83 protein-coding genes and 1 pseudogene are annotated in these 95953 nt (G+C 44.9%); 43 read left to right on the top strand and 41 right to left on the bottom strand.

Translation table 11 applies throughout. The features are described 5' to 3' along the window. Nucleotides 1-1270 precede the first annotated feature (1270 nt). From EPL05_RS19080 to EPL05_RS19055, 6 genes are all read left to right on the top strand, one after another. A complete protein-coding gene (locus EPL05_RS19080) occupies nucleotides 1271-2200 on the top strand; it encodes an outer membrane protein assembly factor BamD (RefSeq protein WP_128535579.1) in 930 nt (309 codons plus the stop codon). Nucleotides 2201-2226: 26 nt separating this feature from the next. After that, on the top strand, nucleotides 2227-2562 hold the full coding sequence (locus EPL05_RS19075; protein ID WP_128535578.1) for a DNA-directed RNA polymerase subunit omega: 336 nt from the start codon (nucleotides 2227-2229) through the stop codon (nucleotides 2560-2562). 184 nt (nucleotides 2563-2746) lie between these two features. Further along, nucleotides 2747-3949, top strand: coding sequence for a bifunctional phosphopantothenoylcysteine decarboxylase/phosphopantothenate--cysteine ligase CoaBC (gene coaBC / locus EPL05_RS19070; protein ID WP_128535577.1), 1203 nt, complete (start codon nucleotides 2747-2749; stop codon nucleotides 3947-3949). Further along, the gene (gene porD / locus EPL05_RS19065) at nucleotides 3946-4839 is read left to right on the top strand and encodes a type IX secretion system protein PorD (RefSeq protein ID WP_128535576.1); all 894 of its coding nucleotides are present in this window, start codon (nucleotides 3946-3948) and stop codon (nucleotides 4837-4839) included. Before coaBC ends, porD begins: the two co-directional genes overlap by 4 nt. A gap of 68 nt (nucleotides 4840-4907) precedes the next feature. Continuing rightward, nucleotides 4908-5762: a class I SAM-dependent methyltransferase gene (locus tag EPL05_RS19060; protein WP_128535575.1), complete on the top strand. Its 855-nt coding sequence runs from the start codon at nucleotides 4908-4910 to the stop codon at nucleotides 5760-5762. A 135-nt stretch (nucleotides 5763-5897) separates the two neighbouring features. Further along, nucleotides 5898-6173 (top strand): DUF4342 domain-containing protein, encoded by a 276-nt coding sequence (locus EPL05_RS19055; protein WP_128535574.1) that lies wholly within the window; start codon nucleotides 5898-5900, stop codon nucleotides 6171-6173. 205 nt (nucleotides 6174-6378) lie between these two features. On the opposite strand, the gene EPL05_RS19050 is transcribed toward EPL05_RS19055, so the two are convergent. Next, a complete protein-coding gene (locus tag EPL05_RS19050; protein WP_128535573.1) occupies nucleotides 6379-6681 on the bottom strand; it encodes a DUF1330 domain-containing protein in 303 nt (100 codons plus the stop codon). A 110-nt stretch (nucleotides 6682-6791) separates the two neighbouring features. On the opposite strand from EPL05_RS19050, the gene recJ reads away from it, so the two are divergent. The 6 genes from recJ (at nucleotide 6792) to EPL05_RS19020 (ending at nucleotide 13737) form a co-directional block, all read left to right on the top strand. Continuing rightward, complete coding sequence (gene recJ, locus EPL05_RS19045) at nucleotides 6792-8492, top strand: single-stranded-DNA-specific exonuclease RecJ (protein ID WP_128535572.1); 1701 nt, start codon at nucleotides 6792-6794, stop codon at nucleotides 8490-8492. A 141-nt stretch (nucleotides 8493-8633) separates the two neighbouring features. Next, nucleotides 8634-9374: an LPS export ABC transporter ATP-binding protein gene (gene lptB, locus EPL05_RS19040; protein ID WP_128535571.1), complete on the top strand. Its 741-nt coding sequence runs from the start codon at nucleotides 8634-8636 to the stop codon at nucleotides 9372-9374. A gap of 122 nt (nucleotides 9375-9496) precedes the next feature. Further along, nucleotides 9497-11032, top strand: coding sequence for a GH3 auxin-responsive promoter family protein (locus EPL05_RS19035; RefSeq protein ID WP_128535570.1), 1536 nt, complete (start codon nucleotides 9497-9499; stop codon nucleotides 11030-11032). Nucleotides 11033-11094: 62 nt separating this feature from the next. Continuing rightward, nucleotides 11095-12882 carry a restriction endonuclease gene (locus EPL05_RS19030; RefSeq protein WP_128535569.1) on the top strand — a complete coding sequence of 596 codons (1788 nt, stop codon included), beginning with the start codon at nucleotides 11095-11097 and terminating at the stop codon, nucleotides 12880-12882. Between the two features lie 52 nt (nucleotides 12883-12934). Continuing rightward, complete coding sequence (locus tag EPL05_RS19025; RefSeq protein WP_128535568.1) at nucleotides 12935-13324, top strand: hypothetical protein; 390 nt, start codon at nucleotides 12935-12937, stop codon at nucleotides 13322-13324. Nucleotides 13325-13341: 17 nt separating this feature from the next. Beyond that, on the top strand, nucleotides 13342-13737 hold the full coding sequence (locus tag EPL05_RS19020; protein WP_128535567.1) for a hypothetical protein: 396 nt from the start codon (nucleotides 13342-13344) through the stop codon (nucleotides 13735-13737). An 84-nt stretch (nucleotides 13738-13821) separates the two neighbouring features. On the opposite strand, the gene folP is transcribed toward EPL05_RS19020, so the two are convergent. After that, nucleotides 13822-14679, bottom strand: coding sequence for a dihydropteroate synthase (gene folP, locus EPL05_RS19015; protein ID WP_128535566.1), 858 nt, complete (start codon nucleotides 14677-14679; stop codon nucleotides 13822-13824). 255 nt (nucleotides 14680-14934) lie between these two features. On the opposite strand from folP, the gene EPL05_RS19010 reads away from it, so the two are divergent. From EPL05_RS19010 to EPL05_RS19000, 3 genes are read left to right on the top strand one after another with little or no spacing between them, the layout of a single operon-like run. Beyond that, nucleotides 14935-15417: a DUF1599 domain-containing protein gene (locus EPL05_RS19010; protein WP_128535565.1), complete on the top strand. Its 483-nt coding sequence runs from the start codon at nucleotides 14935-14937 to the stop codon at nucleotides 15415-15417. Further along, nucleotides 15414-16568, top strand: coding sequence for a BT_3928 family protein (locus tag EPL05_RS19005; protein ID WP_128535564.1), 1155 nt, complete (start codon nucleotides 15414-15416; stop codon nucleotides 16566-16568). The genes EPL05_RS19010 and EPL05_RS19005 overlap by 4 nt, the downstream gene beginning before the upstream one ends. Then, nucleotides 16565-17077 carry a shikimate kinase gene (locus tag EPL05_RS19000; RefSeq protein ID WP_128535563.1) on the top strand — a complete coding sequence of 171 codons (513 nt, stop codon included), beginning with the start codon at nucleotides 16565-16567 and terminating at the stop codon, nucleotides 17075-17077. Before EPL05_RS19005 ends, EPL05_RS19000 begins: the two co-directional genes overlap by 4 nt. Before the next feature lie 281 nt (nucleotides 17078-17358). Here the strand turns inward: EPL05_RS19000 and EPL05_RS18995 are convergent, their stop codons facing one another. The 7 genes from EPL05_RS18995 to EPL05_RS18965 form a co-directional block, all read right to left on the bottom strand. Further along, the gene (locus EPL05_RS18995) at nucleotides 17359-17604 is read right to left on the bottom strand and encodes a hypothetical protein (RefSeq protein WP_128535562.1); all 246 of its coding nucleotides are present in this window, start codon (nucleotides 17602-17604) and stop codon (nucleotides 17359-17361) included. 17 nt (nucleotides 17605-17621) lie between these two features. After that, the gene (locus tag EPL05_RS18990) at nucleotides 17622-18131 is read right to left on the bottom strand and encodes a phosphoribosyltransferase family protein (RefSeq protein WP_128535561.1); all 510 of its coding nucleotides are present in this window, start codon (nucleotides 18129-18131) and stop codon (nucleotides 17622-17624) included. Nucleotides 18132-18514: 383 nt separating this feature from the next. After that, nucleotides 18515-18916 carry a hypothetical protein gene (locus EPL05_RS18985; protein ID WP_128535560.1) on the bottom strand — a complete coding sequence of 134 codons (402 nt, stop codon included), beginning with the start codon at nucleotides 18914-18916 and terminating at the stop codon, nucleotides 18515-18517. Between the two features lie 34 nt (nucleotides 18917-18950). Further along, nucleotides 18951-19922, bottom strand: coding sequence for a hypothetical protein (locus EPL05_RS18980; protein ID WP_128535559.1), 972 nt, complete (start codon nucleotides 19920-19922; stop codon nucleotides 18951-18953). 137 nt (nucleotides 19923-20059) lie between these two features. Beyond that, on the bottom strand, nucleotides 20060-20278 hold the full coding sequence (locus tag EPL05_RS18975) for a DUF2442 domain-containing protein (protein WP_128535558.1): 219 nt from the start codon (nucleotides 20276-20278) through the stop codon (nucleotides 20060-20062). Between the two features lie 86 nt (nucleotides 20279-20364). Next, entirely contained in the window at nucleotides 20365-21090 is a 726-nt protein-coding gene (locus EPL05_RS18970) for a YebC/PmpR family DNA-binding transcriptional regulator (protein ID WP_128535557.1), read from the bottom strand. 109 nt (nucleotides 21091-21199) lie between these two features. Further along, a complete protein-coding gene (locus tag EPL05_RS18965) occupies nucleotides 21200-22150 on the bottom strand; it encodes an NAD-dependent epimerase/dehydratase family protein (RefSeq protein WP_128535556.1) in 951 nt (316 codons plus the stop codon). Between the two features lie 157 nt (nucleotides 22151-22307). On the opposite strand from EPL05_RS18965, the gene EPL05_RS18960 reads away from it, so the two are divergent. The 4 genes from EPL05_RS18960 to crtD all read left to right on the top strand — a co-directional run bounded on the left by EPL05_RS18960 (nucleotide 22308) and on the right by crtD (nucleotide 26630). Next, entirely contained in the window at nucleotides 22308-23315 is a 1008-nt protein-coding gene (locus EPL05_RS18960; RefSeq protein ID WP_128535555.1) for an aspartate-semialdehyde dehydrogenase, read from the top strand. A gap of 141 nt (nucleotides 23316-23456) precedes the next feature. After that, the gene (locus tag EPL05_RS18955; RefSeq protein WP_128535554.1) at nucleotides 23457-24251 is read left to right on the top strand and encodes a hypothetical protein; all 795 of its coding nucleotides are present in this window, start codon (nucleotides 23457-23459) and stop codon (nucleotides 24249-24251) included. After that, nucleotides 24248-25147, top strand: coding sequence for a LysR substrate-binding domain-containing protein (locus EPL05_RS18950; RefSeq protein ID WP_128535553.1), 900 nt, complete (start codon nucleotides 24248-24250; stop codon nucleotides 25145-25147). The genes EPL05_RS18955 and EPL05_RS18950 overlap by 4 nt, the downstream gene beginning before the upstream one ends. A gap of 4 nt (nucleotides 25148-25151) precedes the next feature. Beyond that, nucleotides 25152-26630 (top strand): 1-hydroxycarotenoid 3,4-desaturase CrtD, encoded by a 1479-nt coding sequence (crtD, locus tag EPL05_RS18945; RefSeq protein WP_128535552.1) that lies wholly within the window; start codon nucleotides 25152-25154, stop codon nucleotides 26628-26630. 30 nt (nucleotides 26631-26660) lie between these two features. Here the strand turns inward: crtD and hemH are convergent, their stop codons facing one another. The 9 genes from hemH to EPL05_RS18900 all read right to left on the bottom strand — a co-directional run bounded on the left by hemH (nucleotide 26661) and on the right by EPL05_RS18900 (nucleotide 34164). Further along, on the bottom strand, nucleotides 26661-27704 hold the full coding sequence (gene hemH / locus EPL05_RS18940; RefSeq protein ID WP_128535551.1) for a ferrochelatase: 1044 nt from the start codon (nucleotides 27702-27704) through the stop codon (nucleotides 26661-26663). 258 nt (nucleotides 27705-27962) lie between these two features. Continuing rightward, complete coding sequence (locus tag EPL05_RS18935) at nucleotides 27963-28667, bottom strand: fatty acid desaturase (RefSeq protein WP_208394785.1); 705 nt, start codon at nucleotides 28665-28667, stop codon at nucleotides 27963-27965. A gap of 41 nt (nucleotides 28668-28708) precedes the next feature. Next, entirely contained in the window at nucleotides 28709-29215 is a 507-nt protein-coding gene (locus EPL05_RS18930; RefSeq protein ID WP_128535550.1) for a WG repeat-containing protein, read from the bottom strand. A 7-nt stretch (nucleotides 29216-29222) separates the two neighbouring features. Beyond that, nucleotides 29223-30074, bottom strand: coding sequence for a 4-hydroxy-3-methylbut-2-enyl diphosphate reductase (locus EPL05_RS18925; RefSeq protein ID WP_128535549.1), 852 nt, complete (start codon nucleotides 30072-30074; stop codon nucleotides 29223-29225). Nucleotides 30075-30371: 297 nt separating this feature from the next. Continuing rightward, nucleotides 30372-31028: a carotenoid biosynthesis protein gene (locus EPL05_RS18920; protein WP_128535548.1), complete on the bottom strand. Its 657-nt coding sequence runs from the start codon at nucleotides 31026-31028 to the stop codon at nucleotides 30372-30374. Beyond that, nucleotides 31001-32095, bottom strand: coding sequence for a glycosyltransferase (locus EPL05_RS18915; protein WP_128535547.1), 1095 nt, complete (start codon nucleotides 32093-32095; stop codon nucleotides 31001-31003). The genes EPL05_RS18920 and EPL05_RS18915 overlap by 28 nt, the downstream gene beginning before the upstream one ends. Further along, on the bottom strand, nucleotides 32092-32721 hold the full coding sequence (locus EPL05_RS18910; RefSeq protein ID WP_128535546.1) for a 1-acyl-sn-glycerol-3-phosphate acyltransferase: 630 nt from the start codon (nucleotides 32719-32721) through the stop codon (nucleotides 32092-32094). The genes EPL05_RS18915 and EPL05_RS18910 overlap by 4 nt, the downstream gene beginning before the upstream one ends. 1 nt (nucleotide 32722) lies before the next feature. Further along, nucleotides 32723-33349 (bottom strand): 1-acyl-sn-glycerol-3-phosphate acyltransferase, encoded by a 627-nt coding sequence (locus tag EPL05_RS18905; protein WP_128535545.1) that lies wholly within the window; start codon nucleotides 33347-33349, stop codon nucleotides 32723-32725. Then, a complete protein-coding gene (locus EPL05_RS18900) occupies nucleotides 33346-34164 on the bottom strand; it encodes an alpha/beta fold hydrolase (protein WP_128535544.1) in 819 nt (272 codons plus the stop codon). Before EPL05_RS18900 ends, EPL05_RS18905 begins: the two co-directional genes overlap by 4 nt. Before the next feature lie 204 nt (nucleotides 34165-34368). Between EPL05_RS18900 and EPL05_RS18895 the strand changes: the two genes are divergently transcribed. Then, complete coding sequence (locus EPL05_RS18895) at nucleotides 34369-34881, top strand: STM3941 family protein (protein WP_128535543.1); 513 nt, start codon at nucleotides 34369-34371, stop codon at nucleotides 34879-34881. On the opposite strand, the gene EPL05_RS18890 is transcribed toward EPL05_RS18895, so the two are convergent. Further along, on the bottom strand, nucleotides 34871-36085 hold the full coding sequence (locus tag EPL05_RS18890; protein ID WP_128535542.1) for a 3-deoxy-D-manno-octulosonic acid transferase: 1215 nt from the start codon (nucleotides 36083-36085) through the stop codon (nucleotides 34871-34873). The genes EPL05_RS18895 and EPL05_RS18890 overlap by 11 nt on opposite strands. Nucleotides 36086-36229: 144 nt before the next feature. On the opposite strand from EPL05_RS18890, the gene EPL05_RS18885 reads away from it, so the two are divergent. The 4 genes from EPL05_RS18885 (at nucleotide 36230) to EPL05_RS18870 (ending at nucleotide 40182) form a co-directional block, all read left to right on the top strand. Further along, on the top strand, nucleotides 36230-37222 hold the full coding sequence (locus EPL05_RS18885) for a UDP-glucuronic acid decarboxylase family protein (RefSeq protein ID WP_128535541.1): 993 nt from the start codon (nucleotides 36230-36232) through the stop codon (nucleotides 37220-37222). A gap of 58 nt (nucleotides 37223-37280) precedes the next feature. Further along, nucleotides 37281-38300 (top strand): UDP-glucose 4-epimerase GalE, encoded by a 1020-nt coding sequence (gene galE, locus EPL05_RS18880; protein ID WP_128535540.1) that lies wholly within the window; start codon nucleotides 37281-37283, stop codon nucleotides 38298-38300. A gap of 82 nt (nucleotides 38301-38382) precedes the next feature. Further along, nucleotides 38383-39435, top strand: a complete 1053-nt coding sequence (gene rfbB, locus EPL05_RS18875) for a dTDP-glucose 4,6-dehydratase (RefSeq protein ID WP_128535539.1) — start codon at nucleotides 38383-38385, stop codon at nucleotides 39433-39435. Nucleotides 39436-39438: 3 nt separating this feature from the next. Then, nucleotides 39439-40182 (top strand): tyrosine-protein phosphatase, encoded by a 744-nt coding sequence (locus EPL05_RS18870; protein ID WP_128535538.1) that lies wholly within the window; start codon nucleotides 39439-39441, stop codon nucleotides 40180-40182. A 140-nt stretch (nucleotides 40183-40322) separates the two neighbouring features. Here EPL05_RS18870 and EPL05_RS18865 read toward each other — a convergent pair whose 3' ends face one another. Beyond that, the gene (locus EPL05_RS18865) at nucleotides 40323-41561 is read right to left on the bottom strand and encodes an ABC transporter permease (protein ID WP_128535537.1); all 1239 of its coding nucleotides are present in this window, start codon (nucleotides 41559-41561) and stop codon (nucleotides 40323-40325) included. A gap of 144 nt (nucleotides 41562-41705) precedes the next feature. Between EPL05_RS18865 and EPL05_RS18860 the strand changes: the two genes are divergently transcribed. After that, nucleotides 41706-42443: a TlpA family protein disulfide reductase gene (locus EPL05_RS18860; protein ID WP_128535536.1), complete on the top strand. Its 738-nt coding sequence runs from the start codon at nucleotides 41706-41708 to the stop codon at nucleotides 42441-42443. Nucleotides 42444-42562: 119 nt separating this feature from the next. Here EPL05_RS18860 and EPL05_RS18855 read toward each other — a convergent pair whose 3' ends face one another. Next, the gene (locus EPL05_RS18855; protein WP_128535535.1) at nucleotides 42563-42916 is read right to left on the bottom strand and encodes a HesB/IscA family protein; all 354 of its coding nucleotides are present in this window, start codon (nucleotides 42914-42916) and stop codon (nucleotides 42563-42565) included. A gap of 114 nt (nucleotides 42917-43030) precedes the next feature. On the opposite strand from EPL05_RS18855, the gene EPL05_RS18850 reads away from it, so the two are divergent. The 3 genes from EPL05_RS18850 (at nucleotide 43031) to dnaA (ending at nucleotide 46852) form a co-directional block, all read left to right on the top strand. After that, nucleotides 43031-43540 (top strand): DUF7935 family protein, encoded by a 510-nt coding sequence (locus EPL05_RS18850; protein ID WP_243837327.1) that lies wholly within the window; start codon nucleotides 43031-43033, stop codon nucleotides 43538-43540. Nucleotides 43541-43545: 5 nt separating this feature from the next. Beyond that, complete coding sequence (locus tag EPL05_RS18845) at nucleotides 43546-45093, top strand: acyl-CoA mutase large subunit family protein (protein WP_128535533.1); 1548 nt, start codon at nucleotides 43546-43548, stop codon at nucleotides 45091-45093. A gap of 334 nt (nucleotides 45094-45427) precedes the next feature. Continuing rightward, nucleotides 45428-46852 carry a chromosomal replication initiator protein DnaA gene (dnaA, locus tag EPL05_RS18840; RefSeq protein ID WP_128535532.1) on the top strand — a complete coding sequence of 475 codons (1425 nt, stop codon included), beginning with the start codon at nucleotides 45428-45430 and terminating at the stop codon, nucleotides 46850-46852. A 71-nt stretch (nucleotides 46853-46923) separates the two neighbouring features. Here the strand turns inward: dnaA and EPL05_RS18835 are convergent, their stop codons facing one another. Next, nucleotides 46924-48627, bottom strand: a complete 1704-nt coding sequence (locus EPL05_RS18835; RefSeq protein ID WP_128535531.1) for a hypothetical protein — start codon at nucleotides 48625-48627, stop codon at nucleotides 46924-46926. 66 nt (nucleotides 48628-48693) lie between these two features. Here EPL05_RS18835 and EPL05_RS18830 point away from each other — a divergent pair, with 66 nt between their 5' ends. Both EPL05_RS18830 and EPL05_RS18825 read left to right on the top strand, forming a co-directional pair. Beyond that, nucleotides 48694-49149 carry a nuclear transport factor 2 family protein gene (locus EPL05_RS18830; protein ID WP_128535530.1) on the top strand — a complete coding sequence of 152 codons (456 nt, stop codon included), beginning with the start codon at nucleotides 48694-48696 and terminating at the stop codon, nucleotides 49147-49149. Between the two features lie 451 nt (nucleotides 49150-49600). Continuing rightward, a complete protein-coding gene (locus tag EPL05_RS18825) occupies nucleotides 49601-50488 on the top strand; it encodes a DUF4349 domain-containing protein (protein ID WP_128535529.1) in 888 nt (295 codons plus the stop codon). A gap of 219 nt (nucleotides 50489-50707) precedes the next feature. On the opposite strand, the gene ettA is transcribed toward EPL05_RS18825, so the two are convergent. After that, nucleotides 50708-52390, bottom strand: a complete 1683-nt coding sequence (gene ettA, locus EPL05_RS18820; RefSeq protein ID WP_128535528.1) for an energy-dependent translational throttle protein EttA — start codon at nucleotides 52388-52390, stop codon at nucleotides 50708-50710. Between the two features lie 96 nt (nucleotides 52391-52486). Between ettA and EPL05_RS24375 the strand changes: the two are divergent. From EPL05_RS24375 to EPL05_RS18800, 3 genes and pseudogenes are all read left to right on the top strand, one after another. Beyond that, nucleotides 52487-53290 (top strand): annotated as a pseudogene (locus EPL05_RS24375) (FkbM family methyltransferase). Between the two features lie 575 nt (nucleotides 53291-53865). Further along, nucleotides 53866-56409 (top strand): ATP-dependent Clp protease ATP-binding subunit, encoded by a 2544-nt coding sequence (locus EPL05_RS18805; protein ID WP_128535525.1) that lies wholly within the window; start codon nucleotides 53866-53868, stop codon nucleotides 56407-56409. 246 nt (nucleotides 56410-56655) lie between these two features. Further along, nucleotides 56656-56835 carry a hypothetical protein gene (locus EPL05_RS18800; protein WP_128535524.1) on the top strand — a complete coding sequence of 60 codons (180 nt, stop codon included), beginning with the start codon at nucleotides 56656-56658 and terminating at the stop codon, nucleotides 56833-56835. 52 nt (nucleotides 56836-56887) lie between these two features. On the opposite strand, the gene EPL05_RS18795 is transcribed toward EPL05_RS18800, so the two are convergent. Together EPL05_RS18795 and EPL05_RS18790 are read right to left on the bottom strand one after the other, a co-directional pair. Continuing rightward, nucleotides 56888-57949 (bottom strand): carboxypeptidase-like regulatory domain-containing protein, encoded by a 1062-nt coding sequence (locus tag EPL05_RS18795; protein ID WP_128535523.1) that lies wholly within the window; start codon nucleotides 57947-57949, stop codon nucleotides 56888-56890. A gap of 25 nt (nucleotides 57950-57974) precedes the next feature. Then, nucleotides 57975-59678 (bottom strand): hypothetical protein, encoded by a 1704-nt coding sequence (locus EPL05_RS18790; RefSeq protein ID WP_128535522.1) that lies wholly within the window; start codon nucleotides 59676-59678, stop codon nucleotides 57975-57977. An 89-nt stretch (nucleotides 59679-59767) separates the two neighbouring features. On the opposite strand from EPL05_RS18790, the gene EPL05_RS18785 reads away from it, so the two are divergent. Next, nucleotides 59768-60169: a hypothetical protein gene (locus EPL05_RS18785; protein WP_128535521.1), complete on the top strand. Its 402-nt coding sequence runs from the start codon at nucleotides 59768-59770 to the stop codon at nucleotides 60167-60169. A 179-nt stretch (nucleotides 60170-60348) separates the two neighbouring features. Here EPL05_RS18785 and EPL05_RS18780 read toward each other — a convergent pair whose 3' ends face one another. The 5 genes from EPL05_RS18780 to EPL05_RS18765 form a co-directional block, all read right to left on the bottom strand. Then, on the bottom strand, nucleotides 60349-61161 hold the full coding sequence (locus tag EPL05_RS18780) for an enoyl-ACP reductase FabI (protein WP_128535520.1): 813 nt from the start codon (nucleotides 61159-61161) through the stop codon (nucleotides 60349-60351). Nucleotides 61162-61333: 172 nt separating this feature from the next. Next, a complete protein-coding gene (locus tag EPL05_RS24085; RefSeq protein ID WP_166727749.1) occupies nucleotides 61334-61483 on the bottom strand; it encodes a hypothetical protein in 150 nt (49 codons plus the stop codon). 168 nt (nucleotides 61484-61651) lie between these two features. Next, nucleotides 61652-63352 carry a DNA repair protein RecN gene (recN, locus tag EPL05_RS18775; protein WP_128535519.1) on the bottom strand — a complete coding sequence of 567 codons (1701 nt, stop codon included), beginning with the start codon at nucleotides 63350-63352 and terminating at the stop codon, nucleotides 61652-61654. Between the two features lie 215 nt (nucleotides 63353-63567). Continuing rightward, complete coding sequence (locus EPL05_RS18770) at nucleotides 63568-65631, bottom strand: M56 family metallopeptidase (protein WP_128535518.1); 2064 nt, start codon at nucleotides 65629-65631, stop codon at nucleotides 63568-63570. 122 nt (nucleotides 65632-65753) lie between these two features. After that, the gene (locus tag EPL05_RS18765; RefSeq protein WP_243837326.1) at nucleotides 65754-66158 is read right to left on the bottom strand and encodes a BlaI/MecI/CopY family transcriptional regulator; all 405 of its coding nucleotides are present in this window, start codon (nucleotides 66156-66158) and stop codon (nucleotides 65754-65756) included. Nucleotides 66159-66306: 148 nt separating this feature from the next. Here EPL05_RS18765 and EPL05_RS18760 point away from each other — a divergent pair, with 148 nt between their 5' ends. Further along, the gene (locus EPL05_RS18760; protein ID WP_128535517.1) at nucleotides 66307-67080 is read left to right on the top strand and encodes an MBL fold metallo-hydrolase; all 774 of its coding nucleotides are present in this window, start codon (nucleotides 66307-66309) and stop codon (nucleotides 67078-67080) included. Here EPL05_RS18760 and EPL05_RS18755 read toward each other — a convergent pair. Both EPL05_RS18755 and EPL05_RS18750 read right to left on the bottom strand, forming a co-directional pair. Beyond that, a complete protein-coding gene (locus EPL05_RS18755; RefSeq protein ID WP_128535516.1) occupies nucleotides 67064-67486 on the bottom strand; it encodes a response regulator in 423 nt (140 codons plus the stop codon). The genes EPL05_RS18760 and EPL05_RS18755 overlap by 17 nt on opposite strands. A 316-nt stretch (nucleotides 67487-67802) precedes the next feature. After that, on the bottom strand, nucleotides 67803-68114 hold the full coding sequence (locus tag EPL05_RS18750) for an antibiotic biosynthesis monooxygenase family protein (protein ID WP_128535515.1): 312 nt from the start codon (nucleotides 68112-68114) through the stop codon (nucleotides 67803-67805). A 185-nt stretch (nucleotides 68115-68299) separates the two neighbouring features. On the opposite strand from EPL05_RS18750, the gene EPL05_RS18745 reads away from it, so the two are divergent. Together EPL05_RS18745 and EPL05_RS18740 are read left to right on the top strand one after the other, a co-directional pair. Beyond that, nucleotides 68300-69442, top strand: coding sequence for an FAD-dependent oxidoreductase (locus EPL05_RS18745; protein ID WP_128535514.1), 1143 nt, complete (start codon nucleotides 68300-68302; stop codon nucleotides 69440-69442). Nucleotides 69443-69542: 100 nt separating this feature from the next. Continuing rightward, nucleotides 69543-70100, top strand: coding sequence for a hypothetical protein (locus tag EPL05_RS18740; protein WP_128535513.1), 558 nt, complete (start codon nucleotides 69543-69545; stop codon nucleotides 70098-70100). Nucleotides 70101-70565: 465 nt separating this feature from the next. Here EPL05_RS18740 and gcvP read toward each other — a convergent pair whose 3' ends face one another. Then, complete coding sequence (gene gcvP, locus EPL05_RS18735) at nucleotides 70566-73475, bottom strand: aminomethyl-transferring glycine dehydrogenase (RefSeq protein WP_128535512.1); 2910 nt, start codon at nucleotides 73473-73475, stop codon at nucleotides 70566-70568. A gap of 125 nt (nucleotides 73476-73600) precedes the next feature. Here gcvP and EPL05_RS18730 point away from each other — a divergent pair, with 125 nt between their 5' ends. Then, complete coding sequence (locus EPL05_RS18730; protein WP_128535511.1) at nucleotides 73601-77266, top strand: gliding motility-associated C-terminal domain-containing protein; 3666 nt, start codon at nucleotides 73601-73603, stop codon at nucleotides 77264-77266. Here EPL05_RS18730 and EPL05_RS18725 read toward each other — a convergent pair. Further along, nucleotides 77263-77979 carry a pyridoxine 5'-phosphate synthase gene (locus EPL05_RS18725; protein ID WP_128535510.1) on the bottom strand — a complete coding sequence of 239 codons (717 nt, stop codon included), beginning with the start codon at nucleotides 77977-77979 and terminating at the stop codon, nucleotides 77263-77265. The genes EPL05_RS18730 and EPL05_RS18725 overlap by 4 nt on opposite strands. 221 nt (nucleotides 77980-78200) lie before the next feature. Here EPL05_RS18725 and EPL05_RS18720 point away from each other — a divergent pair, with 221 nt between their 5' ends. The 4 genes from EPL05_RS18720 to EPL05_RS24555 all read left to right on the top strand — a co-directional run bounded on the left by EPL05_RS18720 (nucleotide 78201) and on the right by EPL05_RS24555 (nucleotide 82594). Further along, nucleotides 78201-80561: a PAS domain-containing protein gene (locus tag EPL05_RS18720; RefSeq protein ID WP_128535509.1), complete on the top strand. Its 2361-nt coding sequence runs from the start codon at nucleotides 78201-78203 to the stop codon at nucleotides 80559-80561. Nucleotides 80562-80622: 61 nt separating this feature from the next. Then, nucleotides 80623-81024 carry a DUF5655 domain-containing protein gene (locus EPL05_RS18715; RefSeq protein WP_128535508.1) on the top strand — a complete coding sequence of 134 codons (402 nt, stop codon included), beginning with the start codon at nucleotides 80623-80625 and terminating at the stop codon, nucleotides 81022-81024. 103 nt (nucleotides 81025-81127) lie between these two features. Continuing rightward, the gene (locus tag EPL05_RS18710) at nucleotides 81128-81931 is read left to right on the top strand and encodes a glycosyltransferase (protein ID WP_128535507.1); all 804 of its coding nucleotides are present in this window, start codon (nucleotides 81128-81130) and stop codon (nucleotides 81929-81931) included. A gap of 501 nt (nucleotides 81932-82432) precedes the next feature. Further along, nucleotides 82433-82594: a hypothetical protein gene (locus EPL05_RS24555; protein WP_317127896.1), complete on the top strand. Its 162-nt coding sequence runs from the start codon at nucleotides 82433-82435 to the stop codon at nucleotides 82592-82594. A 403-nt stretch (nucleotides 82595-82997) separates the two neighbouring features. Here the strand turns inward: EPL05_RS24555 and ahcY are convergent, their stop codons facing one another. The 3 genes from ahcY to EPL05_RS18690 all read right to left on the bottom strand — a co-directional run bounded on the left by ahcY (nucleotide 82998) and on the right by EPL05_RS18690 (nucleotide 86668). Further along, nucleotides 82998-84314: an adenosylhomocysteinase gene (gene ahcY / locus EPL05_RS18700; RefSeq protein ID WP_128535506.1), complete on the bottom strand. Its 1317-nt coding sequence runs from the start codon at nucleotides 84312-84314 to the stop codon at nucleotides 82998-83000. A 450-nt stretch (nucleotides 84315-84764) separates the two neighbouring features. Next, the gene (locus tag EPL05_RS18695; protein ID WP_128535505.1) at nucleotides 84765-85679 is read right to left on the bottom strand and encodes a cytochrome c family protein; all 915 of its coding nucleotides are present in this window, start codon (nucleotides 85677-85679) and stop codon (nucleotides 84765-84767) included. 134 nt (nucleotides 85680-85813) lie between these two features. After that, the gene (locus tag EPL05_RS18690) at nucleotides 85814-86668 is read right to left on the bottom strand and encodes a M23 family metallopeptidase (protein ID WP_128535504.1); all 855 of its coding nucleotides are present in this window, start codon (nucleotides 86666-86668) and stop codon (nucleotides 85814-85816) included. Between the two features lie 214 nt (nucleotides 86669-86882). On the opposite strand from EPL05_RS18690, the gene EPL05_RS18685 reads away from it, so the two are divergent. Then, a complete protein-coding gene (locus EPL05_RS18685) occupies nucleotides 86883-87293 on the top strand; it encodes a BrxA/BrxB family bacilliredoxin (RefSeq protein WP_128535503.1) in 411 nt (136 codons plus the stop codon). Nucleotides 87294-87463: 170 nt separating this feature from the next. Here EPL05_RS18685 and EPL05_RS18680 read toward each other — a convergent pair whose 3' ends face one another. From EPL05_RS18680 to EPL05_RS18665, 4 genes are all read right to left on the bottom strand, one after another. Further along, a complete protein-coding gene (locus EPL05_RS18680) occupies nucleotides 87464-89860 on the bottom strand; it encodes an ABC transporter permease (protein ID WP_128535502.1) in 2397 nt (798 codons plus the stop codon). Between the two features lie 134 nt (nucleotides 89861-89994). Beyond that, on the bottom strand, nucleotides 89995-92376 hold the full coding sequence (locus EPL05_RS18675) for an ABC transporter permease (protein ID WP_128535501.1): 2382 nt from the start codon (nucleotides 92374-92376) through the stop codon (nucleotides 89995-89997). A 376-nt stretch (nucleotides 92377-92752) separates the two neighbouring features. Then, nucleotides 92753-94129 (bottom strand): 3-keto-disaccharide hydrolase, encoded by a 1377-nt coding sequence (locus EPL05_RS18670; protein WP_128535500.1) that lies wholly within the window; start codon nucleotides 94127-94129, stop codon nucleotides 92753-92755. A 189-nt stretch (nucleotides 94130-94318) separates the two neighbouring features. Further along, a complete protein-coding gene (locus EPL05_RS18665; protein WP_128535499.1) occupies nucleotides 94319-95644 on the bottom strand; it encodes a Gfo/Idh/MocA family protein in 1326 nt (441 codons plus the stop codon). Nucleotides 95645-95953 lie beyond the last annotated feature (309 nt).

Genomic DNA, 95953 nt, shown 5'->3' with positions numbered 1-95953 from the left:
TTTGGGACTGCAAAGGTAAAAACCTTTTTGTTATTCGCAAACTTTATTTTCTAAATTTCTTAAGCTCGCTTTTTAACCTTTTTCCACAATCCTCGTTTCCGATTTGGCGGGCTGCAAAAGTAGTTACTTTCCTTTAATTTGCAAACTTTATTTTTTAATTATTTAAGCTTGCTTTCAATGTACAACCGCAATTTTGTTTCCTCTTTTGCGGGCTGCAAAGGTATTAACCTTTGTTGAATTTGCAAGCGTTATTTTTAAATTTTTAGCTGCTTATTTTTCAGAGAACAACCCGCTATTTTGTTTGCGGGCTGCAAAGGTACACAGCTTTTTTGCTTCTGCAAGCACTTTGTACATAATTTACTTAGTGTATTTTTAACACGCTGTAGATGAGGCGAAAAAAATGAGGCGTTAATAGCTGATGGATGAATAGTTAATAGTAAAAAGGCCGCTTGAGCTCATTTTTAATACATGATGGTTAATTACTGCTGAAGAATATATTTTCAATTAGTGCTGCTTCAACAGCGGATTGTGCTGAATTAGCCGTCAATTCACGTCTATTACAGATCCTTTTAACTGCATCAAGGCAGTCCTACCATCACAAGAATCAAGGGTAGGACATTTTCCAGCGGAGGGATTGCAGCGGATACCGGCCCGTGCCTAAGGCCGTGTGCGCGTATGTGCGGAAAGCCCGGGCCAACGGCACCGCCTATATCATATCCCAAACCCTGATTTAAGGGATATTGAATGCCCCTGATTTGATTTATTGTTAGCAGAACTGAACCGCGAGTTTTAGGCCAACCATATACTATATAATACCCAAAGCAAAACCGCGAGCCCAATAACATATACATAGTATATACGTCCGCAAAAACATCCACCTATATATACTATATAATAAGCACTGTCCAAATCACCGACTATTGCATTATATAACCGAGTGGTTTTATGCGTATATACTATATCCCCCCAACGCGACGGATGCGTAGTCAGTTACCACCATCACCTATACACCCATCCTGTCTACTAATTCCCCACCATAATCTATGAACCACCACAATAACCCACCCTATCCACCAACTTCCTCCTACCGACCCATGAACTATCAACCATCAACTATAACCCCACCCTACGTATCAACTCCCTCCTCCTTCCACAACGTTAAAAGATGTTAAATACAGGCTTTATATATATAAGGTGCAAAAACGTCGTTATATATTCGTCCACTAAATAAATAATTGACTGATTTATAATATTCAACTATCTTTGCGAAATGTTTAAAAAACAACTACACATTATTTCGGGCGTATTGCTGCTATTAATTATTGCGCTCGGCAGTTGTAAAAGCAAGTACGAAAAGCTAAAAGCCAGTAACGATAACGCCAAGAAATACTCTGAAGCGGTAAAGTTTTACAATAAAAAGGAGTACAGCAAAGCACTTGGTTTGTTTGAGGACCTGGTTACTATTTACCGTGGCCGCGCCGGTGCGGAAGATTTATATTACTACTACGCTTATACTAACTATAAGCTGAAGGATTATACATCGGCCCGTTACCACTTTAAAACCTTTGCAGATACGTACCCTACCAGCCCGCGTGCTGAGGAGTGCCGCTTTATTGCCGCTTACTGTTTCTACCTCGATTCGCCGATATACTCGCTTGATCAGGAGAACACTACCAAGGCCATTGAGAGCCTGCAGCTGTTTATTAACCTTTACCCTAAGAGTGACCGTGTTACCGAGGCGAGCAAACTGATACAAAACCTGCGCGACAAATTGGAACGTAAGGCTTACGAAAACGCTAAATTGTATTTAACTATTGGTGATTACCAGGCCGCCTCTATTGCGTTTAATAACACCCTGCGCGATTACCCGGATACTAAATACGCCGAAGAATTGGAGTACCTGGCTATAAAAGCACAATATCAATACGCACAGGTAAGCAGCGAACAGCGCCAGGAAGAGCGTTTTGGACTGGTAATAGCAGGCGCCGACCAATTTGCAGAGAAGTATGCCGGCAGCAAATACTTGAAAGAAACCGCCGACTATAAAAAAGATAGCGAGCGTGGCATAGTTGAAGCTAAAAAGGTTTTAGCAGAAATTGCGTACAACCCTGCCCTGGCTAAAAAAGTTGCTAAGAAAGATACGACGACAACGCAGCCACCCTCTATTAAGGATAGAGATAACCAGAAAATACCATATTAATACATAAAGCATTTTAATTAAAAGACATGAGCACCACTAACACAAATAAACCAACAGTAGCCAGCAGCACCGTAACACGTGACCTGCGTGAACTGGATGTGAAAACCGACAACATTTATGAGTCGCTTGTAATTATGTCAAAAAGGGCAAACCAGATATCAAACAACATAAAGGAAGAGTTACACCAAAAACTTTCTGAATTTGCATCGGCAAATGATAACCTGGAAGAAGTTTTTGAAAACCGCGAGCAGATTGAGATCTCTAAATACTACGAAAGATTGCCTAAACCTACTTTGGTAGCTGTACAGGAATTTTTAGAAGATAAGATTTACTACCGTAACCCAAGTAAAGAACAGCAATAAGAAGCCCCCCACCTCCCTGAAGGGGGAGCGTTTGATTTGCACGATATTTAAAACTCCCTATGGGAGTTTTTTTGTTACTTTGAGTTTTTAGCACCATGCTGAGTTCCGAAATACTTTATCATCCGGTGTTCGGGATTCGATATTTAATAATTATTCCCCTTCAGGGGGTTAAGGGCTCGACTTCATGCTTGTAGGAAAAAATATAATTCTGGGTGTTTGCGGTAGTATAGCGGCTTATAAAACCGCCACGCTGGTACGCTTGTTGGTAAAAGCAGGCGCACAGGTGCAAGTGGTTATGACACCGGATGCTACCCACTTTATTACACCACTTACCTTGTCTACCCTATCTAAACGCCCGGTTTACAGCGAATACTTTAAACCAGAAACCGGCGAATGGAACAACCACGTGGAGCTTGGCCTTTGGGGCGACCTGATGATCATAGCCCCTGCCAGTGCCAACACCATGGCCAAAATGGCGGGCGGATTGGTAGATAACCTGCTTACCGCCGTGTATCTTTCGGCAAAATGCCCGGTTTACTTTGCCCCGGCAATGGACCTTGATATGTGGAAGCACGAAGCCACGCAGGATAATATCAGCAAAATACAATCCTTCGGAAACATCTTGATTCCTCCGGGGAGTGGCGAACTGGCCAGCGGGCTGCACGGCGAAGGCCGCATGACCGAACCAGAGGACATAGTGGCTTTTGTTGAGGCGGATATTAAACAAAAACTCCCCTTAGTAAACCATAGTATATTGGTAACAGCCGGGCCTACTTACGAGGCGATAGACCCGGTGAGGTTTATTGGTAACCAATCTTCGGGCAAAATGGGCTTTGCCATTGCAGATGAACTTGCGGCTTTGGGTGCCGATGTTACGCTAATTGCCGGCCCAACATCACAACAAAGCAGGCAGCGAAGCATTAAACGCATTGATGTTACCAGCGCCGCCGATATGCTGCGCGAGTGCCTGGCAAATTTCGACAAAGCCGATGGCTGCATTATGTGCGCTGCCGTGGCAGATTATACCCCCATTACGGTTGCCGACCAAAAGATAAAGAAGCAAGACGGCGGGCTAAACATCGAACTTAAAAAAACCACCGACATCTTAAAAACCCTCGGTCAGCAGAAACGCGAAGGGCAGGTATTGGTTGGCTTTGCACTGGAAACAAATAACGAAGAAGAATATGCTATCGCGAAACTGAAAAACAAGAACCTGGATATGATCGTGCTTAATTCGCTGAACGATACCGGTGCAGGGTTTAAGGGCGATACCAATAAAGTAACGATGATAGATAAGGCGCTGAACAAAACCATCTTCGCGCTGAAAAATAAAAATGAGGTGGCAAAGGATATTTGTGCTAAATTTATCCAACTGCTAAAACCATGAAACGCTGCCTGCTCATTCCCATTTTGATTTTTACTTACAGCTGCTATTCACAAGCGCAGGATTTGAACGCACGGGTAAAAATATTGGCACCCAAGATACAGGTAAGCAACAAGCGCATTTTCACCACGTTGGAAACCGCCATGAAGGATTTTCTGAACGGCCGCAAATGGGCCGCGGATGCTATAGCTCCAAACGAGCGCATCAACTGCAATTTTGTATTGAATATTACCAACTGGGATGGCGGCAGCAACTTCAGCTGCGAAATGCAGGTGCAGTCCTCGCGCCCGGTTTTTAACTCCAGCTACACCACTACCCTGCTCAATATTAACGACAGGGATGTGGATTTTACTTACACCGAAGGCCAAACTATCGACTATAGCGACCAGAATTTTCAGAGCAACCTCAGTTCGGTAATGGCGTTTTATGCCTATATTATTGTGGGGATGGATTATGATTCGTTCTCGCGCTATAGCGGTAGTCCGTATTTCGCTCAAGCGCAAACGGTTGTGCAAAACGCTCAAACCGCAGCATATAAAGGCTGGAAGGCTTTCGACAGTAACCTGAACCGCTACTGGCTATCAGAAAACTTGAATAATAAACTGTACAACAACCTGCGCAGCTTTATATATGATTATCACCGTAACGGGCTGGATATGATGGCGGATAACGCCGTTAAAGCACGCAAAACCATCAGCACCATATTGCCCCAGCTTACCCAGGTAGATCGTAAACGCATCGGCTCATACCTGCCGCTTGCCTTTTTTACAGCAAAGGATGATGAGTTCGTGTCGATCTTCAGCAAAGCAGTCGGCCCCGAAAAAGCGCAGGCCATGAATACGCTGATACAGGCAGACCCGGCGAATGGGAATAAGTATGAAACTTTGAAGTAAGAATTCAAGAATCAGGAGGCAAGAACACTAAACTGCCGACATATTATACCTCTTTAACTACCTATATTATGGAACAGCAACTGGAGCAAATACGCGAGCAGCAAAAAGCATCGTGGAATAAATTCTCGGCCGGATGGGGAAAATGGGACCTGCTCCTGATGGATTTTATGCAGCCCGTGGGCGATGCCATCATTCAATTGCTGCAACCCGGCGGCAACAATATGATATTGGATATTGCTGCGGGCACCGGCGAACCCGGCCTTACTATTGCCACGATGCTTAATGGCGGCAAAGTAGTAATAACCGACCTTGCCGAAGACATGCTGCAAATAGCACGTGATAATGCATTGGCACGAGGTATAACCAATATCGAAACCATTGTCTGCGATGTATCCGATCTCCCTTTTGCCAACAATAGCTTTGATGCCATAAGCTGCCGTTTTGGCTTCATGTTCTTCCCTGATATGCTGTTGGCTGCCAAGGAAATGGTGCGGGTGCTGAAACCGGGCGGAAAAATTGCCGCCGCCGTTTGGAACGTATCCGAGAAGAACTTTTGGGTTACAGCAACTATGGGGGTTATCAATAAAAACATAGAACTGCCTACGCCTGTACCCGGTGCACCGGGTATGTTCCGTTGTTCAAAGGATGGTTTTATGGCTGATTTATTTGCGCAGGCCGGGTTAAACAATATAAAGCAACGGGAAGTGGCGGGTACGCTTAAAAGTAAAACTGCCGATAATTATTGGGAGATGACCTGCGAGGTTGGCGCCCCTATAGTTGCCGCCTTGAGTAAAGCAGATGAGGCCGTTCGTACCAAAATTAAAAACGAAGTTTATACGTTGATAAATGCCACCTATCCGGCCGGCGAGGTTAAGATCGATTCCAGCGCACTGGTTATTTACGGAGAAAAAACCGTGCAATAATAAATGAAATATAACCGCTACTTGTGCGTTTTCAGCTTTGCATTTAAGTGGATAACCCCGACGGCTGTAACAAATTGAGCACTTTACTGTCCAATATTCAAATAACATCAAAGCAAACCCAAATACTTACATATCATGGCAATAAAAGAATCATTCTCTATTAACGGAGAAAGCATCGTTAAAAAAGTAAAGGAACTGATAAACGAAGGCAGCGTAACCAAAATCACCATCACCAATCACGACGGTAAAGAAATGATGAGCTTCCCGGTGAGTTATGGGTTGGTTGGACTTTTAATGGCACCCGTGCTGGCAGCCGTTGGCGCAGCAGCGGCATTGTTAACCGAATGCACCATCACCGTGGAGCGCAAAGGTGATACGCCGGACGAGAAAGAAGAGATCACCAAATTCTAAAGCGCAGAACCTACCGCTTTAACAAATCCATTGCCGTCGGTTTCAACCGACGGAACGGGCAAATAAATTATTGGCTTTAGCCGAATCCGTGAAAAGGGTTTGGCTAAAGCCAATTGCGTATTGCATTATTCCGTCGGTTAAAACCGACGGCGATAATTGATGTTTTCGTCGTTGGTGTTGTGATGCAAAAAGCCGCCAGGTATTCTCACAACGCCACCCCCTCAATCAGAACGATCTTCTCTACTGACCTATCCTTCATTTCCATAAACGCCAGTCGTTTCGGGTCGGTTTTATAGTCTTCAAAATCTGCTTTACTGCCAAAGGTTACCAGGTGAATTTCGTAGGGTAATGGTTCGGTGCTTGTTATAAAAGCGCTGGCATCCGGCCTGATACGGTAAACGAGTATGCCGTTGTGCTCTTTTAAAAGCGGCAGTACTTTATCCTCGAATGCGTGAAACTCTTCCTCGCATCCGGGTTTTATAAATATGAGTTGGGTGTAGTAGATCATAATAATTAGTGTATTACTAAAGTATTAAAAAAATGTTCTCTTAATCTTGCATCTTGCCCTCTTGCTTCTCTTTTTCCTATCTTTACACCCTAAAAAATCTAACAATATTTATGGCCAAACGGTGGGTGTTAAAAGATGCGGCAGATGGGGAGATAGTGCAGCAACTGGCAGAGCAGCTTAACATCAGCAAGGTTTTGAGCAATATGCTGGCCCAGCGCGGCATCCGCGATTTTGAGGAAGCCAAATACTTTTTCCGCCCAAGTCCGTTGCACCTGCACGATCCTTTCCTGATGCAGGATATGGAGAAGGCCATCACCCGTATAGATGCCGCTATCGCTGCAAACGAAAAGATTTTAATATATGGCGATTATGATGTAGATGGCACCACTTCCGTTGCTTTGGTTTACAGCTTTTTTAAAAAGCACCACGCTAACATCGAATATTACATTCCCGACAGGTACAAAGAAGGTTATGGCATCTCTACTGCTGGTATAGATTATGCAGCTACGAACGGCTTTAGCCTCATCATCGCGCTGGATTGTGGGATCAAATCCGTTGATAAAATTGCCTATGCCAATACGTTGGGGGTAGATTTCATCATTTGCGATCACCACTTACCGGGCGATGAGCTGCCCGCTGCCGTTGCCGTGCTCGACCCCAAACGTGCCGATTGTCAATATCCTTATAAAGAACTTTCGGGCTGTGGCATTGGGCTAAAACTGGCTCAGGCCTATGCAGAGGTACACGACCTGCCCTTTGAAGAAGTAAGCAATTATTTCGACCTTGCTGCTATCAGCATTGCTTGCGATATTGTGCATATCAGCGGCGAAAACCGTGTAATTGCATATCTTGGTCTGCAAAAAATAAATGAGAACCCCTGTATCGGCATAAAAATGCTGATGGAAGTTGCCGGCCGCAAAGGGCCTTACACCATAAGTGACGTGGTATTTTTATTGGGCCCGCGTATTAACGCCGCCGGGCGGATACACGATGCTAAACATGCCGTGAGGCTATTAATAGCCTGCCACGAGGACGAAGCAAAAGAGCAGGGCCTATTGATAAATGAACTTAACCAGGAACGCAAGGGGCACGACCAGCAAATAACCGACGAGGCCCTGAGCCTGATAGATAACGATGCCATCCTGATCGGCAAAAAATCCACAGTAGTTTTTAACGAAGGCTGGCACAAGGGCGTTATAGGAATTGTGGCTTCGCGCCTTACCGAAAAATATTACCGCCCAACCGTGGTGCTTACCCGCAGTAACGGGCATGTGGCAGGTTCGGCACGCTCGGTTTTGGGGTATGATCTTTACGAGGCGCTTTGCGGATGCAGCGATCTGTTGCTGCAATTTGGTGGGCACAAATACGCGGCCGGGCTTACGATGCAGCCCGAACAGGTGCCTGCTTTTATTGCCCGGTTTGAAGAAGTAGTAAGCAGCACCATTACCGATGAACAATTGATCCAGCAGATCTTGATAGATGCTGAGATCGAATTAACTGATATCGAATCAAAATTCTTCCGGATATTGAACCAGTTTGCGCCTTTCGGGCCGGAGAACATGGCGCCGGTATTACTGAGCAAAAATGTGTATGTTAGCGGCAATGCAGGCCTGGTGGGCGGCAATCACGTAAAAATGAGTGTGATGCAACCGGGTTCGGCATCGTTTAGTTGCATCGCTTTTAACCATGCAGAATATTTGCCACAACTAAAACCAGGTGTGCCTTTTGATATTTGCTACGTCATAGAAGAAAATGTTTGGCGCGAACAGCGAACCATCCAGTTGAATATAAAAGGGATAAGAATAAGTTAAAAGTCAAAATTAAAAAGTCAAAACCAAGACTGTTTAATTTTGAAGAATATTAAGAACGATCAGAATAAAAAAGCGAAATGTGAGTTGTATTAGCAGTTTGCACACTTTTGAATTTTGACTTTTAAATTTTGAATTACAGGTATGATCCTTCGGGCAGAGAATTTAGTAAAAAAATATAAACAGCGCAGCGTTGTTAACGATGTCACGTTCAATGTGTCGCAGGGCGAAATTGTGGGTTTATTAGGGCCGAACGGCGCCGGGAAAACTACTTCGTTTTACATGATAGTGGGGCTGATAAAACCCAACGAAGGCAAGATTTTTTTGGACGACGAAGAGATAACCGGCGAACCCATGTACCGCCGTGCGCAAAAAGGCATTGGCTACCTGGCACAGGAGGCATCGGTCTTCCGTAAGCTATCGGTAGAAGATAACATTAAGGCTGTGCTGGAAATGGGTAAAATGCCTAAGGACCAGCAGCGCGATAAACTGGAGGAACTGATAGACGAATTTAGTTTGCATAAAGTACGCAGAAACCGTGGTGATCTGCTAAGCGGTGGTGAGCGTCGCCGTACCGAAATTGCCCGTGCACTGGCAGCCGAACCCAATTTTATTTTATTGGATGAACCTTTTGCAGGTGTTGACCCGATTGCCGTGGAAGAGATCCAGGCCATGGTTGCCAAGTTGAGGCACCGCAACATTGGTATATTAATTACCGACCACAACGTACAGGAAACCCTTTCCATTACCGACCGCGCTTATTTGCTCTTCGAGGGCAAATTGTTGGAATCGGGCGTCCCCGAGGTACTTGCCGCCAACGAAATGGTGCGCAAAGTTTACCTCGGCGCGAATTTTGTATTGAAAAGAAAAACCTTTGCTCAGTAAATAATATATTTGTTCATAGATCATAGCTGATGGTTCGTAGGGTATAGATTGCGGTTAGTTGCTATAACTATACATTTTACAATGAACCATGATCTATAACCTATGAACTAATACCCCCACCTATGGCCATTATAAACTCTGTATTTACCTGGTTCATGAAAAAGCGTATCCACCAGATAGAGCTTTTTATGAAATACCCAAATGAAGTACAGGAAGAGTGGTTTGAGCGATTGGTTGCCGGTGCCGAGAATACCGAGTGGGGCAAAAAGCACCATTACAAAAGCATTGAAAGCCTGGCTGATTTTAAGCGGCAAGTACCCATCCAAAACTACGATACACTAAAACCATACATCGAGCGGATGCTGAAGGGCGAGCAAAATGTACTTTGGCCGTCAGAGATTCGCTGGTTTGCAAAATCATCGGGCACCACCAGCGACCGCAGTAAATTCATCCCCGTAAGCGAAGAATCCTTAGAAGAATGCCATTTTAAGGGCGGCAAGGATATGCTTACCATCTACTTTAATAACCGCCCCAACGCCCGCATTTTTACGGGCAAAAGTTTAACCCTTGGCGGCAGCCACCAAATTGGTCAGCTTAATGCCGATACTTCCTTCGGTGACTTGTCTGCAGTGATCATGAAAAATCTCCCCCTTTGGGCGGAGTTTTACCGCACCCCCCACCTGGATATCGCCCTGCTGGACAATTTCGAAGAAAAAATAGAGAAAATGGCCCATGCCACCAAAGATGTGAACGTTACCAGCATTAGCGGAGTACCCACCTGGAACATCCTGCTGTTTAAACGCATCCTCGAGATTACCGGCAAAAAAAATCTGTTGGAAGTTTGGCCAAATTTGGAATTATACTTCCACGGCGCGGTAAACTTTACCCCGTATCGCGAACAGTTTAAAAAACTGATCCCGAATGAGGAGATGTACTACCTCGAAACCTATAACGCTTCCGAAGGTTTCTTCGGCATACAGGATTTGGAGGAGCCGGGCGACATGCTGCTGATGCTGGATTACGGCATCTTCTACGAGTTTCTCCCGCTGGAACAATTACACCACGAAAATCCGCAAACCCTCACGCTGGATGAGGTGGAACTTGATAAAAACTATGCCCTCATCATCAGTACCAATGCCGGCCTATGGCGGTACCTCATAGGCGATACCATCAAATTTACGTCGCTGGTGCCGTACCGTATCAGCATCACCGGCCGTACCAAGCACTTTATCAATGCTTTTGGCGAGGAGATCATCATTGACAATGCCGAACGTGCCCTGGCGGAAGCATGCGCCCAAACCGGCGCTATCATCCGCGATTACACCGCCGCCCCCGTTTACTTCAGCGGCGACCAGTGCGGCGCGCACGAATGGCTGATAGAATTTGAAAAGAAACCTGCCGAGTTTGAGCGCTTTGTCGATCTGCTCGATCTCACCCTCCGCCGCGTAAATTCCGATTACGATGCCAAGCGTTTTAAAGATATGGCCCTGCGCCGCCCCATAGTGCGCAAAGTAGCCGAAGGCACTTTCTTCAACTGGATGAAGGCAAAGGGCAAAATTGGCGGCCAGCATAAGGTGCCCCGCCTGGCCAATAACCGCGAGTATGTAGATTCGATATTGAAAATGCTGGATGGCGTTGTAGTATCGGCGAAAAATTAAACACCTCATGTACCATTCAATACCGTCTTATTAGTATATTACATGACCTAAATAGTCTCGCAATGCATTCAAATCAAAACAAGGTACGGTACTATCAAAAAAACACATCCACTTGGAGAGTAACTTTCTGTGCTGAGTTATCACATATTGGTTTATCTGAATTTAAGATATTTAAAGACAGCGATCAAACTATGTTAGAACGAAAGGTTACCGCTCAATTTCAAAAGTGGGACGAAAAATGGCTTAAAATCCAGCAGTCACTGAGTAGCCAGCAATTCAAAGAAGGTAACACAAAGTATGCTGAAGAACAAACTAAAGAATATCAAACTTTACATCAGCGGATTGACAATATTTTAATCGAAGCGGTAGATGTTGATAATACAATCACTTGGGAAACCATTAAGGACAAAAAGAGATTCCCTGAGAAGAATCCGTTTAATGAAATTCATAATGAACTTGCTAAAATAAAAGACCCGATTAAGCCATCGGTTAAACCTATTCCGAAGGCACCCCATAAATCGAATTTAAAATATCAACCAATATTTACCTTCAGTGATAAGATTTTCAAATCCTCCAAAGAAAAAAAGATTTTGACTGCTGAAAGCGTTTACAAATTTGATTATCATTTGTGGGAAAAGCAGAAGAAAAGTATAGAGGTCGACAACAAAACCGCAGAAGATAAATACCACGAACAATTGCAGGTGGCCAAAGACCGGCGAGTATACATTGAAGAAAATTTATTAAAAGAAGAACAAGATTGGGTAAAAAGGAAAAACGATTATTTACAATCGCAAATTGAATTTAATGCAAAGATTGATGTACTGAAACAGAACTACCTTTCAAAAGATGCAGCAGCAACAGTGGAGTATTGTGATATGGTATTAACCAACTCTGAATATCCCGACTTAGTAAAAAAAGATTTTGATTTAGAATACAATCCCAAAAATTCAATTCTAATCGTAGATTACGTTTTACCCTCTTCCGAAGACTTTCCAAAAGTTTCTGAAGTACGATACATCGCAACTAAAAAGGAATTAAAGGAATACGCTATTTCGGAAGCTCAACTTGCTAAAGTTTTTGATGCTACAATGTATAATATTACTTTGCGAACCATACATGAGTTATACCAAGCAGATACTATAAATGCCTTAGAGGCAATTGTCTTTAATGGTTGGATCAATTATATCAATAAGGCAACCGGGAAAGATGAAAGTAGTTGCATACTATCCATTCAAATAAAGAAATCAGATTTTGTTGAAATAAATTTAAAAAACATTGACCCCAAAATATGTTTTAAGAATTTCAAGGGCGTTGGAAGCAGTAAATTATACGGAATAACACCAATCAGACCATTGCTTCATATAGATAAAAATGACAAAAGATTTGTATCGTCACATGACGTTGCAGGATTGTTAGATGAAGGCAGCAATCTTGCAACGATGCCTTGGGAAGAATTTGAACATCTAATAAGAGAAATATTCGCCAAGGAATTTTCACATAATGGCGGCGAAGTTAAGGTTACACAAGCGAGTCGTGATGGTGGCGTTGACGCGATTGCGTTTGACCCAGATCCAATAAGAGGTGGGAAAATTGTCATCCAAGCAAAAAGGTATACTAACACCGTCGGAGTAGCTGCTGTTAGAGACTTATATGGGACTGTTCACAATGAAGGCGCTAATAAAGGCATTTTGGTTACTACGTCAGACTATGGTCCAGACGCTTATGAATTTGTAAAGTCAAAGCCTCTAACTCTAATAAATGGTGCTAACCTCCTCTATCTACTTGAAAAACATGGTCACAAAGCGAGAATAAATATTAAAGAGGCGCGAGAAATCTCCAATAAACAGTAATCTCTGTAGCGTTTAGTCACCGCCTGTCGTAATAGTAATAAACAAGTTAACTATGACGAGGGCTTTATTATTGATAGCTACCGTATGCTTTCTCTCTGCCTGCACTAAAACCGATGTGCTGGATGGAAGTATATTTGGCAAATACGAGTTGCGCGCCACCTATGGCGGCTTTAGTTATCATTACGATAAATTCTCCCCGGGTAACGGCAGTATCTTCCAGTTTAAAAGCGACAGCACCTATAACCGGTACGCCGGCGACGCAATTGCGGCAAGCGGTAAATACCACATCAAAATAACCAATACCGAAGGAGGTGTCCGATACGGCACAATAGCTTTCAATACGTCCGATTACCGGGAAGCCTTCCGTATAAAGGGCGACACCATCACCATTGGTACAACCGTAACCGATGGTATTGCATCCGAGTATGTTAAACTAAAATAAGTTATAAAAAAATGAACATGAAAAAAGCCTTATTACTTGTAGCCATAGTTATTGGCCTCGCATCCTGCAAAAAAGAAAAAAACGCACAGGTTACCCCTGGCCTGTTTGGCAGATGGGAATTAGCATATGTACATGGCGGCCTTGCTCCAGCAAGAGCCATTACCAACAGCGGCAACATGTACCAGTTTAACAGCGATAGCACCTATGTAAAATACCTGGAGAATAAGGTTACCGCCAGTGGTAAATTCAGCATTAAGATAACCGAAATAAGAGATACCTTGAAATTTGGCAGAATAACTTTCACCAACCCCGACTATAGCGATGCCTGGACAGAAACTCCGCAGTCTATCATTACTGGGACGTCTGCCGCTGACGGACCTTCGTATCAATACTTTAAAGTGCGTTCAAAATAATAGATAGGGCTGCATGGATAAACACTGATACTGGATACCAACGTAACTGACAACATTGCAGCAGATTACAACGGATAAAGTAAATTAATTTGGATTACAGACTTCCCAAATTTTCACCGCCTCTACTGCTTCCCTAACATCGTGTACTCGTAATATTCCGGCTCCTTTAGTAAGCGCGATGGTATTTAAAACCGTGGTACCGTTCAGTGCTTCTTCGGCGGTGTGGCCCAGTAAACCGTAGATCATCCGCTTACGCGAGACACCTACCAATACCGGCAGTTGCAGCACATTAAATTCCTCCATACGACTCATTAAGGCATAACCTTGTTCCGCTGTTTTGGCAAAGCCGAAACCTGGGTCGATGATGATATCGTGTACGCCCAATTGCTTCAGCCGGTATACTTTTTTCACAAAATAATCAAACACTTCAGCAAAAACATCTTCGTACTGTGCCTGCTGCACCATATTTTGCGGTGTGCCTTTCATGTGCATTAAAATATAAGGCACTTGCAAGCGGGCAGCGGTGGCAAACATTTCGGCATCCAAACTACCGCCCGAAATATCGTTGATAATATGCGCTCCCGCTTTTATGGCAGCCTCGGCAACGCTTGCGCGAAAAGTATCGATGGATATAATAGCTTCAGGGAAGTTTTTCACGATGGCTTCAACAGCGGGAATTAGTCGTTCTGTTTCTTCCTCAACAGAAATATCTATAGCGCCGGGGCGCGAGGAGTAAGCGCCGAGGTCGAGGAAAGTTGCGCCATCGCATAACATTTTTTCGGCTTGTTGTATTACTGATGTCGCTTCCGTTTTGCGACTACCTGCGTAAAAAGAATCGGGCGTGATATTGATTATGCCCATCACTTTTGAGGATGACAGGTCTATCAATTTACCGCCGGCATTCAGGGTTACTTTTTTCTGAAAAAATGTATCTTTAGCCACTGGATTTGTTGGAATGTTGAAACGTTTTAAAGTTGTAAAGTTACGCTAACTTTCTGCAAAATTCGTTTCACTATCATGCGGCCCCTTTCAAAAGGAGCAATAAGGTAATCACTCGCCCCGCCACCGCACAAAACAAAATCCAAAGTTAAAAGGGATGGCAACATTTCAACCTTAAAACATTTCAACTTTACAACGCCATTGAACAACACAGCAGCAGAATACGACGCCGTTATCACACATTGCAGGAGCCTTTTCATGAAAAAGACCCGCGATTATGGCACCGCATGGCGCATCCTCAGGCCAAAATCTATCACCGACCAGATCTTTATTAAAGCGCAACGCATTCGCACGCTCGAAGAAAAACAGGTATCTAAAGTAGGCGAGGATATCACCGGCGAATACATCGGCATTGTAAACTATTGCGTTATAGCCATGATGCAACTGGACAGTACGGATGAAACCGCTTATGAACTTGCGGCTGACCATGTAGAAAAACAATTCGACGATAAAGTTACCGAAACCAGGGACCTGATGTTTGCCAAAAACCATGATTACGGCGAGGCCTGGCGCGATATGCGCATTAGCAGTTTAACCGACCTGATACTGATGAAGATACTTCGCGTAAAACAAATTGAAGATAACGAAGGTAAAACCCTGGCATCTGAAGGCGTAAAAGCCAACTACCAGGACATGCTGAATTACTCCGTTTTCGCGCTGATAAAATTAGGAGTGGCATGAAGAACATCCTGATCTGGTTTTGCAGAATAGTCGTTGGGTTGCTGTTCATTTTCTCGGGATTGATAAAAGCGAACGACCCGCTTGGCTTTTCTTACAAACTGGAAGAATATTTTGAGGTTTTTCACCTCACCTTTTTAAATGGCTTTGCCATAAGCGCGGCTGTGATCCTTTGCGCGTTGGAAATGCTTTTGGGTTTTGCCTTGCTGGTTGGCACACGTGCCGTATCTGTAGTTTGGGGTTTGTTGCTGCTCATTATATTTTTCGGCTTCCTTACTTTTTACTCGGCTTATTTTAAAGTAGTACAAACCTGCGGCTGTTTTGGTGATGCTATTCCGCTAACGCCATGGCAGTCGTTTAGCAAAGACATGGTGCTGCTGCTTTTGGTGCTGGTGATTTTTGTGAATCGCAAGGCTATCCTGCCGCTGGTAACACAAAAAACCGGGGACAAATTACTGATAGCGGCTACCGTACTATCGCTTGGCTTTGGCTTATACACGGATAATTTTTCGCCGATTGTAGATTTCCTGCCCTATAAAATCGGTGCCAATATTTTGGATGAGATGAAAACCCCACCGGGTGCCCCTGCTGATGTATACGAGATCATCTACCACCTCAAAAACAAAAAAACAGGCGAAACAAAAGTGATGACGGATAAGGAATACCTTAGAGATCCAGCCATCTGGAAAGACACTAACTGGGAAATAGCACCCAACCCCGAAAGTAAGTTGATTAGTAAAGGTTTCGAGCCCAAAATACGCGACTTGAATATCCAGGATGCTGATGGCAATAACTATAACCAGGAATTGCTATCGAGCCCATTTTATAGTTTGGTGATCGTTGCGTACAATTTAGATGAAACTAACGAGCAGGCCATTGGCCGCATTAACGCTTTAGCTGCCAATCTTATTGAAAATTATAATACCCGCATCATACTGCTTACTTCCAATCCGCCGCAAAGCGCGCAAGCCTTTGCCAAAAAGAACAAACTGGTAAGCGAATTATTTTATGCCGACGGTGTTCCGCTGAAAAGTATGGTACGTTCTAACCCTGGCATTATACTGCTGAAGAATGGTACGGTGATTAACAAATGGCATTATCATAACATGCCGAAGTATGAATACCTGGTAAAAGAATATTTTAGCAAACAATGAGCTGTGTATATTTAATAGGATTTATGGGCTGCGGCAAAACCAGCTGGGGCAAAAAGCTGGCCGCAGGTTTAGGTTATAATTTTATAGACCTGGACCACGTGCTGGAAGCACAGGCAGGCATGACCATTGCCGAATATTTCGCCAGCCACGGCGAAGAGGCCTTCCGCAGGCGGGAATCGGAAGTGCTGAAACAAACAGATTACCCCGAGAACGTTATCGTATCTACCGGTGGCGGGCTGCCCTGCTTCTTCGATCACATGGATTGGATGAACGATCATGGGCAAACATTGTACATTCAGCTATCGCCAAAAGCCCTTTCCTCACGCCTCGAGAATGCCAAAACACCACGCCCCGTACTGCAAGGCAAAAAAGGCGAAGAACTGGTGGAATTTATAGAACACAAACTGGCCGAACGCGAGGGTTATTACCTACAGGCAACTCACCACGTAAGCGGAATTGATATGAGTGTGGAGGGGTTAGTGGAGGTTGTGGGGCTTACGGCCATTTAGTTTCGCTCATCCGGTTATCCATCATTGCGATCACGATAATTTAAGAGTTCTTCACAATATAAAATACCGAGAGTTGTTTACTCAAAATGGCACGATGGATTTTGGAGTTCCGGCTGCTTTTCCGATAAAGTAATGGAAACACGCAAACGTTCTTTTCAAACTTATTTAACAGCTTTAAAAAACTATTAACCTCCCGCTGCGTAAAATAATATAAGATATAATTCTTTATATCGGCCGCGTTGCGATGGGCCCTTGGCGAATAAAAGATCTCTAAATAAATTTCAGGCATCCTTTAACTTCGCCCAAAATTCTTTTGATGACATTACATTTCCACTTTCGGCTTCTCTTAAACCAGCGTTTATATTTTCCTTTTGAGCCGGGGAAAGGTCATCCCACCAGTCCTTTCCGATATCTCCTGTATCGGCATTTTTAAGGCTCTCCAACATTGAAAGCATACTAATATCCGACAGTTGTTTAATCCAGGCTATTAAGTCTGTTTTGGTTTCTTTAACTTCTGCTGCTGACATACACAAATTTAATTATTCTACACCAAATAAACCGCATCCTCCTCACCTTCCACATCTAAAACAACGCTAACGTGTTCTTTAATAACGGTAGAAAGGGCTATACCTGCATAGTCGGTTGTTACGGGGAAGCTTTTGTGGTTTCGGTCGACAAGGACAACGGTGCGAAGTTTTTTTAACGGCACATCCAGGAAAACGCCAAAGCCGTAGGCCAAGGTTTTGCCGCTGTTGAGCACATCATCTACCAATACAATAACCTTATTGCTGCACTCCTCTATCTCAAAATTGATACGGGCACTCAGGCTAGTGCTATCCTTTTCCAGCTCAATGGTGAGCAAACGGGTGGTAAATGGTGCAATCTCATCCAGCACGACTTTTAGCCGTTGGGCAATTTGATTGCCGCGCGGCAGGATGCCGGCGATCAGGATCTCCGTTTCGTCGAAATTATCTTCCAGTATCTGGTAGGCAATACGATCGATCTTCTGCTGTATTTGCTTACTGTTTAATATGAGGAATTTCTTTTCAGACATGGCGAGGTAGATTAAATAGACTGTACACCAGTCCTTTTATTATATAGTCGTTTTATTACCACAAATAAAGTAACTAATAACGCAGTAATCAAGCAAACAAAAAATACCATAATCAGTAGTAGGCTTGCGTGTCCAAATTCGATATAGATCCTGTGGTCTCTTAATACTTGATGCCCCCAGTTAAGTAAATCGAAGTATATAAATATAGACACGAAATACGCTATTATCAACAATGATGCATACCAGGGCGATTTTAAATTAAGAGTCTTTTTTGCTACAAAAAACGATGCGATCAAAAAAACTAAATAAATAATTGCCGAAACTAAGTATTCATTCATACAATTAAAGTTATGAATATTCTGACCATTTAAAATCCCCTTTTCCTACCCCTTCACATACGGATAATAAACAAAATTTGCTCCTTCGGGCACTACTACAAACAGGCACATAAAATCGTGCGGATTTTTGTAGGTGGTGAGGAAACGTTCTTTCAGTTCCGCTTTGATGATACCGCGTTCGGTAAACTCCTCTATGGTGGAAGCATGGATGCTCCACTCCGTGTTGAGTTCGTTACGGTCGAGGATAACTTCGCCGAGTTTGAGTTCGTGCTGATGGGCAATAAATATGGGGTGCAGGGATAAGCCTTCGAGCATAATTTCTACCGCAACCTCGCGGATGCTTTCGTTAAAAAGTTTCAGGTCGCGCTCCAGGCTTACCAGGGGGCTTTCCTTTTTTGCTTTATCGGGCTCTCCGCCGTTTTGGTTCAGCAGTTCTTCGGGGTCCATATATCTATGTAAATGAAATTCTTAATTCGGTTAATTATTCCTGCAGAGGTTTGGGCATCATCTTAGCCGCGTTGAACCTCGGCTTAAAGCCAACCGGCTTTGGTGTTGTTTCATCTGCAGGAGTTTCGGGTTCTGCGGAGGTTTCAATTACCGGTGTCGCAGCAGTTTCCGTCGCCAGTTCTACAATTTCAGGACTTGGTTGCTCTTCCACAGCAGGCTTTGGAGCCATCATTTTGGCGTTGAACCTCGGCTTAAAGCCAACCGGCTTTGGCGTAGGTGGTTCCGTTGGAATTTCGGACGCTATATCTTCGGGTTGAGCTACTTCCGCTAATTTCTCTTCAACAATCTCAGGCTTAGGCGCCATCATTTTGGCGTTGAACCTTGGCTTAAAACCCGCAGGTTTTGGAGCAGGCGGTTCGGCAGGTACTTTGAGTATAGTACTTTCAGGCTGCGTAGCCTCTACCGCTTTGTCTTCTGTAACTTCCGGTTTAGGCAAAACCATTTTTGGGTTAAACCTTGGTTTAAAACCTGCCGGTTTTGGTGCGGATGGTTCGGCAGCTACTTCGGGAATCGCACTTTCAGGTGGTGCAGGTTCGTCTGCTTTTTCCGCTGCAACGTCCTCTTTCGGCGCAATCATTTTAGGGTTGAACCTCGGCTTAAATCCCGCTGGCTTTGGTATAGATGGTTTGGATTCCTCAGCTTTCGACTTTTCACTTTCAACTTTCAACTCAATAATCTTCGATGGCACCGGAATGCTTTCCGTAAGAGTTTCTACAATGGTTTGCTCGGCAAGGCGGTTCTCCAGATGCATTTTCTCCGGCTTTTGTTCCGGCGAAAGGTGGTAGCTAAGGCGCAGCTTGTTAAACCAATACTTTTTGGTATGGTCGAAACTCTTTTCGCCCATTTGCTCAAAGTGGGTTTTAAATTCAAAAAACAAGGCCGGCTCGCCCGCTCGCAGGCTGGTAAGGTCGATCCTCTTTTTCTGAAAAAACTCTTCGAAAGTCATGGTTTAATTTGAAGATTTGATGATGTGGCAATTTGAAAATTAAGCCATTCTCGAATTATTCGTTCTTCGTTTTGTAATCTGAAGATATAGTTGATTTTAATTTTTCTCATTTTCAAATTTTCAAACCTTCAAATTACCTAATTAATGTTCACCTCAACATCCAGCTTATTAAAGCGGATGCCTTTATCGGTTTGGTCCCAGTCTTCTCGCTCCTCGTCGGTAGCGTTCAACAATTTCGGGAACCACTCCAACGGAAAAGCCTGCTGCTTGCCATCAGCTTTCTCCACAAAAAGTAAACCATTGGCAAAGGTTACCTTAACTTTTTGTTCCTGCTTGCGGGTTGATAGTAGTGGCATGGTTCTAATTTGAAGATTTGGTAATTTGAAGATTTGAATTGAGTATGCGTTGAATTTTCAAATCAACTCATTTTCAAATTAAAAGCTTACTCCGCCATATTGTGGTACACGGCTTGCACATCGTCGTCTTCCTCTAAGCGGTCAATGATCTTAAATACATCAACGGATTGTTCTTCGGTTACGGCGATGTTTGATTGCGCAATACGCTCCAGCTTGGCCGATTTGGTTTCGATGCCTAATCCTTCCAATGCCTTCTGCATTTTGCCAAAATCTTCGTAAGCAGCGTGCAATACGGCAATTTCGTTTCCTTCCTCGTCGGCATCCACAAACAGGTCTTCCAAACCAGCATCTATCAGTTCAAACTCCAATTCTTCCAGGTCGCGATCGCCGGGTACAAAGGTGAATACCGATTTACGGCTGAAGATGAAATCCAACGAGCCTGTTTTGCCCAGTGTGCCACCATATTTAGTAAAATAACTGCGCACGTTGGCCACGGTGCGGTTCAGGTTATCGGTAGCAGTTTCTACCAATATAGCTACACCGTGCTGCGCATATCCCTCATATACAATTTCTTCATAATCTTTTTCATCACGGCTGGTGGCGCGCTTTATAGCCGCCTCTACCCTATCCTTTGGCATGTTTACCGCCTTGGAGTTTTGGATGGCCGTGCGCAGGCGCGAGTTGGTGTGTGGGTCGCCGCCGCCGGCTTTAACCGCCATTACTATTTCTTTACCTAAACGTGTAAACTGAACCGCCATTTTGGCCCAGCGCTTAAATTTTCTTTCCTTACGGAATTCAAATGCTCTTCCCATTGCTTTTTTAAAAGTCCATAGACCATAGTTGATGGCCCATAGCTGTTAGTGTTTCTCTTATTGGTTATAATTTCCGTCCATCGACTATCATCTATGGACCATGGACTCTTTATAGTACTTTCTTTAAATTTTCCAACATGTCCCAGGTCATTTTGCCTAAGTCGTACTCTATTTGCCAGCCCCAGTCTTTCCAGGCCTGGCTATCGTCTATGGATTTTGGCCAGCTATCGGCAATCGCCTGTCGCGGGTCGCTGTCCACATAACTCATCTCGAAATTAGGCAAATGCTTTTTAATTTCATTGGCTAATTCTTCGGGCGTAAAGCTAATGCCCGCCAAATTATAACTGCTGCGAATGCTGATCTGCTCTGCAGGCGCATCCATCAAACTAATGGTTGCGCGGATAGCGTCTTCCATATACATCATGGGCAGGGCGGTAGCTTCTTGCAAAAAGCTTTGGTACTTGCCTTTCTTTAGCGCTTCGTGGAAAATGTGCACCGCGTAATCGGTAGTGCCGCCGCCCGGATTGGCACGCCAGCCTATTAAGCCCGGGTAACGAATGCTACGCACATCAACACCATATTTAGTGTGGTAATATTCGCACCAGCGTTCGCCTGCCAATTTGCTAAAGCCGTAGACCGTGTTAGGGTCCATAACGCAGTATTGGGGTGTATTATATTGGGGCGAGTGCGGGCCAAAAACGGCTATCGAACTCGGCCAAAAAACCTTCGCGGTTTTAAATTCAACGGCAAAGTCAAGTATGTGTAAAAGGCCGGTCATGTTAAGGTCCCAGGCCATTTTTGGTTTTTGCTCGCCTACGGCAGATAAGATAGCCGCCAGCAGGTAAACCTGTGTGGGCCGGTGCTTATCAAACAAATGGTGCAGGTTATCCTTATCCAGCACATTAGCAAACTCGAACGGGCCGCTGTTACGGATGGCATAATTCGGACTGTTAATATCTGATGCTATCACGTTTTCGGCACCATAAATATTCCTCAAAGCAGTAACCAGTTCGGTACCAATTTGCCCGTTGGCGCCTATCACTAAAATCTTTTCGCTCATGCAGATGCGGGTTTGGCTACAAAGGTAAAAATTTGAGCGAAATGAGTTAAACTTTGCAAAAACAAAGGTTTATATACTAAACTGGTAGACTTAATTGCAGCTAAGGCAAAAAAATCGCATATTTGGGGTTTAATTTATTACATAATTTAACAACAAAATGAAAGTCGCAGTAGTAGGTGCCACCGGGCTGGTAGGCACTAAAATGTTGCAGATCCTTGAGGAGCGCAACTTCCCCGTTACAGAATTGATCCCCGTAGCTTCCGCTAAAAGTATTGGTAAAGAAATTACTTTTAAGGGTAAGCAGTATAAGGTGGTTTCTGTTGAGGATGCGATAAAGCAAAGGCCTGATGTTGCCCTGTTTAGTGCAGGTGGTAGTGCTTCTTTAGAGCAGGCACCTTTGTTTGCCGAAGCAGGCGTAACCGTTATTGATAATTCATCGGCCTGGCGTATGGACCCTACCAAGAAACTGGTTGTGCCCGAAGTAAACGCCGATGTGCTTACTGCCGATGATAAGATCATCGCCAACCCAAATTGCTCAACCATACAAATGGTAGTGGCCCTAAAGCCCCTGCACGATGCTTATAAAATTAAACGCGTGGTGGTTTCTACTTACCAATCGGTAACCGGCACCGGCGTAAAAGCGGTTGACCAGTTGTTTAACGAGCGTAAAGGTATTGAAGGCCCGATGGCGTATCCGTACACCATCGACCTGAACGTTATCCCTCAGATTGATGTATTTACCGAGAACGGTTACACCAAAGAAGAAATGAAAATGGTGAAGGAAACCGTTAAAATTATGGGTGATGACAGCATTAAGGTTACTGCTACTACGGTGCGTATCCCGGTAATGGGCGGCCACTCAGAATCGGTTAACATCGAATTTTTGAATGATTTTGATGTGGAAGAAGTGAAAGCTTTACTTGCAAAATCGCCCGGTATCATTGTAACTGATGATATTGCTAATCTGAAATACCCAATGCCGCTCGACGCGCACGATAAAGACGAAGTTTTTGTTGGCCGCATCCGCCGCGATGAAACCCAGCCGAATACTTTAAACTGCTGGATAGTATCTGATAACCTGCGCAAAGGCGCCGCAACCAACGCCGTGCAAATTGCCGAGTATTTGGTGGCTAAGCATTTGATTGGTCAGCCGGTAGAAGCTTAATTGTAGAGACGCGATACTTCGCGTCTCCCGCATGCAAATCCAATCACGGCGATAAAGACGCGAAGTATCGCGTCTCTACGATAGAAAAATTGAATAGGGATGGTCGTAAGATTATCCCTATTTTTATGCAACAATAATTAAATGAAAGCCCTTAAACTATTTCCTTTCGCCATTTGCTATTTTGCATTTGCTAACTTATTCGCCCAAACCCCACAGTCCATCGAAGCCGATCTTCTCAAATCATTTAAAAAGATTGCCTATTGGGATCAAAAACTCAATGACCCTACCGGTAATTCAGGCGATTCTCTTGATAATGCAAACCGGTTTTTTGGTGAAAGATTAAAACAGACAACCGAACGCTACCCGGCTACAATTACACAGTCCTTTACCGCATTAAGGAAAGAGCGCCTCGATATTTTCACATCATCCGACGGACTGTTTAGAATTTATTCATGGGATACCGGTGGCGGTGGCACCATGCGCGAATTTGAAAGTGTGATGCAGTATAAGGTGGGAGATAAAGCAAAATCCGAACTGTTTGTCAGTTCCCAGGAGATTGGCGTGCCTTTTTATTCAAACTTATACACTTTTAACACAGGTAGTAAAACCTATTACCTGGGTATCACGGGCATTATAGAATCATCACGATATGCGGGCACAGGCATTAAAATATTTGCTATCGAAAATGGCAAGCTAAATACTAATGTAAAGCTGCTCAAAACAGGCACGGGATTGAAGAATGAGATTTCGTACGAGTACGATTTCAGCTCTATAGCCTACATCCCTTATGGAAAAAGGCCAACAATTACCTTCGATGCCACAACGCAAACCATCCTGATACCTCTCGTAGATGGGAAGGGCAACGTCACTAAAAAATTCATCACCTACAAATTCACCGGGCAGTATTTCGAAAAGGTAAGTAACTTAGCCAAATGATCTCTTTCGCTCATCGTGTTTTTATGGAAGTAGCTGCCAACCTGAGTTTTTCTAAAGCGGCGCAGGTGCTGTTTATCACCCAACCAGCCATCAGCAAGCATGTAAAAGCGCTGGAAGATCAATATAAACTACCGCTGTTCGAACGCAAAGGCAACAGCATTTTGCTTACCGAAGCCGGCATTAAACTCAACGATTACCTGAAACAGGCCACCGAAATTGAACGAAAGGTGGAGTACGACCTCTCTATCCTTAGCAACGCGGCCAACGCTGCGGGCCATTTGCGACTGGGCGCCAGTACTACTATCGCGCTGTATATTCTGCCTTATATCCTTTCGGGTTTTCAACGGGAATACGCCAATGTGGGCGTACAACTGGTTAACCGCAATTCCGAATATATCCTTAACGCCCTGTTGAACCATGAGGTTGACCTCGGCATTATCGAAGCAGACAGCAAACTCACTACCGTTACTTACACTCATTTTATGAGCGATGAGGTGATCCCGGTTTGTTCGGCGAAAAGCCCGCTGGCTGGCAGATCGCTTAGCTTAAAGCAGTTTGTAAAAACGCCGCTTGCCCTGCGCGAACGCGGCTCAGGAACGCTTACGGCCCTGCTGAAAGCCATTGCCGCCTTCAACATAAAACCTGCCGACCTCTCTGTTAAAATACGCCTCGGCGGTACAGAAGCACTTAAGAACTTCCTGCTGGCCGACCAATGCCTTGGCTTTATGCCCCGCCCATCCATTATCCGTCAGCTTGCCGAGGGCGATTTGATAGAGGTACCCATAGAAGGCTTAAAAATAACCCGCGATTTTTATTTCATCCGCCGCAAAGGGACCGAGGATAACGGACTAACAGGAAATTTCATCAATTACGCGGTAAAGCATATAGCCGGTTAGTGCCATGTCTCACAAAAAAGCCCTCATCATAGGTGCCGGTATTGCAGGTATTGCAGCGGCTATCCGTTTGGCGGTAAAAGGGTACGCTGTTGAGGTTTTTGAAGCGAATAGTTATCCCGGTGGTAAGCTGTCGGAAATTGAGCAAAATGGCTACCGTTTTGATGCCGGGCCAAGCCTGCTCACCATGCCGCAATATATTGATGAACTGTTCCAACTTGCCAATAAAAACCCTGCCGACTACTTTCGTTACCAAAAACTGGCCGTGGTTTGCCATTACTTTTACGAGGATGGCACTCGCATCAATGCCTACGCCGACACAGAAAAATTCGCGCAAGAACTCAACCGCGCCACGGGCGAACCGGCCAAAAACATTATCAAATACCTGGCAAACAGCTCCGATATTTATAACATCACTAATCATGTTTTTTTAGAGCGCTCATTGCATAGCCTGCAAACTTTCCTGCGCTGGGATACCGTTCGCTCGATATTTAAATTACCACGTATAGACGCCTTCCGGGCAATGCATCAAGCTAACGCGGGTTATTTTGAGGATGCGCGTGTGGTGCAGTTTTTCGACAGGTATGCTACCTACAATGGATCCAACCCGTATGAAGCACCCGCCACGCTTAATGTGATACCGCATCTTGAGCATCACTTCGGTGCATACTTCCCGGAGGGTGGTATGTATAGCATCACTAAAAGTTTGGTAAAACTGGCGGAAGATCTTGGTGTACAATTCCGTTACAATGCCAAAGTGGATGAGATCGTGGTCATCAATAGAATCGCGAAAGGCATCAGCGTGAAAGGTGAAAATGTGGTAGCAGATATTGTTGTATCTAACATGGATATTTGGTTCACTTATAAAAACCTGTTACAAAAACATCCGGCGCTGCATCCCAAGAAGATCATGAACCAGGAACGCAGCAGCTCGGCATTAATATTTTACTGGGGGATAAAAAAGCAATTCCCGGAATTAGACCTGCACAACATTTTTTTCAGTACCGATTACAAAGCAGAGTTCGAATATATCTGGCAAGAACAGGACATCTACAAAGACCCGACAGTTTACCTAAACATCAGTTCTAAACTAAAGGCGGACGACGCTCCCGATGGTTGCGAGAATTGGTTTGTGATGATCAATGTACCTGCCAACAACGGGCAGGATTGGGATGCGCTGATAGATACCGCCCGGAAAAACATCAAGCAAAAACTTTCCAAAGCATTGGGCGAAGACGTCAGCAAACTCATTGTTTCAGAAAGCATTTTAGATCCCCGCGGCATAGAATCGAAAACGTCCTCCTATAAAGGCTCCATTTACGGCACCAGTTCCAATAGCCAATTCGCGGCATTTTTAAGGCACACTAATCAGTCGTCGAAAATAAAAGGATTATACTTTTGCGGGGGTAGTGTACATCCCGGTGGGGGCATACCGCTTTGTTTGCTATCGGCTAAGATCATGGCGGCGAGCCCCCCAGCCCCCTGAAGGGGGAGCCGAATCATAAAGCTCACTTGGCTAATCAAAAGCTCCCCCTTCAGGGGGCTGGGGGGTAACCATTTTCTCCAGCGCTTCTATCCACTTTGGCGAGTCGTTCAAGCTTTCTACCAGCTGTACGTGCTCACCGCCGAGGGCTTTAAACTCGTCGCCGTATTCGGTGGTTACCTCGTAAACGGTTTCCAGGCAGTCTGATACAAAAGCCGGGCAAAATACCAACAGGCGTTTTTTACCTTGCTCGGCCATTTGTTTAATGATCTCGATGGTGTAGGGTTGTACCCATGGGTCGTTGCCGAGGCGGCTTTGGAAACAAACGGTATATTTATCTCTCGGCAGTTGCATTTTGGCAGCAATAAGTCGCGCGGTATCATGTGATTGTGCCGAGTAGCAAAATTTATTGGTATCGTTCAGCGTGTTGCAGCAGCCGTCAACCTTTAGGCAATAGCTTTGGGTATGGTCGCATTTTTTTAATTGCCGTTGTGGCAAGCCGTGAAAGCTGAACAGGATATGGTCGTAAGTTTCAGGCTGGTGCTTTGCGGCATTATCCACAAAGGTATCGATCATCAACTCATTATCATGGAAGGAATTGGTAAACATGATATTGGGCACAGTTTGCCAATCCTTTACAATGCCCATCACTTTCTCGTGTACCGAGCCGGTACTTGCCGATGCATACTGCGGAAACAGGGCGATCACTTGGATCTCGCTAACAAGAGCATCTTTCAGGTTCTGCAAGGCAGATTCGATAGAGGGGCTTTGGTAACGCATGGCCAACTCCACCATATAGCCATCGCCAAGGCGCTGCTGCAACGCTTTTTGCTGTAAAATGCTGTAATATTTTAATGGTGAGCCGGTTTCGTTGTTCCAGATGGCCTGGTAAAGTTTTGCCGACTTTGGTGCCCTGAAGGGTACGATAATGGCTTTCACCAAAAATGTACGCAGTGCAGCGTTTACATCTATTACCCTTGGGTCCATCAAAAACTCATCGAGATATTTGCGTACATCCGCCGTAGACGGACTATCCGGTGTGCCCAGATTTACCAGTAAAACTCCCTTTTTCGCCATAATTTAAAAGTTGGTAAAAATAAGAAATTTTACGCCTTGCGATAGCGCAGAAGAGACAAATTACAAATAAATGATGAGTATCATATATTAGCCAACCGCATGCATTTTCGGTACAAACCAATCAGCGATTAGGGTTAACAAAACTTAACACAATTCAAAAAGAAATTTTATAAAACATTAATAATCAAATATTTACATATTTACAGGGTTAACACATTTTGCGCTTTTTTTAACCGGTAATTTTGCTTATACTAAATTTCAGGCCTTTCGGCGTACCGTTTGGCCTGGCGGCTCTTGCGCCCGCCACAACTTCCACCAGGGTAGCCATGGTGCGTCGTGGTGTTCGTAATGATATCCAAAGAAATAGCAGCTAAAAAAAGCCAGGAAATGGTTGCGCCTAAAACTGCGGCTTTGGTGTTTATTATCGTGCTCGCCCTTGTGCGGCAAATAGGTACCAAAGTAAAACAGCTGCAGTGTGCTAAGCAGCGAGGGCACCACCCAAAACAAAATAAGATTAGGCTGTGGCACCCATAATTTAAACACATTAAATAAAATGGCCATCACCACAATTTGCCAGATGGACAGGTAATTACGGATGAACTGCACGTACCAGGCAAAGAATTTACCGTTGTGATAATCCGGGTCCTCATCGGTATGCACGTGGCTGTGGTGCTTGTGGTGCTTGGTATAAAGCTGCGGGTACCAAAACGACGCGTACAGAAATGTACAGATATACCCCACCAGGTTATTAAGCTTCACATTCGGCGCCACGGTGCCATGCATCGCATCGTGGGCGGTAATAAACAGTCCGGTATACAAGTGCATCTGTACCAAAACAAACAGGTACAGCAGGGGATTGGCAAAGTTCACCTGCCATCGCATTAGCAACGCCGTGGAAGTAACCCAACTGCCGACAACCAGCAGGGCAATAAATAAACCGGTATAGGATGGTGGTTTTTGCAAGGCAGACTTGTTTGAGATGGAACTATGCAAATTTCATTCCTCTATTTAACGCGCTTACCGGTTTTATCAATATAATACCAGCTATCGCTTTGCCAGGTGAAGTGTTCGCCGTCGGCAATTACCTTGCAGTTGTTGCTTACTCTCGCAGTATCGTTTTTAAAAGGGAAGGCGCAGGCATACTGCGGTTGAATGGCCACCTTGCCCGTGGTATCGGCATAGCCAATTTTGTTGTTATCTATAATGCGGAAATATCCTTCCGAAGGATAATCTGGCCCGTTATCAAAAGGAAATACTTTAAATAATACTTTTTCATGCCGGTCAATAGCAACAAAGCCCATCGCCGTATTGGTAACCAGCGCGAAAGTTTTAAAGGTATCGGTATAGCATGTGGGGTATTTGCCAAAAGGAATAATGGTATCACCTTTAGCATCAATGTACCCATAATCGCCACTTACGGTATCTGCAATCCTATACAGATAGTCGTTTGCTGCATGCTTTGGCTGGCAGGCGCTTAAAAAAAGCAGGACAATGATCAGCGCCTGTTTCATGTAAATTTTAATAGGTTTCCAGTTCGGCTTTTACCATCTGCATCAGCCACATGGGGCTTGATGTGGCACCGGCAATGCCTACCTTATCGCCCGCGGCAAACATATTCTTATCCAGCTCGCTCACGCTCGAAATAAAATAAGTGTTAGGGTTATGCTTGCGGCAAACTTCGTAAAGCACCTTGCCATTGCTGGATTTTTTGCCCGATACGAACACAATTTTATCGAATTTGGCCACAAAAGCAGGCAGGTCCTTATCGCGGTTGCTTACCTGGCGGCAAATGGTATCGTTTGCCTTTACCTCATAGCCCCTACTCAATAATTCATCTTTCACATGGTAAAATTTCTCCATGCTTTTGGTGGTTTGGCTGTAGAGTGTAAAGTTGGCGGGGAGGTCGGCATTATCCAACTCGCTAATGTCCTGGAAAACCAGCGCGTTGCCATTGGTTTGCCCCTCAAGGCCCACCACTTCGGCATGGCCGTGCTTACCGAAGATCAGGATCTTCTCGTTATTATCGTACGATGTTTTAATGCGGTTCTGCAGTTTTAGCACTACCGGGCAACTGGCATCAATCAGCGTAATATTATTCTCTAAAGCAATGCGGTAAGTCTCGGGCGCTTCGCCATGGGCACGGATCAGCACTTTTTCGTCGCGCAGACCCACCAGGTCGGCATGCTCAATAATGCGCAGGCCAAGGGCCTTCAGTCGGTCAACCTCTTCATCGTTATGCACAATATCGCCCAGGCAATACAAATAACCATCCTCGGCCAGTATTTCCTCAGCCATATCAATGGCATACACCACCCCAAAGCAAAAGCCCGAATCCGCATCGATAGTAACCTGAAGTTGATACTCACCCATTTGATGCAAATTTACGGTATTTATTTTGGTAGAAGTTGGAGAAGTTTAAAAAGGTTGGAAAGGTGAATGTCCAACTGAGTTATTGTTTTGAATTCTGAAAATTCATTAATTCCTTAAAATTCGAGTTCAGACAAAATTATGGCGATGCTTTCAGCCCGGGCTATGCACTGCAACTCCTCATTTCGCGCTGCTGATAGAAGCAGCACTTCATTCCGGGGTTTTCGTTCCTATCCCTATCGCGGATGAATTCCGTCTATTCTTCGTGAGGGGCGTGCAGTGTGTTAGGTTTCAGAAATACTATAACAACCCCACCAAACACAACACTCCAAAAAATACAAACTCCGTTGCCAGCAAAACAGGTGCTGCAATACTTTGCTTTTTAAATCCAAATTTTTCAAATACAAAAAGCATTGCCGCGCTTACCAAAAACCAACAGTAGTAATTTTTAAAGGGGATAATGTTATCCGTCCAATGCCAATAATTAAACTGGATGGCAACGGGCTCTATCAGCAGATCCAGCAATACCAGTAGCAGAGCACCTACTATTACTCTCGGAATAATGCTCATTAACCGGCTACGCTGCATGGTAACTCCGGCAGCGTAGATGAGCAAGAACCAGTTGATGCCAATGGTTAGCGGGATATCAAATATCTTGAAGCCTAATACTTCGCCATAAGCATAATCGCCGAACACCCATTTTTTGTGTACGCCTATCCATTCCAAAATAATCCCGGATACAAAAACAAGCGCTATAAAGCCAACAAACTTCCCGTCGAAATTTTTATGTGCCAGCACAATTACCAACAGCATCAGCAACAGGTGCCAGGGCACAAGTTGTAAAAATAACGGTAGCGAAGCAGGCACCAACAGCCCCACCAGCCCAACAAAGTGGAACAGGACAATGATAATAATGGCCGTACGCGGAGTTATACTGAGATCTTTCGGCCTTTCCATACGGTGGTTTTGGTGAGGTGTTTTTGTATTGACGTTAGGCCTATGACTAACAGACTAAGCATTTGCACAGGATGTAAAAATACATTTATCCAGGCGTTTTGCCCGGCAGCAAGTGATATCATAATGCGGCTAAGGACAATTAACCCAAACATAATAAAAATGAGGTTGAGGTTCATCGTCATCACAATAATGGCCGGCCCGCCAATAATGAGCAGCAGGTAAATTAAAAAGCCGATGATGTTATAATTAAAGGCTGCCAAAAAATTCTTACCGAAACCATTTATAGCCTCGTTATACCCCTTATACATGCGGCAGCTGATCATCCCGTTGGCGAGTAATGCCTCACCGTTTAGCTTGGCCGACTTTACCAGCTTCATAATTTCCACATCCTCTACCACTTTGTTTTTTGCCAGTTGGTGCCATTGGTATTCGTTATAAGCATCGGCATCAAACAGCATGAATTGCCCGCTTGCCGCGGCCACCGAAGCGCTTTTCACGAGGTAGACTAACCTAAGGGGTAAAAGGTTTAACAGAATATAATGCATCAGCGGTACTACCATTTCCTCGCCAACACTCAGCATGGTTTGGTTGGTGAACAGGCTAAGCAGCGATAAGCTGCGCAATTTCATCCGATGGACGGCACTGTTGATGAGCCCTTTCTGTAGTTGTTCATCTGCATCTAAAAACAAATAATAGCTGCCATTGGCAAGCTGTGCCAATTGGTGGCAGGCGTAGTTCTTGCCCAGCCAGTCTGCCGGCAGGGGTTTGCCTTTTATCACTTTAAAACGGGGATGTTTCGCGGCAAAATCCTGGCATACTTTATAGGTGTCATCGGTGGAGTTGTCATCAAGGATCAGTACTTCGTAGTTATCGTAGTCCTGCAGATGAATGGAGGTAAGTAGTGGCAGAATATTATCAGCTTCGTTACGTGCGGGGATAAGGATGGATACCTTATCGGTATAATGCTTGCCTATCCGCGGTAATTTAGGGTTCGATAGAAAATTGAACAGGGTTACCGTAAAGCGCAGTATCAGAAAAATAAAAACAATGAGCAGGGCTATGATCACTTTATATCAATTTCGGTTTGTTGCAATTTACTGGCATCGTAGTGCTGCTGATAGGCGCTTTGTACTTCATTAATTGTTTTATCGGAATAGCGCTCACCTTCGGTTTTTAAATAAACGGTTACCGAGGGCTTTTTATGCTTAAAGTACTGAACAAAAGTTGCAGCGAACAAAAGCTGGAATTTCCCTTCGGCCTTTTTCATGATCTTTAACAATCCCTGTTCAAAATTCACCTGGTTTACAAAGTTTGAATATAGCTTTCCCTGCGGAAACATCAGCAGCAGGTTGCCGGGCCGGTTCAATAGTTCCGCGGCGTAGTTTAACGATTCCAGCATATCCCGGGAATTTTTATTCACCGAGAACGCCCCGGCGTAACGCAGCATCCCTTCGCGTTTAGCTGTATCCTCCAGTATCATTACATGAAACTTTTTGTGCAGCAGCTTATCGTTTAAAACATACAGAATTAGCCCATCCCAAAAACTGAAGTGGTTGGCCACTAATAGCACCGACTTGCCGCTATCCAAGGGCACCTTATTAAACAAAAATTGATGAAAAGTTTTGCCCACCAGCCACTTTACGTAGGTGTCGAACATCCATTTCATCAACCGGTTGTTTTTAGGGTAGATCATTTTAATGCGCTACGTTTACCTGGTCTTTTAAAGCCTGCCTGTGAAAAGTGTTTATCTTTTCGGTTAACTCATCAAAACTTAACTCGCCTGCCACGCCCAGGTCCAGCAGGTGGAAATACACCGATGGTTTGAGGCTCTCAAAGTATTCTACCAGGGCACCGTTGTAGATGATGTGGCACGGCCCTTTTATGTTTTTAATAAGACGTTCTATGCCTTTCTCCACCTTAATTTCGGTGGTGTGGTTGGAGATGAGCTCCCCTTGCGGGAAAACGATCACCATGTTCTCAGAGTCGTTTAAAAGCTCCGCCGCGTGCTGTAATGATTTGATCATCTCGCGCGAACTGCGGCTGATAGAAAATGCCCCGCAATGGTTTAGCCACATGCGTGCCTGCAGGTGGTCTTCCTGCATCATAATGTACGATTTACGATTGAGGTGCCAATAGGCGAGGTAATTAGCCCAAAGCCCATCCCACCAGCCAAAGTGGTTGCAAAGCAGCAATACCGAGTAGCCCGGTTTGGGGGTGATTTTATTTACCACCTCCAGCTTATTAAACGCCTTGCGCATACGGTAATGCATGTATTTGGCAAATACATCGGCCAGGAATTTTTTGCGGCGGGCGGCTATCATTGGGGTAAATTTACTAAATACTCGTCCAATTCCTTTACTACCAGCCAATGGCCCAGCGCCACTTCGTGTACATCGGGATTGGCAAGGCTGTTTACAAAAGGCATGGCGACGGATTTAGGGAACAGATTGTCGTTTTTCCCAAATATCAAGCGGCATTTAATATGGTACTGATTAATGAGCTGCGCAATTTTAGCGGTATCGGGTTTTAGCAAGCGAATGAGGTTTAGGGTATAATACACATCCTGCCGTTTTTGTTCGGTATCAATTTCATTATAGGCGATATTGAACAGGCTTTCGTCAATAAAGCCAACCTTTTTTAGCCCTTTCATCAAACCTGGTGCAAGCCATTTACTTTTGGTTACGGTTTTAAAAAAAAACCTTCCAACCGGTTGGTGCGTTAAAAAATGGAAACCCTTGTAAACCGATAAGCCATCCGGCGCCATCAGGATAACGTCGTCAATTATATCAGCATACTCTTCTAACAGGATCAGCGCTATATTGGCACCGATGGAGTACCCCATTAACGAAAAACGCTGCCTGCCGTGCAGTTTAAACCATTCTTCTACATAAGCTTTTACCATATCTTTGGGCATACCGGCCACAATTTGGGCCTCGCTCCAGCCTTCAACTTTGCTTTCGCCATGAAAAAAATGATCGAAGCCATAAACGTGGTATTCTTTTAGAATGGATTTCTCCAGCACATGAAATTGCCTGCCCGTCATCCCGTAACCGTGGAAGGCCAGCAGGGGTTTACTCCCGCTGCCATATTCGTGATAATGCGCCGTGCCCAGTCCGGGGAGATCTAAAAAACCCATAGCGGCAATATTAAAGAAAAATTGAATAGCCGCAATATTTTGCGTCCGCTTGCAAAGCGAATACTCAAATTTCACCTGTCCTATCGGAGACGCAAAAATATTGCGTCTCTACGGTAAATCATCTTTAGATTTGATAAATTCAGAAAGTTGTCAAATCTATAGCAGTATACAAGCTAACTATTTACCTTTATAAGGTCAAATACAATGAAAAAAGTCGAAATACCTTTCAGTAAAGTATACCCTTGTTTTATAACATCTGTTTTACTAATACTCATTTTTATCGGGATTTATAAATTAACATCTGATTCCGAAGCCCGTGCCTCGATATTTTGGTATGCGATGCTGGTGATGTTGGTAGTAGCTATAGGGCGTATCACAAAAGAACTTACGTTTCCCGCATTTAAGGAACAACCAGGACTGCATTTAACTGAGGATTTTTTAATCGACCACACAAGCAATGAGGAAATAGAATGGAGTAATATCCACCATTTCGAGTTGCAAATTCGGAATCTGATATCTATCCATTTAATAGATAGGGAGCAACACCCTGTAAAATACGTAGGCTTTTGGAAACAAAAACTATTTTATGGTAGCCCCATTGTTATTAACACACACTTGTTACAGGGCAGCGGGCAGGGAATTTACCGCCAATTGTCGGCATATTTAAAAGATGTTCAAAAGCAAAATTATATTGCCGAAATTGGTACTAATGCTTAGTTCTGATATACTTCACTATCGCGTCCGTAGCCCCGATATGCTGTTCCACGTAGCGCTGCGTAACTTTTGAGGTGCGGTACCTGAAAATCTCGTCACCCATCAGGCTGCCAGCGATGGTAAGCAGTTCATCTTCGTTGTTGATACCGAAGGCTGAGTTTAGCTCTAGCAAATCCCTGGCCTCTTTAAACTTATCGTATTTAGGCCCAAATATCACCGGCATCCCAAAGGCAGCGGCTTCCAATGTATTGTGTATGCCGGCATCAAAACCGCCGCCTATGTAAGCGATATCGGCATATTGATACAAGGAAGAAAGCATCCCGATGTTATCAATAATGAGAGTAGTAAGTGCTGAGTGGTGAGTATTGAGTAGTGAGTATCTCGCGGCCGAATCTTTTGGGAGTAGACCCATTAAATGATTTATCTTTTCTTCTCCTATTTCATGTGGGGCAATGATGAATTTCCAATCAGTATGGCGGGCTATCAGGGTTGCAATCAGCGCTTCGTCGGCCGGCCAGGTGCTACCTGCTATGAATAATTTACTTTCGCCTTTAAAGGCCGCTATGTCTGGCAATTCACGTGGCTGCTGCGCGTTGGCCCATACCCTGTCGAACCGGGTATCGCCACTGATGGTGATGTTTGATTTGCCCAGGCCTTGCAGCAAATGTTTACTATCCGCATCCTGCACAAAAAACCAGGTAACCAGTTTCAGCATTTCGCGGTGCAAGCCTCCGTACCACTTAAAAAAGACCTGGTTGGGCCTGAAGATTCCCGATATGATATAGAGCGGCACATGCTGTGTATGCAATTCGTTAAAATAATGGTACCAGTACTCGTATTTGGTAAAAATGGCCATCGCGGGTTTTATGTCCGTTATAAATTTGGCTGCATTTTGCGCGGTATCCAACGGCAAATAGTAAACGGCGTGGGCAAGCGGCGTGTTTTTACGCACCTCGTAACCCGAGGGTGAAAAAAAAGTAATAACGATGGGTTTATCCGGGTAAAGCAGCCGCATTTGTTCTAACACCGGCCTGCCCTGCTCAAATTCGCCCAGCGAAGCGAAGTGAAACCAAATGCTCGAAGCTAAAGGTTCAACCGTATTATTTTTTCGCCCGGCAATCCATAACCCGGCTTTTTTATTAAAAACAGCTACAATACGCACCAGGCAGTAATATATAATGATGGCAATGTTGTATAGGAGAACCATTTTTAAAATTGTAATTATTATCTTCGTCGGCAGTAAAAGTAATAACTTATATTACAAGTATCGTGCTATATTACCTGCGCACGGCGGGTATCCTTTAAAATTGGCTTCGGTTTTTTAAATATTAAGAATTAAACAAATAAATAAATGGCAACGCGTAAACGTATTTTAATAACCGGTGCTGCCGGATTTTTAGGCTCGCATCTTTGCGACAGGTTTATTAAAGAAGATTTTCATGTTATTGCGATGGATAACCTGATCACAGGCGACCTGCGTAATATCGAACATCTCTTTAAATTAGAGAATTTCGAATTTTACAATCACGATGTTTCTACATTTGTGTATGTATCCGGCGAATTGGATTACATTCTGCATTTTGCTTCACCGGCAAGCCCTATCGATTATTTAAAAATACCTATCCAAACCTTAAAAGTAGGTTCGCTGGGTACGCACAATCTGCTGGGCCTTGCTAAGCACAAAAACGCCAGGATGCTTATCGCTTCCACTTCAGAAATTTATGGCGATCCAAGCGTTAACCCGCAACCCGAAGAATATTGGGGTAATGTTAACACAGTTGGCCCGCGTGGTGTTTACGACGAAGCCAAACGCTTCCAGGAATCTATCACCATGGCTTACCATACTTTCCACGGTTTAGAAACTCGTATCGTGCGCATCTTTAATACCTACGGACCCCGTATGCGGCTAAACGACGGACGCGTGTTGCCGGCTTTCATAGGCCAGGCTATCCGTGGCGAAGACCTTACCGTTTTTGGTGATGGTTCGCAAACACGTTCGTTTTGCTACGTAGACGATCTGATAGAAGGCATCTATCGTTTACTGTTCAGCGATTACGCGCAGCCGATGAATATTGGTAACCCAAGCGAGATCACCATCAAAGAATTTGGCGAGGAGATCATCAAACTTACAGGTACTTCGCAAAAAATGGTTTACAAAGACCTGCCAACAGACGACCCTAAACAACGCCGCCCGGATATCACCAAAGCAAGAGCCATATTAGGCTGGGAGCCAAAGGTATCGCGCGAGGAAGGTCTTAAAATAACTTACGACTACTTTAAATCGCTGCCGCAAGATGTGATAGAAAAGGTAGAACATAAGGATTTTACAACCTACAACAAATAATTTTGTTAAGCCTTGCAAATACCTTTGCATGGCTTAACTTTATCCAAAAGTGTTATAAATGAAAATATTAGTTACAGGCGGTTTAGGTTTTATCGGCTCGCATACCGTGGTTGAATTGGTAAATGCAGGCTACGAGCCGGTAATTATTGATGACCTCTCTAACTCCAGCATCAAGATATTAGATCAGCTTGCAAAAATAATTGGCTACAAACCAAAGTTTTACAAGCTAGACCTTTGCGATGAAGAGGCTGTAAACAATTTTGCCAGGCAGGAGCCCGAAATTGGTGGCATTATCCACTTTGCCGCCTTTAAGGCCGTTGGCGAATCGGTAAAGCTTCCGCTTAAATATTACCGCAACAACTTTTTCTCATTAATAAACATTCTTAACGCTTACGCGGGCAAAGCCCTTAACTTTGTATTCTCATCCAGTTGCACCGTTTACGGCCAGCCCGATGTTCTCCCCGTAACAGAAGATGCCCCGGTAAAAGCGGCGCAATCGCCTTATGGCAATACCAAGCAAATTGCCGAGGAAATATTAAAAGATGTTATAACCGCCGGCAGTAAGTATAAAATAATATCGTTAAGGTATTTTAACCCGGTTGGCGCGCACGAAACCGCTTTAATTGGCGAACTACCTATTGGCGTACCGCAAAACCTGGTACCATTCATCACGCAAACCGCTATTGGCAAACGCGAAAAATTAACCGTGTTTGGCAATCAGTATAATACACCCGATGGCAGCAACATTCGCGATTACATACACGTGGTAGACCTGGGCAAGGCGCATGTAGCCGCCTTAAAACTGGCCGAAAAGGAAAGCTTTAAAGGGTTCGATGTATTTAACATTGGCACAGGCACAGGCACTTCGGTACTGGAGGTTATTAAGGCTTTTGAACAAACAACCGGCGTTAAGCTCAATTACCAAATAGGCCCTGCACGCGCTGGCGATGTAGAGCAGGTTTGGGGTGATGTCACAAAATCTACCAACGAGCTTAATTGGAAAACGGAGCTGGATGTAAATGTAATGATGTCATCTGCCTGGAATTGGGAAAACTATTTAGCGCAAAATCCCTTATAGGTTATAGCACAACACCCATAAATAGAAGCCTGTGCTTTGTTTGTACAGCAGCACGGCTTTAATTTGAAAATAGCTTTCTGAAATGAAAAAAATCATTATTACCGGTGGGGCAGGGTTTATTGGTTCACATGTGGTGCGCCGGTTTGTAAAAACCTATCCGCAGTACCAGATCATCAATCTTGATAAACTAACCTACGCCGGTAACCTGGCTAATCTTAAAGATATTGAAAATGAGCCTAACTACCGTTTTGTAAAAGGCGATATTGTTGACCTGGCCTATATTAACAACTTATTTGAAGTAGAGCAACCGGACGCGGTTATCCATCTTGCGGCCGAATCGCATGTGGACCGCTCCATATCCAACCCATTGGAATTTGTAATGACCAATGTGGTGGGCACCGTGAATTTGCTGAACGCGGCTAAAACCATCTGGAAAGATAACTACGCAGATAAACGTTTTTACCATGTATCTACCGATGAAGTATACGGCACCCTTGGCGATACCGATATGTTTGTGGAAACTACCGCTTATGACCCGCATTCGCCTTACTCGGCCTCAAAAGCAAGTTCCGATCACTTTGTAAGGGCATACCACGATACTTATGGTTTAAACACTGTAATATCTAACTGCAGCAACAACTACGGCTCGTTCCATTTCCCCGAGAAACTAATACCGCTTGCTATCCATAATATAAAGCAGCAAAAACCTGTACCCGTGTACGGCAAAGGCGAGAACATCCGCGATTGGCTTTGGGTGGAAGACCACGCACGCGCCATTGATGTAATATTTCACCAGGCGGCCATCGGCACAACCTATAACATAGGCGGGCACAACGAGTGGAAAAACATTGACCTGATACAACTGCTTTGTAGTATATTAGACAAAAAACTGGGCCGCGAAGCGGGTGAATCGGCAAAGCTGATCACTTATGTTACCGACCGCGCCGGGCACGATCTTCGTTACGCCATCGATGCAACCAAGTTAAAGAACGAGCTGGGATGGGAACCATCGATAACTTTTGAAGAAGGGCTGGAAAAAACTGTAGATTGGTATCTGGCAAACGAGCAGTGGCTAAGCGATGTAACATCGGGCCATTACCAGGAATATTACAGTGAGCAATATAACAACCGTTAAAGAATGTTTGGATTATTTAAGAGAAAGCAAGTAAAAAAAGAAAGAACGCTCGACTACGGGCCGGTTATGGTTGATATGCATTCGCATGTGCTGCCGGGGATAGACGATGGTGCGCAAACACCCGAAGAATCTATTGTCCTCATCAAAAAAATGATGGAACTGGGTATTAAAAAAATAATTGCCACGCCCCATGTGATGGTTGATTATTACCGCAACGATCGCGATTCTATTATGAACGCGCTTGCTGTTCTTAAAGAAGAACTCAAAAACCAAAACATAGATATCCCGGTTGAGGCTGCTGCAGAGCATTATTTCGACGAGACATTTGAGAAACGCATAGACGAACGCAGCCTGATGACCATGGGTGCCGATAACTATGTATTGTTTGAGCTATCGTTTATTAACGAGCCGCACAACGTGATACAAATGATACAAAAAATGCGCGATGCAGGTTACAAGCCTATCTTGGCCCACCCCGAGCGTTACGCTTATATGAATATAGATCGTATGCGAGCTATCCGTAGCTGGGGTTGCGCTTTGCAGTTGAACACCATAGCGTTAACGGGCTACTACGGCAAGCCAACCCAAAAAATGGCAGAGGATATGATAGACGAACAAATAGTTGATTTTATATCGAGCGATATGCACCATCCACGCCACGCGGCAGCATTTGAAGATGCCCTTACTACCGATTATATAGAAAAGCTACTGAACGACTATCCGCTGAAAAACAAGATGCTTTTATAGCAGAGCTAAGAATTAAGAGACAAGAAGCAAGACAAATAAAATAGAATTGCCAGGAAAACGAAACGGGAATATGCAAATGCATAATCCCGTTTCTTATTTTATCTTGTCTCTTGATTCCTGTCTCTAAAAATCCGGCATCCCTACTCATATCGCAGCGCTTCCACCGGATCGAGCTTAGCCGCTTTCTTTGCCGGGTAAAAGCCTGATGACAGGCCTATAAAAGTACAAAGCCCAATAGCACAAAACAGCCAGAACCATGGCACCACAAACGTACCACTAATTGATACGGCGATAAGGTTACCCGCAGCCATACCTAATATAATACCCCCGACACCGCCGATGAGGCATATTACAATTGCTTCTATTAAAAACTGTTTACGGATTACGGATGGTGTGGCACCAAGGGCTTTACGCAAGCCTATTTCGCGGGTACGCTCGGTAACAGATACCAGCATAATGTTCATCAGGCCAATGGCTGCGCCTATCAGGGTAATAATACCTACCGCAAAACCGGCAGCGGTAACACCGTTCAGGTTACTAGTCAGTTCGGCCTGTATCGAATCGGCACGAAAGATCTCAAAATTATCATCCTGCCCTAAATGCAGACTTCGTACGTTCCTGAACAATGAGGTAGCTTCGCCAATGGTAGCATCCAAAGCCTCTGGCTGCGCTACGTTAACCACAACGGCGAACGATGGCTTTGATGTTGCCGCCAACTGCCTCGCCTTTACAACCGGGATGATGCAAAACTTATCGCCGCCAAAGCTATTGCTCCCTTTTGCCGCAATAACACCAATTACCCTGAATTTACTTGCACCCAGCAAAATAGATTTGTTTATCGGGTCTGTACTTTTAAAAAGTTTCGCCTTCAGCTCGTCACCTATGATCACCACGTTGGCGCCGTGCTCAGCCTCCGACGTAGAAAAATTACGCCCGTAAGCAATTTTGTGTCCCTTAATAAATATGTAATTCTCGTTACTGCCTATAACCCGTATGTTAGGGTTTGTTTTAATACTCTCGTATTTAGCAATGGCCGTGCCCGATACCGTAAAATCAATACTGATGCGCACCGGCAGCTTAAAAGTTTTCTGGAAACGTTCCGCTTCCTGGTAACTGATGGCAGGGTAAATTTTACGGTGGCCGCCATTACCAAAGTTAATGCCCGAGCCGCGATTTTGTATAGTGAAAGAGTTTGCGCCAAGCCCGGCAAAAGCATCGTTGGTAAATTGTTTTATACCTTCAATAGCCGTTAATATCCCTACCAGCGCCATAATACCTATGGCAATAATTAAAGCTGTTAGAGAGGTGCGCAGCCTGTTACCCGCTATGGATTGCAGAGCGATAGCTATATTTTCTTTGTAGGTAGTTTTTACCGGCATGGCTTAAAATTAAGAAACTCGTTTGCATTTGACTAAGGCATGGCACAATTTGTTACAAGCCAGCGCACTATTTAATATGGCATTTTAAAACGGCTTGCGCGGACAAAAAACTTGTAGTAATTTCATGGTACAAACACCGCTCCCGTGAGAAAGATAGTATTACTGATAACCTTAACCTTTGCATCAATAATTAGCGCCGAAGCGCAGGAAAAGCCTGCTGTTTCTAAAACGATGGTGGTTCGCAGCAGCACTATGGAGCAAAAAATAGTAAAGGATTCTACCGGGGCTATAGTGCCTTACGCCCAATGGCACCAAATGATGGTGTCGGGCGGGTATACGCTACGAAGCAGGGGAATAGATTCGGATACCATGACGCTGGTAAAAATGACTGCCGAAGATATTGCGAGGCGCAACAATACGCGAAGCCGGTTGCCCGCAATGATGCTGCCGCCAAGCCCGGCGTTCCCGATAGGTAAAAAAAAGGAATTGTTTAACGCCAAAGATGTTAATGGCAACAAAGTGGATTTTAAAGCGCTGGCGGGTAAAGTTATTGTGCTCAACTTTTGGTTTATCGCCTGCGAGCCCTGTAAACAAGAAATACCGGAGTTGAATAAATTAGTAGCCGATAACCCAGATGTAGTTTTTATAGGCATAGGGCTCGACCTGAAATATGAGATAAAAGATTTCCTGAAAGTCACCCCGTTTAATTACCGCCAAATTTATGATGCCCGGGAAGATTGCAACCGCTATGGCGTTAACGGCTACCCTACAAACGTAGTCATCGACAAAAAAGGTATTACCCGGTACAGCTCATCCGGCTTTGGCAGTGGCAGCTTAACATATCTCAAAAAAACCATTGAAGAAGTAAAAGCAGAAAACTAAACGAGGGAACGGTTTTGCGAAAAGGAAAAACCACTAAATAAAAAACCCCATCCAACGGACAGGGTTTTACAATATCATTCCATAAATTCTCAGAATTCTTTAAAATTCGAGTTCGGACGTTATACCGAAAACGAAGTACCGCAACCGCAGGTGCTTGCCGCATTAGGGTTATTAAAAGTAAAGCCGCGGGCGTTCAATCCGTCCTGAAAATCTATCTGCATGCCAGCCAGGTACAAGCCGTGCGCTTTGTGCATATAAACTACCAAACCTTCAATTAAAAACTCCTGGTCGCCATCTTTTTTCTGGTCGAAACCTAAAACGTAGCTCATACCCGAGCAGCCACCACCCTCAACACCAATGCGTAAGCCAAAGTCATCGTTCAATTCCTGCTGATCTCTCAGTTTAAAAAGTTCTTTTACGGCACCCTGGGTAAAAGTAACAGGTGCGGTTAGGGTTTCAACAATAGCGCTCATCTTATTTTTTAATTAACTATACAAATATAAGGTAAAATGCGGATTTTTGTCGCGGCCATATTATTTATGACCTCTGCCTAACATTTTAAAACCATGGTACTTTACAGCATAATAATGGATATATTAAAATATACCCTCGCCGGTATTGGCGTAGTGTATGTTGCCTTCTATCTGTTTAAGCCCTACTTAGATAAAACCCAAAACCTGCAGGCACTGGAATTAAAAAAAGGCCTTAGCGTGCAAACTCTCCCGCTGCGCCTGCAAGCTTACGAGCGGCTGGTGCTTTTGGTAGAGCGCGTAAACCCTGCAAATTTGCTCATTCGCCTAAACGGCAACAGCCTTTCGGCTGCCGAACTGAATATCATTATTGTAAACGAGGTACGCAACGAATTCCAGCATAACGTAACGCAGCAAATTTATGTGAGCGACCGTGCCTGGGCGGTAATTAAACGGGTAAAAGAAGATACGCTTGCCGTAGTCAACAGCGCTGTAAAAGCACTGCCCGAAAACGCCAACGGGCTTGATCTGGGGCGTATTATTTTAAACCACCTCGGCAAGTTGGAAGATAACCCCTATGATATTGCCATTACGTTGTTAAGAAAAGACCTGGAGGATTTATTTTAACACGTATGGCTGGTAAAAAAATCACCAATAGTTCTGGTATAGAAGTAAAGGAACTGTATACCGAACCTTCGGGCATGACCGAGTTGCCGGGAGAGTTCCCCTATACCCGTGGCATCCAAAAAGATATGTACCGCGGCAAACCCTGGACCATGCGGCAGTATGCCGGGTTTTCCACCGCCGAAGAAAGCAACAAGCGTTACCATTACCTGTTAAGCCAGGGCACCATGGGCCTTTCGGTAGCCTTCGACCTGCCTACACAGATAGGATATGATAGCGACCACGAACTCGCCGAAGGCGAAGTTGGTAAAGTGGGCGTGGCGATAGATTCCCTAAAAGATATAGAGACATTGTTTGATGGCATTCAATTGAAGGATATCACCACCAGCATGACCATAAACGCTACGGCTTCTATCCTGCTGGCCATGTACATCGCCTTAGCAAAAAAACAGGGGGCCGATCTTAAGCAGATCTCGGGCACCATCCAAAACGATATATTAAAAGAGTACGCGGCGCGGGGCACTTATATTTACCCACCAGCCCCATCCATGCGGCTCATTACCGATATTTTTGAGTACTGCAGTAAGGAAGTACCAAAATGGAACACCATATCCATATCGGGCTACCACATCCGCGAAGCAGGCTCAACCGCGGTGCAGGAACTGGCCTTTACGCTGGCCAATGGCAAAACGTATTTAAAAGCCGCGCTGGAAAAGGGTTTAGATATTAATGTATTCGCCAAAAGGCTATCATTCTTCTTCAACTGCCATAACAATTTCTTCGAAGAGATAGCTAAATTCAGGGCGGCGAGGCGCATGTGGGCGCATATTACCAAAGAACTTGGCGCTACAGACGCAGGCGCACAAAAACTCCGCTTCCACACCCAAACAGGTGGCTCCACACTTACCGCACAGCAGCCCATGAACAATATTGTGCGCGTAGGGATGCAGGCCATGGCCGCGGTGCTTGGCGGCACACAATCTTTACACACCAACGGCTACGACGAAGCGCTTTCGCTGCCTACCGAAGCCGCTGCTAAAATAGCGCTGCGCACCCAGCAGATCATCGCCTTTGAAAGTGGCGTTACCGATACGGTTGACCCCCTCGCAGGCTCTTATTTTATTGAGGCACTCACAAACGAAATAGAAACCGGCGCACAGGTATATATTGATAAGATAGATGCCATGGGCGGATCGGTAAAAGCCATAGAAAATGACTACATGCAGCAGGAAATTGCGGCAGCTGCCTACCAATACCAAAACGATATTGAGAGCGGCGAGCGGGTACTGGTTGGCGTAAATAAATTCATTCAGGCTGAAGCTGTCGCAGATAGTGTTTTTCGCGTAAATGATTCCATCAGGCGCAAACAAACAGAGCAATTAATCTGTTTAAAAGAAGAAAGAAATAAAGCTGAGGTAAGGCTGGCGCTGCAAAATTTAGCAGTCGCAGCAAAAGGTACCGATAACCTTATGCCTTACATTTTAACCGCCGTAGAAAGCTACGCTACTTTAGGCGAAATTGCTGATACGCTCCGCGATATTTTCGGGGAATATTAATAAAATATTACCGGTTAAAATTTATAATAAACTTAGAGCAAATTGAAGTAGGAACGGCAGGATATTTTGCCAAAAAAGCGAAGTGCATTGCTGTTTAAACTTACAAAAATGCCCGTACGTTGCGTACGGGCGGTTATTATATTTCTGCCTGCGAAAGATAACATTAAATATGAATTATACATTAAAAAAAGGTAAGCTTTAGATAAATATATTTCGGAAAAAATCTCAAAATATCTTTTTTAATCCGCTTTTTTTATGAATATTCGATGTTCCGAAACGGGCTGAAAAGTAGCTTGCCGGGACGCTGAAAATCAAAGAATTACTACTATTTACTATGGAAAAAACTTGTACTAACGTTTGGAATAGCTGCTTGCAGATCATCAAAGACAATATACCGGCCCAAAGTTTTAAGACTTGGTTTGAGCCGATAAAAGCCTTGCGGATGGAAGGAAGCGTGCTAACCATACAAGTACCAAGTTTATTCTTTTACGAGTGGCTGGAAGAACATTATGTTGGCTTGCTGCGTAAAACCATAAAAAAGCAACTGGGTGACGAAGGAAGGCTGGAGTATAATATTGTTGTAGAGCAATCTTCACCAAAGCCCTATACTACCAATATGCCTTCTAACGGAAACGGCGCCGAATCAAAAAACCAGTCGATGCCAATACCCATTTCTATTAACAAGGATATCAAAAATCCTTTTGTTATACCGGGATTGAAGAAACTGAATGTAGACCCTCAGCTTAACCGTAACTACACCTTCGAAAACTTTGTTGAGGGCGATTGTAACCGTTTGGCACGTTCTGCCGGTTACGCGGTTGCCGCAAAACCGGGCGGTACCTCATTTAACCCTTTAATGATATACGGTGGCGTAGGTTTGGGTAAAACCCATCTGGCACAAGCCATTGGTAACGAAATAAGGCGCACCCTGCCAGATAAGCTGGTATTGTACGTAAGCTGCGAAAAATTCACCCAGCAGTTTGTTGATGCGTTAAAGCACAACAACATTAACGATTTTGTGAATTTTTACCAGGCGATAGATGTACTCATTATGGATGATGTACACAACTTTGCCGGCAAAGAAAAAACACAGGATTTCTTCTTCCATATCTTCAACCACCTGCACCAAAGCGGCAAACAACTGATCATTACATCAGATAAAGCCCCTAAGGACCTGGCCGGTTTAGAAGAGCGCTTGCTATCGCGTTTCAAATGGGGCCTTTCTGCCGATCTGCAGATCCCTGATCTGGAAACCCGCATGGCCATCCTGAAAAACAAGATCTACCAGGACGGTATCGAACTCTCAAACGATGTAATTGAGTACGTCGCCCACAATATTGATAACAACGTGCGTGAGCTGGAAGGTGCAATGGTATCCTTACTGGCACAATCTACCCTTAACCGCAAAGAGATAGACCTGAACCTGGCCAAGCAAATGCTAAAGAATTTTGTAAAAAATTCTGCCAAGGAAATTTCGATGGAATACATCCAGAGCCTGGTTTGCGAATACTTTGAGGTGCCTATCGAAATGGTAAAATCGCAAACCCGCAAACGCGAAATTGTACAGGCCCGCCAAATTTCCATGTACCTGGCCAAGGCACACACTAAAAGTTCATTAAAATCTATAGGCCACTTCTTCGGCGGCCGCGACCACTCTACCGTGATCTACGCCTGCCAAACTGTTGAAGACCTAATTGATACCGACAAAAAATTCAAAGGCTACGTTGCCGATATTCAAAAGAAACTAAAGATGTCGTAATTGGCATTAAAAATGTCATAGTTGGCATTGAACAATATAGATGAGCCTCGCGAATGCGGGGCTTTTTTGATTTATCGAATCAGCTTTAAATATTTATAGCTGCCTCCATCCTTCAATAAAATCCTTTCCTTCCAAAAAGCAGCATCTTCCAAAGTTTCGTCTGCGAAGCTCCAGGCGGTAAACGCTTTTATGATGTTGGTAATAGGTTCATCAGTATACTCCCCCTTTTTCAACACATATGGTTTTGGCAACGTCCATTCATATAACTGGTTATATTTAGGAATAAGTACGAAGAACCGAATGCGCGCTACTCCTTTTTCATCAACAACCTTAAACGGATTTAAAACAACATCGTCACTCGCCGGATATATCAAATTAAGAAATTGATAATTAGCCCCCAATTTAGCGAAGTGATTCGATTTAGATTTAACCATGCTTTCGTAATGCGGCAATATCAGGTTAACCAACCGTTGCCTGAATTTCTTTTCTGCCTCTCGCTTCCCGGCTTTTAACTCATCCGCAATCAACTCGTACTGCCCCACGTATTCCCGGTTCTCCTTTTCCTCGTCGGCCCACATTTTTTTATATTTCTCCCAATCGGTGTCCTTGCGCTTATCTTGTACCTTTCTAAACAGCTCCCCGTCCCAAAAGCCGTCGCTTGGTTCGGCGGAATTATCTGCAAAGTAATCCCAGCCCTGCAAATTGTTTAAAAACTCCAGCTTGCCCGCTTTAGCGGTGCCCGCGTCAAAGTAAGTTGCTTCAGATTTTTTGTAATACCATTTTCCCAGGTAGTTTATCCCTGTTACTACATAAGCGTACGTTTGAGGGCGTTGATCAAGATACCCGGGATCCTTAATATTCTTAGAGGTAATAATCTTAACATTGTTGTCACTTTTAGCAGCCAATAGCGGCTTTGCATCTTTTTTATCGAGCGTAGTGATAAAAAATGCTACAAATTTAGCTCTATCCGGGCTGTAAAAATTTTGATAAAGGTTATTGAAGTTAACGGTGGAATCCTTAACAACATCTTTAACCAACAATGCGTCAAAGGTTTTCGGATAAACACTTTTTTCTATATATGCTGCCCGTTGCTCTGCCAATTCTCTTGCACGCACTATCGTTTTATTGGTGCTGGCCACCCCGCGGATAACCTCCTGAAAAGCCGGGGCCAAAGCATTGTTTATGGTGCAGCCAATGGTGCCTGTTTCGCAAGCAAACTCAAACCCAGGGTTATTCCAACCGCCGGTGTATTCATTGTTAAACAATATTTGGTTGGATTGCACATCGTACAATTGCACCTGTATTTTGCAAACCGTTTGCTTGTTCTCTTTGTAAAATGACACCTTGGGGAAATTCAACACATAAGTGGTATTTTCTTTAACGGCTATTTTTTGCAGGTCGGCCAGTTCTCCGCCCGAGGTTTCACTGCCCAGCAATATCAGGCAGTTTTCGAAATGCTCATAAAATTTGTAGATCAGGTAATCCTGCGCTGTCAGTGATATCGTTTTAGAAAAATTTACCTGTTTAAAAAAGCTCAAGGTGCTTTTGGTCATCAATTTTATATTTCCGGGCTTGCCACCGTCTGCCGGTAGTTGTCCCGTGGCCATTGGTGAGCTTTTTAGCTCCTCGGTTTGCTTGTCAGTTTCCGCTTTAAGGCTTGGTTCTATAGTGGTAGCAAACGGCGCTAATATCACCATTTTGGGTTCGTAGTCGCCCTGTGCTTTGGTTACGGAGGCTACAGACAGGAAGGCTATTAAGATTGCCAGTTTTTTCATGATAAGGTTTTACAGGTTGAATATAATTTGAATATCTTAGTAATTGATATTTTAATTTTTACAATCATGAAAAAACTGTTTATCGTTGTAACTCTGGCCCTTTTCTCCCTCCCCGCTTTCTGCCAAACCGATAAAGATGATATCAAAAAAGCCATCAACACCATGTTTGATGCCATGCGCAAGGGCGACAGTACCATGCTGAAGTCGGTTTTTGCAGATGGGCTGGCTTTCCAGGGTGTAAATACAAAACCTGATGGTACAAATGTGCTGGAGAATGAAAAACCTGATGGATTTATAAAAGCCGTGGGCACACCGCATAAAGAAATTTGGGACGAGCGTATCACCTTTGGCGATATTAAAGTGGATGGCCCGCTCGCCAGCGTGTGGACACCCTACAAATTCTACCTCGGCAAAACGTTTAGTCACTGCGGTATCGACTTTTTCCAACTGATGAAAACTGCCACCGGCTGGAAGATTGTGTACATCATCGATACCCGACGTAAGGATAACTGCCCGGAGTAAAGCTTCATCCACTCCTGTTATTAAAATTTTGTCAGTCTGAGCTTGTCGAAGACCATGCACTATGCAAAGCCGATGATGCCTGGCAAGCCCGCTAAGACATTTGCGATGGTTTGTCTTGTCCCTTGATTCTTATCTCTTGCTTCTCTTCCTCGTTTGTAACATTTTAATTATCAGCCCATCAACAGGGTTACTATTTATGGATGACGGGTATCAATACTAAACCAATTAAATCATCAGGAAAATCAAACTACAGCGTTATCGGCTTCAATTTTAAAAGAGGTATTAAAGCTCTGTTGACAGGTATTCATTTTTAGCCGCCGGTAAATTAACCGGGGGCTTTCTGTTTTCTTATTAATTATCTGATAGTCAATAATTTATATAAATAAAAACTGTAAAAACAGGGTTACTATTTCATGGTGACGGGTATCAATACTAAACCAAATAAATCATCATGAAAACAAAAATATTATTTGTGCTGGCAGGCGTAGCTTTGCTGGCCGCCTGTAAAGGAAAAACACATGGGGACTACGAAGTTGTAAACAACAGCGCTGCAGATACCGCCAGGGCATATTCCTCAAGAGACGACAGCGTTGCTTTTGAAGTGGAACCAAAACTGGTGAAAACATCTGATATGAGCATGAAGGTAAAAAACGTGCAGCAAACCGGCGACTCGGTTGCGGCCTTAACCGCGCGCTACAAGGGCATGGTTACCCATCATCAAATGCATTCGAATGTCGAAAATAGTCATGACGTACGCATAAGCGACGACTCGTTGATCAGGGTTTCGGCGTTTAACACCAGCGCGGATATGAACGTGCGGGTTCCTTCGGAAAAGTTGGAGGGATTCATGTCGGATGTGAGCCACCTGGGCCTCTATATCACTGGCAGCAAAATGGATATTGAAGATAAATCATTGGATTACCTTTCCGCAAAAATGAAGCTGGATAGCCGCAAAGAATTGGTAGCGCAGCAAAAGAAGGGCAAAATAACTATTAAAGACCCAGAAAAGGTTTTATGGTTGAAAGATGATATGATAGACGGCCAGATAAATAATCAGCGGATAAACGCCGCCGTCAAATACAGCACTGTAAGCCTTAATTTTTACCAGAGCAACACCATTCTAAAAGAAATGATTGCCAATGATGACCCATCGAGTTACCAGTTGCCATTTTTTAAACGCCTGGGGATGGCTATCGCCAGCGGCTGGTTGATGTTTACCGAAATTTTGCTTGGGTTGGCTAATCTTTGGGTATTTGTACTGATAGGCTTGGGCTTGTGGATGGCATATAAGTTTTATAGGAAAAAGTATGTGACAGTGTTGCCTGCCACCACTGTATAAAATATCGTTTTTGCGAGCGATAGCGTGGCAATCCTCGGTAACCAGAGAAACTTTGCAAATCCACCCCGCTCGCCGGGGACTGCCACAGCCCTCCACCATTCTTTCCCTGCGCGAAGTTTCGCAATGAGGTGGTGACTAAACTAATCAAGCCCGGTAGTACCGGGCTTGATTAGTTATATTCTGAAAATTCTTTAATTCTGAAAATTCTGATTCAGACAATTACTCTACCAATTTCTTATACCTTATCCTTTTAGGCGCTACATCACCCAAACGTTTTTTACGGTTTTCTTCGTAATCGCTGTAGTTACCTTCGAAGAAGTAAACCTGCGAGTTACCTTCAAACGCCAGTATGTGGGTACAGATCCTGTCTAAAAACCACCTGTCGTGACTGATTACTACGGCGCAGCCGCCAAAGTTTTCCAGGGCTTCTTCCAGGGAACGTAACGTATTCACGTCGATATCGTTAGTAGGCTCATCCAGTAATAAAACATTCGAGCCTTTTTTAAGCGTGATGGACAAATGCACGCGATTACGCTCACCGCCGGATAGTACGCCAACTTTTTTCTGCTGATCGGCGCCGTTAAAGTTAAAACGGGATACGTAGGCGCGCGAGTTAAGTGGCTTGTTGCCCACCATAATAGTTTCCAGGCCGCCGGTAACGTTTTCCCAAACAGATTTGTTAGGATCCAGGTCGTCATGCATCTGGTCAACATAGCCTAAGGCAACGGTATCCCCTACACGGAAAGTCCCGGCATCCGGCTGATCCTGCCCGGTTATTAAACGGAACAAAGTGGTTTTACCCGCACCGTTGGGACCAATGATCCCAACAATACCCGCAGGAGGCAAAGAGAAGGTTAAATTCTCGAACAATACCTTATCGCCATAAGCTTTGGTAACATTGTTGGCTTCGATAACAATATTACCCAAACGCGGGCCCGGTGGGATAAAGAGTTCCAATTTTTCTTCCCTGTCCTTGGTTTCCTCGGATGCTAATTTATCGTAGTTGGATAAACGCGCCTTTGATTTGGCGTGGCGGCCCTTGGGCCCCATGCGTACCCATTCCAGCTCGCGCTCCAATATCTTCTGGCGCTTGCTCTCACCTTTTTCTTCCTGGGCAAGGCGTTTAGATTTCTGATCGAGCCATGAGGAATAATTCCCTTTCCATGGTAAACCTTCGCCACGGTCAAGCTCCAATATCCAGCCGGCAACGTTATCCAGAAAGTACCTGTCGTGCGTTACGGCTATAACTGTTCCTTTATATTGTTTAAGGTGCTGCTCCAGCCAGTCGATAGATTCGGCATCCAAGTGGTTGGTTGGCTCATCCAGCAACAAAACATCCGGCTCCTGCAATAACAAGCGGCAAAGTGCCACGCGGCGGCGCTCACCACCCGATAGCACCGAAATTTTGGCATCAGGGTCTGGGCAACGCAGTGCATCCATAGCGCGCTCCAGCTTGGTATCCAGTTCCCAGGCGTTTACGGCGTCTATCTGGTCCTGCAGTTCACCCTGGCGGCTCATCAGCTTGTCCATTTTATCGGCATCGCCATAATATTCTTCCAGCCCGAATTTTTCGTTGATGTCTTCGTACTCCTTCAATAAAGCAGTGGTCGCGGCAACGCCTTCCTCCACAATTTCCTTTACGGTTTTGTTGGGGTCCAGCTCCGGTTCCTGGCTCAGGTAGCCTACGGTATAGCCCGGCGAAAAAACAACCTCACCGATGTTGGTTTTGTCGATACCGGCGATGATCTTAAGCAGGCTTGACTTACCGGAACCGTTTAAACCGATAACGCCAATTTTGGCGCCATAGAAAAACGAGAGGTAAATGTTTTTTAATACGGTTTTTTGAGGCGGATAAACTTTGCTTACCCCCGCCATAGAAAATATGATCTTTTCGTCAGCCATGTAGCGTTATAATTAGTGGTGGCAAATATCTGTTAAAAAGAGAAATTAACGCAAGATGTTTGAATTTATATAGCACTATAATTTATAATTTGCGCCATGCAGCGAACCATAAACTTTGTGCTTAACCACCCGTTTACCAAAGGGCACAGGCTGGCCGGGATAGCTAAATTGCTGAAGTGGCAAATAACCTCGCGGCTGCATAAGAAGCCTGTCGAATTTCAGTTCACCCAAAACAGCAAACTGATGGTTTGGAAAGGCCTTACCGGCGCTACGGGCAACATTTATTGCGGCCTGCACGAGTTTGAGGATATGGCTTTCCTGTTGCATTTTCTGCGCCCCGGCGATCTTTTTGCTGATGTGGGTGCCAACATTGGCAGCTACACGATGCTGGCATCTGCCGAGATAGGCGCCCGGTCGGTAACGGTTGAGCCCTTGCCTGCCACTTTTAAAAACCTGTTGCAAAACATCCAACTCAATAATATTGGAGATAAGGTAAACGCGCTAAACATTGGCATCGGCAGTTAAAAAGGCATTTTAAAATTCACCCGGGCACATGATACCGGAAACCATGTGGCAACCGACGAGGATACTGACATTACCGAAGTACCTGTAGATACACTGGACAATACCCTGGCAGGAGAAACGCCCGCGCTCATCAAAATAGATGTAGAAGGTTTTGAAACCGAGGTATTAAACGGGGCGGCAAGTATACTGGCATCGCCGGGGTTAAAAGCCATTATTATTGAACTTAACGGAGCCGGCAACCGTTATGGATTTGATGATAAGGATATTCATCGATTACTGCTGAACCACGGTTTTAAAACTATGCAGTATACGCCCTTCGCGCGCGAGCTGAAGTATGCGCAGCTGAATACCGAGCATAAAACGCTATATCTGTGATTTCGATTTTGTGAGGGAAAGGATTAGTAACGCGAGGGTGGTTTATGTACAGGGGAGGGCGGTGTAGCAAGACAGGGGAAATGTAAACCCACATTAATGCGCCTTAAAAGCGGAAAATATTGCATCTGTGCCCAATGCAAGGGCATTTCCATAATTTTCATTTAAAATTCATTCAATAACTTGTATATTACAATGCAAATGTTTTGGTTTGCTTTCGATAGAGGACAGCTACTACAAGCTAAACAGCTTATGCCGTATTGTCATACAGGGAATGACTATTTGCCCTGCTTATATTAAAAGGCCGGGTTTATTTTCAGTGTTTTAAACTAATCCCGCAAAAACTCATCTTAATATTAGGTTTTTGTCGTATTTATAGTAATAATCAGGCGGTTCTCAGGTTTAAAAAACAAAAGGCAGGTTTATTTTATTCCTTTTAAACAGGCGGCATATCATCAAATTGTCTGTTTACAATAAAGGCAGAAAGCTGGCAACATTGTTGATAAATGTAAAAACTATCGACTTGACTAATAGAAACAATTTTATAGATTAGGACGATCATAATCAGAAAGGTATATATGGAAGCTAAATTTTCGCCGCGGGTTAAAGATGTGATACAGTACAGCAGGGAGGAGGCTTTGCGCCTTGGCCACGATTATATTGGAACGGAGCACCTTTTGCTTGGCCTTATTCGCGACGGCGATGGCGTGGCAATTAAACTATTAAAAGGGCTAACTGTTGATACCGCCAAATTACGCCGCGCCGTGGAAGATGCCGTGAAGGGCACCATTGGCACCAACGTACATATAGGCAGTATTCCGTTAACCAAACAAGCCGAAAAAGTATTAAAGATCACTTACCTGGAAGCGAAAATTTTCAAGAGCGATGTTATTGGTACGGAACACCTTTTGCTATCGATATTGCGCGACGAGGACAACATCGCTTCGCAGATATTAATGCAATTTAACGTGAACTACGAAGTATTTAAAAGCGAAGTAGAATCGCATAAAAATGATGTTACCGACGAAATGCCGGGTTCATCAACAGGTGGAGACGACGATTTTAAGGAAGATGATAATTTTACCCAACCTAAAAAGGTGTCGGATATTAAATCTAAAACCCCGGTGCTGGACAATTTTGGCCGCGACCTGACAAAAGCCGCGGAAGAAGGCAAGCTGGACCCTATCGTAGGCCGCGAGAAAGAAATTGAGCGTGTGTCGCAGATCTTGTCGCGTCGTAAAAAGAACAATCCTATTTTGATAGGCGAGCCAGGTGTTGGTAAGAGTGCCATTGCCGAAGGTTTGGCATTGCGCATTGTTCAACGTAAGGTATCGCGCGTGCTGTTCAACAAACGCGTAGTTACGCTGGATCTTGCTTCATTGGTTGCCGGTACTAAATACCGCGGGCAGTTTGAGGAGCGTATGAAAGCTGTGATGAACGAGCTGGAGAAATCTCCGGATGTGATCTTGTTCATTGATGAGATCCACACCATTGTTGGCGCAGGCGGCGCTTCGGGTTCGCTTGACGCATCCAACATGTTTAAACCGGCTTTGGCCCGTGGAGAGATCCAGTGCATCGGCGCAACAACTTTAGATGAGTATCGCCAGTACATCGAAAAAGATGGCGCTTTGGATCGCCGTTTCCAAAAGGTAATGGTAGAACCCGCTACTCCTGCTGAAACGGTAGAGATATTGAACCGCATTAAAGAAAAATACGAAGAGCACCACGGTGTAACTTATACCGATGAGGCCATCAACGCCTGCGTTACTTTAACCACCCGCTATATTACCGACAGGTTTTTACCGGACAAGGCGATCGACGCACTGGACGAATCTGGCTCACGTGTGCACTTAACCAATATCCACGTACCACAACAGATACTGGATATTGAGGCGAAGATAGAGCAGATAAAAATTGAGAAGAATAAGGTTGTACGCAGCCAGAAATACGAAGAAGCAGCCAAATTACGCGACACCGAGAAGCACCTTTTAGAGGAACTTGACCAGGCGAAATCTGTTTGGGAAGCTGAAACAAAATCTAAACGCTACACCGTATCTGACGATAATGTTGCCGAAGTGGTTGCCATGATGACCGGCATCCCGGTACAGCGTGTTGGCCAGGCAGACAGCCTGAAACTGCTGAACATGGGCGACACTATTGCAACTAAGATCATTGGCCAGGATGAAGCTATCAAAAAACTGACCCGCGCTATTCAGCGTACCCGCGCGGGGTTAAAAGACCCTAAAAAGCCAATTGGCTCATTTATATTTTTAGGCCCTACCGGTGTTGGTAAAACCGAGCTTGCTAAAGAGCTTGCCCGTTTTATGTTTGATACCGAAGACGCCCTGATACAGATAGACATGAGCGAGTACATGGAGAAATTCGCGGTATCACGCTTAGTGGGCGCGCCTCCGGGCTACGTAGGTTACGAAGAAGGCGGACAATTGACCGAAAAGGTGCGCCGTAAACCTTATGCTGTAGTGTTGCTGGATGAGATAGAAAAAGCTCACCCGGATGTATTCAACATACTGTTACAGGTATTGGACGAAGGCCAACTAACCGACTCTTTAGGCCGCAAGGTTGATTTCAGGAATACCATCATCATCATGACCTCGAACATTGGCGCACGCCAGTTGAAAGATTTTGGCCAGGGTGTTGGTTTTACTACAGCTGCAAAAACTACACAGGCAGATTCGCACTCTCGTGGCGTGATAGAAAACGCTTTGAAACGCGCTTTCGCTCCCGAGTTTTTGAACCGTATTGATGATGTGATCGTGTTTAACTCCTTGGGTAAAGACGAGATCTTCAAAATTATCGATATCGAATTAGGCTTCCTGTTTGGCAGGGTGAACAGCCTGGGTTACAAAATTGAGCTGACCTTAGCCGCCAAAGAATTCATTGCCGAAAAAGGTTACGACTCGCAATTTGGTGCCCGCCCGTTAAAACGTGCCATCCAGAAATACCTGGAAGACCCGATTGCCGAAGAGATCCTGAAAGGCGAATTAACAGAAGGCGATACGATGGAAGTAGATTACGACAAAGAAGCCGACCAGGTGAAGATTGTAGCCAAAAACAAAGCCGCCGGCGAAGACAAAACGCCCGAAGAAGAGCAACAACAATAAGCTAACGCTTTTGAAATATTACAAGCCCGTTTACGAAAGTAGGCGGGCTTTTTTTGTTGGGTGTATCAATCAGTCGACGTCGCACTATTTTATACAACACTCAAGACGCAAGCTGACGGGCGCAGAAGTACTGCCGTTCAATATTACAAGGAAAACGCGTCGCTAACAGCCATAACGGATGATGGCTCCTACGTTATTACAATAAACGATTGGGTTCGTGTGCAGTCTATATTGACAAATAAAAGGATGGAGGCTTTAGCCAGCGATTTTAAAACAGATACGTTAGAACACGGCGGTTCAACAGTACATACATTGCTAACCTTGGCTGGAAATGCCATAAATTTGTTCCATGCCTGTGGTACCTCAACAAACTATACACCTTATAAGCTGGAAGATAGAACCGTTACACAAATTATTTGCCCATAAAAAGCGGTTTTTATTGATTTATGCCCCGCTTAAGCAGACGGATATAAAACTATCACTTACCCTCCGTAGGAACAAAATCCACCGGTAGCAGCTCGGCTATCCTATATCGGCCCCATCCCCCTTCAAAAACAACAGCAGCGGGGTCGTCAATAATACCGTTGTGGTCAAAAAAAGCATACGGGCTGTTGATGTTTAAAATGGTTGCGAGGTTGTTACTGCGGTGTTTGATGTATAGGCAGTCGGTAAACGCTAATGCATATAACCCGTCGCGGTCTGTTTGGCGGAAGAAATCGGGAACTTTAAGCAGCGGCGTTTTCAACAGCGTTTGTATGTATTTGGCATCGAGGCCTCCTTCTTTGTACCCTGGATTAGGCTTTCTAATCAACCTCATCACCGAAAAACCTTCTGCATCCATACTATCCGCCAATACAGATCTTAAAAAATGCATGCTGGAACCTATGTAAGTCTGCTTGCGCCTTTTTTGCCAGCGGCGTTTTTGAGACAACGAGCCCGGCATATCTTCAAATAAAGACGAACCTGCAAAATAAAGCATCCCCGTACGGTTATCTTTATCAAAAGCTTGCAGCAGGTACTTTATCTTGTAACCGAGGTATTTATTTTCGATCTCCAAAAAATCGTTAGACAAGCCGGTTAGCTTGCGCGTGTTTTTGTCGTAATCCAGCGTAAGCGCATCGTAGTTGGTTATTTTGCATTCCTGCGCAGCTGCAGATGTACCAATAAAATCGGACTTAAACATTTCAAAGTTCTTCTCCCAGTCATTGTTGCCAACCACCGTCACCTCTTTTAGTTCGGTGGTTTTTGCAGATAATTTAATGTCAGGAAGCTTAATATCGTCAATACCGGCCAGCACCATTTGGCGATAAGTTTGGAAGCCTACAACAGATACCACAAATTCGTATTGCCCGGGCCTGACGTTCACCAGGGTAAAAGCACCATCGTCGGCAGTTTTGCTGCCAACCGTGGCATTACTCAAAAACACACTGGCGTTAGCTACGGGCTTGTTATCGGCAGCGTTAAGCACCTTACCAGTGATCCTCGTTTGGGCCAGGCAAATAATGGGTGAAAACAGGATAAGCAGCAGAATATATTTCATAGGTTCAGGCTAATATGAATGATAGTTAATAACGCCAACTTTTCAAATCGGCACCTTTTGGCGCGCGGCCACCTACTTCGCCTGCCCACTTTTTGATGAACATTTGGTGATAGCGCAAGCGGCTGATGTAATTGGGCTGGGTGTGGTCGCCGTTCCAGCAATGCTCGGCGCGGTCTCCGTAATCTACCTGGCAATTACACTCCGGGTTACTTAGTTTTTTCAGCATGTCCTCGGCGGTGTAAACCGCGTTGTTGAGATAGTAGGTATCCATGTCGCCTACGTAAATGTGGATTTTCCCTTTTAGTTTATTCCCAATTTTCGGCCAGTCGCGCTTGATGATGTGCGTAAGGTCGAAGTTATCGCGCCAGTAATTAGCTACGCTGGTATCAATGGCACCGGTGTATTTATCAAAAATACGCTTGGGGTAACCATCCTTATCCATTGGGGAAAACACGGCCTCCCAAATATCAAACTGGTCGCCACTACGGCTGCGGGTTCCTAAGGCCAGTTCGCGCTGGTTTATTTCTTTTAGCGTAGCCTGTACATGGCCCAGGTAATCGCGCTCGCCGGGGCGGGGCGTTTTCTTGAAATCACTTTCAGGATAGTAGGCGTTCTTATCCTTGTAGATGTTCATGGTGGTGTAATGGTGAAAATCTACCGGGTCGGGGCAGGCAGCGTAACTGCCATTGTACTCGTCGGGATACAAAACCTGAACGGCCAATGCTTCCCAGCCTCCGGTAGAGCCGCCGTAAACAAAGCGCGCCCAGCCTTTGCCAATTCCCCTGAAGCGCTTCTCAATTTCGGGGATCAATTCATAAGTAATAGCATCACCATAGGGGCCAAGGTTGGCGGAATTCACCGCGTAAGAGTCGTCATAATAAGGGTTGGCATGTTGGATCTCCACCGCGAGTACACGGGGGAACTTCGGGCCGGTCCATTGTTTGTAAAAGTCGTAAGCCTCCTGCTGTTCTATCCGGTTGTATCCCGTAATATGAAAACGCGCGGAAGTATCGGGCTTTAAATTAGCATCGGGCACCGTAGTGCGAAAGCCCTCAAAATCTGCCGGGAAATGACCATGGAAAATGGCCATAGGATACTTCACCTTACGGTGTTCCTCAAAGCCACCGGGCAATAAAATATTCGCACCTAAATACATCGGCCTGCCCCAAAACTCGGTAAGCAGCTTACTTTGAATGCGGATGTGTTTAATGTATCTGGTATCGGCAGGTAGTGCTATCGGCGGGATGATCTTGCTGATGGTTAACGCTATCTCGTTATTCACTATCGGGTCGATGTGTAATTTTACCGTTTGCGAATAGATATTGCCAGGGGCTATGTTCCAGTGCTGACCCTCGCCCCTGTCCATCGGCAGCTTTACAGTTTGCCCGGTTTTTAAATGAAAGGTTTCGTACTTATGCAGCAGTACCTGCACATAGTAATCGCCTGCTGGCATATCTTTCAACCGTTCTACCGGGTAACCAAATGCCTGTACATCTACAGAACGGCTGGTGCCTGGCTGCCAACCTTCTACATCCACGCCAAAAACCTGTTGCGTTTGCAGGTTATCCCCTATCTGGAAACGCGGCTCGGATTTGTCGTTATTAGCAAATAGCAGTAACAACCGGCCATCCAGCGGACCTGTGTGTAACGACACGTCGATAGTGATGCGAAATGTTTGGGCCTGGGAAGGTATAGCGAAGAATAAAAGCAGGTAAAGCAGTTTTTTCATTGATGGCGTTTTACCCAAATATAATAATTGCCGGGGCTGTTAAACCTTTACGCCTAAAAATATTCCTACTAATATATACACACAACAATATGAAACGAATTCTATCTATTTTATGCCTGGCAATCGTAGTATTGACAGCGTCATCCTGCCAAAAGGACAACTCGGTAGCGCCGAATAACAACCTTACTATTCTTACAAGTGTAAGCACTAACGGGTGGAGCACACTGGATAACGGCAAAACCTGGAAACAATCCATCAGCGTACCCGAATTGGACAGTTACGCCAACGACAATGCCGGCGTATTAGTTTACCTCTCGTTCACCGCCGGCGTTTACGAGCAGATCCCCGAAGTTTTTAACGGGGTTAGTTATAGCTACATCCACGAGCGTGGTTTGCTAACCATATACGCCCAAGCTTACAGCGGCAACCTAACCACTCCCAACCCGGGCGGCGGCAACGTGAAGATAGTGCTGGTAGATTCTAATCAATAGCTCCTCCAATCTCCCTTCAAAAGGAGGTTTCCAAATAGATCAATAAATTTTAAAAAGTAAAAGGCACCGGTTGGGTGCCTTTTTTGTGAGCCCCCTCTAAATCTCCCCCTGAAGGGGGAGACTTTAAAAGACGCTTTGTTTTTTATCTCCCCCCATTCAGGGAAGGCCAGGTGGGGCTATTATTTCTCCATTTGCTCTATCACAGCCTGGGTAACGCCTGTGTAAGAGAAACCACCATCGTGGAACAGGTTTTGCATGGTAACCATTTTGGTTAAGTCGCTAAACAGGGTTACCACATAGTCGGCACATTGGTCGGCATCTGCGTTACCAAGCGGACTCATTTTTTCGGCATAGTTTACAAAGCCGTCGAAACCTTTAACACCGTTACCTGCGGTTGTGCGGGTAGGCGATTGCGAAATGGTATTCACACGCACGTGTTTTTTAACACCATACTGGTAGCCAAAGTTGCGGGCAATGCTTTCCAGGTAAGCCTTGTTATCGGCCATATCGTTATAATCAGGAAATACGCGTTGCGCTGCAATATACGTTAGCGCGATGATCGACCCCCACTCGTTTACGGCATCAAGTTTCATGGCTGTTTGCATTACGCGGTGAAAACTTAGTGCAGATATATCAAGCCCTTTGTGGGTAAAATCGTAATTATTTTCGGTGTACGGGATATTTTTGCGCACGTTTACGCTCATGCCTATCGAGTGCAGGATAAAATCAACACCGCCGCCAAAATGCTCCATGCTTTTGGTAATAAGGTTAGTAACATCCTCGTTGCTGGTAACATCAGCCGGTATAACAGGGGCATTACATTCCTCTGCAAGTTTATTCAGTTCGCCCATGCGCAGTGCAAGCGGCGAGTTGGTTAAAACTATTTCGGCACCCTCTGCAACGCAGCGTTGAGCCACTTTCCAGGCTATCGACTGCTCGTTAAGCGCCCCGAAAATAATTCCTTTTTTACCTTTTAATAAATTGTAAGCCATTGTTTTCTTGGTTTTATAATGGGGCAAAGTTATATTTTTTTGTCGGAAGTTGTTGGAGAGGTTGAAAATGTTGGAAAGGGTTGTAATAAGTTATAAAAGTTGTAGTGGTTGAAGGGGTTGGAAAGTTTCGATTGTGAATTTGGAGTGGTTAATGTAAGGCGACTATCTCTCTTCACCATACCGCTGCCGCGAGATTAGCGAAGCGTATCTCGTGGTATGGCATGGCGAAAGCATCCTGCTTTCGCCCAACGGCAGCTGAAAGCTGCCCCAATGAGGCACCATGAGTTGGAAACTCGCGGCAGCAGGAGAGTTGGAGATTCACGGCAGCAGATTTAGGAAGGTTGGTATTCTGAAAATTCCTTAATTCTGAAAATTATGATTCAGACAAACAATGGCGTTGCCTGCGGCCCGGGTTATCCGCTCATACTGCACAAGCCTTAGGCACAGGCCGGTATCCGCTTCTACCCCTAACGCAAATATAGCTCCCCCTTTAGGGGGTTGGGGGGCTCAGCAGCTCCCTCGCGTTTTGCAATGCGCTTTCACCCGGTTTATCGCCGCTGAGCATTTTGGCAATTTCCAGCACGCGCTCGTTCTCGCTTAATTTTTTAATACGGGTTTTGGTAGCCGATTCGGAATCGTCCTTATAAACAAAGTAATGGCTGTTGCCCTTACCTGCAATTTGCGGCAGGTGGGTTATGGTAATTACCTGCAGGTTTTGTGCCAGGCGCTCCATCACCTGTCCCACCTTATTGGCCACCTCGCCGCTTACCCCAGTATCTATCTCATCAAAAATAATAGTCGGCAAGGCGGTATACTCCGCAATGATAGATTTGATGCTGAGCATCAACCGGCTCAACTCACCGCCAGATGCTACTTTGCTCATATCGGCCAATGCATGCCCTTTGTTGGCCGAGAACAGGAAGCGGATCGTATCCATGCCATTAGGCCCAAGCGCCGGCCCAACTCCTGCTCTCCCTTTAGGGGGCTGGGGGGCTACAGGGCTTTGCTCTATCTCCAAGGCCGAGTTCCCCATACCCATTTCGGTAAGATTGGCCAGCACTTTTTGAATGATCACCGGGATAGCCTTTTTGCGATTCGCCGATAGTTGAGCAGCCAGTTTTTCAAGTTCCTGTTGTGCGGCGGCTATTTGTTTCTGTAGTTTCTCCACCGCTTCGTCGCCAAAAACAGCCTGCGCTATTTTTTCGGATAGATCCGCCTGTATCGCCAGCAATTCTTCGTTGCTGTTTACGCGGTGCTTTTTCTGCAGGTTGTATAGCAGACTAAGTCGGGTATTTACTTCTTCGGCACGGGCATTATTGGTGATGGTGCGCTGTTCAATAATTTCTATCTCGGCAGCGATATCCTTCAATTCAATGAGCGTGCTTTTCAGTCGCTCATGCAACTCTTCTACCTCACTATCATACTTCTCCACTACCGACAGTTGCTGCCCCGCTTCGCGAAGCTGAATAATAGCCGACGTTTCGCCCTCGTGCATCAAAAAGTGTGCACCATTCAGGTTGCGTTTTATTTCCTCGGCATTGTTAAGGGAGTAGAGTTCTCTCTCTAAACTTTCCTGTTCATCGGCAGCAATGCCCGCCTTTTCCAGCTCATCAAACTGAAACTGGTAGTAATCTAAATCTGCTTTTGCTTTATCATTTTGCTCAATTAAAGCTTGTAACTGGGTTAGCGCTTTACGGTAGGCTTTGTATTTGATTTGATAGTCGGCCAGTAACTCGTGATGCCCTGCCACGCCGTCAACAACTAAAAGCTGAAAATCAGGGTCGTTTATGTCGCGGGTGGCATGTTGCGAGTGGATGTCTATCAGGCGCTCTCCCAGATTTTTTATCTGGGTTAAGTTAACGGGGGTATCATTGATAAACGCGCGGGATTTGCCGTCACTGGAGATCTCTCGACGCAGTACGGTTTCGTCCTCATGGTCGAGGTCGTTAACTTCAAAAAATGAATTGAGGTGGAAGCCGGCAATTTTAAACGAACCTTCTATCACACATTTTTTTTGCTGATTAAAAAAGTAACGGCTCTCGGCACGCTGCCCCAATATCAGCGACAATGCCCCTAAAATGATAGATTTACCGGCCCCGGTTTCGCCGGTTAGTATATTCAAGCCCTTATCAAACCTGATCTCCAGGTTATCTATCAGCGCGTAGTTTTGGATGGTTAGCTTTTGAAGCATAAAAAAAGTACCCTCTTTTTTTGAAAGTACTAAATTACAAAAAGATACTTACCTGTGTGCGTTTTGTCTGAAAATGCTAAAAAAAATAGCTTTTATTATTGCATTGTGGTAAGCAGTTTGTAATTTACTCGCTTTATAAAATTTAAAAAGAAAAGCCTTCCGTTTCCGGAAAGCTTCTTACTAAGTTAATGCAAACTGCTATCTGCCAACCGATTTTACGGTTTCTCTGGCGACTCCGGCTTTTCGGGCTTCTCTATACTTTCTTTTTCTGGTTTCTCTGGCTTTTCCAGTTTCTCTGGTTTTTCAGGCTTCTCCGGCTTTTCTACGCGCTCGTCGTTATTATAATTATAGTTGAAGTTGTACGATTTCATGCTTTTGCGATACAATTCCATCTTTTGCTTAAAAGCCGGCGATTGGGTGTAAGCGCGCATACGTGCAGAAGCGGCCCGCATAGCTTTTTTGGCCTGCTCAAGCTCAGGGCTATTAGTGTAGTTGCGCATCTTTTCGCTTAGCTTACGCATCTCTGCCTGCTGCTCTTTAATAGCGGGGTTATTATACGCCTTGCGCATGCTATCGCCCATAGTACGCATTTTGTCGCGCGATGCAACATAATCACCCGACTGGTAAAAGCCGCGCATCTTTTCGCCAAGGGTACGCATTTGTTCAGTCTGCTGCTTTACTTCTGCAGGGAGTTTGCTATGCAGTTCGTCCTGGTATTTTTTATAGTTCTCGTCACGGCTGTCGTTATAATCCTTGGTGATGTTGTATTTTTTCTTTAACGTGGCGTTCATATCCTTAAATTCACCCGAGCTAAAGTACTTCTCTATTTTTTTGCCTTGGTCGCCCATGTCCTGTCCGTATTTTTCAACATCGGGGTTGTGGCTGTACTTTTTGCTAAACTCTTCACCAATTTTTTGCATATCGGCGCTTAGCGTTTTCATTTCTTCCTTGTTATAAAAATCGCCTATTTCTTTTCCGCGTTTTTCCATATCGGCTGTTATGGCCTTAAATTCTGGGCTATCATAATACTTGTTCAGTATTTCGCTTTGCTTTTGTATATCGGCGCTCAGGCGTACCAATTCGGGGTCGCTGGGGCCGTAATTGAAATTAAAGCCGTCCTGCTCTCTGTCCAGCTTCACGTTATAAAGTTTTGTTGCTTTGGCAGTTTTTGCTTTACCCGCTTTTTTGCGGGTAGTATCTGCAAACAGGCTATTTAGTTTATTAATAACTGCTACAGGTTTTACTGCGTTAACGGTTACTTTACCGTTCTTAATTTCGGGGTTTAACCAGGCAATGCTGCTTAAGCTGCCGGCTAAAAGTAATATGGCAAGCACCAGGTGGCGTATGTTGCCTATGTTTTGTTTTGTTTTCATGATGCGTTCAATTCGGGTTAATAAATAGGTTTTTTTTGTGCTGGCGGCCAGCGCCAGCTGCAGGTTGGTTTGCCTGCTTTCTTCGAGCTTTAGCAATGCACGGGCGTATACCAGCGGATTATTGGTAGTTTGCACTACCAAGTCATCGCAGCAGTTTTCGCGCTCGGCGCTTATTAAACGGTTAACCATTTGGGCGAAAGGATTAAAGAACAATAAGGAATTTATTACCTGCTGCAGCAGGTTTACCAAATAATCGTTCCGTTTAATGTGGGCGAGTTCGTGCAGTAAAATTGCCTCTGTTTCGGCCACAGAGAGGTTTGCTGATAAAGAAATTGGTAAAAGGATGATGGGTTTAAGGTAACCTATCATACAGGGCACATCAACAAGCGAGCTGAAATTTACCCTAACGTAGCGGCGGATATTCAATCTTTCCGAAAAATCGTCAACCAGCCACTGCATGTCCCCTGCCGGGAACAGTGCTTTTTTAATACGGAACAACTTTACCCTGCAATAACTCAACTTAAGCAGGTTTACCGCTAAACCCGTTAGGTAGAGTACAGAAATGTAGGGCAAGTAACCTGCTATAACATAATAGTACCTATCTGCCTGCGCTTTAAAAGGCGAAAGCTGGTTTACCAGCCCCGCCTGCGGCACAAAGCCTGCAGATGGCACATTGGCTACCGGCGACCAGTTAAAATTGCCGGCCTCGTTAAACAAGGTTACCATAAACCAGGCAACAATACCCAGCATAGCCGCCGCAGCCATATTGTATTTTTTTACGGCTGACAGTGATGGCATCGTGCTGAACACCACGCGTAACAGGAACCAGATCAACAGCCCCTGCCATAGCGAATGCAGAATGGCAATGCCTAAAACCTGGCTGATGTTATATAACAAGCTTTGCATTTTTAAAAAGTCTAAAGGTTAAAGTCCAAAGCCGAAAGCTTAAAAGTTAAAGCCCTACATTAAAATTCCAATACTTTGTTTTCCTTAAATTCGAAGTCAGAAATTCGACATTCGAAACCGTCCTACTCTTTATCCTCAAACTGCTTCAAATAATCCTTGATAGCGTCTATCTCATCCTTTGATGCGCGATGCTGCCCCAGCGCCTGGATCACCAGGTCGGAAGTGGAGCCTTTGAACACGGTGGATATGATCTTATCGAGCGCGCCCTGCTGCGCCTCGCCGCGGGTAATCACCGCTTTGTACAGATGTGTTTTGGCATCGGTGTTACGTTCAACCAGGCCTTTTTCGTGCATTATCTGCATCAGTTTCAGGGTAGTGGTATAACCCGATTCTTTGCTTTTGGCGAGCTCCTCATGCACATCGCGTACTGTGCATTGGCCTCTCTTCCAAATTACCTGTAAAATTTCCAGCTCGCTTTCTGTTGGTTTCAGTTCCATGTTCTCCTTATTACGAATTCCTTCGTACAAATATCTACGATAATTTTCGTATATCAAAATGTTTTGTTAAAAATTTAACAGTTTTTAACTGTTTGGCGATAATTAGCTACAAATTATCCGCCAGCTAATAGACACACGTTATGACTAAACCGTTACAATTATCCCTTTATATTTGCACATGGAAATTTTTGCTTTAGGCGAGGGCTCATATTCGGTTGATAGTACCAAAAAGTTTATCCCTTTTAACCCGGAGACGGATAATAAGCGCGACCGACCAGGTTCGTTGTTTATTCATGTGAACCCTTTCCTCATCAAAACCAATACAGACCTCATTTTGCTTGACGCAGGCCTTGGCTATAAAGACACCCGCGACGAGCTTTTACTACACCAACACATCCGCAACGCCGGGTTCAACCCAGAAGAAGTTACACTGGTACTGATGAGCCACCTGCATTACGATCATTCCGGCGGACTGGTAGTAGAGCGCGGTGGTAAGCTGGAGCCAAGTTTCCCTGACGCCGAGCATGTGATCAATAAACAGGAATGGGAATTTGCCTTAACCGGCGCATCTTCATCCTACCATAAAGAGATTTTTGAAGGGCTGAAGGATAAAGTAAAAATGACGTTGGTAGAAGGCGATGGCGAGTTTAAGCCCGGCATCACTTATAAATGGAGCGGCGGACACAGCAAATTTCACCAGGTGTTTTGGTTTGATACAGAAGGCAGCAAAGTATTTTTTGGCGGAGATGAACTACCGGAACCGGAGCAACTGATCAGAAAATTTGTAGCTAAATACGATTACGATGGGCACCGATCTGCAGAATTGCGGATACAATATGGAAAAAAAGCAGCATCTGAAGGATATACATGCCTGTTTTACCATGCAAGGGCTAACGCGGTTGGCAATATAAGTTACCAGGACGAACAGTTTACGGTTACGCCTCTTCTTTAACTCCGAAAAGTTCTTTTATTTTTTCTACGTTAAGTGGTTTCGACACAAAATCTTTTACCAGCGGGTAGGAGCGCGCTTTGTTGATATCGTTGCTGAAAACGGATGAAGAAATGATATAAATTTTACTTTTGCCCAGCGGATCGAGGTTGATACGCTTGTATTCGTCCAAAAACTCCCAGCCATTCATTATAGGCATATTAATATCCAGCAAAATATAGTCGGGTAATTTGCTTGGGTCCTTACGTTGAATTTCTGCGAGCTGATCGATCGCAAATCTCCCGTTCAGGCATGCCATGATGTCTGTGTTCGTTAATGCTTTCTTTATCAGTTTAATGGAGATGAAGTTGTTTATTTCATCATCATCAACTAATAAAACGCTTACGGCTTTGGTATTATTAGGGCTCATATCTGTTCCTTATACGGAAATAAAATTAAAAAGGTTTTACTCCTAATAGTTGTAAATATACATTTATTACAAACTTTCTGGAAGTAGCGCAAAGTAATTAAAACTTACAGTTGTACCGCATTAATAGTAGGAATGTTACGTGTGTGCGGCACCGCATGTTACAAATTCGGGCATTATTATGAATTTGGCAATAAATCCCCCCCGTGAATTGAATTAAAAACAGGCAAAAATCTGTTGTACCAAATATGGCTGATTGGTTAAAACTCCAGCCAGGTTATCATCGCGAACATCTCGCTATTTGTAATGAACGGGCTTGTTAAAATTCGTAATCGCGTTCTACCAAACAAATCCGCACTTTATAGCTTTCGTACCATTTATCTCGACCGTATTTTTGTGCCAATTGATGCCTGCTTACGGCCTTCCAGTTTTTAATAGCTTCTAAACTCGCCCAATAAGAAACCGTAATGCCGGTTTCGTTACGGGCAGATTCTATGCCGAGGTAACCGTTCTGCCGGGCGGCAAGCTCACCCATTTCAGTGGCCATATCTCCATAGCCGTCATCTCCAGCGGTGCGGATAGAAGTAAATATAACAGCGTAATAGGGTGGTTGTGGGGTTTGGGCTATCATAATCTCATTGATGTGCGGATTTGCAAATGTGCGGATTTCAGATGGAAAAATCTGAAAGTCCCGGTTGCAAGAATCTGAGCAACTGAAATTTGCACATCTGTAGATATATATTCTGTAAATTATTTAAAATGTTTCCTATGGTTGTTCGTCTACTCTATTAAGCAAGGCTAAAACTCGAAGCAATAATGAATAACATCAACAATAAAAAAATAGCCATTATAGGCGGCGGTCCCGGCGGGCTAACCCTTGCACGCCTTTTGCAAATGCATGGCGCTGATATTAAAGTTTACGAACGCGACGAGCACAAAGATGCGCGGGCCAAAGGCGCAACGCTTGACTTGCACGAAGAATCGGGCCTGGCGGCTTTGGATGCAGCCGGACTGATGGAAGCCTTTTGGGCTAACTACCGCCCCGGTGCGGATGCCCTGCGCATTGCAGATAAACACGCCAGCTTACTGCACGACGATGAGGCAAGCCCACGCGAAGACACCATGCGCCCCGAAATAGACCGCGGCCCTTTGCAGAATATCCTGCTGGAATCGCTGTTTCCGGGCACCGTGGTCTGGGACAGCCAATTTGCCGTGCTTACGCCAAATGGTACCGGCTGGAATGTAGGATTTAAAAACGGTGATGTTGTTTACGCCGACCTGGTAATCGCCGCTGATGGTGCCAACTCCAAACTGCGCCCCTACCTTACCCCTATTAAGCCGTTTTATGCCGGCGTTACAGCCATTGAAGGTGCCGTGTATAATTCGGAGGTTGCCAGCCCGAACATGCACAAACTGCTAAACGGCGGCAAGATCTTCGCCTTTGGTGATGAGAAAACACTTATTGTAAGCAGTAAAGGCGATGGCAGCCTGGTATTTTACCCCGGTTTTAATTGTCAGGAGCACTGGCTGCGCGATTGCGGGATAGATTTTACAGATAAAGCACAAGTGCTTGCCTGGTTTAAAACCGAATACAAAGGCTGGGACGAGATCTGGCTGGAACTATTCGAAAACGCCAGCGGCCCATTCTTTGCCCGCCCGCAATACTGTATGCCATTGGACCAAACCTGGGAACCACAGCCCAACCTTTCCATGCTGGGCGATGCCGCCCACCTGATGCCACCCTACGCCGGCGAAGGCGTAAACATGGCCATGCTGGACGCATTGGAACTGTCGCAAGCTTTGTTAAACGAAGATTATCCCGACATCTTATCGGCCATAGCCGCTTTTGAAAAGCAAATGCGGGCAAGGGCTTCAGAGACTGCGGAGATGACAATGTATTCGACGACAACACTGCATTCGGAAGGTGCGATAGGGTTTATGATGGGGGTGATAGGTTAAGTCTCCTGAATCAAGAATTAATTTGCATAGGTGCCGTGCTATATCTAAACCATTTGCAATTTCGGTATATTTGCTCGTAAATCCAGTAAAGTAAATCCAATTGGAAAACGATAACGCGTTAGCAGGAAAGAAAATGTCGCGAGATGACAAAAGCAGAATGATATTGTTGGCAGGGCTAGTTTGTTATTTGTCGGGCTTCATTTTATGTTATTTCTTTTGGTATAAAAACGGAGAAGTTTTGCACTTTCAAATTATCGCCCTGGCAATTGGTGGATGTGCTACTTTTGTATTGGAATATAAAGCCCGCAATATTATATTGAAACGTTTTAAACAGGCCAAAGTGCTAATAACAATACTGTTTATTTCCATATTTATGGGTGGCTTTGTATATGCCAATAATATGGCAAAAGAACGAGTCCAGGGTATTTTAACCTATGAGCCAACAATGCAGGCAGTTGCTATTGTTGTTGCTATTGATTTGAGAAGTACAAGATCGGGCAAGCAGCCATGGTCGATTATTAATTACAAAGTTAGTAACCAGATTGTTGAACAGGCTTTTGCTGACACCCGACAAGATTTGAAAGTGGGTAACAAATATTTAGTTCAATATTCAGTGGAGTATCCGGATATGTATAGAATATTGAAAACATTAGAGTAGTGAAAGCGTACCGGATTAATGTTACTACAATAAATACGCTTCTATATTCCTGCTTAAAGTAATGTCATTATCACTTTCCTCCACCACATCAACTTCATTGACCGGGTCAAGACTCATGTAAAATCCTTTTTCTGTTTTAAAAAATTTATGTCGTTCCACATAATAGAAATTGTAATCAGCATTCCAGTAAAAGGAATATTCAACCACATCTACAAAACGGAGTTTGATTTGTATTTCAGCCCATTTTTTTGATTGAATCGATGTAAAATATACATCTATGCATAACCGAGAATCTTGATTGTTTACATCAAACCGGGTAACACTGGCATCATGAATAAACTAATTACCATTAGTTAACTCAAGGACTTCTTCATCCCTATATATTTTCTCCATAAAAAAGGCTCCTAAAATAGGAGCCTCAATTTAATCATTTTATCTACGCATCTGAAATCTGCACATCTATTTTCACGTTCCGTATTCCGGCGTGGTTACTTCGCTTTCTTCAAACTCGTAATCGCTTAGCGGAGGGCACGAGCAAATTAATGTACGGTCGCCGTAGGTATCGTTTACACGACCAACCGATGGCCAGAATTTGTAAGCGGCTACGTATGGCAGCGGGAAACCTGCTTTTTGGCGGGTGTAGGGGTGCTCCCACTCGTTGCCGGTAATTACTGCTGAAGTATGCGGGGCGTTCTTTAACGGGTTATCAGTTTTATCCGACAGGCCTTTTTCTACATCCTCAATTTCGTGGCGGATAGAGATCATGGCATCGCAGAAACGATCAAGCTCATGCTTCGGTTCCGATTCTGTCGGCTCTATCATTACCGTACCCGCAACCGGGAACGATACCGTTGGCGCGTGGAAACCGTAGTCCATCAAGCGTTTGGCAATATCAACTACTTCGATGCCGTACGCTTTAAACGAGCGACAGTCCAGTATCATCTCGTGTGCGCAGCGGCCTTTACTACCGGTGTACAATACGTTATAATGTGCTTTTAAGCGGGTTTTGATATAGTTGGCGTTCAGGATAGCGTAGCGGGTTGCGTTGGTTAATCCCTCGCCGCCCATCATGGCGATGTAAGCGTGAGAGATGATAAGGATGGAAGCCGAACCCCATGGTGCCGACGACACCGCGTGGATGGCTTTGCCATTATCAATATCAACCACCGCGTGGCCGGGCAGGTAAGGTACCAGGTGTTTTGCAACACCAATCGGGCCCATGCCCGGGCCGCCACCACCGTGTGGTATGCAAAAGGTTTTGTGTAAATTAAGGTGGCAAACATCAGCACCAATATTGGCGGGACTGGTTAGGCCTACCTGCGCGTTCATGTTAGCGCCGTCCATATACACCTGGCCGCCATTTGCGTGGATGATCTCGCAGATCTCGATGATAGATTCTTCGAACACGCCGTGGGTAGATGGATAGGTTACCATTAAACAACTTAGTTCGTTTTTGTATTGCTCGGCGCGGGCACGCATATCTTCTACGTCTATGTTGCCGTTATCGTCACATTTTACCACTACAATTTTCATCCCGGCCATCGCTGCAGACGCAGGGTTGGTACCATGTGCAGATGATGGTATTAACGCAATATTACGGTGGCTATCGCCCCGGTCGTTATGGTAAGCGCGGATAACCATCAGCCCGGCGTATTCGCCTTGCGCGCCGGCGTTTGGTTGTAAGCTCATGGCCGCAAAGCCGGTAATTTCGCTCAGCCATTTATTCAGTTCGTCAAATAGTTGCATGTAACCACCTACCTGGTCGGTTGGTGCAAAAGGGTGCATTTTGCTAAACTCCGCCCAGGTAACAGGTACCATTTCGGTAGTGGCGTTCAGTTTCATGGTGCAGCTACCCAGTGCTATCATCGAGTGGCAAAGCGAAAGATCTTTGGTTTCTAATGATTTGATGTAACGCAGCATCTCATGCTCGCTGTGGTGCGAGTTAAACAAGGCATGGGTTAAGTAAGCCGATGTACGCTGCAGATCTGCAGGGATCACCGACTCAACGTTTTCCTTCAGCCCATCGAAATTGGCATCAGTTAATGTTTTGCCTTTCACTTTAGCAAAGAAACGCACAATGTTTTTCACATCCTCAGGCGAAGTAGTTTCATCTAAAGAGATGGTAACCTCAGTACCGTTGTAATGGAAGTTCGATTCGTTATTCAACGCCTCAGAATGTATGGGACCGGCTAACACGCCAAGGTCAAACTTCAGGGTATCAAAATAAACTTTATTCAGTTGCTCGTAACCTAATTCGTTAAGCGCCGAAGCCAGCAGCACGGTTAACCCGTGGATGCGCTCTGCTATCAGCTTTACACCTTTAGGGCCGTGGTAAACGGCATACATACCGGCCATAATAGCCAGTAAAGCCTGTGCGGTACAAATGTTGGAGGTTGCTTTATCGCGGCGGATGTGCTGCTCGCGGGTTTGCAGGGCCATGCGCAGGGCGTAGTTACCTGCTGCATCAATAGTTACACCAATAATACGGCCCGGGATAGAGCGTTTGTATTCTTCCTTAGTAGCAAAATAAGCGGCGTGCGGGCCGCCAAAACCCATTGGTACGCCAAAGCGTTGGGTGCTGCCCACCACAATATCCGCGCCCCATTCGCCCGGAGGGGTGAGCAGGGTAAGGCTCATAATATCGGCAACAACCGTTAATTTTATACTTTTTTCGTGCAGTTGGTCGGCAAAGCCTTTGTAGTTGTATACCTCGCCATTGCCTGCAGGATATTGTACAATTGCGCCGAACATATCGTCGGTTAATTCCACATTGCTGTGGTTGCCTATTTGTAGCTTAATACCGTAAGGCTCGCTGCGGGTTTTTAAAATATCAATAGTTTGCGGGAACACTTCCTCGCTCACAAAAAACACGTTGGCTTTTTGGTTTTTGCGCAGGCTGTATTGCATAAACATAGCCTCGGCGGCGGCGGTACCTTCGTCTAACAGGGATGCGTTGGCAATTTCCATCCCGGTCAAATCAATAACCATGGTTTGGAAATTCAGCAGCGCCTGTAAGCGGCCTTGTGCTATCTCGGCCTGGTAGGGTGTATATTGGGTGTACCATCCCGGGTTTTCCAGAATATTACGTTGTATCACACCCGGAACGATCACGTCATAATAACCCTGACCGATGTAAGATTTAAAAACCTTGTTTTTAGATGCCGTTACTTTCAGCGTATTCAGGTAATCAAACTCGCTTTTGGCGGCAGGTAAATTCAATGGTGCTTTCAGCCTTATTTTAGCTGGTACCGTTTCATCTATCAGTTGGTCAAGCGTTTCCACACCAATAGTTTTTAACATTTTATCGGTATCTGCCTGGTTTGGCGCTATGTGCCTGTGCTGGAATTTCTCCTGGTAATCTATGTTCAGCTTCATCAAATGGGTGTCCCTTAAATTTAGTGCAAAGGTACTATTTTAGCTATTGAATAGCAATCGGGTAATGTTATAGTGACAATGGTTTTACAAGCAGATTTTGTATTTTGCAGCTTCTTATTTAATTTATGTTCGGCAGGCGGGTTTTACTTTTCTTACTGGTTGTTTTCTTGTCCGCTAAGGTGCATGCCGAAGTTTTTACCGTAACCAGCAATGCCGATAGCGGCCCAGGGACTTTGCGGGAGGCTTTAACGCTGGCGGCAGCGAATGGAAGTGCCGAAAAGGATTTTATCTATTTTAATTTGCCTGATGTGAGCGAGGCGGGACGGATGATAACGCTTGACACACAACTGCCCTTTCTGAGTTCGAACCTTGCTATTGACGGAAGCACACAGCCCGGTAACAAAATTGGGATTTCTGACACAAAAATCATTTTAAAGGAAAAGCAAGTAACCGGAACAACGTTTAGCGGCTTTTACGGCAAAAGCGTTAGCAACATCGAAATATACAGCATATATTTTAGCAATTTTTTTGAGTTTAGCTCATCATTCGCTATAAATATTTGGGACAGCAACAATATTTTAATAGGAAGCCCTGGCAAGGGTAATGCTTTTGGCTTTCTTGATACCGGGATTTTTATAATAAGGGCTAATTTTACCAAGATATCGTCAAATATTTTTGGCCTCGACTTAAACACATCCCAGCCTGCCTATGCTACTTATAGCAGCAACCTACGTGTATATGCTTCCAACCCGGTAATTATAGGCGGCGATACGCAAACAGAAGGTAATATTTTTGCTTTTGGGGCTTATGACCGGCCGAGTATAGTCACAGGTTTTGATGCCAACACCGGCGGAACTGCTCCTGTCGCTAATGTTGTTATCAAAAACAATATGTTTGGTTTTAAAACAAGTGCAGGAAACTTTCCCGGATCGTTCACATTCAGCGCAATCAAGAACCTCTTTGTTGACAAAAACATTTATAACTACGGAGCTATAAATCAGATAACTGATGTATCCGACATGCTTTTGATAAGGGGTAATAAAACGAATCTGGATGTAGCACTTCAACCAGATCTGCAAAGCATCTCGAACACGCCATTTTATCTCTACAGCGTAACTAATGCGGTTATTGGCGGCCCGGCCACAGAAGATGCAAATATTATAGACAATTCGGCTTATGGTAATTATAATTTTCCCGCTGTATATACTAACTATTGTGACAAAATACGTTTACAGCGCAATTCCTTCAGCTGTAAAACAACTGCCGAATCTTATACGGTGAATACTCCCTTAGTTGCTTTGCCGATTATATCCATAACTAATATTGTCAACAATATCATAACAGGCACAGCTACACCCGGTGCCGAGGTGGAAATTTTTAGTGATAGCCAATGCCAGCTTTGTGAGCCTACGCATTACCTTGCATCAGTAACAGCTGATGCGAATGGTGCCTGGCAATATTTAACTACCAACCAATCTATAGGCTATACAGCGTCTGCTACTATAAATGGGCGTACATCTACCTTTGCGAAAGTTGCTTATGATGGTGCAAACATTGTGCTGAATAACCCATCTTGCGGTAACAACAATGGTAGTATAAAAGGGCTAAAGCTTGCTAACTTTACCCGCATAGAGTGGAAAAAAACTGACGGTACTATTGTAGGCACAACCCTTGATGTGACCGGGCTGCAACCTGGCAGCTATACCTTTACTGCTTACCTTAGTGATAAATGCAGCATTACGGGCCCGGTTTACACACTTGTTGAGGCCACGCCTATTATCAACAGCTCATTGGTAAATGTATCGCCTAATACTTGCGATAATAACAACGGCGCTATTATGGGTTTGTACATCCAAAACAGTAGTGATGTAAATATTAAATCTACCATTTGGCAAAACCAAAATACAGATATTGCCGGCCAGACGTTAAACTTGATTAATGTACCAAGCGGAAATTACACCCTTACTGTTACTACTGTAGATAACTGTGCAGTTACGTATGGCCCTATCCCCATAAAAAACGATATAGGCCCAAACATTGATGAATCCAATACAAACATTACCCCTACTAAATGCTATGAAGCCATCGGCGCAATCACCGGCATTACTGCCACCGGCACCGGTACTTTAAACTACAACTGGAAAAACGAACAGAACTCAGTAGTTAGCACCACCCGCAACCTTACCGGGCAGCCACCGGGCAAATACATTTTATCCGTAACAGATGAAAGCAGTTGTGGTGCAGTTTATTCCACACAGCGCGAGATTCCCTCAGTTAACGATATTGCCATAGATATAGTTACCCGCGTGGTTACCAATGCCACCTGCGAAAACGGCGACGGCTCCATTAAAAACGTTACCGTTACAGCAACCGGAGCTCCCTTCACTTACGTTTGGACCAACGAACGGAACGAAGTAAAGGGTAACTTAAAAGACCTCTCTTTTGTGCAGGCGGGCACTTATACCCTTACTGTTAGTGGAGGCAGCCTCTGCACTCCTGTACAAAGCGATCCTATTGTTGTTGGCAGCGATGACGGTGTGCAGTTAATACGAGGTGCGAATTATAAACAGAAAACAGATTTTTGCGGTAAAAACACAGGCGAGATCACCGGGTTGGAGGCTCCAGCCGCAACTACGTTTTTATGGCTTAATACCGATAACAATACAACAGCCGGCCATAGCCTTAACCTGGTAGGCGTAGCGGGTGGCCACTACAGGTTAACCTATAGCAACACCACTTGCAGCAATTATTCAGATTTCGAAATACTTTCCGGCGAGGCCACCATATTTACAGGTTTCATCGCAACACCTACCAAATCGTGCTATGCCCTTAATAATGGTAGCATATCGCTCAACACCGATAATGCACCCGAACAACCGATTACCTATCGCTGGATAAACGCGCAGGGTAAAGATGTGGCCTTCGCTAAAATAGCTAATGGCCTTTCACCGGGTAAGTATAAGGTTATACTTACCAATCAAAACAACTGCCCCTACATTTATCCGGAGGAGTTTACGGTTGGTGAATATCCGCAATTAGTTGCCAAGCCCGGCACGCCAACCAACATCCAGTGCGGTGTAGGTACAGGCAGCATAAGTGCCTCGGTTTTTACGGGTGGCTCATCAAACTATACATATCAATGGCATGATGAAGCAGGTAACGCGCTCCCCGGTCAAACAAGCTCATCTATAAACAACCTTGCCAAAGGCAAATATCGCCTGCATGTAGAAGATGGCACCTGCGCACCTGGTGAACTCGATTTTGAGATAAAAGACGAATCGGTTACGCCAACTACTCCCGAAGCAAAAGACATTAAAGTTTATGGTAACGGAAACGGGACTATTGTAGTAACCGCTCCTTTCGAAACGGCCATTTACCGTTTGTACAATACCCAAAACAGCCCCGATGCTATTGCAGAAGTTCGCGGCGGTAAGTTTAACGTTACGGTAACCGAAAGTCGCAGCTATTTTATAACCCTTGCCTACGGTTATTGCGAAAGCGCGCGAAGAGAAGTGAAAGTTACCGTGGTAACCAGCGGTATCACTAATACCATTACCCCCAACGGCGATGGCATCAACGATTACTGGAACTTAGCCGCAATAAGCGATTACCCTACCGCAGCAATAAACATCTACACCCGTTACGGGCAGCCGGTTTACCAATCGGTGGGGTACGCAAAACCGTTTGATGGCACAAATAAAGGCAAGCAATTACCCGCCGGTGTTTATTACTATGTTATCGATCTTAAAGACCGTAACATCCTTTCGGGCTATATTACCATCATTCGCTAACCCAGCTGGCGCAGGTACATTTGTATGGTGTTCTCCAATCCGTAATACAAAGCATCGCTTATGAGCGCGTGGCCAATACTCACCTCATCCAGCGCCGGGATATTTTCGGCAAAATATTTAAGATTGTGCAGGTCGAGGTCGTGCCCGGCGTTTATGCCCAGGCCAAGCTTGTGCGCCGTTTCAGCAGCCTTTACATACGGGGCAACGGCCTGTTCTTTATTTTGAGTGTATTGCGTAGCGTATGCCTCGGTGTAAAGTTCAATACGGTCGGTACCGGTTGTGGCGGCAGCTTCTACCATTTCTATTACCGGGTCTACAAATATGGAAACGCGGATTCCCGCCTCTTTAAATACCTTGATGATATCCTTTAGATAAGCCTGGTTAGTTATGGTATCCCAGCCATGGTTACTGGTTATCTGCCCTAAAATATCAGGCACCAGGGTAACCTGCTCGGGCTTGCTGGCCAGCACCAGATCCACAAACTTCTGCTCTTCACAGTTACCTTCTATGTTAAACTCCGTAGTAACTATCTTTTTCAGTCCGAACACATCATTATAGCGGATGTGCCTTTCGTCGGGCCGGGGGTGTACAGTAATACCTTGCGCGCCAAAACGTTCGCAATCCTTTGCTACTTGTAACAGATCGGGGTTATTGCCACCCCGCGAATTGCGCAGTGTAGCTATTTTATTGATGTTTACAGATAAACGGGCCATGGCACAAAGTTAATACATCCTGCAATAAATACTGCCACAGTATAAAAGTTCCCGTAACCTTATGGCCTGTATACATACCATCGCTTTACAACCGATTGCATTTTAAATCATCAGTGCTTTTTTTATCAATATCAAAATAAGTTTCATTACTAACTGAAATTCATGCCTTTAAGAAAGTAATTATTTAATATATTCGTAATAATTATTACCGAAATACCCCTGTGATCAATATCCCTGTTCCTGTTAATGAAAAAGAGCGTCTTAAAGCGCTTGATGATTACGAGATTTTAGACACACTGAGCGAGAACGAGTTCGACCGAATTACCGAGTTGGCCTCTATCATCTGCGATGTGCCTATTTCTTTGGTATCGTTAGTTGACGAAAAACGCCAATGGTTTAAATCTGTTTTGGGGCTTGATGTAAGAGAAACCTCCCGCGATATTTCTTTTTGCCGCTATGCCATTATGAATTCCAACCTGATGGAAATAAACGACGCCACAAAAGACCTCCGCTTTAAAGCAAACACATTGGTTACCGGCGCTCCGGATATCCGCTTTTATGCCGGTTACCCGCTTATAGACCCTAATGGCCACGCGCTGGGTACACTCTGTGTTATCGACCGCGAGCCAAGGCTACTTAACGCAAAGCAAAAACGAGCCATGCAGTTGTTAGCCGAAGAGGTAATTGTTTTGATTGTGGAACGCCGCCAAAAACAGCAGCTGCAAAGCTTCGAGAAGATCTTTAACTTATCAAACGACCTGGTTTTTGTAGGCGGCGAGGATGGCTTTTTTAAAAAGGTAAACCCCGCGTTTAAACGTGTTTTGGGTTGGGAAGAGGACCACCTCTTACATACGTCCACTTTTGAATTTATTCACCCCGACGATATTGAAAGCACGGTAACGCAATTGGAAAAGCTAAGCAAAGGCGAGCCTACTGTTAATTTTTTGCAGCGCTTTAAAAGCATTACCGGCGAATACAGAACCATCCAATGGACATCGACCCCGGAGGCATCCACCGGTAATATTTTTGGCATTGGCCGCGATGTTACCGAAAAGATCAAACTCGAAAAAGTGCTCGCCCGTACATCCGAAATGCTGGAGCGCACCAACACCGTTGCCCGCGTGGGCGGCTGGGAGTTCGATCTGCAAAAACAAACCCTTTACTGGACACCCGTTACCAAAGAGATCCACGGTGTACCCGCAGACTTTACCCCTAACCTGGTGGACGCTATCGACTTTTATAAAATTGGCGAAAGCCGCGATAAAATGGCCGAAGCCATAAACAGAGCAGTTACCAATGGCATCCCCTGGAGCCTTGAATTGCAAATAGCCAACGCTAAGGGCAAGGATCTTTGGGTACGTGCTTTAGGCAACGTTGAATTTACAAATGGCGTTTGCAAAAGGCTTTATGGCACGTTTCAGGATATTGACGATTATAAGCGTACCGAACTTGCACTGATGCGAGCCGTTACCACCCAGAAAAAGCTGAACGAAGAGCTGAAGGTGCAGGCAAGCCTGGTGCAAAAGCAGGATAAAACCATACAGGATATCCAGGAATTTAAGTTTTTAGCAGATTCTATCCCCGAGATCATTTGGACATCAAACCCGGATGGCAGTACCGATTATTACAACCGCTACTGGTTTGATTATACCGGCCTTACACTGGAAGAAACCAAAGCTTTTGGCTGGCCAACGGTGCTGCACCTGGATGATATTGAGAAAGACGGCAATGATTGGCGTCATTGCCTGGCAACGGGTACCCCCTACGAATCGGAGGTGAGGTTCAGGCGCAAATCTGATGGGGTTTACCGCTGGCACCTGTCGCGTGCGCTGCCTATGAAAAACGACAAAGGCGAAGTTGTAAAATGGTTTGGCTCCTGCACAGATATAGACGAGTACAAGCGCGCGCTTAACCTGGAAAATAAGATAAGCCAGTTTGAAGATTTTAACCGCATTATTGCCCATAACCTGCGCGGCCCGGCGGGGAGTATTGGTATGCTGTTGGATATGATAGCCGGGGAAGATGACACCGCCGAAAAAGAAAATCTTTTGACGATGCTGAAGACCAGCAGCCTCACCCTCAACGAAACGCTGAACGAACTGATGAAGGTGCTGGAAGTACGTAATAATAAAAACATGACGTACGACCTGTGCTACCTCCCCGAAATGGTTAACGTTACCGACGCGATGCTGAAAGGACAGATAGCCGCAAAGAAAGCCACAATAACTACCGCCCTGCAGGTATCCAACATGAAATTCCCTAAAATGTACCTTGAAAGTATATTTTATAACATGGTGAGCAACTCGCTTAAATACAGCAAACCCGATGCTGCCCCCCAAATAAACATCGCGTCAAAAATTGTAGATGGCCGCGTAGTGCTTGTATTTAGCGACAACGGGCTTGGTATTGACCTGAGCCGCCACGGCCAGAACATGTTTAAGCTGAACAGCGTATTCCACAAGGGTTATGATAGCAAAGGCGTGGGCCTGTTCATGACCAAAACTCAAATAGAAACCTTCGGCGGAAAGATCACCGTAGAAAGCGAGCCGAATGTCGGGACAACGTTTACGATAGTGTTTTAGGATGATTTTTCTCACGCAAAGCCGAATTGCAGTTTAGCTCGATATATGCTAAATTTATCCCATGCTCTTCACCTGCCCCAAATGCGACCGTGAGTTAACCAGCGAAAGCCAGCGGCATTACTGCGCCAAAATAAGCCTAGATAGTCTTTTTAAGGGCAAATCGCCGGAGCTGCTTCTGCTGTTTGATAAATTGCTTGCTGAGGTCGCCGACTGGCCCGATGTATTAGTTGGCACCACACCAAACTGCATCGCCTTTGTACACCGGCAAACTTTCTTCGTTATCCGCCCGATGCAAAAGGTGCTGGAGCTAAAGTTTTACTCTACCGATAAACTAGAAGGCCCACCCATCTTCAAAAGCATAGCAACCGCAGGTCGTTTCCAAAACAACATCCGCATGAGTGATGTAAGCGAATTACGCCCACAGCTTTTTAGCTGGGTGAGGGATTCGTATGAGTTGTTGTGAGGCAAAAGCTTATCGCACTTCATATCAACCGATATATTTATAAATTTGGCAAACGGCTGTCAACACCGCTCAAACAAAACATACTATGCAAACTATTTAGCTGATGGATGATAAATTACCTGTATCGGCAATAATAGTTGGCTATAACGAAGCCCAACTGCTGGCGAAAGCCATGACCCCGCTCCGGTTTTGTGATGAACTGCTATACTTTGATTTAGGTTCGAAAGATGGCTCCGTTGCCATTGCCGAACAATACGGTGCGCAGGTGATCCACCACCAGCGGGTAGACAGCTGCGAATGGATCCACGAAAAATACGCTACAAAAACCCGCAACAACTGGGTACTGATAACCGACCCCGACGAAGTATTGAGCGATGAATTAATTAACGAGATAAAAGGCATCTTTAACGGCGATTTACCGTTAGATAACATCGGCGCTATCACTGCACCCTGGCTGTTCTACTTCAAAAATAAAAGGCTTACCGGCACCAACTGGGGCGGCGTAAACCGCAGGGTATTATTGGTACATAATCAGCGTTTCGAGTTTAAAGGACTAATACACTTAGGTCGTAAAATAAGGGCGGGTTACCTAATCTATAACATCCCGTTCACCGGCAAAAACTTCATTCATCACTACTGGATGGCCAGTTATGGCAAACTGATAGAAAAACATCGCCGCTACCTAAGGAATGAGGGCGAAGCACGGTACGTAAACGGCATGCGCACCACCCCATCGGAAATCATTAAACAACCCTTCCGCTCCTTCCGTAATAGTTACCTTTCGGCAAGGGGCTATAAAGATGGTGCCACAGGCATATTCCTTTCCCTGTTTTGGGCCTGGTACGAAACCAGCGCGAAGATTAGAAATTATAAAGATCAGCGGAGAGATGGAGACAAAGGAATATAAATCGACGTTGTATGTAGTATATTAATGTCAATCTATACTCACAAAAGCATAGCAACCGCAGGTCGTTTCCAAAACAACATACGCCTGAGTAGTGTAAGCGAATTACGCCCACAGCTTTTTAGCTGGGTGAGGGATTCGTATGAGTTGTTGTAACTGATATGAATAGGGCCTAATACCTGCCTTATTTTCTTACCTTATTAGCACCAATTTATAACATGAAAAAAGCGCTCTTATTATTCATTTTATTTGCTGTGCCGTATGTAGGTAAAGCACAGATAGTAAACCCGGTTAGATAGAGCTATGCATCTAAAAAATAAACCCGAAAGAAGCTGTTATCTATTTAAAAGCCATTATTGATAATGGCTGGCATATTTACTCGCAAAAAGGTGCCAGTGGCGGGCCAACTAAAACAGAATTCAACTTTAAGCCGCGGCCACATTTACACCCATTGGTAAAACTATCGAACCCAAACCCACCAGCAAATTTGAGAAGGTAATTGGCATGCAGGTAAATTATTTTGAACACGAAGTGGTTTTTCAGCAGAAGATAATGTTAAAGTCGGTGGGGCCGGTAACGGTTACCGGCATCCTCGGCTACGGCGCTTGTAATGACCGCAGATGCAACCCGCCCGAAGATGTGGCATTTAGCATAGCAGTAAAATAACCCATCAGTAACTTTAGAAAATTAGCCATTGTCCTCCCGGTTCCTTATAGACTTTACAATATAAATTATCGACACGACTGAAAAGGCAGCGATCATGTGCAATATCGTGATGCCTATTAACGCAAACCCGGCACCAAGGCTGGCTCCACCTGCATCTAAATACTTGGCGATGTAAGCCCATCCTAAAAAATTATAAATAAGTCCTAAAACCAAATTGACTGTATAAAAATCAACCCTACGCCTCGTTTTGACGATGTATATGACTAATACCAAAATAATAATCAGCAAATTTATAACAGGTATTAGCATAACTCTTTTTATAAATATACCAAAAAAGGGATACGGCTCATCACCATATCCCTTTTTCGTCTTTTTATCTTTTGTCTAAAAGTCTTTCGTCCTATTAGTAACGGTAGTACTCCGGTTTAAACGGACCTTCTACAGTTACACCGATATACTCAGCCTGGTCCTGGTCTAAAACTTCCAGTTCAACACCAATTTTGGCAAGGTGTAAACGGGCAACTTTTTCGTCTAAGTGTTTAGGCAAAGTGTAAACTTCGTTCTTGTAAGCAGATGCGTTAGTCCAAAGCTCAATTTGAGCCAAAGTTTGGTTGGTGAATGAGTTACTCATTACAAAGCTTGGGTGGCCAGTAGCGCAACCAAGGTTAACCAAACGGCCTTCAGCCAAAACAATAACGTCGTTACCGTCAATGGTGTATTTATCAACTTGTGGTTTAATCTCAATTTTGGTATTGCCATAAGCACCGTTTAACCAGGCCATGTCAATCTCGTTATCAAAGTGGCCAATGTTACAAACGATTGCTTTATCTTTCAACGCACGGAAATGTTGCTCGCGAACGATATTTTTGTTACCTGTTGCAGTAACAACGATGTCAGCCTCAGCAATAGCGGTGCCTAATTTCTTCACTTCAAAACCTTCCATAGCTGCCTGTAAAGCGCAGATAGGGTCAATTTCGGTAACAATAACACGGACACCGGCGTTACGCAGAGAATCTGCAGAACCCTTACCTACGTCGCCATAACCACAAACAACACCTACTTTACCGGCCATCATTACGTCGGTAGCACGACGGATAGCGTCAACTAATGATTCGCGGCAACCGTATTTGTTATCAAATTTAGATTTGGTAACCGAATCGTTGATGTTGATAGCAGGCACCAATAAAGTACCGGCTTTCATACGCTCGTATAAACGGTGAACACCTGTAGTTGTTTCTTCAGATAAGCCTTGTATGCCGGCAGCCAGTTCTGGGTAACGGTCAAAAACCATGTTGGTTAAATCGCCACCATCATCCAATATCATATTCAATGGTTTGCGGTCTTCACCAAAGAAAAGCGTTTGCTCAATACACCAGTCAAATTCCTCTTCGTTCAAACCTTTCCAAGCGTAAACAGAAGTACCTGCAGCAGCAATTGCAGCAGCAGCGTGATCCTGGGTAGAGAAGATATTACATGACGACCAGGTAACTTCTGCACCCAATGCCTGCAGCGTTTCAATTAAAACAGCAGTTTGGATAGTCATGTGCAGACAACCCGCTATACGCGCGCCTTTTAATATTTGTGACGGGCCGTATTCGGCGCGTAATGCCATTAAGCCCGGCATTTCTGCTTCGGCCAATTCAATTTCTTTGCGGCCCCAGGCGGCAAGTGAAATATCCTTCACTTTATTTTTAACGTATGCAGTTTGTACTGTCGACATAGCTTTTCTAATTTTTTCTTCAAAAATAAAGAATATAATTTTTGTAATGAAAAGAGGCGGGTTTTTATTGCCATAGGGCAATTGAGGTGGGGTTAATATTGATTAGAGGTTCTGTTATGCTTCATTAGCGTGTGGTTAGTTATATGAGTCTGCGGCTGTTAAATTTTCTTTTTCCGGCAAGAAAACCAAACAAAGAACTCAGCGAAGCGCTTCTTGAACGCTGATCAAAAAACAAACAACCGTGAAAAACTCCTGGCTGCGCCCTGTACTATGAATGTTTCTGATTTTACAGTACCCGTGGTCGCCGAACATTTTAAGGCCGATTTAGGAACGGGCAAGGGCCAGTACCACAAAATGCCCGCTATAAGCTGAATTATTATTGCATAGAAAATACTGAGCGATTAATGTTTAAACTGTGCAAACATTCATCAATCAACTAATCATTTAAAATTATATTTTTTTCACCACTTTATACTGCGGCGGTACGGTTTGCAGATAGGCGTACATGGCATCTATCTCCGCATGAGTTAACTTATCAAACTTTGGCATTGGTGCCCTTAGCACCCTATCAGGCGCCCGGCCGTTTTGCAAGGCGTTAAAAAATTGCTCTTTGGTATAATCGCCTATGCCTGTGTTTTTATCGGGCGTAATATTCGATGCATAGATATCCATTTCATCCTTACCCTTTAGTTTGATTCCGCCGGCAAGATAACCCTTGGTTTGGTCGGGATACAGGAAGTTAAGCTTGGTGAGGCTTTTGGAGTGGCAGTGAAAGCAGCCCAAATTATCTATCAGGTAATAACCCAGCTTCACTTTATCACTTATTGCGGGTAACTTCACATTGGCCTGGTATGGCATCGGTTTAGCCTTAATATTCATAAACGCCTTGCCCACAAAAGTTAAATGCGTTAATCCCACGGCGGTATCTGCTGCCGCAACAGATGCATCATCAGAACGGATGAAGGCGATTATCGCGTCGATATCCTGGTCGGCCATATTGGGTCGCAGCATATAGTTTAGGAAGCGCCCGTCATTAGCTACACCGGTTTTTAGTAGGTACTTCACCTCTGCATCAGTATACTTTGCCATAATTCCATGCGAACCGGAATGTGTGAGGTTGGCGGAGTATACCTTACCAGCAATTCCCGGGATATCGTGTATCTGTGTGCCGATAAATTTATTAATGGCCCTATCGTAATGGCAGCCTGCGCAAATGCTAAAGGCCAGCACCTTACCCCGAGCCAATGCATGCGAGGTGCTTACCGCTTTGTAATTATTTGTTGTGGTTGGAAATTTGGTTTTGCATCCAATGATGACCCCGCCCATTAAAACTATTATCGCCAATATCCAGGTTAATTTTCTCATAACGTATCGTTATCATCACTACCTGATTTTTAGCTAATTGTTTAAAAAAATATCGCGTGGATTTTGCGTTACTGATTAATTTAATGGGTTTTAACGTTGGCGACTAATCATGAAGTAACCAGTCACTATTCACGCTACATATTCAAACTCAAATATTGTTTTGGATTAACGGGGCGCCCGTTCTTGCGGATCTCGTAATGCAAATGCGGCCCGGTTGAGCGGCCTGTAGAGCCTACTTTACCAATTACATCGCCCACGGTAACACGCTGCCCTTCGCGTACGTTTATTTTAGAGAGGTGGCCGTACCAGGTCTCCAGTCCGTTAGGGTGTTTTATTCGCACGCAGTTGCCATAGCCGCCGGCGCGTGCCGCGTATATTACATTGCCGCTGGCAGTGCATTTTACAGCATCGCCCTTATTACCCTTAAAATCAAGCCCGGGGTGAAACTCGCTGTTCCCAAAATCAAAGGGGTTGCCACGGTATCCAAAGAATGAAGTGAACGAACTTATACGAGGGTAGCCCATAGGCATGTAAGCAATATTGTTTACCAACTTATCCAGGTAGCTGTTAAACTCACTATACATTTTAGTGTCGCTTTTCGCTTTGTTGCTACTCAGGTTCACGGTTTTAAAGCCAATGCTTCTCAACCCACGCTTGCTTAAGTAGTTATTAATGCTTTTTAATTTGGATTGGATGTTTTCTATATACCCAACCGCCTGGCTGCGGTTACCATCTTTTTCGGCGTTGGCAAGCAAGGCATCCTCGGTGGTTTTATCCACTTCGTTTTGTAGAGTCGCTATTTGCGAATGTAACCTTGTGTTTTCGTGGCTTTGCTCAGCCACCTGGCTGTTAAGCCTCATAATGGCCGTCATTAACACCATTACAATGATAAAGCCTGCGGCCATGGCCAGTTTAAGGCTGTTAAAGTGCTTTGCTCTTACCTGTACTACCCGGGGTTGGCTTTGATTTTTTTGCGTAAATATTCCCATTACCTAAACGTTCTGTTTTTAAGTTTTTTCTTTAGTTAATTAGTTAGGGGTCAGCGTAAACCGACAACGCAATATAAAAATTATTTTTAATTGGCGGTTGACGCTGTTATTATAACCCGAACGTCAATTAATCGGGTTTATTCTTTGTACGTATATTTTTTGTTAAATGATTTGGTATTTTTGTATCAAAATTTAGAATTAAGCTAACATACATATGTACCCAGAATATTTAGTTACCCCAATGCGGGAAGAATTAACCCGAGTTGGTTTTGAAGAATTAAAAGATGCAGATGCAGTTAACCAGGCTATAAAAAGCGAAGGCACTGTATTTGTAATGGTTAACTCTGTTTGCGGTTGCGCTGCAGCCAATGCACGCCCTGCTGCACGTATGGCGTCAACCAACGCGAAGCATCCGGATCGCCTGGTGACCGTTTTTGCAGGTATGGAAACCGAAGCTGTAAACGCTGCCCGTAACCTGATGCTACCTTACCCTCCATCATCTCCATCAATGGCTTTGTTTAAAGATGGTAAACTGGTGCACATCATCGAGCGCCATCAGATTGAAGGCCGCCCCGCGCAAATGATCGCTGACAACCTAATGGGTGCATTTGACGAATATTGCTAAACTCAAATCTTAAGAACTAAGATACAAGACAAAAGGCTTACGCCAGAATCGAGAGCCAAGATAAAAGATAACAAAAGGCCCGGTGTCAATCAACATCGGGCCTTTTTATTTTGAAAAGACCTGCTTCTTGTCTATTTTTCTTAACTCTTGTTTCTTGACCCGAGAGCCCTTTACTCCGAACGCAAACTCCTCACCGGGTTACTTAACGCAGCTTTAATACTTTGGTAGCTTACCGTTAGCATGGTGATACCTATAGCACCTAAGGCTGTCACGCCAAATATCCACCAGGAGAGTTCGGCGTGGTACTTATAATCCTGCAACCAGCCGCCCATAAAGTAATAGGCCACCGGGATTGCGAACATTAGCGCGATACATACCAGCGCGATAAAATCTTTAGACATCAGTTGCCATAAGCTGAATACCGATGCGCCCAGTACTTTGCGCACACCAATTTCTTTGGTGCGCTGTTCGGCCATAAACGACGCCATTCCGAATAACCCCATACAGCTGATAAAGATAGCCAGCAAGGTAAAAAAGCCTGCCAGTTTGCCTACACGCTCTTCTGTTGCGAATTTACGTGCATACTCGTCGTCGGTAAATTTATAATCGAAGGGACTGCCCGGGTCGTATTGTTTAAAGGTAGCTTCCACTTTGGTCAAAGCATCATGGGTGCTTAATTTGGGATTCAGGCGGATATCTACCATATCGCCTCCATCTGTCTTGCGTACAAAAAGGGTGGTTTTTACCGGCTCGTATGGCGATGACATAACCATATCTTTCACCACGCCTATCACGTTATATTTATAATCGCCGCTTTTTACAATCTCGCCAACCGGGTGCTTCAAATTCATGAATTTTACTGATGCTTCGTTCAGGATCATCGCAGAGGAATCCGTCAGGATATCCCTCGAAAAATCGCGGCCCTCTATCAGTTTCCAGCCTGCGGTTTTACCAAATTCGGGGGTAACCGGTATATAGGCGAAATCGTCCTGCAGATCCGGCGCTTTATCTTTCCAGGTGTAGCCGCTGTTATTAGAATATACATCCGTTAGCGGGCTGCCAGATTCGGCCATTTCCAATATTGCGCCGTTTTGCATCAGGTCGGTACGTACGGCTGTAAAATTTTTGTGGATATCGTCTGTTTTCATGCTCAGCTGCACCAGCCCGGTACGCTCGTAACCTATCGGCCTGTTTTTGGTGAATTGCACCTGCCTGAAAACGATAATTGTGCCTATAATAAGCGTGGCCGAAAAAAAGAACTGGAACACTACTAATATTTTACGTGGCAAAGCAGCATAACGGCCCGCCTTAAAAGTGCCTTTTAACACCTTCACCGGCTCGAACGATGAGAGGTAGAACGCCGGGTAGCTGCCGGCTACTGCACCTGTAAGCATGCTGAAGCCTACGCCCATGAGCCAAAAAACAGGGTTTGCCCAAAGCACGTGCATGGTTTTACCGGCCACCTGGTTAAACCAGGGTAAAGTTACCAATACTAAAACTATGCAAAACACAAAAGCGAAAGCCACTACTAATAACGATTCGCTGAAGAACTGCGCGATAAGTTGCCCCCGTACCGACCCAACCGCCTTGCGGATGCCCACTTCCTTCGCCCGCTTCTCAGATCGTGCTGTACTCAAATTCATGAAGTTGATACAGGCAAGCAGCAGCACAAATATACCAATGATGCCAAATAACCACACCCATTGTACCGCGCCGCCGGTGTTGATGCCGTCTTTAAATTCGCCGTATAAACGCCATTTGTTCATTGGGTGCAAAAACACCAGGGGATTAAACGATGCGCCAACTTTATCGCCCTGGGCGGCAATATTCTTCTTTTTCAGGTCCAGGATGCTTGCACTAACTTTTGCAAGATCCGCCTTCGGATTCAGCTGCGCGAATATCTGGAAGGAGTTGTTGCCCCATTGCGTGGCTGACCGCTTTACCCACGGCTGGCTGCTGGGGTAAAGGTCCCATGGTAAAATAAAATTCACCTCGCTAAAACTGGTGTTATGAGGGATATCCTCATACACACCGGTAACTTTCACCAACACCTTGTTATCCAGCTTAATTGTTTTATCCATGGGGTCTACATCGCCAAACAAGGCTTTGGCCACTTTTGCAGATAACATGATAGATGATTGATCCTTTAAAGCGGCGTGCGTACCTTTTAGCATGTTAAGCGTGAGCATATCCGGTGCTTCGGCCTGCATAAAACTGCCCTGCTGGTTTATCTTTTTATCGCCAACAGCCAGTATATGGTCGTAATTCCAGCTGGAGAGCACCACATATTTAAAATCGCTTTTGTAGTCGCTCCGCAGTACAGTACCCAGGGGGATAGGCATCGCGATCTGACTGCTTATTTTACCGTTGAACGTTTGAGACTGCATTACGCGAACTATCTTATCGTGATTATCAAAAGAGTGGTCGTACGATAATTCGTCCCATATCCATAGCCCAATAAGCATCGCCACAGCCATCCCAACGGACAAGCCCGAAACGTTAATGAACGTATGCATTTTATTTTTGATGAGGTTGCGCCTGGCAACTTTTAAATAATTCTTTATCATGCTGATATATTACACCGATTTTAAGATTGATTTCACAGATTATATTAGTTTTGATTCTGTCGCTTATCGTTTTGTTTTATCTAAAATTCGAAATTCAAGATAAAACTACTCACCACTCTTTACTCACCACTCACTTATTCACTCTTCAAACTCTTCACCGGGTTCATCAAAGCTGCTTTAATGGTTTGGATGCTTACGGTTAACAGCGTGATGGTGATGGCACCCACGCCTGTTATGATGAATGTCCAGATCGAAATACCGGAGCGGTATTCAAAATTTTGCAGCCAGTTGCTCATCAGGTACCAGGCAATTGGCGCGGCAATCAATAGCGATACGGTTACCAATATAATAAAATCGGTAGAAAGCAATCGCCACAGGTTAAATATGGATGCGCCCAATACTTTACGCACGCCAATCTCCTTTACGCGCTGCTCGGCCATAAAAGATGCCATACCGAATAAGCCAAGGCAGCTGATAAAGATGGCCAGACTGGCAAAAAACGCAGCCAGTTTACCTACGCGCTGTTCGTTGCCGAATTTGCGGGCGTAAACCTCATCTACAAAACTATACTGAAAAGGCTGCTCGGGGTTGAACTGTTTAAACACGGCCTCGATTTTTTCTACCGCGGTACCGGCGCTTATTTTAGGGTTTATTTTAAGTACAACCGTGCTGCCTGCCCCTTTGTTTAGGAAGAACACGCCCGGTTTTACAGGAGCGTAGGGCGAGTTAACCACAATATCTTTGATCAGCCCGATGATTTTAAAGGTGTTGCCATAAAAAGTAATGCTTTCATCGGTAGGGTTCTTCATCCCCATAAATTTGGCAGCGGCCTCGTTGATGACCACGGCCAGCGAATCTGACGGGTAGGCATTGGAAAAATCCCTGCCGCCTTTAAATTGCCAGCCCACGGTTTCGCCGTAGCCTGCGGATACGCCCGCCTGCTGGAAATCTACACTTAGGTTTGGGTCTTTCTCTTTCCACTCGATGGCGCTGGTACTGCCTGCCATGCCGGTAGGTGCCACATCGCCTTCGGCCAGGGATACCACGGTGCCGGTTTTCATCAACTCATCTTTTACAGAGGCGAAGCTTTTATGAATGGCATCCCCGCCTATCTGTACAGCCACTAAACCATCGCGGGTATAGCCTACGGGGCGATCCTTGGCAAATTCGATCTGGCGGAAAACTACGATAGTGCCAATGATGAGTACTACCGATACCGCGAATTGCACCACCACCAAAACCTTCCGCGGGATAGCCGCAAAACGCCCCACCCGGAACGTTCCCTTCAGCACCTTTACCGGTTGGAAGGATGACAGGTAGAACGCAGGATAACTACCGGCAATTAAATCGGTAAGCAGGCTAAAGCCAATGGTGAGTAACCAGAATACCGGCGTGGTCCAAAGGATGCTCATTTTTTTATCGGCCACTTCGTTGAAGAAAGGCAAACTCAACTGTACAAACAGCAACGCCACTAAAAATGCCAGCGCCACGCAAAGCAGCGATTCGCTGAAAAACTGGTAAATAAGCTGCCCGCGCAATGAGCCTATGGCCTTGCGGATGCCAACCTCTTTAGCCCGTTTTTCTGAACGGGCGGTACTCAAATTCATAAAATTGATACAGGCCAGCAGCAGCACAAAAACGCCGATGATGCCAAACATCCAAACATACTGGATGCGGCCACCGGTGTTTTTACCGTCTTTAAACTCATCATATAAATGCAGCTGACTCATGGGCTGTAAAAACAGCGCCGGCTTCTTTTTGGCCAGTGTAGCGCTCACGTTGCGCAGTTTTTCGTCTTTTATTTTCAGGGATGCGGAGGTCATGCTGGCGTTATCTGCCATTTGCACCCATACGGTGCAGAAATTTGGCCGCCACGGTTCCGTCATCGATTTCATATCGTTGGCAACATACATCATTTGCCATGGCGCAATAAAGCCCACATTGGCCAAGGTGGAATTTTGCGGCAGGTCCCGGTAAACACCGGCCACTTTCGCGTTGATCTGGTTATCAATTTTCAGCGTTTGCCCCATCGGGTCGGCATCGCCAAAATAAGCTTTGGCAGTTGCCGCAGAGATGATGATAGACGATTGATCGGCCAGCGCGTTGCGGCTGCCTTTCAGCATATCCAGCGTAAACATATCGGGCCCCTGGGGCTCCATAAAAATACCAAAGCGGTTTATCTTTTTATTATCGAGGACCAGCAGATGGTCGCCCCAGCCGGCGGCCATAACCACGTATTTAAAATCGCCGCCGTAGTTTTTGCGTAAAGCGCCGGCCAGTGGGTATGGCAGCCCATCCCAGGTTTGCACCTCGCCGTTATTGGTAACGTTTTGTTTTACCTGCGCAATGCTGCTATAATTTTGATGTACCTTATCAAAGGAAAGCTCGTCCCACATCCAAAGGCCGATGAGCATGGCCACCGCCATACCAACCGAAAGCCCGGCTATATTGATAAAGGAATGCACCTTATTTTTGATAAGGTTGCGCCAGGCTATTTTTAAATAATTTTTGATCATGGACCGCTGATTTTAATGATTCTCTTGACAACGCTGATTGTAATGATACCAAGCAAGCTTGCTATAGCATCAATGTATAAGATGTATGCCAATTTTATAATTATTTGACAATCAAATAATTATAAAGATTTAAAAGTGAACGGTTGTTCGTATTCGGACGGTGGGTGTTCGGTTATATGGCTGTATTATTTTACCACAGAGTACGCGGAGAGAAACACACTTAGGAGCACAGAGGTTTTAATGGAATAAAGCCACAGTAAAAAAGCCACAGTAAAAAATCTCTTTTTCTCTGTGGCCTCTGTGTTTAAAAATCCACTCAGTTTTTGAACTTTTTAAATCCGAAATCGAACGTCCGAAATCCGAAATCAATTCTCTTCTACAACTCCTTTATCTTAATACTCCTGTAATTCACATCAAAACCATGGTCCTGCAGTAGCAAGTGGCCTTGGGGAGCTTCGCCGAAACCTTTCCATACTTTGTATTTGCTGATGGCTACCAGGTCGCGGTAGGCTTGCGAGCCACGGTCATACTCCAGCACTTTAACACCGTTGAGATAATGCTCTACATGGTTGTTGGGATACACGATGATGCGGCCGGTGTTCCATGCACCAATGGGGTGTACAAAACGGGTTTGTTTTTTAGCCGGGATCAAATCGTAAAGCGAAGATAAGGTACGGTCGCCATCGCGGCCAAGTTTAGCATCCGGGTGTACGGCATCATCCAGCACCTGGTATTCCAACCCAATAGCCGAGCCGGTTGTTTTTTCGCTCAGCGTAACAAAATATTTTACGCCGCTGTTAGCACCTGTAGACATCCTAAACTCAAACGACATATCAAACGCTTTATACTGGTCGGTAGTAATAATATCACCGCCGTTGGCAGCCTCGCCGCCGGCCGAGCCTATTACCGAGATCATGCCGTCCGTTACCTTCCAGCCCTTTGCCGGGAAGGTCATGCTGCTTGCGCTGCGCCACCCGGCACTGCTTTTACCATCGAAAAGCAGTTTCCAGCCCTCCTGCTTTTCGTAAGCAGACAATACGTTCGGCACCAAATTAACTACGTATACATCTTTGGCAAAAGGCTGTGGTTTCAGATTGGTGGTTTTTATCCTGATGTTCTTAAAAAAAATCTTTTTGCCAGCCTGCCCGGCATCGCTGATGGCATGCACCTGCAAACCAATAAAACCTTTTGCATCAACGGTATCTACTACGTAAGCGGTAGCGGTGCCGTTTATCCAGGTTTTGGTGGCGTTGCCAATGCACTCCACTTTAATGTGGTTGTATACGCCCGGTTTCCAGTTTATTTTTGCCTTGGCGTTCAGTTCCATTGGGTACAGCCAATCGCGGCGACCCTCGTCGTAAATGCCGCCTGTCCAGCTGCGTTCGCTGGGGTCTACTTCGCATTGCTTGCCGTAAACCAGGCCTTTGCCTTCGTGGCCTGCCAGGTTATAATGGCTGCGCAGTTGTACGCCCGAGTTGGTGAGGTTGCTCTCGGTCATCACATCAAGTTCCAATACAAAATCGCGGTATTCTTTTTCAGTCACCAAAAAAGTATTGCCGCTATTGAGCACCGCCGTGCCCGTAATTACGCCATTGGCAGCGCTGTATTCCGCGTTGCCGGCCAGTTTTTTCCAGCCTTTTAAGGTTTTACCATCAAACAGGCTGGTATAGCCCGCTTTTGTTTGTGCCGATGCCGCTTGTATGCCAAAGACGGTTACCCCGGCCAGGATCCATATTTTTAGGTTGTTCTTCATGTTATTGAGGAGGATGTGTTTATCTATTATTTCTTTTTAAGAGCAGGGACATCGTGCGATTCCCCTCTTGAGAGGGGTAGAGGGGTGTGTTAAGTTTGCATTGTGGCAAACACACCCCTGCTCCCGCTCTTGCCCATCGCGCCCCCTCTCAAGAGGGGAATTTAAAATAAATTTGTTCTATCGTTCTTTTTACACCTTCAAATTCCAGCCCGGTTCGTAATCGCGGCTCCAAAGCTTCATGGCCTCTGGATCGTGCAGGATGTGGCCGTTACTTGGGTCACAGTTGAGCACCCTGCCCATGCGCTGCGCGATGTTACCCAATTGCGGTATCACGGTAGATTTATGTCCGTTGATGATGGTTTGGTTCAGCTGCGTATCACCCTGTATAGACGTGATAAAGTTTTGCAGATGCACCCTGTCCAGCAGTTCGGTTGGGCTTACTTTGTTGCCCGCGTCAACCGGGGTTTCATCCTTTATTTCTTTTACCAGTTTGTTATCATAATCATAAACCTGGTAGCCATTGCCGCCGCCGTAGTAAATGGTGCCTTTATCGCCATAAAATACTACGCCGCGGCCCACGCCTTCGGAGTTGAAACTGTTACAGCTGCGCCCTTCCCAGCTTATTGCGGTATTGTTGGGGAAATTGGCTAAAATAGTTTGCGTATCGGGTGTTTCCCAATCATCCTTAAAAGCAAAACGACCACCCGATGAGGTTACCCTATCCGGAAAATCGACACCCAGGCCCCAGCGCATCACGTCAATTTCGTGTGTACCGTTGTTGAGAGCCTCGCCGGTTCCCCAGTTCCAATGCCAGTGCCAGTTGTAGTGGATCAGGTTATCTTTATAAGGCCTGCGTGGCGCGTAGCCCTGCCATAGGTCGTAATTTAAATTTGATGGTACAGGGGCAACCTTTCCAAATCCTATCGATTTGCGGTTATTCACGTACCAGCCCCTTGCAAAGTAAGCCCTTCCAATAATGCCATTGTGCAGTTCCTGCACCATCTTTTGCACGTTGTTGAACGAGCGGCGCTGACTACCCATTTGTACCAGCCGGTTATATTTAGCAGCAGCGGCAATAGCCATTTCGCCCTCGTGCGGGTTGTGGCTGCAGGGCTTTTCTACATAAACATGTTTACCGGCCTGGCAGGCAATAATGGTTGCCGGGGCGTGCCAGTGGTCGGGCGCGGCTATCACCAGCGCGTCGAGGTCTTTCTTCTCCAGCAGCTGGCGGATATCGGTAATACCTTTTGGTTTTTTGCCGGTTATTTTTTCAATTTCGGCAATACACCTGTTCATGGCAATGGTATCCACATCGCAAATGTAACCTATCTCGGCATCGGGGATACCGGCCAGCTTCTGCGCCAGGAAAGCGCCACGGCTGTTAACCCCCATCACTCCTAAAACTACTTTTTTGTTTGGCGAGCCTTTAAAGACACCACCCATGGCTATTTGAGAGCCAATGAGGAAACTGCTGCCCGTAACGGCCACATTCTGGATAAATTTTCTGCGTTGCATAAAACGGTTTTGGTAAATGTATTTTGCAATAATTGGTAAAGGCTAATTTAGGAGATTATGTATTAGATGTATGTAACATTAATAGATAAATTATTTTTTTAGGATGTGGGGGCCAATTTCCTATTCGCGAGTTTACTCACCCCCTGCCCCTCTCTGCTACGAAAAGAGGGGCGTTTTTTTGTTTCTTATTTCTCTTCACCCTCTTTACCGAAGGTAGAGAGGGGCGAACAGCGAAGCGCATTCGGAGTGAATTAAATAGCCGGGCGACAATGTTCACCTTGCGAGCCCCCAACCTCTCTCTGCTAGGCA

The organism is Mucilaginibacter gilvus, assembly GCF_004054195.1.
GTDB lineage: Bacteria > Bacteroidota > Bacteroidia > Sphingobacteriales > Sphingobacteriaceae > Mucilaginibacter > Mucilaginibacter gilvus.
The sequence above is the reverse complement of the archived record's forward strand: the minus strand, read 5'-3'. Positions and strand labels throughout refer to the sequence as shown.

What these genes read in the sequence shown, in the direction of transcription:
- EPL05_RS19080 (WP_128535579.1), top strand. Translation starts at nt 1,271, where the DNA reads ATGTTTAAAAAACAACTACACATTATTTCGGGCGTATTGCTGCTATTA.
- EPL05_RS19075 (WP_128535578.1), top strand. Translation starts at nt 2,227, where the DNA reads ATGAGCACCACTAACACAAATAAACCAACAGTAGCCAGCAGCACCGTA.
- coaBC (WP_128535577.1), top strand. Translation starts at nt 2,747, where the DNA reads ATGCTTGTAGGAAAAAATATAATTCTGGGTGTTTGCGGTAGTATAGCG.
- porD (WP_128535576.1), top strand. Translation starts at nt 3,946, where the DNA reads ATGAAACGCTGCCTGCTCATTCCCATTTTGATTTTTACTTACAGCTGC.
- EPL05_RS19060 (WP_128535575.1), top strand. Translation starts at nt 4,908, where the DNA reads ATGGAACAGCAACTGGAGCAAATACGCGAGCAGCAAAAAGCATCGTGG.
- EPL05_RS19055 (WP_128535574.1), top strand. Translation starts at nt 5,898, where the DNA reads ATGGCAATAAAAGAATCATTCTCTATTAACGGAGAAAGCATCGTTAAA.
- EPL05_RS19050 (WP_128535573.1), bottom strand. Translation starts at nt 6,681, where the DNA reads ATGATCTACTACACCCAACTCATATTTATAAAACCCGGATGCGAGGAA.
- recJ (WP_128535572.1), top strand. Translation starts at nt 6,792, where the DNA reads ATGGCCAAACGGTGGGTGTTAAAAGATGCGGCAGATGGGGAGATAGTG.
- lptB (WP_128535571.1), top strand. Translation starts at nt 8,634, where the DNA reads ATGATCCTTCGGGCAGAGAATTTAGTAAAAAAATATAAACAGCGCAGC.
- EPL05_RS19035 (WP_128535570.1), top strand. Translation starts at nt 9,497, where the DNA reads ATGGCCATTATAAACTCTGTATTTACCTGGTTCATGAAAAAGCGTATC.
- EPL05_RS19030 (WP_128535569.1), top strand. Translation starts at nt 11,095, where the DNA reads ATGCATTCAAATCAAAACAAGGTACGGTACTATCAAAAAAACACATCC.
- EPL05_RS19025 (WP_128535568.1), top strand. Translation starts at nt 12,935, where the DNA reads ATGACGAGGGCTTTATTATTGATAGCTACCGTATGCTTTCTCTCTGCC.
- EPL05_RS19020 (WP_128535567.1), top strand. Translation starts at nt 13,342, where the DNA reads ATGAAAAAAGCCTTATTACTTGTAGCCATAGTTATTGGCCTCGCATCC.
- EPL05_RS19010 (WP_128535565.1), top strand. Translation starts at nt 14,935, where the DNA reads ATGAAAAAGACCCGCGATTATGGCACCGCATGGCGCATCCTCAGGCCA.
- EPL05_RS19005 (WP_128535564.1), top strand. Translation starts at nt 15,414, where the DNA reads ATGAAGAACATCCTGATCTGGTTTTGCAGAATAGTCGTTGGGTTGCTG.
- EPL05_RS19000 (WP_128535563.1), top strand. Translation starts at nt 16,565, where the DNA reads ATGAGCTGTGTATATTTAATAGGATTTATGGGCTGCGGCAAAACCAGC.
- EPL05_RS18995 (WP_128535562.1), bottom strand. Translation starts at nt 17,604, where the DNA reads ATGTCAGCAGCAGAAGTTAAAGAAACCAAAACAGACTTAATAGCCTGG.
- EPL05_RS18990 (WP_128535561.1), bottom strand. Translation starts at nt 18,131, where the DNA reads ATGTCTGAAAAGAAATTCCTCATATTAAACAGTAAGCAAATACAGCAG.
- EPL05_RS18985 (WP_128535560.1), bottom strand. Translation starts at nt 18,916, where the DNA reads ATGGACCCCGAAGAACTGCTGAACCAAAACGGCGGAGAGCCCGATAAA.
- EPL05_RS18980 (WP_128535559.1), bottom strand. Translation starts at nt 19,922, where the DNA reads ATGACTTTCGAAGAGTTTTTTCAGAAAAAGAGGATCGACCTTACCAGC.
- EPL05_RS18975 (WP_128535558.1), bottom strand. Translation starts at nt 20,278, where the DNA reads ATGCCACTACTATCAACCCGCAAGCAGGAACAAAAAGTTAAGGTAACC.
- EPL05_RS18970 (WP_128535557.1), bottom strand. Translation starts at nt 21,090, where the DNA reads ATGGGAAGAGCATTTGAATTCCGTAAGGAAAGAAAATTTAAGCGCTGG.
- EPL05_RS18965 (WP_128535556.1), bottom strand. Translation starts at nt 22,150, where the DNA reads ATGAGCGAAAAGATTTTAGTGATAGGCGCCAACGGGCAAATTGGTACC.
- EPL05_RS18960 (WP_128535555.1), top strand. Translation starts at nt 22,308, where the DNA reads ATGAAAGTCGCAGTAGTAGGTGCCACCGGGCTGGTAGGCACTAAAATG.
- EPL05_RS18955 (WP_128535554.1), top strand. Translation starts at nt 23,457, where the DNA reads ATGAAAGCCCTTAAACTATTTCCTTTCGCCATTTGCTATTTTGCATTT.
- EPL05_RS18950 (WP_128535553.1), top strand. Translation starts at nt 24,248, where the DNA reads ATGATCTCTTTCGCTCATCGTGTTTTTATGGAAGTAGCTGCCAACCTG.
- crtD (WP_128535552.1), top strand. Translation starts at nt 25,152, where the DNA reads ATGTCTCACAAAAAAGCCCTCATCATAGGTGCCGGTATTGCAGGTATT.
- hemH (WP_128535551.1), bottom strand. Translation starts at nt 27,704, where the DNA reads ATGGCGAAAAAGGGAGTTTTACTGGTAAATCTGGGCACACCGGATAGT.
- EPL05_RS18930 (WP_128535550.1), bottom strand. Translation starts at nt 29,215, where the DNA reads ATGAAACAGGCGCTGATCATTGTCCTGCTTTTTTTAAGCGCCTGCCAG.
- EPL05_RS18925 (WP_128535549.1), bottom strand. Translation starts at nt 30,074, where the DNA reads ATGGGTGAGTATCAACTTCAGGTTACTATCGATGCGGATTCGGGCTTT.
- EPL05_RS18920 (WP_128535548.1), bottom strand. Translation starts at nt 31,028, where the DNA reads ATGGAAAGGCCGAAAGATCTCAGTATAACTCCGCGTACGGCCATTATT.
- EPL05_RS18910 (WP_128535546.1), bottom strand. Translation starts at nt 32,721, where the DNA reads ATGATCTACCCTAAAAACAACCGGTTGATGAAATGGATGTTCGACACC.
- EPL05_RS18905 (WP_128535545.1), bottom strand. Translation starts at nt 33,349, where the DNA reads ATGATAGCCGCCCGCCGCAAAAAATTCCTGGCCGATGTATTTGCCAAA.
- EPL05_RS18900 (WP_128535544.1), bottom strand. Translation starts at nt 34,164, where the DNA reads ATGGGTTTTTTAGATCTCCCCGGACTGGGCACGGCGCATTATCACGAA.
- EPL05_RS18895 (WP_128535543.1), top strand. Translation starts at nt 34,369, where the DNA reads ATGAAAAAAGTCGAAATACCTTTCAGTAAAGTATACCCTTGTTTTATA.
- EPL05_RS18890 (WP_128535542.1), bottom strand. Translation starts at nt 36,085, where the DNA reads ATGGTTCTCCTATACAACATTGCCATCATTATATATTACTGCCTGGTG.
- EPL05_RS18885 (WP_128535541.1), top strand. Translation starts at nt 36,230, where the DNA reads ATGGCAACGCGTAAACGTATTTTAATAACCGGTGCTGCCGGATTTTTA.
- galE (WP_128535540.1), top strand. Translation starts at nt 37,281, where the DNA reads ATGAAAATATTAGTTACAGGCGGTTTAGGTTTTATCGGCTCGCATACC.
- rfbB (WP_128535539.1), top strand. Translation starts at nt 38,383, where the DNA reads ATGAAAAAAATCATTATTACCGGTGGGGCAGGGTTTATTGGTTCACAT.
- EPL05_RS18870 (WP_128535538.1), top strand. Translation starts at nt 39,439, where the DNA reads ATGTTTGGATTATTTAAGAGAAAGCAAGTAAAAAAAGAAAGAACGCTC.
- EPL05_RS18865 (WP_128535537.1), bottom strand. Translation starts at nt 41,561, where the DNA reads ATGCCGGTAAAAACTACCTACAAAGAAAATATAGCTATCGCTCTGCAA.
- EPL05_RS18855 (WP_128535535.1), bottom strand. Translation starts at nt 42,916, where the DNA reads ATGAGCGCTATTGTTGAAACCCTAACCGCACCTGTTACTTTTACCCAG.
- EPL05_RS18850 (WP_243837327.1), top strand. Translation starts at nt 43,031, where the DNA reads ATGGATATATTAAAATATACCCTCGCCGGTATTGGCGTAGTGTATGTT.
- EPL05_RS18845 (WP_128535533.1), top strand. Translation starts at nt 43,546, where the DNA reads ATGGCTGGTAAAAAAATCACCAATAGTTCTGGTATAGAAGTAAAGGAA.
- dnaA (WP_128535532.1), top strand. Translation starts at nt 45,428, where the DNA reads ATGGAAAAAACTTGTACTAACGTTTGGAATAGCTGCTTGCAGATCATC.
- EPL05_RS18835 (WP_128535531.1), bottom strand. Translation starts at nt 48,627, where the DNA reads ATGAAAAAACTGGCAATCTTAATAGCCTTCCTGTCTGTAGCCTCCGTA.
- EPL05_RS18830 (WP_128535530.1), top strand. Translation starts at nt 48,694, where the DNA reads ATGAAAAAACTGTTTATCGTTGTAACTCTGGCCCTTTTCTCCCTCCCC.
- EPL05_RS18825 (WP_128535529.1), top strand. Translation starts at nt 49,601, where the DNA reads ATGAAAACAAAAATATTATTTGTGCTGGCAGGCGTAGCTTTGCTGGCC.
- ettA (WP_128535528.1), bottom strand. Translation starts at nt 52,390, where the DNA reads ATGGCTGACGAAAAGATCATATTTTCTATGGCGGGGGTAAGCAAAGTT.
- EPL05_RS18805 (WP_128535525.1), top strand. Translation starts at nt 53,866, where the DNA reads ATGGAAGCTAAATTTTCGCCGCGGGTTAAAGATGTGATACAGTACAGC.
- EPL05_RS18800 (WP_128535524.1), top strand. Translation starts at nt 56,656, where the DNA reads ATGGAGGCTTTAGCCAGCGATTTTAAAACAGATACGTTAGAACACGGC.
- EPL05_RS18795 (WP_128535523.1), bottom strand. Translation starts at nt 57,949, where the DNA reads ATGAAATATATTCTGCTGCTTATCCTGTTTTCACCCATTATTTGCCTG.
- EPL05_RS18790 (WP_128535522.1), bottom strand. Translation starts at nt 59,678, where the DNA reads ATGAAAAAACTGCTTTACCTGCTTTTATTCTTCGCTATACCTTCCCAG.
- EPL05_RS18785 (WP_128535521.1), top strand. Translation starts at nt 59,768, where the DNA reads ATGAAACGAATTCTATCTATTTTATGCCTGGCAATCGTAGTATTGACA.
- EPL05_RS18780 (WP_128535520.1), bottom strand. Translation starts at nt 61,161, where the DNA reads ATGGCTTACAATTTATTAAAAGGTAAAAAAGGAATTATTTTCGGGGCG.
- recN (WP_128535519.1), bottom strand. Translation starts at nt 63,352, where the DNA reads ATGCTTCAAAAGCTAACCATCCAAAACTACGCGCTGATAGATAACCTG.
- EPL05_RS18770 (WP_128535518.1), bottom strand. Translation starts at nt 65,631, where the DNA reads ATGCAAAGCTTGTTATATAACATCAGCCAGGTTTTAGGCATTGCCATT.
- EPL05_RS18760 (WP_128535517.1), top strand. Translation starts at nt 66,307, where the DNA reads ATGGAAATTTTTGCTTTAGGCGAGGGCTCATATTCGGTTGATAGTACC.
- EPL05_RS18755 (WP_128535516.1), bottom strand. Translation starts at nt 67,486, where the DNA reads ATGAGCCCTAATAATACCAAAGCCGTAAGCGTTTTATTAGTTGATGAT.
- EPL05_RS18750 (WP_128535515.1), bottom strand. Translation starts at nt 68,114, where the DNA reads ATGATAGCCCAAACCCCACAACCACCCTATTACGCTGTTATATTTACT.
- EPL05_RS18745 (WP_128535514.1), top strand. Translation starts at nt 68,300, where the DNA reads ATGAATAACATCAACAATAAAAAAATAGCCATTATAGGCGGCGGTCCC.
- gcvP (WP_128535512.1), bottom strand. Translation starts at nt 73,475, where the DNA reads ATGAAGCTGAACATAGATTACCAGGAGAAATTCCAGCACAGGCACATA.
- EPL05_RS18730 (WP_128535511.1), top strand. Translation starts at nt 73,601, where the DNA reads ATGTTCGGCAGGCGGGTTTTACTTTTCTTACTGGTTGTTTTCTTGTCC.
- EPL05_RS18725 (WP_128535510.1), bottom strand. Translation starts at nt 77,979, where the DNA reads ATGGCCCGTTTATCTGTAAACATCAATAAAATAGCTACACTGCGCAAT.
- EPL05_RS18715 (WP_128535508.1), top strand. Translation starts at nt 80,623, where the DNA reads ATGCTCTTCACCTGCCCCAAATGCGACCGTGAGTTAACCAGCGAAAGC.
- EPL05_RS18710 (WP_128535507.1), top strand. Translation starts at nt 81,128, where the DNA reads ATGGATGATAAATTACCTGTATCGGCAATAATAGTTGGCTATAACGAA.
- EPL05_RS24555 (WP_317127896.1), top strand. Translation starts at nt 82,433, where the DNA reads ATGCAGGTAAATTATTTTGAACACGAAGTGGTTTTTCAGCAGAAGATA.
- ahcY (WP_128535506.1), bottom strand. Translation starts at nt 84,314, where the DNA reads ATGTCGACAGTACAAACTGCATACGTTAAAAATAAAGTGAAGGATATT.
- EPL05_RS18695 (WP_128535505.1), bottom strand. Translation starts at nt 85,679, where the DNA reads ATGAGAAAATTAACCTGGATATTGGCGATAATAGTTTTAATGGGCGGG.
- EPL05_RS18690 (WP_128535504.1), bottom strand. Translation starts at nt 86,668, where the DNA reads ATGGGAATATTTACGCAAAAAAATCAAAGCCAACCCCGGGTAGTACAG.
- EPL05_RS18685 (WP_128535503.1), top strand. Translation starts at nt 86,883, where the DNA reads ATGTACCCAGAATATTTAGTTACCCCAATGCGGGAAGAATTAACCCGA.
- EPL05_RS18680 (WP_128535502.1), bottom strand. Translation starts at nt 89,860, where the DNA reads ATGATAAAGAATTATTTAAAAGTTGCCAGGCGCAACCTCATCAAAAAT.
- EPL05_RS18675 (WP_128535501.1), bottom strand. Translation starts at nt 92,376, where the DNA reads ATGATCAAAAATTATTTAAAAATAGCCTGGCGCAACCTTATCAAAAAT.
- EPL05_RS18670 (WP_128535500.1), bottom strand. Translation starts at nt 94,129, where the DNA reads ATGAAGAACAACCTAAAAATATGGATCCTGGCCGGGGTAACCGTCTTT.
- EPL05_RS18665 (WP_128535499.1), bottom strand. Translation starts at nt 95,644, where the DNA reads ATGCAACGCAGAAAATTTATCCAGAATGTGGCCGTTACGGGCAGCAGT.